This is a genomic window from Streptomyces sp. NPDC026589 (assembly GCF_040638385.1).
In the GTDB taxonomy this organism is placed as follows: Bacteria; Actinomycetota; Actinomycetes; order Streptomycetales; family Streptomycetaceae; genus Streptomyces.
In genome coordinates, this window is sequence record NZ_JBEZYG010000012.1 from 1 (window position 1) to 111865 (window position 111865).

At 72.0% G+C, this 111865-nt stretch carries 110 protein-coding genes and 2 pseudogenes (1 of these 112 cut by a window edge); 64 read left to right on the top strand and 48 right to left on the bottom strand.

Features of this window, described 5'->3' with window-relative positions:
- On the bottom strand, positions 1 to 146 hold a 146-nt coding region (locus tag AB0F29_RS21055; protein ID WP_361874531.1), incomplete at its 3' end, for a biotin carboxylase N-terminal domain-containing protein.
- 354 nt (positions 147 to 500) lie between these two features.
- Here AB0F29_RS21055 and AB0F29_RS21060 point away from each other — a divergent pair.
- Complete coding sequence (locus AB0F29_RS21060; RefSeq protein WP_361874119.1) at positions 501 to 950, top strand: hypothetical protein; 450 nt, start codon at positions 501 to 503, stop codon at positions 948 to 950.
- Positions 951 to 979: 29 nt separating this feature from the next.
- Here AB0F29_RS21060 and AB0F29_RS21065 read toward each other — a convergent pair whose 3' ends face one another.
- The 4 genes from AB0F29_RS21065 to AB0F29_RS21080 all read right to left on the bottom strand — a co-directional run bounded on the left by AB0F29_RS21065 (position 980) and on the right by AB0F29_RS21080 (position 3741).
- A complete protein-coding gene (locus AB0F29_RS21065) occupies positions 980 to 1591 on the bottom strand; it encodes a nucleoside triphosphate pyrophosphatase (RefSeq protein ID WP_361874121.1) in 612 nt (203 codons plus the stop codon).
- Between the two features lie 89 nt (positions 1592 to 1680).
- Complete coding sequence (locus AB0F29_RS21070) at positions 1681 to 1809, bottom strand: hypothetical protein (RefSeq protein ID WP_098018286.1); 129 nt, start codon at positions 1807 to 1809, stop codon at positions 1681 to 1683.
- 88 nt (positions 1810 to 1897) lie between these two features.
- Positions 1898 to 2104, bottom strand: coding sequence for an acyl-CoA carboxylase epsilon subunit (locus AB0F29_RS21075; RefSeq protein WP_361874123.1), 207 nt, complete (start codon positions 2102 to 2104; stop codon positions 1898 to 1900).
- A 56-nt stretch (positions 2105 to 2160) separates the two neighbouring features.
- Positions 2161 to 3741 (bottom strand): acyl-CoA carboxylase subunit beta, encoded by a 1581-nt coding sequence (locus AB0F29_RS21080; RefSeq protein WP_361874125.1) that lies wholly within the window; start codon positions 3739 to 3741, stop codon positions 2161 to 2163.
- Between the two features lie 155 nt (positions 3742 to 3896).
- On the opposite strand from AB0F29_RS21080, the gene AB0F29_RS21085 reads away from it, so the two are divergent.
- The 4 genes from AB0F29_RS21085 to AB0F29_RS21100 all read left to right on the top strand — a co-directional run bounded on the left by AB0F29_RS21085 (position 3897) and on the right by AB0F29_RS21100 (position 8393).
- A complete protein-coding gene (locus AB0F29_RS21085; RefSeq protein ID WP_361874127.1) occupies positions 3897 to 4766 on the top strand; it encodes a biotin--[acetyl-CoA-carboxylase] ligase in 870 nt (289 codons plus the stop codon).
- Positions 4767 to 4946: 180 nt separating this feature from the next.
- Positions 4947 to 6146, top strand: a complete 1200-nt coding sequence (locus AB0F29_RS21090; protein WP_215102396.1) for an adenylate/guanylate cyclase domain-containing protein — start codon at positions 4947 to 4949, stop codon at positions 6144 to 6146.
- 165 nt (positions 6147 to 6311) lie between these two features.
- The gene (locus AB0F29_RS21095) at positions 6312 to 7124 is read left to right on the top strand and encodes an enoyl-CoA hydratase-related protein (protein WP_361874129.1); all 813 of its coding nucleotides are present in this window, start codon (positions 6312 to 6314) and stop codon (positions 7122 to 7124) included.
- Between the two features lie 114 nt (positions 7125 to 7238).
- Entirely contained in the window at positions 7239 to 8393 is a 1155-nt protein-coding gene (locus AB0F29_RS21100) for a diguanylate cyclase (protein ID WP_361874131.1), read from the top strand.
- A gap of 116 nt (positions 8394 to 8509) precedes the next feature.
- On the opposite strand, the gene AB0F29_RS21105 is transcribed toward AB0F29_RS21100, so the two are convergent.
- A complete protein-coding gene (locus AB0F29_RS21105) occupies positions 8510 to 9247 on the bottom strand; it encodes a translation initiation factor IF-2 (RefSeq protein ID WP_361874133.1) in 738 nt (245 codons plus the stop codon).
- 122 nt (positions 9248 to 9369) lie between these two features.
- On the opposite strand from AB0F29_RS21105, the gene hutH reads away from it, so the two are divergent.
- Positions 9370 to 10929, top strand: a complete 1560-nt coding sequence (gene hutH / locus AB0F29_RS21110; RefSeq protein WP_361874135.1) for a histidine ammonia-lyase — start codon at positions 9370 to 9372, stop codon at positions 10927 to 10929.
- Positions 10930 to 11049: 120 nt separating this feature from the next.
- Here the strand turns inward: hutH and AB0F29_RS21115 are convergent, their stop codons facing one another.
- On the bottom strand, positions 11050 to 11364 hold the full coding sequence (locus AB0F29_RS21115; protein ID WP_361874137.1) for a hypothetical protein: 315 nt from the start codon (positions 11362 to 11364) through the stop codon (positions 11050 to 11052).
- Positions 11365 to 11472: 108 nt separating this feature from the next.
- On the opposite strand from AB0F29_RS21115, the gene AB0F29_RS21120 reads away from it, so the two are divergent.
- The 3 genes from AB0F29_RS21120 (at position 11473) to AB0F29_RS21130 (ending at position 15127) form a co-directional block, all read left to right on the top strand.
- Positions 11473 to 11922, top strand: coding sequence for a hypothetical protein (locus AB0F29_RS21120; protein WP_361874139.1), 450 nt, complete (start codon positions 11473 to 11475; stop codon positions 11920 to 11922).
- 236 nt (positions 11923 to 12158) lie between these two features.
- Entirely contained in the window at positions 12159 to 13427 is a 1269-nt protein-coding gene (locus tag AB0F29_RS21125; RefSeq protein WP_361874141.1) for an Ig-like domain-containing protein, read from the top strand.
- 302 nt (positions 13428 to 13729) lie between these two features.
- Entirely contained in the window at positions 13730 to 15127 is a 1398-nt protein-coding gene (locus AB0F29_RS21130) for a hypothetical protein (protein ID WP_361874143.1), read from the top strand.
- Between the two features lie 137 nt (positions 15128 to 15264).
- On the opposite strand, the gene AB0F29_RS21135 is transcribed toward AB0F29_RS21130, so the two are convergent.
- Positions 15265 to 15666 carry a RidA family protein gene (locus tag AB0F29_RS21135; protein ID WP_361874145.1) on the bottom strand — a complete coding sequence of 134 codons (402 nt, stop codon included), beginning with the start codon at positions 15664 to 15666 and terminating at the stop codon, positions 15265 to 15267.
- A gap of 101 nt (positions 15667 to 15767) precedes the next feature.
- Here AB0F29_RS21135 and AB0F29_RS21140 point away from each other — a divergent pair, with 101 nt between their 5' ends.
- The 4 genes from AB0F29_RS21140 (at position 15768) to AB0F29_RS21155 (ending at position 18349) form a co-directional block, all read left to right on the top strand.
- Positions 15768 to 16151 (top strand): helix-turn-helix domain-containing protein, encoded by a 384-nt coding sequence (locus AB0F29_RS21140; RefSeq protein WP_361874147.1) that lies wholly within the window; start codon positions 15768 to 15770, stop codon positions 16149 to 16151.
- A gap of 301 nt (positions 16152 to 16452) precedes the next feature.
- Complete coding sequence (locus tag AB0F29_RS21145; protein WP_361874149.1) at positions 16453 to 17088, top strand: hypothetical protein; 636 nt, start codon at positions 16453 to 16455, stop codon at positions 17086 to 17088.
- Positions 17089 to 17154: 66 nt separating this feature from the next.
- A complete protein-coding gene (locus tag AB0F29_RS21150; RefSeq protein ID WP_361874151.1) occupies positions 17155 to 17964 on the top strand; it encodes an AAC(3) family N-acetyltransferase in 810 nt (269 codons plus the stop codon).
- A gap of 70 nt (positions 17965 to 18034) precedes the next feature.
- On the top strand, positions 18035 to 18349 hold the full coding sequence (locus AB0F29_RS21155) for a hypothetical protein (protein ID WP_361874153.1): 315 nt from the start codon (positions 18035 to 18037) through the stop codon (positions 18347 to 18349).
- 77 nt (positions 18350 to 18426) lie between these two features.
- On the opposite strand, the gene AB0F29_RS21160 is transcribed toward AB0F29_RS21155, so the two are convergent.
- A complete protein-coding gene (locus AB0F29_RS21160) occupies positions 18427 to 18876 on the bottom strand; it encodes an RDD family protein (protein WP_361874155.1) in 450 nt (149 codons plus the stop codon).
- Between the two features lie 526 nt (positions 18877 to 19402).
- Between AB0F29_RS21160 and AB0F29_RS21165 the strand changes: the two genes are divergently transcribed.
- The 4 genes from AB0F29_RS21165 to AB0F29_RS21180 all read left to right on the top strand — a co-directional run bounded on the left by AB0F29_RS21165 (position 19403) and on the right by AB0F29_RS21180 (position 22600).
- The gene (locus tag AB0F29_RS21165) at positions 19403 to 19585 is read left to right on the top strand and encodes a hypothetical protein (RefSeq protein WP_361874157.1); all 183 of its coding nucleotides are present in this window, start codon (positions 19403 to 19405) and stop codon (positions 19583 to 19585) included.
- A gap of 336 nt (positions 19586 to 19921) precedes the next feature.
- Entirely contained in the window at positions 19922 to 21310 is a 1389-nt protein-coding gene (gdhA, locus tag AB0F29_RS21170) for an NADP-specific glutamate dehydrogenase (RefSeq protein WP_018956073.1), read from the top strand.
- Positions 21311 to 21440: 130 nt separating this feature from the next.
- Complete coding sequence (locus AB0F29_RS21175) at positions 21441 to 22004, top strand: hypothetical protein (RefSeq protein WP_361874159.1); 564 nt, start codon at positions 21441 to 21443, stop codon at positions 22002 to 22004.
- 134 nt (positions 22005 to 22138) lie between these two features.
- On the top strand, positions 22139 to 22600 hold the full coding sequence (locus AB0F29_RS21180) for a helix-turn-helix transcriptional regulator (RefSeq protein WP_361874161.1): 462 nt from the start codon (positions 22139 to 22141) through the stop codon (positions 22598 to 22600).
- 251 nt (positions 22601 to 22851) lie between these two features.
- Here AB0F29_RS21180 and AB0F29_RS21185 read toward each other — a convergent pair whose 3' ends face one another.
- Entirely contained in the window at positions 22852 to 23766 is a 915-nt protein-coding gene (locus AB0F29_RS21185) for an alpha/beta hydrolase (protein ID WP_361874163.1), read from the bottom strand.
- 108 nt (positions 23767 to 23874) lie between these two features.
- Between AB0F29_RS21185 and AB0F29_RS21190 the strand changes: the two genes are divergently transcribed.
- Complete coding sequence (locus AB0F29_RS21190) at positions 23875 to 24582, top strand: TetR family transcriptional regulator (protein WP_361874165.1); 708 nt, start codon at positions 23875 to 23877, stop codon at positions 24580 to 24582.
- A 10-nt stretch (positions 24583 to 24592) separates the two neighbouring features.
- Here the strand turns inward: AB0F29_RS21190 and msrA are convergent, their stop codons facing one another.
- On the bottom strand, positions 24593 to 25258 hold the full coding sequence (msrA, locus tag AB0F29_RS21195) for a peptide-methionine (S)-S-oxide reductase MsrA (RefSeq protein WP_361874167.1): 666 nt from the start codon (positions 25256 to 25258) through the stop codon (positions 24593 to 24595).
- 145 nt (positions 25259 to 25403) lie between these two features.
- On the bottom strand, positions 25404 to 26312 hold the full coding sequence (locus AB0F29_RS21200) for a LysR family transcriptional regulator (RefSeq protein ID WP_361874169.1): 909 nt from the start codon (positions 26310 to 26312) through the stop codon (positions 25404 to 25406).
- A 147-nt stretch (positions 26313 to 26459) separates the two neighbouring features.
- On the opposite strand from AB0F29_RS21200, the gene AB0F29_RS21205 reads away from it, so the two are divergent.
- Positions 26460 to 27671 (top strand): MFS transporter, encoded by a 1212-nt coding sequence (locus tag AB0F29_RS21205; protein WP_361874171.1) that lies wholly within the window; start codon positions 26460 to 26462, stop codon positions 27669 to 27671.
- Positions 27672 to 27773: 102 nt separating this feature from the next.
- Here AB0F29_RS21205 and AB0F29_RS21210 read toward each other — a convergent pair whose 3' ends face one another.
- Positions 27774 to 28877, bottom strand: coding sequence for a hypothetical protein (locus AB0F29_RS21210; protein WP_361874173.1), 1104 nt, complete (start codon positions 28875 to 28877; stop codon positions 27774 to 27776).
- A 67-nt stretch (positions 28878 to 28944) separates the two neighbouring features.
- On the opposite strand from AB0F29_RS21210, the gene AB0F29_RS21215 reads away from it, so the two are divergent.
- The gene (locus AB0F29_RS21215) at positions 28945 to 30090 is read left to right on the top strand and encodes a cystathionine gamma-synthase (protein WP_361874175.1); all 1146 of its coding nucleotides are present in this window, start codon (positions 28945 to 28947) and stop codon (positions 30088 to 30090) included.
- Positions 30091 to 30182: 92 nt separating this feature from the next.
- Here the strand turns inward: AB0F29_RS21215 and AB0F29_RS21220 are convergent, their stop codons facing one another.
- From AB0F29_RS21220 to AB0F29_RS21235, 4 genes are all read right to left on the bottom strand, one after another.
- Positions 30183 to 30374 carry a DUF1059 domain-containing protein gene (locus tag AB0F29_RS21220; RefSeq protein ID WP_018956083.1) on the bottom strand — a complete coding sequence of 64 codons (192 nt, stop codon included), beginning with the start codon at positions 30372 to 30374 and terminating at the stop codon, positions 30183 to 30185.
- A 70-nt stretch (positions 30375 to 30444) separates the two neighbouring features.
- Positions 30445 to 30702, bottom strand: coding sequence for a hypothetical protein (locus tag AB0F29_RS21225; RefSeq protein WP_361874178.1), 258 nt, complete (start codon positions 30700 to 30702; stop codon positions 30445 to 30447).
- Positions 30699 to 31223 carry a sigma factor-like helix-turn-helix DNA-binding protein gene (locus AB0F29_RS21230; RefSeq protein WP_361874180.1) on the bottom strand — a complete coding sequence of 175 codons (525 nt, stop codon included), beginning with the start codon at positions 31221 to 31223 and terminating at the stop codon, positions 30699 to 30701. The genes AB0F29_RS21225 and AB0F29_RS21230 overlap by 4 nt, the downstream gene beginning before the upstream one ends.
- A 62-nt stretch (positions 31224 to 31285) precedes the next feature.
- On the bottom strand, positions 31286 to 31816 hold the full coding sequence (locus tag AB0F29_RS21235) for a MarR family transcriptional regulator (RefSeq protein WP_361874182.1): 531 nt from the start codon (positions 31814 to 31816) through the stop codon (positions 31286 to 31288).
- Positions 31817 to 31973: 157 nt separating this feature from the next.
- Between AB0F29_RS21235 and ilvA the strand changes: the two genes are divergently transcribed.
- The 4 genes from ilvA to AB0F29_RS21255 all read left to right on the top strand — a co-directional run bounded on the left by ilvA (position 31974) and on the right by AB0F29_RS21255 (position 36120).
- Positions 31974 to 33203, top strand: a complete 1230-nt coding sequence (gene ilvA, locus AB0F29_RS21240) for a threonine ammonia-lyase (protein WP_361874184.1) — start codon at positions 31974 to 31976, stop codon at positions 33201 to 33203.
- 164 nt (positions 33204 to 33367) lie between these two features.
- The gene (locus tag AB0F29_RS21245) at positions 33368 to 34390 is read left to right on the top strand and encodes an ATP-binding cassette domain-containing protein (protein ID WP_361874186.1); all 1023 of its coding nucleotides are present in this window, start codon (positions 33368 to 33370) and stop codon (positions 34388 to 34390) included.
- A complete protein-coding gene (locus tag AB0F29_RS21250; protein ID WP_361874188.1) occupies positions 34387 to 35250 on the top strand; it encodes an ABC transporter permease in 864 nt (287 codons plus the stop codon). The genes AB0F29_RS21245 and AB0F29_RS21250 overlap by 4 nt, the downstream gene beginning before the upstream one ends.
- 51 nt (positions 35251 to 35301) lie before the next feature.
- On the top strand, positions 35302 to 36120 hold the full coding sequence (locus AB0F29_RS21255) for a DUF899 domain-containing protein (RefSeq protein WP_361874190.1): 819 nt from the start codon (positions 35302 to 35304) through the stop codon (positions 36118 to 36120).
- A gap of 181 nt (positions 36121 to 36301) precedes the next feature.
- Here the strand turns inward: AB0F29_RS21255 and greA are convergent, their stop codons facing one another.
- Both greA and AB0F29_RS21265 read right to left on the bottom strand, forming a co-directional pair.
- Entirely contained in the window at positions 36302 to 36799 is a 498-nt protein-coding gene (gene greA / locus AB0F29_RS21260) for a transcription elongation factor GreA (RefSeq protein WP_361874192.1), read from the bottom strand.
- A 182-nt stretch (positions 36800 to 36981) separates the two neighbouring features.
- Positions 36982 to 37398, bottom strand: a complete 417-nt coding sequence (locus tag AB0F29_RS21265) for a DUF4307 domain-containing protein (protein WP_274032728.1) — start codon at positions 37396 to 37398, stop codon at positions 36982 to 36984.
- Between the two features lie 214 nt (positions 37399 to 37612).
- On the opposite strand from AB0F29_RS21265, the gene mca reads away from it, so the two are divergent.
- On the top strand, positions 37613 to 38494 hold the full coding sequence (mca, locus tag AB0F29_RS21270; protein ID WP_361874195.1) for a mycothiol conjugate amidase Mca: 882 nt from the start codon (positions 37613 to 37615) through the stop codon (positions 38492 to 38494).
- 1 nt (position 38495) lies between these two features.
- On the top strand, positions 38496 to 38735 hold the full coding sequence (locus tag AB0F29_RS21275) for a hypothetical protein (protein WP_361874197.1): 240 nt from the start codon (positions 38496 to 38498) through the stop codon (positions 38733 to 38735).
- Positions 38736 to 38911: 176 nt separating this feature from the next.
- On the opposite strand, the gene AB0F29_RS21280 is transcribed toward AB0F29_RS21275, so the two are convergent.
- Positions 38912 to 42133: a tetratricopeptide repeat protein gene (locus tag AB0F29_RS21280; RefSeq protein WP_361874198.1), complete on the bottom strand. Its 3222-nt coding sequence runs from the start codon at positions 42131 to 42133 to the stop codon at positions 38912 to 38914.
- Between the two features lie 157 nt (positions 42134 to 42290).
- A complete protein-coding gene (locus AB0F29_RS21285; protein ID WP_361874200.1) occupies positions 42291 to 43445 on the bottom strand; it encodes a DUF4190 domain-containing protein in 1155 nt (384 codons plus the stop codon).
- Positions 43446 to 43623: 178 nt separating this feature from the next.
- Between AB0F29_RS21285 and AB0F29_RS21290 the strand changes: the two are divergent.
- Positions 43624 to 43780, top strand: a pseudogene (locus tag AB0F29_RS21290) (DUF255 domain-containing protein); the annotation flags it as partial.
- A gap of 35 nt (positions 43781 to 43815) precedes the next feature.
- On the opposite strand, the gene AB0F29_RS21295 reads toward AB0F29_RS21290, so the two are convergent.
- From AB0F29_RS21295 to AB0F29_RS21310, 4 genes are all read right to left on the bottom strand, one after another.
- On the bottom strand, positions 43816 to 44223 hold the full coding sequence (locus AB0F29_RS21295; protein WP_361874202.1) for a PIN domain-containing protein: 408 nt from the start codon (positions 44221 to 44223) through the stop codon (positions 43816 to 43818).
- Complete coding sequence (locus AB0F29_RS21300; protein WP_361874533.1) at positions 44220 to 44402, bottom strand: hypothetical protein; 183 nt, start codon at positions 44400 to 44402, stop codon at positions 44220 to 44222. The genes AB0F29_RS21295 and AB0F29_RS21300 overlap by 4 nt, the downstream gene beginning before the upstream one ends.
- A complete protein-coding gene (locus AB0F29_RS21305; protein ID WP_361874535.1) occupies positions 44399 to 45850 on the bottom strand; it encodes a CBS domain-containing protein in 1452 nt (483 codons plus the stop codon). The genes AB0F29_RS21300 and AB0F29_RS21305 overlap by 4 nt, the downstream gene beginning before the upstream one ends.
- Positions 45851 to 46295: 445 nt before the next feature.
- Entirely contained in the window at positions 46296 to 46862 is a 567-nt protein-coding gene (locus AB0F29_RS21310; RefSeq protein ID WP_361874204.1) for a Uma2 family endonuclease, read from the bottom strand.
- Between the two features lie 182 nt (positions 46863 to 47044).
- Between AB0F29_RS21310 and AB0F29_RS21315 the strand changes: the two genes are divergently transcribed.
- The gene (locus AB0F29_RS21315) at positions 47045 to 49066 is read left to right on the top strand and encodes a thioredoxin domain-containing protein (protein WP_361874206.1); all 2022 of its coding nucleotides are present in this window, start codon (positions 47045 to 47047) and stop codon (positions 49064 to 49066) included.
- A 145-nt stretch (positions 49067 to 49211) separates the two neighbouring features.
- Positions 49212 to 49598, top strand: coding sequence for a nuclear transport factor 2 family protein (locus AB0F29_RS21320; protein WP_361874208.1), 387 nt, complete (start codon positions 49212 to 49214; stop codon positions 49596 to 49598).
- Between the two features lie 78 nt (positions 49599 to 49676).
- On the opposite strand, the gene AB0F29_RS21325 is transcribed toward AB0F29_RS21320, so the two are convergent.
- On the bottom strand, positions 49677 to 50369 hold the full coding sequence (locus AB0F29_RS21325; RefSeq protein ID WP_361874210.1) for a hemolysin III family protein: 693 nt from the start codon (positions 50367 to 50369) through the stop codon (positions 49677 to 49679).
- Positions 50370 to 50592: 223 nt separating this feature from the next.
- Between AB0F29_RS21325 and AB0F29_RS21330 the strand changes: the two genes are divergently transcribed.
- Complete coding sequence (locus AB0F29_RS21330) at positions 50593 to 52419, top strand: phosphoenolpyruvate carboxykinase (GTP) (protein WP_361874212.1); 1827 nt, start codon at positions 50593 to 50595, stop codon at positions 52417 to 52419.
- Positions 52420 to 52576: 157 nt separating this feature from the next.
- Here AB0F29_RS21330 and AB0F29_RS21335 read toward each other — a convergent pair whose 3' ends face one another.
- From AB0F29_RS21335 to AB0F29_RS21365, 7 genes are all read right to left on the bottom strand, one after another.
- Positions 52577 to 53233, bottom strand: a complete 657-nt coding sequence (locus tag AB0F29_RS21335; protein WP_361874214.1) for a hypothetical protein — start codon at positions 53231 to 53233, stop codon at positions 52577 to 52579.
- Between the two features lie 58 nt (positions 53234 to 53291).
- Entirely contained in the window at positions 53292 to 54911 is a 1620-nt protein-coding gene (locus AB0F29_RS21340; RefSeq protein WP_361874216.1) for a VWA domain-containing protein, read from the bottom strand.
- Positions 54908 to 56164 carry a toxic anion resistance protein gene (locus AB0F29_RS21345; RefSeq protein WP_361874218.1) on the bottom strand — a complete coding sequence of 419 codons (1257 nt, stop codon included), beginning with the start codon at positions 56162 to 56164 and terminating at the stop codon, positions 54908 to 54910. The genes AB0F29_RS21340 and AB0F29_RS21345 overlap by 4 nt, the downstream gene beginning before the upstream one ends.
- A gap of 106 nt (positions 56165 to 56270) precedes the next feature.
- Positions 56271 to 57398, bottom strand: a complete 1128-nt coding sequence (locus AB0F29_RS21350) for a hypothetical protein (RefSeq protein WP_361874220.1) — start codon at positions 57396 to 57398, stop codon at positions 56271 to 56273.
- 119 nt (positions 57399 to 57517) lie between these two features.
- Positions 57518 to 57916: a hypothetical protein gene (locus tag AB0F29_RS21355; protein WP_361874222.1), complete on the bottom strand. Its 399-nt coding sequence runs from the start codon at positions 57914 to 57916 to the stop codon at positions 57518 to 57520.
- A 121-nt stretch (positions 57917 to 58037) separates the two neighbouring features.
- Positions 58038 to 59249, bottom strand: a complete 1212-nt coding sequence (locus tag AB0F29_RS21360) for a pyridoxal phosphate-dependent aminotransferase (protein ID WP_361874224.1) — start codon at positions 59247 to 59249, stop codon at positions 58038 to 58040.
- 341 nt (positions 59250 to 59590) lie between these two features.
- On the bottom strand, positions 59591 to 60403 hold the full coding sequence (locus AB0F29_RS21365) for an arylamine N-acetyltransferase (protein ID WP_361874226.1): 813 nt from the start codon (positions 60401 to 60403) through the stop codon (positions 59591 to 59593).
- Between the two features lie 179 nt (positions 60404 to 60582).
- On the opposite strand from AB0F29_RS21365, the gene AB0F29_RS21370 reads away from it, so the two are divergent.
- From AB0F29_RS21370 to AB0F29_RS21380, 3 genes are all read left to right on the top strand, one after another.
- Positions 60583 to 60927, top strand: coding sequence for a hypothetical protein (locus AB0F29_RS21370; RefSeq protein ID WP_361874228.1), 345 nt, complete (start codon positions 60583 to 60585; stop codon positions 60925 to 60927).
- A 132-nt stretch (positions 60928 to 61059) separates the two neighbouring features.
- Positions 61060 to 61503, top strand: a complete 444-nt coding sequence (locus tag AB0F29_RS21375) for a helix-turn-helix domain-containing protein (RefSeq protein WP_361874230.1) — start codon at positions 61060 to 61062, stop codon at positions 61501 to 61503.
- A 139-nt stretch (positions 61504 to 61642) separates the two neighbouring features.
- Positions 61643 to 62527 (top strand): serine protease, encoded by an 885-nt coding sequence (locus AB0F29_RS21380; protein WP_361874232.1) that lies wholly within the window; start codon positions 61643 to 61645, stop codon positions 62525 to 62527.
- 64 nt (positions 62528 to 62591) lie between these two features.
- Here the strand turns inward: AB0F29_RS21380 and AB0F29_RS21385 are convergent, their stop codons facing one another.
- Positions 62592 to 63407: a TetR/AcrR family transcriptional regulator gene (locus AB0F29_RS21385; protein WP_361874234.1), complete on the bottom strand. Its 816-nt coding sequence runs from the start codon at positions 63405 to 63407 to the stop codon at positions 62592 to 62594.
- 85 nt (positions 63408 to 63492) lie between these two features.
- On the opposite strand from AB0F29_RS21385, the gene AB0F29_RS21390 reads away from it, so the two are divergent.
- Complete coding sequence (locus tag AB0F29_RS21390; protein WP_361874236.1) at positions 63493 to 64341, top strand: siderophore-interacting protein; 849 nt, start codon at positions 63493 to 63495, stop codon at positions 64339 to 64341.
- Between the two features lie 16 nt (positions 64342 to 64357).
- Here the strand turns inward: AB0F29_RS21390 and AB0F29_RS21395 are convergent, their stop codons facing one another.
- On the bottom strand, positions 64358 to 65989 hold the full coding sequence (locus AB0F29_RS21395) for a D-aminoacylase (protein WP_361874238.1): 1632 nt from the start codon (positions 65987 to 65989) through the stop codon (positions 64358 to 64360).
- A 41-nt stretch (positions 65990 to 66030) separates the two neighbouring features.
- On the bottom strand, positions 66031 to 67368 hold the full coding sequence (locus AB0F29_RS21400) for an alanine racemase (RefSeq protein WP_361874240.1): 1338 nt from the start codon (positions 67366 to 67368) through the stop codon (positions 66031 to 66033).
- Positions 67369 to 67502: 134 nt separating this feature from the next.
- Here AB0F29_RS21400 and AB0F29_RS21405 point away from each other — a divergent pair, with 134 nt between their 5' ends.
- The 5 genes from AB0F29_RS21405 (at position 67503) to AB0F29_RS21425 (ending at position 73080) form a co-directional block, all read left to right on the top strand.
- Positions 67503 to 68729 (top strand): sugar kinase, encoded by a 1227-nt coding sequence (locus AB0F29_RS21405; RefSeq protein WP_361874242.1) that lies wholly within the window; start codon positions 67503 to 67505, stop codon positions 68727 to 68729.
- On the top strand, positions 68726 to 69484 hold the full coding sequence (locus tag AB0F29_RS21410; RefSeq protein ID WP_007460289.1) for an IclR family transcriptional regulator C-terminal domain-containing protein: 759 nt from the start codon (positions 68726 to 68728) through the stop codon (positions 69482 to 69484). Before AB0F29_RS21405 ends, AB0F29_RS21410 begins: the two co-directional genes overlap by 4 nt.
- Before the next feature lie 6 nt (positions 69485 to 69490).
- Positions 69491 to 69901, top strand: a complete 411-nt coding sequence (locus AB0F29_RS21415; RefSeq protein ID WP_103509953.1) for a RidA family protein — start codon at positions 69491 to 69493, stop codon at positions 69899 to 69901.
- A 261-nt stretch (positions 69902 to 70162) separates the two neighbouring features.
- On the top strand, positions 70163 to 71638 hold the full coding sequence (locus AB0F29_RS21420; RefSeq protein WP_361874537.1) for a gluconate:H+ symporter: 1476 nt from the start codon (positions 70163 to 70165) through the stop codon (positions 71636 to 71638).
- Between the two features lie 131 nt (positions 71639 to 71769).
- Complete coding sequence (locus AB0F29_RS21425; RefSeq protein ID WP_361874243.1) at positions 71770 to 73080, top strand: Nramp family divalent metal transporter; 1311 nt, start codon at positions 71770 to 71772, stop codon at positions 73078 to 73080.
- A 193-nt stretch (positions 73081 to 73273) separates the two neighbouring features.
- On the opposite strand, the gene AB0F29_RS21430 is transcribed toward AB0F29_RS21425, so the two are convergent.
- Positions 73274 to 75004, bottom strand: coding sequence for a glycoside hydrolase family 18 protein (locus tag AB0F29_RS21430; protein ID WP_361874244.1), 1731 nt, complete (start codon positions 75002 to 75004; stop codon positions 73274 to 73276).
- 731 nt (positions 75005 to 75735) lie between these two features.
- Here AB0F29_RS21430 and AB0F29_RS21435 point away from each other — a divergent pair.
- From AB0F29_RS21435 to AB0F29_RS21505, 15 genes are all read left to right on the top strand, one after another.
- Positions 75736 to 76602 (top strand): hypothetical protein, encoded by an 867-nt coding sequence (locus AB0F29_RS21435; protein ID WP_361874246.1) that lies wholly within the window; start codon positions 75736 to 75738, stop codon positions 76600 to 76602.
- A gap of 303 nt (positions 76603 to 76905) precedes the next feature.
- The gene (gene cpaB, locus AB0F29_RS21440; RefSeq protein WP_361874248.1) at positions 76906 to 77613 is read left to right on the top strand and encodes a Flp pilus assembly protein CpaB; all 708 of its coding nucleotides are present in this window, start codon (positions 76906 to 76908) and stop codon (positions 77611 to 77613) included.
- 7 nt (positions 77614 to 77620) lie between these two features.
- Complete coding sequence (locus AB0F29_RS21445) at positions 77621 to 78934, top strand: AAA family ATPase (RefSeq protein WP_361874250.1); 1314 nt, start codon at positions 77621 to 77623, stop codon at positions 78932 to 78934.
- Positions 78935 to 78937: 3 nt separating this feature from the next.
- The gene (locus AB0F29_RS21450) at positions 78938 to 79477 is read left to right on the top strand and encodes a TadE family protein (protein WP_361874252.1); all 540 of its coding nucleotides are present in this window, start codon (positions 78938 to 78940) and stop codon (positions 79475 to 79477) included.
- Positions 79474 to 79881, top strand: a complete 408-nt coding sequence (locus AB0F29_RS21455) for a TadE/TadG family type IV pilus assembly protein (protein ID WP_361874254.1) — start codon at positions 79474 to 79476, stop codon at positions 79879 to 79881. The genes AB0F29_RS21450 and AB0F29_RS21455 overlap by 4 nt, the downstream gene beginning before the upstream one ends.
- Positions 79882 to 80000: 119 nt before the next feature.
- Positions 80001 to 81338 carry a CpaF family protein gene (locus AB0F29_RS21460; protein ID WP_003966653.1) on the top strand — a complete coding sequence of 446 codons (1338 nt, stop codon included), beginning with the start codon at positions 80001 to 80003 and terminating at the stop codon, positions 81336 to 81338.
- Between the two features lie 10 nt (positions 81339 to 81348).
- The gene (locus AB0F29_RS21465) at positions 81349 to 82293 is read left to right on the top strand and encodes a type II secretion system F family protein (RefSeq protein WP_361874256.1); all 945 of its coding nucleotides are present in this window, start codon (positions 81349 to 81351) and stop codon (positions 82291 to 82293) included.
- A gap of 186 nt (positions 82294 to 82479) precedes the next feature.
- The gene (locus AB0F29_RS21470) at positions 82480 to 83367 is read left to right on the top strand and encodes a type II secretion system F family protein (RefSeq protein ID WP_018956136.1); all 888 of its coding nucleotides are present in this window, start codon (positions 82480 to 82482) and stop codon (positions 83365 to 83367) included.
- Positions 83368 to 83560: 193 nt separating this feature from the next.
- The gene (locus tag AB0F29_RS21475) at positions 83561 to 84967 is read left to right on the top strand and encodes a histidine kinase (RefSeq protein WP_361874258.1); all 1407 of its coding nucleotides are present in this window, start codon (positions 83561 to 83563) and stop codon (positions 84965 to 84967) included.
- Between the two features lie 26 nt (positions 84968 to 84993).
- Positions 84994 to 86028 (top strand): response regulator transcription factor, encoded by a 1035-nt coding sequence (locus AB0F29_RS21480; protein ID WP_361874260.1) that lies wholly within the window; start codon positions 84994 to 84996, stop codon positions 86026 to 86028.
- A 204-nt stretch (positions 86029 to 86232) separates the two neighbouring features.
- Positions 86233 to 86463: a hypothetical protein gene (locus tag AB0F29_RS21485; protein WP_018956139.1), complete on the top strand. Its 231-nt coding sequence runs from the start codon at positions 86233 to 86235 to the stop codon at positions 86461 to 86463.
- Positions 86463 to 87080 carry a pilus assembly protein TadG-related protein gene (locus AB0F29_RS21490; RefSeq protein WP_361874262.1) on the top strand — a complete coding sequence of 206 codons (618 nt, stop codon included), beginning with the start codon at positions 86463 to 86465 and terminating at the stop codon, positions 87078 to 87080. Before AB0F29_RS21485 ends, AB0F29_RS21490 begins: the two co-directional genes overlap by 1 nt.
- Before the next feature lie 34 nt (positions 87081 to 87114).
- The gene (locus AB0F29_RS21495) at positions 87115 to 87732 is read left to right on the top strand and encodes a hypothetical protein (RefSeq protein WP_361874264.1); all 618 of its coding nucleotides are present in this window, start codon (positions 87115 to 87117) and stop codon (positions 87730 to 87732) included.
- An 8-nt stretch (positions 87733 to 87740) separates the two neighbouring features.
- Positions 87741 to 88388: an OmpA family protein gene (locus AB0F29_RS21500; protein ID WP_018956142.1), complete on the top strand. Its 648-nt coding sequence runs from the start codon at positions 87741 to 87743 to the stop codon at positions 88386 to 88388.
- Between the two features lie 359 nt (positions 88389 to 88747).
- The gene (locus AB0F29_RS21505) at positions 88748 to 90373 is read left to right on the top strand and encodes a hypothetical protein (protein WP_361874266.1); all 1626 of its coding nucleotides are present in this window, start codon (positions 88748 to 88750) and stop codon (positions 90371 to 90373) included.
- A 50-nt stretch (positions 90374 to 90423) separates the two neighbouring features.
- Here the strand turns inward: AB0F29_RS21505 and AB0F29_RS21510 are convergent, their stop codons facing one another.
- On the bottom strand, positions 90424 to 91173 hold the full coding sequence (locus tag AB0F29_RS21510) for a haloacid dehalogenase type II (RefSeq protein WP_361874268.1): 750 nt from the start codon (positions 91171 to 91173) through the stop codon (positions 90424 to 90426).
- Between the two features lie 217 nt (positions 91174 to 91390).
- Positions 91391 to 92131, bottom strand: a pseudogene (locus AB0F29_RS21515) (hypothetical protein); the annotation flags it as partial.
- Between the two features lie 269 nt (positions 92132 to 92400).
- On the opposite strand from AB0F29_RS21515, the gene AB0F29_RS21520 reads away from it, so the two are divergent.
- Together AB0F29_RS21520 and AB0F29_RS21525 are read left to right on the top strand one after the other, a co-directional pair.
- Positions 92401 to 92994: a hypothetical protein gene (locus AB0F29_RS21520; RefSeq protein WP_361874270.1), complete on the top strand. Its 594-nt coding sequence runs from the start codon at positions 92401 to 92403 to the stop codon at positions 92992 to 92994.
- An 87-nt stretch (positions 92995 to 93081) separates the two neighbouring features.
- The gene (locus AB0F29_RS21525) at positions 93082 to 94281 is read left to right on the top strand and encodes a hypothetical protein (protein WP_361874272.1); all 1200 of its coding nucleotides are present in this window, start codon (positions 93082 to 93084) and stop codon (positions 94279 to 94281) included.
- Positions 94282 to 94310: 29 nt separating this feature from the next.
- On the opposite strand, the gene AB0F29_RS21530 is transcribed toward AB0F29_RS21525, so the two are convergent.
- Entirely contained in the window at positions 94311 to 94715 is a 405-nt protein-coding gene (locus tag AB0F29_RS21530; RefSeq protein ID WP_361874274.1) for a DUF192 domain-containing protein, read from the bottom strand.
- Positions 94716 to 94819: 104 nt separating this feature from the next.
- On the opposite strand from AB0F29_RS21530, the gene AB0F29_RS21535 reads away from it, so the two are divergent.
- The 3 genes from AB0F29_RS21535 to AB0F29_RS21545 all read left to right on the top strand — a co-directional run bounded on the left by AB0F29_RS21535 (position 94820) and on the right by AB0F29_RS21545 (position 97378).
- The gene (locus AB0F29_RS21535; RefSeq protein ID WP_361874276.1) at positions 94820 to 95863 is read left to right on the top strand and encodes a prepilin peptidase; all 1044 of its coding nucleotides are present in this window, start codon (positions 94820 to 94822) and stop codon (positions 95861 to 95863) included.
- Positions 95864 to 95943: 80 nt separating this feature from the next.
- Positions 95944 to 96783, top strand: a complete 840-nt coding sequence (locus AB0F29_RS21540) for a class I SAM-dependent methyltransferase (protein ID WP_361874278.1) — start codon at positions 95944 to 95946, stop codon at positions 96781 to 96783.
- 148 nt (positions 96784 to 96931) lie between these two features.
- Positions 96932 to 97378 (top strand): hypothetical protein, encoded by a 447-nt coding sequence (locus AB0F29_RS21545; RefSeq protein ID WP_361874280.1) that lies wholly within the window; start codon positions 96932 to 96934, stop codon positions 97376 to 97378.
- Between the two features lie 93 nt (positions 97379 to 97471).
- Here the strand turns inward: AB0F29_RS21545 and AB0F29_RS21550 are convergent, their stop codons facing one another.
- Together AB0F29_RS21550 and mgrA are read right to left on the bottom strand one after the other, a co-directional pair.
- Positions 97472 to 98698 carry a winged helix DNA-binding domain-containing protein gene (locus tag AB0F29_RS21550; RefSeq protein ID WP_361874282.1) on the bottom strand — a complete coding sequence of 409 codons (1227 nt, stop codon included), beginning with the start codon at positions 98696 to 98698 and terminating at the stop codon, positions 97472 to 97474.
- Positions 98699 to 99075: 377 nt separating this feature from the next.
- Complete coding sequence (gene mgrA / locus AB0F29_RS21555) at positions 99076 to 100125, bottom strand: L-glyceraldehyde 3-phosphate reductase (protein ID WP_361874284.1); 1050 nt, start codon at positions 100123 to 100125, stop codon at positions 99076 to 99078.
- A gap of 262 nt (positions 100126 to 100387) precedes the next feature.
- Between mgrA and AB0F29_RS21560 the strand changes: the two genes are divergently transcribed.
- The 4 genes from AB0F29_RS21560 (at position 100388) to AB0F29_RS21575 (ending at position 105555) form a co-directional block, all read left to right on the top strand.
- The gene (locus tag AB0F29_RS21560; protein ID WP_073741104.1) at positions 100388 to 101149 is read left to right on the top strand and encodes an isoprenyl transferase; all 762 of its coding nucleotides are present in this window, start codon (positions 100388 to 100390) and stop codon (positions 101147 to 101149) included.
- 406 nt (positions 101150 to 101555) lie between these two features.
- Positions 101556 to 102878, top strand: coding sequence for a PhoH family protein (locus AB0F29_RS21565; protein ID WP_361874286.1), 1323 nt, complete (start codon positions 101556 to 101558; stop codon positions 102876 to 102878).
- A gap of 389 nt (positions 102879 to 103267) precedes the next feature.
- The gene (locus AB0F29_RS21570; RefSeq protein ID WP_361874288.1) at positions 103268 to 103993 is read left to right on the top strand and encodes a transglycosylase SLT domain-containing protein; all 726 of its coding nucleotides are present in this window, start codon (positions 103268 to 103270) and stop codon (positions 103991 to 103993) included.
- Between the two features lie 167 nt (positions 103994 to 104160).
- Positions 104161 to 105555, top strand: coding sequence for an AI-2E family transporter (locus tag AB0F29_RS21575; RefSeq protein ID WP_361874290.1), 1395 nt, complete (start codon positions 104161 to 104163; stop codon positions 105553 to 105555).
- A 76-nt stretch (positions 105556 to 105631) separates the two neighbouring features.
- Here AB0F29_RS21575 and AB0F29_RS21580 read toward each other — a convergent pair whose 3' ends face one another.
- Complete coding sequence (locus AB0F29_RS21580; RefSeq protein ID WP_030561341.1) at positions 105632 to 106165, bottom strand: alkyl hydroperoxide reductase; 534 nt, start codon at positions 106163 to 106165, stop codon at positions 105632 to 105634.
- A 12-nt stretch (positions 106166 to 106177) separates the two neighbouring features.
- Entirely contained in the window at positions 106178 to 106732 is a 555-nt protein-coding gene (locus AB0F29_RS21585) for a peroxiredoxin (RefSeq protein WP_007452441.1), read from the bottom strand.
- A 133-nt stretch (positions 106733 to 106865) separates the two neighbouring features.
- Between AB0F29_RS21585 and AB0F29_RS21590 the strand changes: the two genes are divergently transcribed.
- Complete coding sequence (locus AB0F29_RS21590) at positions 106866 to 107867, top strand: LysR substrate-binding domain-containing protein (RefSeq protein ID WP_361874292.1); 1002 nt, start codon at positions 106866 to 106868, stop codon at positions 107865 to 107867.
- A gap of 63 nt (positions 107868 to 107930) precedes the next feature.
- Here the strand turns inward: AB0F29_RS21590 and AB0F29_RS21595 are convergent, their stop codons facing one another.
- The 4 genes from AB0F29_RS21595 to AB0F29_RS21610 all read right to left on the bottom strand — a co-directional run.
- Positions 107931 to 110318, bottom strand: a complete 2388-nt coding sequence (locus AB0F29_RS21595) for an FtsX-like permease family protein (RefSeq protein WP_361874294.1) — start codon at positions 110316 to 110318, stop codon at positions 107931 to 107933.
- Complete coding sequence (locus AB0F29_RS21600; RefSeq protein WP_018956159.1) at positions 110315 to 111001, bottom strand: ABC transporter ATP-binding protein; 687 nt, start codon at positions 110999 to 111001, stop codon at positions 110315 to 110317. Before AB0F29_RS21600 ends, AB0F29_RS21595 begins: the two co-directional genes overlap by 4 nt.
- Positions 110998 to 111522, bottom strand: a complete 525-nt coding sequence (locus AB0F29_RS21605; RefSeq protein ID WP_018956160.1) for a PadR family transcriptional regulator — start codon at positions 111520 to 111522, stop codon at positions 110998 to 111000. The genes AB0F29_RS21600 and AB0F29_RS21605 overlap by 4 nt, the downstream gene beginning before the upstream one ends.
- 166 nt (positions 111523 to 111688) lie before the next feature.
- A protein-coding gene (locus AB0F29_RS21610; protein WP_361874297.1) for a hypothetical protein crosses the window boundary here: on the bottom strand, positions 111689 to 111865 show its 3' portion. The gene runs 108 nt beyond the window's last position; only the last 177 of its 285 coding nucleotides appear in the window; its start codon lies beyond the right edge, outside the window; it ends in the stop codon at positions 111689 to 111691.

The following is a 111865-nucleotide window of genomic DNA, read 5'->3' on the forward strand; positions in this document are numbered from 1 at the left end:
GCGAACGCCTCGTCGGCGGCCCGGACATGCAACGCGTCCCGGTCCGGCTCGGCGTAGACCGCGACACTCGCGATCCCCGCGTCCCGGCACGCCCGAGCAACGCGGACAGCGATTTCGCCACGGTTGGCGATGAGCACCTTGCGCACGATGACTCCCTCCTCGAAACAAGCTGAGTTTAGGGACTACCGACACGGCTGTACGACCCGTCCCCATTGGTGAGCTTGCCCACACGGAGTGTGATCCGAGGCTTGCCCCAGTAGTGGAATCCCTTGTGGCACCACGGTACGCCGCGATCCTTAACCGCACAGTAACCAGCTGGTGTGGTGCAGGTCTCTGTCTTTAGGGTCAACGCCTCACAGCATTTCTTTGTGGGGTCCCTACGAACGGTCAGCGGATTCTTTGCCCGGCGCACGGGCCTGTCAGACCCCTTGTCCGAAGGAATACCCATGAGTAGGGTCCGCGCTACGCACGTACCGTAGGTAACAGGGGGTGGATCGGTCATGCGCAGACCGGTGGCGATCGTGACCGCGCTCGTTCTGTTCGGGGAGGCGGTGGGCATCGTGCTCATCAACGCCGTCCTGGCCACGGTCGCCGAGAACCAGAACATGTCGCTCGCCGGCCTGGACCCGGACGCCATGTCCGCCGGCACCTGGGCGATGGGCGGCGTCTCCGGTCTGCTGCTGGTCCTGTGCGGGCTGATCGCCCTGCTGGCCGGGGCCCGCGACCGCGCCCCGGGACGCTTCGGACGCATCACCCTGATCGGCTGCGCGGTCGTGCACGGCGTCCTCGGCGCGGTCACCGTCGGGCTGGTGGGCTGGAGCGCCTTCGCGTTCATGATGCTCGTGCTGGCCCTGCTGGTGCTCACCCTGCTGGCGTACGGGCCCGAGACCCGGGCCGAGGGCGGCGTGAGCGACGGGGCCGCCGCGGGTCTCGGACCTGCGGCTCAGTAACCGGGTCGGACCCGCGGCTCCGTGACGGATCAGGCCCACAGCTCCGTGACGGAGACGTCCAGCTCGCCCAGCAGCCGGCGCAGCAGCGGCAGCGAGAGCCCGATGACATTGCCGTGGTCGCCCTCGATGGAGTCGACGAACGGCGCCGAGCGGCCGTCCAGGGTGAACGCCCCCGCGACATGGAGCGGTTCGCCCGAGGCCACGTAGGCGGCGACCTCGGCGTCGCTCGGCTCGCCGAACCGTACGACCGTGGACCCCGTCGCCGAGGCCGTACGGCCGGAGGCGGTGTCGATCACGCTGTGCCCGGTCCGCAGGACGCCCGACCGGCCGCGCATCGACTTCCAGCGGGCGGTGGCCTCCTCGGCGTCGGCCGGCTTGCCCAGCGCCTCGCCGTCCAGCTCCAGCACCGAGTCGCAGCCGATGACCAGGGCGCCCGCCGCCTCGGCTCGCTCCGCGACGGCCGCCGCCTTGGCCCGGGCCAGGACGAGCGCCAGCTCGGCGGGGGTCGGTGCGCTCAGGGCGTCCTCGTCCACCCCGCTGACGATCACCTCGGGAGCGAATCCGGCCTGCCGCAGCAGACCGAGACGGGCGGGGGAGGCGGAGGCGAGCACGAGACGGCGCTGATCAGTCATGCGGGCCATCGTAGAAGGGCCCGCGCACGGCGTCCGGCCACGGGCCCGCCTCTCGGAGGGCGGCCCCGGGCGGACGCGCCCCGGCCCGCGCCACCCTCTCAGCGGATGCCGAGGACGAACATCGCCACCAGCATCGCCAGCGCCAGCAGGACGCCCGCTCTGCGCATCATGGCCTGGGCGTCGCGCAGTTCCTTCGGCGGCTTGTTCTCGGGGTCGGACCACAGCATGCTCCCGATCCTGCTGCGCCGCCCGCCCCTACGCCTGAGTACGGGTACTCAAAGCCGCCCCCGCGTGGGCGGGGGCGGCTTCGCGCGCTCAGGCCGGCCAGTACGTCCGGGCCCAGGCCCGGGGGCCCGGACGCGGGCTGCCGCCGCGGGCGATGCGCCCCGGGTCGGACCACTGCTCGGGCGGCAGCGGCGCGCCGGACGGGACGGCGGACGCCGCCGCGGCGCGCGCCCGGACCACCGCCAGGGCGGCGGCCAGTTCCTCCGGGGTGGGGTTGCCCCGTACGACCTTGATCATGGGCAGACCTTTCTGCGAACGGGCGAACGGGCTAACGGGCGAACGTACCGCTGCGGCTAGAGCGGGATGTTGCCGTGCTTCTTCGGAGGCAGTGATTCCCGCTTCGTCCGCAGCTGACGCAGCCCCTTGACGATGTGGGCCCGGGTGTCGGACGGCATGATGACCGCGTCGACGTAGCCGCGCTCGGCCGCCACGTACGGGTTGAGCAGCGCGTCCTCGTACGCCGTCATCAGCTCGGCCCGCGTCGCGTCCGGGTCGTCGGCGGCCGCGATGGTGCGGCGGTGCAGGATGTTCACCGCGCCCTGCGCCCCCATGACGGCGATCTGGGCGGTCGGCCAGGCGACGTTCAGGTCGGCGCCCAGGTGCTTGGAGCCCATCACGTCGTACGCGCCGCCGAAGGCCTTGCGGGTGATGACGGTGATCAGCGGGACCGTCGCCTCCGCGTAGGCGTAGATCAGCTTCGCGCCGCGCCGGATGATGCCGCCGTACTCCTGGTCCACGCCCGGCAGGAAGCCCGGCACGTCCACGAAGGTGATGACGGGGACGTTGAACGCGTCGCAGGTGCGGACGAAGCGCGCCGCCTTCTCGCTGGCGTTGATGTCCAGGCAGCCGGCGAACTGCATCGGCTGGTTGGCGACGATGCCGACCGGGCGGCCCTCGACCCGGCCGAAGCCGGTGATGATGTTCGGCGCGAACAGGGCCTGGGTCTCCAGGAACTCGCCGTCGTCCAGCACGTGCTCGATCGCGGTGTGCATGTCGTACGGCTGGTTCGCCGAGTCCGGGATGAGCGTGTCCAGCTCGCGGTCCTCGTCGGTGGTGGCGAGGTCCGCCTCCTCCGGGAAGACCGGGGCCTCGGAGAGGTTGTTCGACGGGAGGTACGACAGCAGCGACTTGACGTACTCGATGGCGTCCTTCTCGTCGCCCGCCATGTGGTGCGCCACCCCGGAGGTGGTGTTGTGCGTACGGGCGCCGCCCAGCTCCTCGAAGCCGACGTCCTCGCCGGTGACCGTCTTGATGACGTCGGGGCCGGTGATGAACATGTGCGAGGTCTGGTCGACCATCACCGTGAAGTCGGTGATCGCGGGGGAGTAGACCGCACCGCCCGCGCACGGGCCGACGATCAGCGAGATCTGCGGGATCACCCCGGAGGCGTGCACGTTGCGGCGGAAGATCTCGGCGAACAGGCCGAGCGCGACGACGCCTTCCTGGATCCGCGCCCCGCCGCCGTCGTTGATGCCGATGACCGGACAGCCGGTCTTCAGCGCGAAGTCCATGACCTTGACGATCTTCTCGCCGTAGACCTCGCCGAGCGATCCGCCGAAGATCGTGAAGTCCTGCGAGTAGACGCAGACCGGGCGGCCGTCGACCGTGCCGTAACCGGTGACGACACCGTCCCCGTACGGGCGGTTCTTCTCGATGCCGAAGTTGGTGGAGCGGTGCCGGGCGAACTCGTCGAGCTCCACGAAGGAGCCCTCGTCCAGCAGCAGACCGACCCGCTCACGGGCCGTCAGCTTGCCCTTGGCGTGCTGCTTCTCGACCGCGCGGGCCGAACCGGCGTGCGTCGCCTCGTCGATGCGGCGCGTCAGGTCCGCGAGCTTGCCCGCGGTGGTGTGGATGTCGCTTAGCGGCTCGGACATCGGGGGGCGGCTCCCTGCCTGGTCACGGGGACGACGTCTGGCACCGGTCACGGGGGGACGGCCAGCCGTCAGTCCGGCTCTGGCTACTGACTCGTAGGGTATCGGCGCGCCTCCGGAAAGGCAGTGCGTCCTTTGCCACACCTAGGCTGGGTTGCATGACACCCCCGGATGCGCCACACAACCGCTGGTCGGACCTCGACCGGCCGCCCCTCAACGTGACCGCGCTGCGGCGCGGACTGCTGCGGCCGGACGCGTTGTGGACGTCGCTGGAGATCGTGGAGTCCACCGGATCCACCAACACCGACCTCGCCGGGCGTGCCCGTGCCGGGGCGGCGGGCGAGGGTGCGGTGCTGGTCGCCGAGGAGCAGACCGCCGGCCGCGGACGGCTGGAGCGGACCTGGACCGCACCGCCCCGCTCCGGGCTGTTCTTCTCGGTCCACCTGGAGCCCGGCGACATCCCCGTGGAGCGGTGGGGTTGGGTGCCGCTGCTGGCCGGGGTCGCCGCCGCGACCGGGCTCGCGAAGTCGGCCGGTGTCGACATGTCGCTGAAGTGGCCCAACGACCTGCTGGTCGCGGTGGAAGGGGAGGAACGCAAGACGGGCGGCATCCTCGGCGAGTTCGCCGGGGACGGCATCGTCGTCGGCCTGGGCATCAACGTCTCGCTCCGCGCCGACGAACTGCCCGCCCCCACCGCCGGGTCGCTGGCGCTCGCGGGAGCGGTCTCCACCGACCGTGAGACCCTGCTGCGCGCCGTCCTGCGCTCGCTGGAGGACTGGTACGGCCGGTGGAAGGCGGCGGACGGCGACGCGGCCGCGAGCGGGCTCCAGGCCGCCTACGCGGCAGGGTGCGCGACGCTGGACCGGACTGTGCGGGCGGAGCTGCCGGGAGGTACGTCCCTGGTCGGCGAGGCGGTCGCGATCGACGGGGACGGGCGTCTCGTCCTCTCCACCGAGGACGGTCTCCAGCGGCCGGTGTCGGCCGGGGACGTCGTCCACCTGCGGGGCGCCGCGGGCGGCCTGACCTGACCGGCCGTACGCCCCCGGGGGGGGCGTACGGGTGGATACCGCGTATGCCTGAGATATCACGCGCGACGCACCGATGACGGACAACCAAGGACGTGAGCTGGGGCACACCTGCCGTATCGTTGAGGCGATCCAGCGACAGATCGGCAGGGCAGTGCGCAGGGAACGGGCAGGAGGCGGCTGGTGACCGTCGGCGACACGACGTCCGGCGCGGGTGAGGAGCCCGGGTCGGACTCCTCGGTCCACGCCACACCCCACCACGAGGTCGACCACACGGTGGAACCGACCGACGACCCCCTCGCCATCCGCCTCGAAGCGCTGATCCTGGGGGCCGACCGGCGCTACACGCCCTTCCAGGCGGCCCGCACCGCCGGGGTCTCCATGGACCTGGCCTCCCGGTTCTGGCGGGCCATGGGCTTCGCCGACATCGGCCAGGCCAAGGCGCTCACCGAGGCCGACGTGCTCGCCCTGCGACGGCTCGCCGGTCTCGTCGAGGCGGGGCTGCTCAGCGAGCCGATGGCGATCCAGGTCGCCCGCTCCACCGGGCAGACCACCGCCCGGCTGGCCGAGTGGCAGATCGACTCGTTCCTGGAGGGTCTTACCGAGCCGCCCGAGCCCGGCATGACCCGCACCGAGGTCACGTATCCGCTGGTCGAGCTGCTGCTGCCGGAGCTCCAGGAGTTCCTCGTCTACGTGTGGCGGCGCCAGCTCGCCGCCGCGACCGGCCGGGTCGTGCAGGCCGCGGACGACGAGGAGATGGTCGACCGTCGGCTCGCCGTCGGCTTCGCCGACCTGGTCGGTTTCACCCGGCTGACCCGACGACTGGAGGAGGAGGAGCTCGGCGAACTGGTCGAGTCCTTCGAGACGACCGCCGCCGACCTGGTCGCCGCGCACGGCGGCCGGCTCATCAAGACCCTCGGCGACGAGGTCCTCTTCGCCGCCGACGACGCGGGCACCGCCGCCGAGATAGCGCTCCGGCTGATCGAGGCCATGTCCCAGGACGAGACGATGCCCGCCCTGCGCGTCGGCATCGCCTTCGGCACGGTCACCACCCGGATGGGCGACGTCTTCGGCACCACGGTGAACCTCGCCAGCCGGCTCACCTCGATAGCGCCGAAGGACGCCGTCCTGGTCGACGGGGCGTTCGCCAAGGAGCTGGTCCGGCACGGCGACGCCCCGGAGTCCGAGGCGCAGGCCGCCGAGGCCGTCGCGGCCGCCGCCGAACGGGCCCGGGTCGCCGAGAAGGAGGGCCGCGAGCCCGACGACGAGCCGCCGCTGCCGACGTACCGCTTCGGGCTCCAGCCGATGTGGCAGCGCCCGGTGCGCGGGCTCGGCGTGGTGGAGCCGTGGCTGCTGGCCCGGCGGGGGAAGACCGGCTCCTGAGCGCGGCCCCCCGTCGCGCCCCCGCCGTCAGGCCTCCGTCGTCACGCCTGCCTGCCGGTCGTGACGTCCCCGTCCCGGTCCCGCCCTGTCGGGGGCGGGCACGTCCTGTCTAGGATCCGTGACGGTAACGCTCGTTAACAGGCCGTCCATGACAGGGGAGCAGCCATGACCGTCACGTCCGAGCAGCGGTACGGGGAGTTCGTCGTCGTACGACGGCACGAGGGGGAGGACCACGTCGCCGAGCTGGTCCTCGACCGGCCCAAGGCCATGAACGCCGTCTCCACCGACATGGCCCGCTCCATCGCCGCCGCCTGCGACGCACTCGCCGCCGACCGGGACGTCCGGGTCACCGTCCTGACCTCCAGCCACGAGAGGGCCTTCTGCGTGGGCGCGGACCTCAAGGAGCGCAACTCCTTCACCGACGCCGACCTCGTACGTCAGCGGCCCACCGCCCGCGCCGCCTACACCGGGGTTCTGGAGCTGCCGATGCCGGTGATCGCCGCCGTGCACGGCTTCGCCCTCGGCGGCGGCTTCGAACTCGCCCTCGCCTGCGATGTGATCGTCGCCGACGCCACCGCCGTGGTCGGGCTGCCCGAGGTCTCCGTGGGCGTCATCCCGGGCGGCGGCGGTACGCAGCTGCTGCCGCGCCGGGTGGGGGCGGCGCGCGCCGCCGAGCTGGTGTTCAGCGCCCGCCGCGTCGAGGCCGCCGAGGCCCGCGAGCTGGGGCTGGTCGACGACCTGGTCGAGGCGGGCCGGGACCGTGAGGAGGCTCTCGCACTGGGGGGCAGGATCGCGGCCAACTCGCCGGTCGGGCTGCGTGCGGCCAAGAAGGCGCTCAGGCTGGGGCAGGGGCTCGACCTGCGGGCGGGCCTGGAGGTGGAGGACGCGGCCTGGCGGTCGGTGGCCTTCTCCGGGGACCGGGCGGAGGGCGTGGCCGCGTTCAACGAGAAGCGGCGCCCCGACTGGCCCGGCGAGTGAACGGAATGTCTGTTACGCAGAGTGAGTGCACGGCCGGAAAATAGTTGAAGGTAGTGAGAAATTAGTTACGCTTCAAACTGATCAAAAAGGAACAAATCTACATAAGATGTAGCAATGGGTGGTGACGATGAGCGGCTGCGGGCCGTGGTTTCGCTTGCGCAGACCATGGCCGCGGCCTACACGCCGCGTGAATCGTGGCGGGCGGCGGCGCTGGGCGCCTGCGAGGCGCTGGGCGGCAGTTTCGCCGCGCTCTCCGTGTGGGAGCGGGGCCGGGGCAGGCTGCGGGTGCTGGTGAACGCGGGCCAACGGGCCGAGGGGGAGGAGGAGTTCCCCGAGGAGGAGGCCTACCCGGTCCATGAGTTCCCGGAGATCACCGAGTTCCTGCACGAGCGCTGGGCGGGCGGCGGTGAGCCCGACGCCTGGGTGGAGACCGCCGACGGGCAGCCCGGTGCGGGCGGTCCGGCGCGCGGCGCCCGCCCGTACTGCCACCAGCGGGTCGCGGCGCTCCGGCGGCGCGGCCGGGGGTGCTGCGTGGTCGCGCCGATCGTGCTGCACGGCCGGGCGTGGGGCGAGTTGTATGTGGCACGGCCGGCCGGGCAGCCCGTCTTCGACCGGGCCGACGCGAACTTCGCGACCGTGCTCGCCGCCGTCGTGGCCTCCGGGATCGCCCAGACCGAGCGCCTGGAGGAGGTCCGCAAGCTGGCCTTCACCGACCCGCTGACCGGTCTGGCGAACCGCCGCGCGGTCGATATCCGGCTCGACGAGGCCGTCGAGCGGCACCGTGTCGACGACACGGTCGTCAGCCTCGTCGTCTGCGATCTGAACGGCCTCAAGGCGGTGAACGACACCCATGGCCACGCGGTCGGCGACCGTCTGCTGGAACGTTTCGGCTCCGTGCTGTCGCTGTGCGGGGCGATGCTGCCGGAGGCGCTGGCGGCCCGGCTGGGCGGCGATGAGTTCTGTCTGCTGGCGGCGGGCCCCCCGGCCGACGCGGTGGTCGGCGTCGCCACCGAGCTGTGCGACCGGGCGGCGGTGATCGAGCTGGGCGACGGGGTCGCCTGCGGGGTCGCCTCCACCGGCGACCCGATCGGCCCGGTGCGTTCGGCCCGCAGGCTCTTCCGGCTCGCGGACGCCGCCCAGTACCGGGCCAAGGCCGCGCGGTCGCTGGGCCCGGTGGTGGCCGGGCGGGACGGCGAGGTCATCCGGCTCGCGGACTCCCCGCCGAAGTCCGCGCACGACCGGCGCAGGCTGCGCGGCAACAGGCCGTGATCTTGGGTGCGCCGCCGCGTTCGGGCTGAGCGCGGGCGTGTGCCCCGGCGCGGTGGCCCGTCGGGCCCAGCGCGCGGTGGCGCATCGAGTCTCGGCGTGTGGTGGTGGGTCGGGCCTCAGTGCGGTGGCGGCATCCGGTCCAGGGCGTTCTCGACGGTGCAGCCGCCCTCTCCGCGCATCCGCTGTATCCGGGACGGCACCCACACCTCGGTTGCGCCCGGGCTGACCCGGCCGAGGAGGCAGTCCTGCGGGTCGTAGCCGTTGCCCTCCACCGACAGGAGGACACCGACCCGGTCGGCGCCCGCCTTCACCTCGGTACGGATCGCCTCGTCCAGGTCCAGCGCGGCGACCGCCCGGCGCACCTCGGCCTCGTCCACCCGGCCGCCATCCGGCACCCGGGGAAGCTTCGCGCGCAGCTCCTCGTGCGGCAGCGCGGGCGGTTCGGGCGGCGGGGCGAAGGTCAGCCCTGCGCCGTCCGGGCAGTCCACGTCCCGCGGGTCCTCGCGCCACTGCGACTTCGGCGACACCCGGACCGCGAAACAGCGCCGCACGGTGACCGGCTCGGGGTCGAACTTCTGGTCGTACGCCGTGCCGGACGTGCGGACGACCAGCTCGATGCCGTCCCCCTCGCGGGTCGAGGCGCCCTTCACCCGCAGTACCTCCACCCCCTCGATGCCGGAGGCGATGTACCCGACCTCCTCCGCCGTGCGCGGACGCTGACCGTAGAGCCGCTCGCCCGCCTTCCTGGCGACGTCCCGCGCGGAGTCCGTGGCCTCGCCCTCGGAGGACTGGAGCATTCCGCAGCCGGCGGCGGAGAACAGCAACAACGGGGCGAGCAGCAGGAGTCGACGCATGCGTGCAGCCTCCCGGCAGCGCGCGCGACGGGCAAGCCGCTCGCGTACGCAGGCTGTCCCGTAAGGGGCCCTGGGCGGCTCCGCTAGTGACATGAAGGCTTTCAATACGTACGCTGCTGAATATGGATATGCACACTGTTGTGGTGGGGACGTCCGGAACCACCGCCGAGGACGTCGTCGCCGTGGCCCGCCACGGCGCCCGGGTCGAGCTCTCCGCCGCCGCCGTGGAGGCCCTGGCCGCCGCCCGTCTCGTCGTGGACGCGCTCGCCGCCAAGCCCGAGCCGGTCTACGGCGTCTCCACCGGCTTCGGCGCCCTCGCCAGCCGCCACATCGGCCCGGAACTGCGGGCGCGGCTCCAGCGCAACATCGTCCGCTCCCACGCGGCCGGCATGGGCCCCCGCGTCGAGCGCGAGGTCGTCCGCGCGCTGATGTTCCTCCGGCTGAAGACGGTCGCCTCCGGCCACACCGGCGTACGCCCCGAGGTCGCGCAGACCATGGCCGACGTGCTGAACGCGGGCATCACGCCCGTCGTCCACGAATACGGCTCGCTCGGCTGCTCCGGCGACCTCGCCCCGCTCTCGCACTGCGCGCTCACCCTGATGGGCGAGGGCGACGCGGAGGGCCCCGACGGCACCGTTCGCCCCGCTGGCGAGCTCCTCGCCGCGCACGGCATCACCCCGGTCGAGCTCCGCGAGAAGGAGGGCCTGGCCCTCCTCAACGGCACCGACGGCATGCTCGGCATGCTGGTCATGGCCCTCGCCGACCTGAAGAACCTCTACACTTCGGCCGACATCACCGCCGCCCTCTCCCTGGAGGCCCTGCTCGGCACGGACAAGGTCCTCGCCCCCGAGCTGCACGCCATCCGCCCGCACCCCGGCCAGGGCGTCAGCGCGGACAACATGCTGCGGGTGCTGGCGGGTTCGGGGCAGACGGGGCGGCACGCCGACATCACAGGTGACGCGCCCCGGGTCCAGGACGCCTACTCGGTGCGCTGCGCGCCCCAGGTCAACGGCGCGGGCCGCGACACCCTCGACCACGCGGCCGTCGTCGCGGGCCGCGAACTGGCTTCTTCCGTCGACAACCCGGTGGTCCTGCCCGACGGGCGGGTCGAGTCCAACGGCAACTTCCACGGGGCGCCCGTCGCGTACGTCCTGGACTTCCTCGCGATCGTCGCCGCCGACCTCGGCTCGATCTGCGAACGCCGCACCGACCGGCTGCTCGACAAGAACCGCTCGCACGGTCTGCCGCCGTTCCTCGCGGACGACGCCGGGGTCGACTCGGGCCTGATGATCGCCCAGTACACCCAGGCCGCCCTGGTCAGCGAGATGAAGCGGCTCGCGGTCCCCGCCTCCGCCGACTCCATCCCGTCCTCCGCGATGCAGGAGGACCACGTCTCCATGGGCTGGTCCGCCGCGCGCAAACTCCGTACGGCCGTGGACAACCTGGCCCGGATCGTCGCCGTCGAGCTGTACGCCGCGACCCGCGCCGTCGAGATCCGCGCCGCCCAGGGCCTGACCCCCGCCCCCGCCTCGCAGGCGGCCGTGGACGCGCTGCGGGCCGCCGGCGCCGAGGGTCCGGGCCCGGACCGCTTCCTCGCGCCGGACCTGGCCGCCGCCGACACGTTCGTACGGGAGGGGCGCCTGGTCGCGGCCGTGGAGCCGGTCACGGGCCCGCTGGCCTGAGCCGGCCCCGTGCGTGCGTACGCACGAAAGAGCCCGTAGACGGAAGAGCCCGTGGTACGTACGGAAGAGAGGGCTCCCGCGCCATCGTCGCGGGAGCCCTCTCGGGTACGTACGGAATGCTCAGAGCGCCGGGCGCGCCCCGGACCCGGCGCGGCGCACCGAGTACGTGACGAAGCCCGCGCCGAGGCCCAACAGGGCTGTGCCGCCGATGAGATACGGCGTGGTGTCCGGGCCCGGCCCGGTGTCGGCGAGGAGCGCGCCGGAGGCGTCGTCGGGGCTCCCGGCGGGCTGTTCGGCGGCCCGGCCGGACGCCGCGGCCGGGGTGCCCTGAACGCCCCTCTCACCGGTCGCGTTGGCCGACGGGACGAACCAGAGAGCGGCCAGCAGCGTGCCTGCGGCGGTGGCGGTCAGCAGTGTGCGACGAGTGACGGACACAGATTCGATCCCCTTGCGACAACCATGAGTTAGCCCCGTGGGCCGATGCTAAGCAAAGCAGCGGGTCGGTGGAAAGTCGCGGCCTCGCCGGGCTTTACGCTCCGGCCTATGAGCACAGAAGAGACATCCAGGTTTGTTCGGCTTCGCGTGGAGATGGTGCTGGAGGTCACCGACCTCGACGCGCTGACCGGTACCGCCCTCGAATCCATCGCCGCCGAGTACGGGGAGCCCGTCGCGGCGGTCGCCGGGAGCGACACCGCCGAGGAGCGGATGCATGCGGAGGCCACGGTCCGGGCAGACGGTGCGGAGGCCCTCGCCTCGCTGGTCGATCCCTTCGACCTGGTCAGCGAGGTGCCCGGGGTCGAGCTGGCCCAGGCCTCCTGGAGCAGCGAAGGCATCGAGTACGACCCCGACGCGGAGGGCTGGGACGGCGCGGACGACGGCGAGGAGGACCTCTTCCTGCCGCCGGACGGGGACGAGGAGGAGGGGTACGGCGACGCGGTCGCGCACAATGGGACGAACGACGGTGAGGACGGTGACCCCGCGCAGCGGGCGTGACCTGTGAGAACACCGGCCCCGGCCCCGCTCCCCGGCGGACCGGGGCCGTGCCGGGCGCCGGCGGAAAGCAGGGACCGGGGCGCGGGAACCACCGCTGCCGGGGCCGCGTCGATGAGTGGTGTTCCCCACATCTGTCATGGATGTGGAACGGAGCACCCTTTCCGGGTGTTCTTGGAACATTGACGGGGAGTAGCGGCCTGGCGGCCCCGTCCGGGGATTTTGGGGGATCGGCGACGATGGAGAAGCGTGTGATGACGGACAGCAAGCGGCGCAGGGGCCTCATGGCCATGTCCGCACTGCTCGGCGGCGTGCTGGTGCTTTCTGCCTGTAGCGACGACGGCGACAAGGGCGGCAAGACGAACTCCGGAAGTTCGGAGTCGTCGCAGCAGGAGGTGGACAAGGCGGCAGCCGCGGACGCCTCCGAGGCGCAGATAGCGATCAAGCCGAAGAACGGCGCGTCCAACGCCAGCATCAACAACGCGGCCCAGGTCACCGTCGCCAAGGGCAAGCTGACCAAGGTCGTCATGACCACGGCGGCCGGCGACCCGGTCGAGGGCACGCTGGCGGCCGACGGGTCCAGCTGGAAGCCCGCGGGCCAGCTGGAGCGCTCCACCACGTACAAGATCGACGCCACGGCGGCCGACTCGAAGGGCCGCGAGGCCCACGAGAACAGCTCCTTCACCACCGTCTCGCCCGACAACAGCTTCATCGGGAACTTCACCCCCGAGGACGGTTCCACGGTCGGCGTCGGGATGCCTGTCTCGATCAACTTCAACAAGGCGATCACGGACAAGAAGGCCGTCCAGGCCGGCATCACCGTGACCTCCAGCAGCGGCCAGGAAGTCGTCGGCCACTGGTTCAACTCCCAGCGCCTGGACCTGCGCCCGGAGGACTACTGGAAGGGCGGCTCCACCGTCACCCTGAAGCTGGCCCTCGACGGCGTCGAGGGTGCGGACGGCGTCTTCGGCGTCCAGCAGAAGACCGTGACCTTCAAGGTCGGCCGTGACCAGGTCTCCACCGTCGACGTGAAGGCCAAGACGATGACGGTCACCCGCGACGGCAAGACGATCAAGACGATCCCGATCTCCGCGGGTTCGCCCGAGAACCCCACGTACAACGGTCAGATGGTGATCTCCGAGAAGCACAAGGAGACCCGGATGAACGGCGCCACCGTCGGCTTCACCGATGACGACGGCAAGGGCGAGTACGACATCAAGGACGTGCCGCACGCCATGCGCCTGTCCACGTCGGGCACCTTCATCCACGGCAACTACTGGGGCAAGGGCATCTTCGGCAACGCCAACACCAGCCACGGCTGTGTGGGCCTCGCCGATGTGAAGGGCGCGAACGACTCCAGCGCCCCCGGCGCCTGGTTCTACGACAACTCCCTCGTCGGCGACGTGGTCATCGTCAAGAACTCCCCGGACAAGACCATCACCCCGGACAACGGCCTCAACGGCTGGAACATGAGCTGGGCCGAGTGGACGGCCGGCTCCCAGGCCTGATCCTTCCCCCGCCGTTCCTTCTCGGCACCCCCGTCCCCGTCCGAAGGCGGCGGCCCCGGAACACTCCGGGACCGCCGCCTTCGGCGTGTCCGGCGCCCCTACGGCGCTGTGTCCAGCCCTGTGAGGACGCGGCGGAGCCAACACGGCATCGGGCGCTGCCACCGCCTGCTGGGCCGACGGTCTGTCAGTGGTACCTCCTAGTTTGATGGTCGCGACGGGTGGTCGGGGAGATCCGACCGCTCCGTCCGTCACGCCCTGCGCGGAAACGGTCCGCGTGGGGCGAAGAGGAGGGGACCACCAAGATGAAGACTCGACGACGAGTGGGCCGGGCCGCGCTCACCGCGGCCCTGGGGCTGTCGCTCCTGGGTGTCGGGGCGCCCGCCGCGAGCGCGGACGCCAACAGCGGCGCACTGCCGATCAGCTCGTACAAGGACATCGTGGTCGACGGCGTCCACCAGCGCGTCTTCCTCAGCGACCCGGTCGGCGGCAGTGTCCTGGTGACCGACTACCAGGGCCAGGTCGTCCGGCGTATCGACGGTGCGGCCGGCGCCTGGGGGCTCGCCCTCTCCGCGGACTCCGGGACGCTCTACGTGGCGTTGCGGGATGCCGGGGCGATCGCTGCCGTGGACACCGCCACCCTGCGGGAGACCGCGCGGTTCGACACCGGCACCGGTGCGGGCGCGTACGCCGGCCCCACCTCGCTGGCGACGGCCGGCGACCGGCTCTGGTTCGGCTATGCCAAGGACACCTGGACGGGTGCGCTCGGCTCCGTGGACCTCTCGGACGCCGAGCCGGCGGTCACCCTGGACCATGTCATGGACGACTTCGGCGGCTTCCCTCACCTGGTCGCCTCCCCGGCGGACCCGGACCTCCTGGTGGCCGCCGAGGCCGACGGCAACTCGGTCGCCGTCGCGCTGTACGACGTGGGCTCCGGGCGGGCCGAGCGGCGTGAACAGAAGGTCGGTCCCGGCCCCGAGGGATGCTCCAGCCTGCAGGACCTCGCGCTGACGCCGGACGCGCGGCAGGTGGTCGTCTCCTGCGCCGAGCCCGACGCGCACCAGGTGTTCAGTACCGCGGACCTGGCCCACCAGGGCCAGTACGCGGTCGACGGCAACCCCCTCGCTGTGGCCATCGCCCCGGACGGCACCACAGCCGCCGGTACCCACGCCGCCGGCGGACGGCCGGACGTCTCGCTCTTCACGCCGGGTGAGGAGGCGGCGTTCGAGAACTGGGACCTCCCGGCGACCTCGGACGAGTTGTACGCGCCCGAGGACCGGATCCGTTCGGCGGGCCTGGCCTGGGGACCCGACGGCGGTCGTCTTTTCGCGGTCACCGAGATCGGCGCGGGCCACCCCACGTCCGTGGGGCTGCGGGTCCTGGACATGCCGCAGGCCGCCACGAGCCTCACTCTCACGGCACCCGCCACCTCACCGCGCAACCAGGACCTGACGCTGACGGGCCGTGTGGTCTCGCCGGTCCCTCTCGCGGCGGACAGCACCGTCGACGTCATACGGCTCGACGACCCCTCCCTCGGCGAGGGCACGCACATCGGCACTGCCCCCGTGGCCGCTGACGGCACCTTCAGCTTCGTCGACCTGCCACGCGCGAAGGGCTCCGTGCAGTACACCGTCCACTATTACGGCGACGCGCGGCACGCCTACTCATACGGATCGGTCACCGTGGACATCCTCTCGGACTGACCGACAGCCGCGGCCCTACCGAAACCACCCGGTGTCAGTGGCGCCGACGGGGGTTGTGGGAGCGTTCGTGGAACGGTCATGGCGACCGTTCCACGAACGGGCTCCCGGAGGACCGCGGGCCCTGCGAGGAGGAGACCTCAGGCGGGCAGTTTCGTGTCGACGACGAAGCTGATTTCGATGACCTGGCGGGGCAGGGTCAGTTCAGTGACGCCCACCACCGTGCTGGCCGGGCGGTGGTCGCCGAAGTACCCCAGGTTGCCCGCCGCCGTCGCCGCGGCATTCAGCCGCAGGTTCACCACGTACAGGGTCTGCGAGACGACCTGGTTCCGGGTGGCGTCGTAGTGGTCCAGGACCTTGTCCATGTTGGCGTAGGTCTGCTTGAGCTGGGCTGCGAAGTCGCCCGCGTGGAGGAACTCGCCTCCCTCATCGAACGAGAGCTGTCCGGAGACGTGGATCAGCTCGCCGGCCCTGATCGCCTGTGCGTAGCCGAAGTCGCTCTCGGCCGGCACGTCGTAGGTGAAGACATCCATGGTGGTCACGGTGCTCGCCCTTCCCTTTTGCTCTCTTGTGGTTACTCGGAAACTGTAGGAGAGTGATGGCTGACCTGGAAGAACGCACTTTTCGGTGACTGAGGAACCTCATGGTGACCAAGCAACTGCTCAAAGGCCTGCCCGAGGACGCCGACCTGCGGCGCGCGGACTCCCTGGCGCGGGAGATCTTCTCGGACGTCGCCAACAAGTGGGCGCTCCTGATCATCGAGGCGCTGGGCGAGCGCACCCTGCGCTTCAGCGAGCTGCGGAACGAGGTCGAGGGCGTCAGCCACAAGATGCTCACCCAGAACCTGCGCATGCTGGAGCGCAACGGTCTGGTCGTCCGGAAGGTGTATCCCACCGTGCCGCCGCGGGTCGAGTACACCCTCACCGAGCCGGGCCGGGCCCTGCGCACCGCGGTCGACGCCCTGTGCGGCTGGACCCACCAGCACCTCGGTCACATCGAGAGTGCACGCGGCCGTTTCGACGCCTGACGGTCACGCGGCCAGACCCTCACGCGGCGCGCGACTTCTTCGACCGGTCTCACGTGATCGGGCTACCGAGCCATCCTGTGCCTGGCAGCGAACCCGGTCGTTTCGGCTTCCGTGCCGGTGACCCCGGTCGCACGGACGAGTCGTCCCGCGATGCCCCGTCATCCCCGGGGCGGAGCGTCCGGGTGCGGGCTCGCCCGCTCGGCGGAGGTTGTTCGGTCTGCGGAGCGATCCTGACCGGCCTCGCCTGCTGCGAGTCTCGAAGCGCACGGGCCGATCCGGCCCGTGGACGTGAGGAGCGCAGATGTTCCAGGCCAGGCCGACCACGACGATGACCACGACCAGCGGCGAAGCAGCAGACACGCCACGCCGCGAGGGCCGCCTGCCCCGGACGTGGCGTGCGGCGCACGAACCCGCCGCGGGGGTGCCGCGCTGGGCCCGCCGAGTCGCCTACGCGGTGCCCCTGGTGGTGCTCCCGTCCGGGATCTGGCGCCTGGGCGTGCTGTTCACCGCGGACAAGCGTGGCGGGTCGATCGCGGACTGGGCGATGAACGGCTACGTCGTCCTCCTCACCCTCGTCTCCGAGATCCTTGCCTTCACGGCCGTCGGGCTGGTCGCCCGCTGGGGCGAGGTGTTTCCGCGCTGGATGCCGGGATGGGGTGGGCGGCGGGTACCGACGGCCACCGTGGTCGTCCCGGCCACGATCGGGGCGACGATCCTGACCCTGGTCTTCACGGTCATCGCGGTCATCACCACGGTCACCCAGTCCAAGACCAACGGCGATCCGCTGCCGGCCGACTTCCCGAGCAAGGCCGGCGGCTGGGAGACCGTCTACTTCTATGCCTCCTATGTCCCTCTGGTCCTGTGGGGCCCCATGCTCGGCATCCTGACGTACGCGTACTGGCGCCGACGCAGGTCGGCGACGACGGGAGTCCGATGACAGGACTCAAGGCCCTGTCATCAATCCTGTGGCGCGGTGGCGGTATGGCCGGGACACTGAGCGACCATGCCTCACAAAGCTTCGGCCGGCCCGCTGTGTACACGTGATTCGCTCGCCTCGGACCTGCGCGCGCTCGGCCTGAAGCCGGGTGAGACGGTCCTGGTGCACTCCTCCCTCAGCTCGCTCGGCTGGGTCTGCGGCGGTCCCGTTGTCGTCGTCATGGCACTGCTCGATGTTCTCGGCGACGAGGGAACCCTGGTCGTTCCGACGTACTCGGGAAGCAACTCCGATCCGGCCCACTGGGGGAACAGGCCCGTGCCCGAGGCGTGGTGGGCGGACATCCGTGCGGCGATGCCGCCCTTCCACGCGCGCACCACACCCACCCTTGGCGTCGGTGTGGTCCCGGAGACCGTCCGGACCTGGCCGGGTGCTCTCCGCAGCCGCCATCCGCAGACGTCCTTCGCCGCCGTGGGTCCGCGCGCCGCCGACATCGTGGACGGCCACGCACTCGACTGCCGGTTCGGCGAACGCAGCCCACTCGCGCGGCTTGAGGAGGGCGGGGCGCGGATCCTCCTGCTGGGCACGGACTTCGCGTCGTGTACGGCGTTTCACCTTGCCGAATACCGCGTTCCGGGGCTCAAGGCCGACAACTCCTTCGCGGTCATGACCGCCCGGGGCCGCCGTTGGAGGACGGTGCGCGACACCGCGATCTCCGACGACCGCTTCGATGAGCTGGGGGCGGCCTTCGAGAGGGACGGGGCGGTGGTCAGCGGAGAAGTCGGCGGTACTGTGGGCCGCTTGTTCGGACTGGCCGAAGCGGTTGCCTACGCCGAGGAGTGGCTCGCCGGGCAGCGGCCGCGAGCCGCCAGGGGCTGACCGTCGCGTTCCTCGGAGCCCGTTCGGGGAACCCGGTTCGTGGGACCCGGTTCGTGGAACACTCCGGCAGGTGTCTCACTGGATATCCTGGATAACTCCGCGCCGCCTGGGCGCCACCGCCGCCCTGTACGCCGTCTTCGTCTGTGGTTGGTACCTCGGCCAGCCTCTCCCTCATGTCGGCTGCCACGATGAACCGCCGGCCGCGTTCGATGAGCCGATGACGATCGGGGAACCCGGGGACGTCAGAAAGGGCTTCACCCGAGCGATCCGTGACGTCGGGCAGGCCGTCACCTACGATTTCGTCTCGACCAGGGTGATCGCCCAGTGCGATCCGTACACGGCCGACCCCCGCCTCGTCGCCTGGATCATCGGCGACTGGCGCTGAAGGGGAACCTTCCCGTTGAAGGGGAACCTTCCCCTTGAAGGGGGGACCTTCCCGTCCGGGGTTTCGACGGAGCGGGCTCAGTCCGTACGCCCCCGCATCGCCGCCCGGTACGACCGCAGATCGCTGCGCCGGACCTGGCGTACCCCCGCGAGGTCCTCGGACGTCTCAGCGCGGCGGCCCGGGGCCCTGTCGGGGGCGTCGGCCGCCGCCGGGCCGCGGAGCAGGTGCCAGGGCCGGCTCGGCAGCCAGAGGAGCCCGTACAGCCAGCGTCGCACCAGCAGGCGGAATCCCGGCCTCCCCGCGTCGGGCAGCCGGATCACCCGCACCCCCATGATCAGCTTGCCGGCGCTCGCCCGGACGGCCATCGTCAGCAGCACCTGGTTGGCGAACGACAGCGTGACCAACTGGACGACCAGCAGGGCGACCGCGTGTCCCGTCCCGCCCGAGTTCAGGCAGGACCGCACCAGGAGTCCGACGGCCAGCAGGCACAGGTAACTGTCGAGGCCGACCGCCAGGTAGCGCCGCATGTCCCCCGTGCCCCTGGGGACGCGCGGCTGCCCCCGGGGCGCGGGGGCGGGGTACGCCGAGCGGGCGTACGCCGGATACGCCGCCCGGGGAAGCGTGCCACCCTGCGGTGACCGGCCCGCTGTCGTGGGCGGGGCCGGCCGGGGCCGAGCGGCGCCGACTCCGGCCCGGCGTACGCCGTACAGCGCCCGTAATGCGTCAGGAGGCTGCCCTCGCCGACGCCCCCGCGGCTTCGTCATGGGGGCATCATGACTGATCGTCAGCCGGGGTGTCCTTGTTCCTGACGGGTAACTCCGCTGCCCCGGCGTTGTTTTCACGGGACCATTACGGTTGCCGCCCGCCGGCCGCACGCGCGCCTTCCCGGCGGCCCGGTCCATGGTCCCGCTCGGTTCCGGCCCGCGCCGCCCGCCCGCCCGCTCGCGGGGCGGGGTTCAGCCTGCTGCACCCCGATACGGGGGCCCGCTCCCTCCTCGCGGCGCGCCCCGGCCGACAGGCTGGACGCATCACCGAACACGGAGGAATCCCGCCATGAAGTCCTTGCTCTGGCTCGTCCTGTCCGCCGCCCTCGCCGCCAATGTCTTCCTCGGCTTCGCGGTCGACAGGAACGGCCTCGAAACAGCCCTGAGCATCGTCTCGGGCGTGGTCGTGCTCGCCTCCGGCGCCGGGCTCTGGGTGCTGCGAGGCCCCCGCGAGAGCCGATCCGAAATGTGACCTTGGCCACTCGGAGGGGGGTCGCGGGGCCGGTGGATCCGAGCCGCGCGGGCCGTCCGGAACGCTGGACCGGGCCTGCTCCGGGTCCTGCGCGGCGGCCCGGGCGCTGATCAAAACGGCTGATCATGGCCAATATATGGATGGTCCTCGAAGATCATCGGGCCGCACGGGACAATCGGATCGTACGACGGTCCCGCGCATCACCCTGCCGGGCGTCGGCCGCGTGGTCCTCCCGGGAGGGAGTCCACGGGGCTCCGGCGGGGGAGGCGGACCGGTGGCGCTCCCCGGGGCGGGGGCGTCGACGCGCACGAGCCGACCACGGAAGGTCCTGATCAGATGCCGGTCATCCCCGACTCGCCCGACTCCACCCGCACGCACGATGCCGCGGCCCGCGTCATCGAGCCGCTCTACGCCGAGATCCTGCGCCGAAACCAGGGTGAGAAGGAGTTCCACCAGGCGGTCCGTGAGGTCCTGGAGACGCTCGGGCCGGTGCTGACCCAGCGCCCCGAGTTCATCGACGCGCGCATCATCGAGCGCGTATGCGAGCCCGAGCGCCAGCTGATCTTCCGCGTGCCGTGGTCGGACGACTCCGGCGACATCCACGTCAACCGCGGCTTCCGGGTGGAGTTCTCCAGCTCGCTCGGCCCCTACAAGGGCGGCCTGCGCTTCCACCCCTCGGTCAACCTCGGCATCGTGAAGTTCCTCGGCTTCGAGCAGATCTTCAAGAACGCCCTCACCGGCATGCCCATCGGCGGCGGCAAGGGCGGCGCGGACTTCGACCCCAAGGGGCGGTCCGACGCCGAGATCATGCGGTTCTGCCAGTCCTTCATGACCGAACTCCACCGTCACCTGGGGGAGTACACCGACGTCCCGGCCGGTGACATCGGCGTGGGCGGCCGCGAGATCGGCTACCTCTTCGGCCAGTACAAGCGGATCACCAACCGTTACGAGTCCGGCGTCCTCACCGGCAAGGGCCTCGGCTGGGGCGGCGCACAGGCCCGTACGGAGGCCACCGGCTACGGCACGGTCCTCTTCACCGCCGAGATGCTGCGCAGCCGTGGCGAGTCGCTGGAGGGCCAGACCGTCGCGGTCTCCGGCTCCGGCAACGTGGCCATCTACGCGGTCGAGAAGGCCCAGCAGCTCGGCGCGACCGTGGTGACCTGCTCGGACTCCAGCGGCTACGTCGTCGACGAGAAGGGCATCGACCTCGCCCTCCTCAAGGAGATCAAGGAGGCCGGCCGGGGCCGGGTCTCGGAGTACGCCGAACGGCGCGGCGCGCACGCCCGGTTCGTCCCCGGCACGGGGGTGTGGTCGGTCCCCGTGGACGTGGCCCTGCCCTGTGCCACGCAGAACGAACTCCACGAGGCCGACGCACTGGACCTCGTGCGCAACGGGGTCAAGGCGGTCGCCGAGGGCGCCAACATGCCCACCACGCCGGAGGCGGTCCGGGTGTTCCAGGAGGCGGGCGTCGCCTTCGCCCCCGGCAAGGCGGCCAACGCGGGCGGGGTCGCGACGAGCGCGCTGGAGATGCAGCAGAACGCGTCCCGGGACTCGTGGACCTTCTCCCACACCGAGGAGCGGCTCGCCGAGATCATGCGGCACATCCACGACTCCTGCTACACGACCGCCGAGCGGTACGGCAGCCCCGGCAACTACGTGGTGGGCGCGAACATCGCGGGCTTCGAACTGGTCGCGGACGCGATGCTGGCGCAGGGTCTGATCTGATCTGATCCGACCGTACGTGGCGAGGCGCCGGCGCCGATGTGGTCGCCGTCGGAACCGCTCCCCCGCGCGGGGGAGCGGGTTGGCTCGCTCGGGGGATTCCGCGTCCTGCCTGCTCCGCGAGGGTGGAGTCATGACGTCGAAGATCCTGCACCGGCCCCCGTCCGTCAGTGACACCGAGCGGCCCGTTCCGCGCTGGGCCATGCGCCTGGCCTACGCGTTACCGCTGCTTCTGCTGCCTGCGTGCCTGTGGCGGCTGCCCTTCGCTGTGCACTTCACGATGGGGCAGGAGGCTCAGGAGGGCAGCCTGCCTGCCTACTGGCTGAGCATCCCGTACGTTCTCGGGCTCAGTGTGCTGACGGAAGTGGTCGCGATCCTGACCATCGGGCTGGTCCGGGGCTGGGGAGAGACGGCGCCCGCCTGGATACCGTTCATCGGCGGCAGACGCGTCCGGCCGATGGCGGCCGTCGTCCCCGCCGTCCTCGGCGGCCTGATCCTCACTTTCCTGTTCACGGCCGTCCCGCTGGGCGGCGGTCGCGACCTCACCCTGTACGGCGCCGTCGACTCCATCGGGTACTCCAACGGAGCCTGGGAGGCTCTGGCGACGGTGTGCGTCACTCCCATTGCCGCTTGGGGGCCCATCACCATCGCCCTCGCGATCGCCTACTACCGACGCCGAACCGCCGTCGCCGGGTGAGCGCGCATCGTCTCCTCGAACCCTCCGTCCCCCGGTGCCGGTGGTCTGTCACGCGACTTCGCCACCAGCAGATCCGCCCGGAGCGCAACGCCCGACCCGTGCCGGGGCGGCGTCGCGCTCCTAGGCTGGGGACGGTGAGCATCCGAGTGACGAACCAGGCCGACGTGATCCCTCTGCGCCCGCTCCCGGCGGCGGCCTCCCCGGCGGTCCCGGCTCTCCCCAGGGAGCCGCTCTGGCGTGACCTCGTCGGGGAGGTGCTGCGCCGCGAACGCCAGGCTCAGGGGCGGACGTTGAAGGACGTCGCCGAGGCGGCCCGAATCTCCATGCCGTATCTCTCCGAGGTGGAGCGGGGGCTCAAGGAGGCCTCCTCGGAGGTGCTGGCCGCCGCGGCCCAGGCGCTCGGCCTGCGCCTTGCCGACGTCCTGGCGCTGGCAGGGGAGCGGCTGGTCAGCATCACGGCCGCGCGGTTCCGGTCGCGTTCGCTCGGGTCGAGTGCGGCCGATGACCGGCGGTCCGTGCGGTCGACCGGTCCGGCGGGTCCGGTCGGTGCGATGCGCCCGTCGGGCCCCATGGGCGGCGTGCTGCTGGCCGCCTGACCCGAAGGGACGTTGCGCGGTCGCCTGCCCCGAGAGGAGGCTACGCGGCCGTCTGCCCCGAAGGGACGTTGCGCGGTCGTCTGCCCCAAGAGGGCGATACGCGGTGGCCCGCCCCCCGGGGGTGTTGCTGCGTGCCGTCGCCTGACCCGGGAGGGCCGGTACGCGGGGCCATGGGACCCGGGGGAGGGCCGGTACGCGGAGCCGTCGGGCCCGGGGGCCGTACGCGGAGCCGTCGGGCCCGGGGAGGCCCGTTACGGTCGGTCGTCGGCCCTCGCGGCCCGGTCCGCGAGGGCCCGTACCTCGGCGGCGACGGCGGTGTGCCGCTCGCGCGGGATGTCGTGGCCGACCCCGGGCTGGACGACGAGCCGGGCGTCGCGGATCGCCGCGGCGGTGGCCCGGCCCGCGGAGGGCTTGAGCAGCGGGTCGTCCGTGCCGTGCAGTACCAGTGCGGGGACCCGCAGTTCGGCCAGGGACGGGCCGTGCCAGGGCGCCCCGATCTGGCGGGACTGGGCGTCCGGGTCGGCGATGCTGGTGTCCACGTCGGCGGTGATCCGCTCCAGGGCCTCGGCCTCGTCGAAGGGGTAGCCGGGCGAGGCGACGAGCCGGGCCACCGCGAGCCCGACCGCGATCCGCTCCTCCCGGTCCCGGGCGGGCTTGATGCGGGCGAACTTCGCGAGCGTGCCGAGCCGCAGGTGGCGGAAGGCTCCCAGCCCGCCCACATCGCTGGGGAGCGCGGCGGACGAGGTGAGCGTGCGCACCCGGCCCGGGTGGCGCAGGGCGACGCGCTGGGCGACGACACCGCCCAGCGACTGCCCGAAGACGTGGGCCGACTCCCAGCCGAGCGCGTCCATGACCGCGACGGCGTCGTCGGCCATGTCCTCGGCGGTGTAGGCCGCGCCGCGGCCGGCGGCCAGGGCGGCGAAGGGGTTGCCCCGGGCGGTGCGCTTCGGTACCCGGGTGGACTCGCCCGCGTCCCGCTGGTCGTAGCGGGCGACGGCGAATCCGGCGTCGGCGAAGGCCGCGCACAGCTCCCCGGGCCACCAGTGCCGGGAGACCGCGAGACCCATCACCAGGAGCAGCGGTTCACCGTCCGCGCCCTCCTGGAGACGGTCGTAGGCGAGCTCGACCGCACCGTTGCGGGCGAAGCGGCGTTCGGTCCAGGTCATGGCGGGCTCCTCCGGTGGACGACAATACTGCGAACGACGTTCGCGGTATTAGACTACAGCCAGTTTCCGGAGCCCGGACGAGGGCGCCCTGAGGGAAGGTGGCGGACCGTGGCCGATCGCGAGACCCGGCCGACGACCGTCTGGTCACGCCCCGAGCGGGGTGCGCGGGGCCCCGCACCCGAACGGAGCCGCCCCCAGATCACGGCGGCGGCCCTCGCCCTCGCCGACGCGGAGGGCCTGGCGGCCGTGTCGATGCGCGCGCTCGCGCAGCGGCTCGGTACGGGGCCCGCCTCGCTCTACCGCTACGTGGGGAGCCGGGACGAGCTGCTGGACCTCATGGCGGACGCGGTCGCGGGCGAACTGGACCTCTCCGGCGCCCCGCGCGGTGACTGGCTGAACGAGCTCGTCGGCCTGGCCCTCCAGTCCAGGGACGCGCACATCCGGCACCCGTGGCTGGCCGATCTGAACGACCGGCGCGGCGAGGTGCTGGGCCCGCACGCGATCGACTACCTCGACCACGCGCTCGGGATCCTGGCCCCCGCGCCGGGCACCGCCGGACAGAAGCTGGAGGCCATCGGCCTCCTCGGCGCCCTGGCCGTTCTCTTCGCCCGCCGCGCGACCGGCGCGACGGGCGGCGGCGACCGGTCCGCCCAGGCGGCCCACCTGGCCGCCGTCGCCGCCGAGGGCCGCCACCCGCACCTGCTCGCCGCCCTCACCTCGGCCGGCGCACCGCCGGCCGACCGGGACGCCCTGTTCGTCACGCTGCTGCGGCGGCTGCTTCCCGCGATGCTCGGCCAGGGGGCGGCGGAGGAGTAGGCCCCCGGGATCAGCCCTCGACCGGGGCCACGCCGATCGGGCAGGAGACGCCCGTGCCGCCGATACCGCAGTAGCCGCCCGGGTTCTTGTCCAGGTACTGCTGGTGGTGCGCCTCCGCCGGCCAGAACGGGCGGCCATCGGCCGGGAGGATCTCCGTGGTGATCTCCTTGTGGCCCGACGCCGTCAGGACCTTCTGGTACGCCTCGCGGGAGGCGTCGGCGGCGGCGGCCTGGACCGGGGAGTGGGTGTAGATCGCGGAGCGGTACTGGGTGCCCACGTCGTTGCCCTGGCGGAAGCCCTGGGTCGGGTTGTGAGACTCCCAGAAGAGCTTCAGCAGCTCCGTGTACGGGACGACGGCCGGGTCGAAGACCACGCGCACCGCCTCCGTGTGCCCGGTCAGGCCCGAACAGGCCTCCTCGTACGAGGGGTTCTCCGTGTAGCCGCCCTGGTAGCCGACGAGCGTCGTCCAGACGCCTTCGGTCTGCCAGAACTTCCGCTCAGCACCCCAGAAACAGCCCAGCGCGAAGTCCGCCACCTCCAGGCCTTCCGGGTACGGGCCCACCAGCGGGTTGCCGAGGACCGTGTGGCGGGAGGGGACGGTGAATTCGGGAACGGGGCGGCCGCGCAGGGCCTGCTCCGGGGTGGGGAGCTCGGGGGTGCGGTGGTTCAGGAACATGCGGGGCTCCTCCGGGGGTCGGTGTTCGGTACGTACAACACGGGAGCGGTCGCCGGGATTCCGGGGCGGGGCAGGGGACCGGAGCACCGGGGCCGGGGCTCGGGGGCCGGGGCACCAGGGCGGCGCCGGGTTCCCGCCCGGCCGTTCATCCGGCCGCTGCGGCATCCTCGGCGACGTCCGCCAGCGCCCGTGCGAAACCCCGTGTCCGGGCCGTCTCGTGGTTCCGGTGCCACACCAGCGCGAGCGAGGAGTCCGGGAGACCGGTCACCGGGACGAAGGCCACCGCGTGGCTGCCGTAGTAGTCCGCCGTCGGGTCGCACAGCAGCATCGCGCCCCGGTCCGCCCGCACCAGGGCCAACCCCTCCTGCAGACTGCTCACCGCCGGCCCGGCCGGAATCGCGCGGCCGCCGGGTGTGACGGCCGGGGCCTGGGCCAGCCGCCAGTATTCCGGGGCCGCCCCGGCGACGCCGATGAGCGGGCAGCCCGCCAGGTCCTCGGCGTCGATGCCGGGGCGGCGCGCGTACGGGTGCCGGTCGGAGACGGCGAGGGTCAGCGGACGGGTGGAGAAGACCGGGCCGAGCGCCAACGCGTCGTCCAGGACCGGCGTCAGCACCACCGCCGCGTCCACCTCGCCCCGGTGCACCGCGCCGAACGGGTCGGAGAGCGGGATCTCCACGATCTCGGCGGCGCAGTCGGGGTGCCCGTCCCGGAAGGCCGTGACCGCCCGCAGGAACGGGTCGTTCGCCGTGCCCTGGAAGCCGACCCGGAACACGCCCCCCAGACCCCGCGCCACGTCCCGCACCTCGTCGATCGTCGTGACGATCGCGTCGAAGGCGGGACGCAGACCCGTGTGCAGCTGTTCGCCGAGCGGGGTGAGCCGGACCCGGCGGCTCGTCCGGTCGACCAGTCGGCCGCCGACCCGGCTCTCCAGGGCCCGCAACAGCTGGCTGATCCGGCTCTGCGAGAGGTGGAGGCGCTCTCCGGCCCGTCCGAAGTGCAGCTCCTCGGCCAGCGCGAGGAACGCCTCCAGCTCCCGGATCTCCGGGTTGCTCATGTGTCCCCCGCCTCCCTGGTCCGGATCTGGTCCGGGTCGATGAGTCCGGTCCCTGGTCCGGATCTGGTCCGGGTCGATGAGTCCAGCTCATAGAAGGATGAGAGTTCGGCCGTTGTTCCCGGCCTCGGCCCCCGATTGGCTGGGGGCATGACACAGGTTCAGGAATCCCCAGGGGCCCCGGCCTCCCGCCCGGCGCCCTCCCGGCACGGCTGGCCGGGTGTGGTGGCCCTCGCGCTCGGCACGTTCACGGTGGTCACCTCCGAGATGCTGCCCGTCGGGCTGCTCACGCCGATGGGCCGCTCGCTCGGCGTCCCGGAGGGCGTGGCCGGTCTGACGCTCACCATCACCGGCCTCGTCGCGGCGCTCTCGGCCCCCGCCCTCGTCCCGCTGCTCGGCCGCGCCGACCGGCGTACGGCCCTGTGCGTGCTGGTCGCGGTGCTGGTCGTCGGCAACCTCGGTGCGGCCTGGGCGCCGGACTTCGGGACCATGGTCGTCGCCCGCGTGCTGGTCGGCATCGGCATGGGCGGTGTCTGGGCCGTCGCGGCGGGGCTCGCGGTGCGCCTGGTCCCGGCGGAGTCCGCCGGCGCCGCCACCTCCCTGGTCTTCAGCGGCATCGCCGTGGCGTCCGTCCTGGGCGTCCCGGCCGGCACGTACCTCGGCGCCCTCGCGGGCTGGCGCGCCGCGTTCCTTGCGGCCGCCGCGCTCGGGGCCGTCGTGCTGGTCGCCGCGGCGCTGCTGCTGCCCCGGCTGCCCGCCGAGCGCACCGTTCCGCTCGGCGGGGTGCTGCGGCTGACCCGCGACCCCCGGCTGCGGACCGGCCTCCTCGTTGTCGGCTTCCTGGTCACCGGGCACTTCGCCGCGTACACCTACGTCAGGCCGGTTCTGGAGGACGTCACCGGCATCGGCGCGGGCACGGTCGGCGCCCTGCTCCTGGTGTACGGGATCGCCGGCGTGGCCGGGAACTTCCTCGGCGGGGCCGGAGCCGCCCGCACACCGCGCACGACGCTGCTGGTGATCGGCACGGTCCTGGCGCTCACCCTGGCCGCTCTGCCGTGGCTGGGCGGTTCCCCGGCCCTCGCGGCCGTACTGATGGCGGTCTGGGGCCTCGGCTACGGCGGTGTCTCGGTGGCCACGCAGACCTGGGTGCTGCTCGCCGCCCCCGACGCCCGCGAGGCCGCCTCCTCGCTCTTCGTCGCGGTGTTCAACGGCGCCATCGCGCTCGGGGCGCTGGCCGGCGGGCTGGTAGCGGACCGTATCGGCGTCACGGGGGTCATGGCGACGGGCGCGGCGCTCGTCGCCGGTGCGCTGGTGACCACGGCGGTCGGCCGGGCCCCCGCAGCCGCGCCCACCGGGCCGTGATCCCGTACGGATGCGCGTAACGGGACCACCGCCCGGAGATCAGGAGATGAGGAGAGCAGCCGCCCGGGGATCAGGAGAGCAGTCACCCAGGGATCAGGAGAATCAGTGCGGCAGTGTCGCCGGGCTGCCGCCGTTCGCCTCGTAGCCGGCGACCGCCAGCGCCCGGTAGACCGTGTACTGCGCGGCCGGGTCCGGGTCCGCCGTCCACGGCAGCGCGCCCACGTGGCCGTCGATCCGGATCAGCTGGTGCATCGCCTCCGACCAGCGCTCCATGTGGACCAGGAACAGCACCAGGAGGTGGCGCACATGGGCCAGCATCGGATCGTCCGGCCGCGCCGCGTGCACCGCGAACATCGCACCCTCGACCGCCTTGGTGACCACCTGACTTCGGTAGAAGCCCTGCACGAGGTTGACCTCCGGCAGGTGCTCGTACACCGCGAACAGCGGCAGCGCGGCGAGCAGCGAACCCCGCGGGGCGCGGGCGGCCGCGGCCGTGGCGAAGGCCTCGGCGTCCTTGCGGGAGCCGTGCCACCTCTCGGAGTGGAAGTGCAGTGCCGCGATGTGCGCGCCCATGTGCGCCGGAGCCCGGTCGATGATCTTCACCCAGAGCTGGTCGAACTGCTCGGGGGTGTAGCCGAGCCCCCGGGCCACCGCCAGCTCCACGATGTACGGGACGGGGTCGCCCGGCGCGAGGAGGGCTGCCTCGCCGCAGACCGTACGGGCCTCCTCCAGGATGATCCGGAAGTCGTCGCTCCCCGCCGCCGAGGACCGCCACGCCTGCTGCACCAGGAACTCCGCGTGCACCGCCGCACCACCCGCGTCCTTGGGGGACTCCGCGCGCCAGTTCCGCAGCCACGCGCCGCCCTCCCCGGGCCGCCGCGCCAGCTCCAGCGAGGCCGCGCCCGCGAAGGCCTGGATCCGCTGCCAGCGCACCTCGCCCTCCTTCGGCGTCCCGGCGAGCAGCTGGGCGGCCGCCCGCCAGTCCTGGGTGCCCTGGACGACGTCGAGCACGTCCAGGAGGTCCTGGTCGGGGCCGGGCATCCGGACGTCCAGCTCCTCCTGGCGGGCGAAGCCGTACGTGTCCGGGTCGGCGGCGTCCGGCGAACCGGGGGCGACCTGGCGGATACCGCCCCGGCGGCGCATGACCCAGGGGCCGATAACCGCCGCGAACAGGCACATCGCGAGCAGGAACAACAGAATCTCCATGACCCCATTGTCCCCGGAGCGGCGAGTGGCCGGTAAGGGCCCTGTCCACGAACTACGCTCGGGCCTCATGAGCGACCAGCACAGCTTCGAAACCCTCGCCATCCACGCGGGGAACACCGCCGACCCCCTCACCGGCGCGGTGGTTCCGCCGATCTACCAGGTCTCCACGTACAAGCAGGACGGCGTGGGCGGACTGCGCGGCGGCTACGAGTACAGCCGCAGCGCCAACCCGACCCGCACCGCCCTGGAGGAGAATCTCGCGGCCCTCGAAGGCGGCCGCCGCGGCCTCGCCTTCGCCTCCGGCCTCGCCGCCGAGGACTGCCTCCTGCGTACGCTGCTGACCCCCGGCGACCACGTGGTCATCCCGAACGACGCCTACGGCGGCACGTTCCGGCTGTTCGCGAAGGTCGCCTCGCGGTGGGGCGTGGAGTTCTCGGTGGCCGACACCTCGGACGTGGCCGCCGTACGGGACGCGCTCACCCCGCTCACCAAGGCGATCTGGGTGGAGACCCCGTCCAACCCGCTGCTCGGCATCACCGACATCGCCGCCGTGGCGCAGGTCGCCCGGCAGGCCGGGGCACGCCTCGTCGTCGACAACACCTTCGCCTCGCCCTACCTCCAGCAGCCCCTCGCGCTCGGCGCCGACGTCGTCGTGCACTCCACGACCAAGTACATGGGCGGCCACTCCGACGTCGTCGGCGGCGCGCTCGTCGTCAGCGACCCGGAACTAGCCGAGGAACTGGCGTACCACCAGAACGCCATGGGCGCGGTCGCCGGACCCTTCGACGCCTGGCTCGTACTGCGCGGCATCAAGACCCTCGCCGTCCGCATGGACCGGCACACCGAGAACGCCACCAAGGTCGCCGACCTGCTGACCCGGCACCCCAAGGTCTCCCAGGTCCTCTACCCGGGCCTGCCCGAGCACCCCGGCCACGAGGTCGCCGCCAAGCAGATGAAGGCCTTCGGCGGCATGGTGTCCTTCCGCGTCGCGGGCGGCGAGGAGGCGGCGGTCGAGGTCTGCAACCGGGCGAAGCTCTTCACGCTCGGCGAGTCCCTCGGCGGGGTGGAGTCCCTCCTGGAGCACCCGGGCCGGATGACGCACGCCTCCGCCGCCGGCTCCCCGCTGGAGGTCCCGGCCGACCTGGTGCGGCTCTCCGTCGGCATCGAGAACGGCGAGGACCTGATCGCCGACCTCACCCAGGCGCTGGGCTGACCCGGCAGAAGTGAAGCCGACCCGGCAGAAGTGAAAGGGGCGCCCACCGGAACCGGCGGGCGCCCCTTCACGCGTCAGACGCCCCCTTTGCGTCAGACGCCCACCTTCTCGTCCTTCAGCATGGCCCTGACCTGCTCACGCAGTTCGGGGCCGTCCTCATGCCCGTGGACCGACGCGGCGTGCTCGCTCGCGGCCCGGACGACCTCGTCCTCCTCACCGGAGAGGGTGAGGGTGCAGTTCATCTCGCTCGGATACTCGCGGCAGTCCGCGGTCTTCCTCGTCATCACGGCCTCCTCGGCTCGTTCGACGGCCGACCCCTCCAGCGTAGGCCCGTCGCCCCCGGACCCCAACGGCTCACCAGCCCTCCAACGGGGGAGTGACCTGCGCGGGCTCGGTCTCCCACGGCTGCTCGACCCCGGCCCAGACGAGGAACGCCACGAACGCCACGGCCAGCAGCCAGAGAGCCGTCCGCCGCGCCGCCCGCCGCAGCCGCAGCCGGCGCCCGCCCCGCAGCACCGCCCGCGCGGCCAGACCGGGCGGCAGGGCCGGGTGCGGGCCGTCCAGCATCCGGCGGACCTGCTCCTCCCGGGGGTCCCGGCGGTCGGCGCTCACGGCGCCGCCCGGGAGCCCGGAGCCGGCCGCGGCCCGGCCGTACCGTGCGAGAGCGCCCACCCAGGACCGGCGGCACGCCGCGGCGCGCGCAACGCCGCCACCGCCCGGGCGCACACGGCGCGGACCCGGTCGCCCGGCAGCCCGAGCAGCGCCGCCGTCTGCTCCTCGCCGACCTCCTCGTACACCCGCAGGACGAGAACGAGCCGTTCGACGGGGGTCAGCCGGTCCAGCGGACCGCCGCGCGGACGCTGGTGGCGCCGGGCCTCCCGGGCGAACCGGAACGCCAGCTCCCGGCGGGCCAGGTCGTAGGGGTCACCGCCGTGCGGCCCGTCCCAGTCGGCGTACGTACGGGCGAGCGCCGCGTGGAGCAGCCGCTCGGCCCGTGCGTACGCGCCCGGCGGGTGCGACGGCTCGCCGGTGAGCAGCGTCGCCGTGTGCAGCAGACGACCGCCCGCGCCCGCCACGAAGGCCTCGAACTCCAGGGCGCGTAGCCGGTCCCGGTGGGTCGCCCGCTCTGCCATGGACCACATACGAGCCCCGGCGTACCGTCCCGGTCAAGAGCCCGGACGCGGTGTTCTTCCCGTCAGTCGGGCTGCGGCGGCTGGTACGCGGCCTGCCGGGCGGCCAACGACCCGTTGAAACGGGTGAGCAGGACGCAGAACGTGTCCCGCTCCTCCTGCGACCAGCCGTCCGTCACCTGCGACATCAGCTCGCGCCGCGAGGCCCGGACCTCTTCCAGCCGGGCCTGACCGCGCGGCGAGAGCTGGAGCACCACGGCCCGGCCGTCCTCCGGATGCGACGTGCGCTTCACCAGACCGGTGTCGACGAGCGGGGCGACCTGCCGCGTCACCGTCGAGGAGTCGATGCCCATCCCGGCCGCCAGCGCCTTCACGCCCATCGGGCCTTCCCGGTCCAGCCGGTTCAGCAGCAGGTACGCCGCCCGGTCCATCGAGTTGCGGACCTGGCCGACACCGCCGAGGCGGGTCTGCTCGGCACGGCGGGCGAAGACCGCCACCTGGTGCTGGAGCGAGTCCAGCAGGCGGTCGGGGCCCGGGTGTTCGGGGACGGCGCCCCCGGAAGGAGACGCAGCAGTCGTCATGTCCTGAGGGGGCATGGCCGGGGGCTCTCTTCGTGCGGTGTCGGATGGGTGGGGGACAGAGTACGCGGCTCCGGGGCAACGAGTACCAGTGCCGCACAAACTCGCGGACACCACCGCGGGCCGCCATGAGACAAGTCTGCCGCGCCCGGCCGGAGCTGCAAGACTTGTGGACATGAGCTTCCGCGCGACCGCCCGCCACCCGGCCCTGATCCTCGACGATGTCCGGGGCGCGCAGAAGATGCTGTCCGGGGTGGCACGGGTGACCGCCCTGGAGGGCAGCCGCCATCTGACCGAGCTGGTCGGCGCCCCGGTGCACCTCAAGTGCGAGAACCTCCAGCGCACCGGCTCCTTCAAACTGCGCGGCGCCTACGTCCGGATCTCCGGCCTCACCCCGGTGGAACGGGCGGCCGGGGTGGTCGCCGCGAGCGCCGGGAACCACGCCCAGGGCGTCGCCCTGGCCTCGTCGCTCCTCGGCGTACGCTCCACGGTCTTCATGCCCGTCGGGGCGCCCCTGCCCAAGGTTGCCGCGACCCGGGAGTACGGGGCCGAGGTGCGGCTGCACGGCCAGGTCGTCGACGAGACCCTCGCCGCCGCCCAGCGGTACGCGGAGGAGACCGGCGCGGTCTTCATCCACCCCTTCGACCACCCCGACATCATCGCGGGCCAGGGCACCGTCGGGCTGGAGATCCTGGAACAGTGCCCCGAGGTCCGCACGATCGTCCTCGGCATCGGCGGCGGCGGGTTCGCCGCGGGCGTCGCCGTCGCGGTGAAGGCCCTGCGCCCCGATGTCCGGATCATCGGCGTCCAGGCCGAGGGCGCCGCCTGCTACCCGCCGTCCCTGGCCGCCGGGCACCCCGTCTCGCTCGACTCCCCGGCCACGATGGCCGACGGCATCAAGGTGGGCCGGCCCGGCGACGTACCGTACCGGCTGATCGAGGAGCTGGTCGACGAGGTCCGCACGGTGACCGAGGACGAGCTGTCCAGTGCGCTGCTGCTCTGCCTGGAGCGGGCCAAGCTGGTCGTCGAACCCGCCGGGGCCAGCCCGGTGGCGGCGCTGCTCAGCGACCCGAAGTCCTTCCGGGGGCCGGTGGTGGCCGTGCTGTCCGGCGGCAACGTCGACCCGCTGCTGATGCAGCGCATCCTGCGGCACGGGATGTCCGCCGCGGGCCGCTACCTGAGCCTGCGGCTGCGCCTCACCGACCGCCCGGGGGCGCTGGCCGCCCTGCTGGCCGCGCTGACCGTGGCCGACGCCAACGTCCTCGACATCAGCCACGTGCGCACCGACCCGCGCCTCGGCCTGACCGAGGCGGAGGTCGACCTGCATCTGGAGACCAAGGGGCCGCAGCACTGCGCGGAGGTCGAGGCGGCGCTGCGGGCGGCGGGCTTCCGGGTGATGGGCTGACCAGGCCGCAGGGGCGGACCCATCGCGCACGGGCAGGCCCATCGCGCCGGGAACCCGGGATACGCCCGTTCGCCGGGCGGTGGCTGCCCACCGATCCTAGGATCGGACCGGAAGGCCGCCACCGGCGACACCATCACCATCCACGAGTGACGGGGAGCCCCTCCATGCCAGGTGCGATTCACGCCGAAGGTCTGGTGAAGACCTTCGGCGACGTACGAGCCCTCGACGGCGTCGACCTCGACGTCCCCGAGGGCACGGTCCTCGGACTGCTCGGGCCCAACGGCGCGGGCAAGACCACCGCCGTACGCGTGCTGACCACACTGTTGCGGCCGGACAGCGGCACGGCGTTCGTGGCCGGGATCGACGTACTGAAGAAGCCCAACGAGGTACGCCGTTCGATCGGGCTCTCCGGGCAGTTCGCCGCGGTCGACGAGTATCTGACCGGCCGGGAGAACCTCCAGATGGTCGGGCAGCTCTACCACCTGAGCGCCCGGGACGCGAAGGCCCGGGCGGGCGTCCTGCTGGACCGCTTCAACCTCGGCGACGCCGCCGACCGCACCGCCAAGACGTACTCCGGCGGTATGCGCCGACGCCTCGACCTCGCGGCGGCGCTCGTCGTGTCGCCGGCCGTGATGTTCATGGACGAGCCGACGACCGGCCTCGACCCGCGCAACCGGCAGCAGCTCTGGGACGTGATCGAGGACCTGGTGGCGGGCGGCACGACGCTGCTGCTGACCACGCAGTATCTGGAGGAGGCCGACCGCCTCGCCCACGACATCTGCGTCATCGACCACGGCAAGGTCATCGCCCGCGGCACCTCCGACCAGCTCAAGGCCCGCACCGGCGGCGAGCGCGTCGAGGTCGTCGTGCACCGCCCGGACGAGATCGAGCGCGCCCGGTCCGTGCTGACCGCCCTCGGCAAGGGCGAGGTCACCGTCGTCCAGCTCTCCCGCAAGCTGACCGCCCCGGTCAGCGGCGGGGCCAAACTGCTGGCCGAGATCATCCGCGACCTGGACGCCCAGGGCGTGGAGATCGACGACATCGCCCTGCGCAGGCCCACCCTGGACGACGTCTTCCTCTCCCTCACCGGTCACGCGGCCGAGGTGCACGAGAGCGGGGACGAGGAGCCCGACGGAGCCGTGGCGGAACGCTCCCGCGACTCCCGGAGCAAGGAGGACACCCGGTGAGCGCGATCGCCAAGGACGCACCCTCGTTGGTCCCCCGCCCCGCCGGTGGCGTCACGCAGTCCGTGAAGGACTCCCTCGTCGTCGCCAAGCGGAATCTGATCCGGATGACCCGGATCCCCGAGATGGTGATCTTCGGGCTGATCCAGCCGATCATGTTCGTGGTGCTCTTCACCTACGTCTTCGGCGGCTCCATCAGCATCGGCGGCTCGACCGACCCGCAGCTGTACAAGGAGTTCCTGATGGCGGGCATCTTCGCCCAGACCGTCACCTTCGCCACCGCGGGCGCCGGCGCAGGCATCGCCGACGACATGCACAAGGGGCTCATCGACCGCTTCCGGTCGCTGCCCATGGCCCGGGGCGCGGTCCTCACCGGACGGACGCTCGCCGACCTCGTACAGACCACACTCACCCTCGTCGTGCTCGCCGGAGTCGCCCTGATCGTCGGCTGGCGCACCCACGAGAACCTCGGCAAGGTGATCTGCGGCTTTCTGCTGCTGCTCCTGCTCGGCTACGCGTTCTCCTGGATCGGAGCGCTGATCGGCCTGTCCGTGCGCACCCCGGAGGCGGCGACCTCCGGCGGTCTGATCTGGCTGTTCCCGCTGACGTTCATCTCGAACGCCTTCGTGCCGGTCACCGGCATGCCGACGTTCCTCCAGCACGTCGCCGAATGGAACCCCTTCAGCGCCACGGTGGCCGGGGCCCGCGAGCTCTTCGGGAACACGATGCCGGGCGTGCCGAAGTCCGTCACCGGGGCCTGGCCGATGGAGCACCCGATCCTCGCCTCGGTCATCTGGTCCGTGCTGATCATCGTGGTCTTCCGCACCCTGGCGGTCCGCAAGTACCGCTCGGCCGCCGTCTGACGCCCGCCGCGCGACACCACGCCGCCACGCGACACCACGGAGGAGGCAACCATGACCACCAGCACACCGGACGACCCGGCCACCGGCCTGCCCGGCGCCCCGCCCGTCGTCGACCAGGCCACCTGGCAGGCCGCCCGGGACGAGCTCCTGGTCCGGGAGAAGGCCCACACCCGCCAGGGCGACGCGCTCGCCGCGGCCCGCCGCCGGCTGCCGATGGTGGAGGTCGACGGGACGGCCGAGGTGGTCGGGCCCGAGGGCCCGGTCCCGTTCCTGGACCTGTTCGAGGGCCGCCGGGAGCTCGTCGTCTACCAGCACATGTGGTACGACGGCGCACCGCACCAGGGCCAGTGCGAGGGCTGCACCGACGCGGTCTGGCACATGAAGGACGCCGTCTACCTCAACGCCCGGGGCGTCTCGTTCGCCGTCCTGACCACGGGCTCCTGGGAAGAGGTGGCCGCCTTCACCGCGTTCATGGGCTACACCCAGCCCTGGTACTCGGTGCGGGGCCTGGACGCGCCGATCGGCGGCGAGATGGGACACCTCGCCTGCTTCCTGCGCGACGGCGGGCGCGTGTTCCTCACCTACTCCACGACGAGCCGCGGAATCGAGGTGGCCAACGGCTCCTTCGGCCTGCTCGACCTGACGCCCTACGGCCGCGGCGAGGCGTGGGAGGACCGGCCCGAGGGCCGGCCGGTGATCGGCAGCGTCCGCGAGGGATATCCGGGCGAGGGCGGCCAGGCCTGCTGGTACTGGCGCACCGACGCGGACGGCACCGCGAGCTGGGGCCCGGCCAGCCGCCCCACACCGCAGTGGACCCGCCCCGGCGTGACGCCCGAGAAGACCCTGGGCCGCACCGGCGACTGCTCCTGACCCGGCCCGCGGGAACGGCCCGGGAACGGTCGGCCCGGGTGCGGACGGTGACGCACGGGAGCCCCGCCCGTACGACGTACAGGACGCACGGGAGCCCCGCCCGTACGACGCACACGACGCACGGGAGCCCCGGCCGTCCGTGGCCGGGGCTCCCGTGTCGTTCCGTCGTGATGCGGCCGGATCAGCCGCTGTAGGGCTTCGCCGCCAGGATCTTCACCGAGGCCGTCCTGCCGTTCGGCAGCTCGTAGTCCGCGTCGTCGCCCGTCCGCTTGCCGTTCACGCCGAGGCCGAGCGGAGACTGCGGGGAGTACGTCTCGATCTCCGTGCTGGCGTACTCACGGGAGGCGAGCAGGAAGGTCAGCGTGTCGTTCTCATCGCCGTCGAAGGCGATCGTGACGACCATGCCGGGCTCGACCACGCCGTCGTCGGCCGGCGCCTCGCCGACCTTCGCGTGTTCCAGGAGCTGGGTCAGCTGGCGCACCCGCAGCTCCATCTTGCCCTGCTCCTCCTTGGCCGCGTGGTACCCGCCGTTCTCCCGGAGGTCACCCTCCTCACGGGCCGCCGCGATCTTGACGGCGATCTCCGTGCGCGCGGGACCAGACAGGTACTCCAGCTCGGCCTTGAGCTGGTTGTACGCCTCCTGCGTGAGCCAGGTGACGTTTTCGCTGGTCTGGGTCACAGGTGCTCCTCGTCGGTGCTGGGAATACAAAGCATCGCCCTACCCAGAAGCATGTGCTTCTCCGGGTGGGCGAAACCACGAGCCTAACAATTCCGCAGGAAAAGGGGGAGAAGGTAAACCGTCACACCCCCGGCCGACCGATGTGAACCGTATCGTCGCAGGTCACAGGGGCGGGACAGAGGTCAGCCGGTCGGGCCGTCGTCGGCGGTGCAGCCCATCGGCTCGACCGCGGTCGCCCTGGACCGGGTCACCACGGTCACGACCTCGTCGATCCGGTCCTCGGCCCGGTCGAAGCGGACCTCCTTGCGGCCCACCTCGGAGCCGTCCTCGCTGAGCGCCCGCACCAGGCAGTAGCCGTGGCCCTCGCGGTCCTTGCGGACCTCCAGGTGGACATCGGCCCGGGCGTCGGAGACGACCTTGAACTTGATCATCTCGGCGCTGATGCCCTGGCCGCCGACGTAGTCGAAGCCGATCCACCCGATCACGCCGAGCAGGGCGACGCCCAGGACCGATCCGACGATCTTCAGCTTGCGGTCCGCACGCTGATCCTCGGTCCGGCCGTACCGCCCCTCGGGCAGGGCCTCACGAACCGTCGTCATGATCGTTCCCTCCGGACCGGGCATCGAGGAATTTTCCGGCCCCTCGTTCAGTCACTATAGAAGCCGCCCGCCCGTCACCCGACCGCGCCCCACACCGATGCCGCGCGGGCGCGGCGCCTCTTGAGACAGAGACCCGGACCGGCTTCGACAGCGACCCGGATCGACCCGACCGACCCATGATCGACCAGAGCGACCAATGACTGAGGATCGAGCTTTGACTGAGCAGCTGCGACTGATGGCCGTTCACGCCCACCCCGACGACGAGTCGAGCAAGGGCGCGGCCACCATGGCCAAGTACGTGTCCGAGGGGGTGGACGTGCTGGTCGTGACCTGCACGGGGGGCGAGCGCGGCTCCATTCTCAACCCGAAGCTCCAGGGCGACGCGTACATCGAGAAGAACATCCACGAGGTGCGCAAGAAGGAGATGGACGAGGCCCGGGAGATCCTGGGCGTCCAGCAGGAGTGGCTCGGTTTCGTCGACTCGGGGCTGCCCGAGGGCGACCCGCTGCCGCCGCTGCCCGAGGGCTGCTTCGCCCTGGAGGACCCCGAGGCCGCCGCGGGGCGCCTGGTGGCGAAGATCCGCGCGTTCCGGCCGCAGGTCATCACCACGTACGACGAGAACGGCGGCTACCCGCACCCCGACCACATCATGACGCACACGATCTCGATGATCGCGTTCGACGGTGCGGCCGACGCGGAGCGGTTCCCGGAGGACGAGTTCGGCCCCGTCTGGGAGCCGAAGAAGCTCTACTACAACCAGGGCTTCAACCGGCCGCGCACCGTCGCCCTGCACGAGGCACTCCTCGCCCGGGGCCTGGAGTCCCCGTACGGCGAGTGGCTGGAGCGCTGGGCGGAGTTCGAGCGCGTGGAACGCACGCTGACCACGCACGTTCCCTGCGACGAGTTCTACGAGATCCGCGACAAGGCGCTCATCGCGCACGCCACGCAGATCGACCCCGAGGGCGGTTGGTTCCGGGTCCCGATGGACATCCAGCGCGAGGTGTGGCCCACCGAGGAGTACGAGCTGGCGAAGTCCCGGGTCGATACCTCCCTCCCCGAGAGCGACCTCTTCGCGGGCATCCGCGACAATGCCTGATATGTACGCGACCCAGGCACTGACGCACCTCGTCCCGCTCGCCGCCGAAGAGCTCGACAAGAACAAGGTCACCCCCGGCGTCCTCGGCTTCCTCGTCTTCGCGGCGCTGGCCGTCGGCGTGTGGGCCCTGATGAAGTCGATGAACCGCCACATGGGCAAGGTCGACTTCGAGGAGGCCCCCGACCCGGACGCGGTGGCGGCCGAGCCCAACGCCGACAGGGCGGCCGCGACCCGGAAGTAACCCGCGCCGGAGCCGCGCGTACGGGAAGGGCGTCCGGCCCCGGTGCCGGACGCCCGTCGGCCCGTGACCGAGCGGGCGCCGGTTTCCGACGCCTGGCCTGCCGCAGGTCCGTCCGGGCCACGCCCGCCCTGGAGCCACGGCCGTGCCATGACGGCCGTGTTGACACGGGCGTGTCGTCACGGCCGGGCCGGCTCCAACGTGACGCCCATGATCTGGCCGGCGGCGCGGGTCGGGGTCAGCCCGAGCCGCCACGCCTGCCAGCCGTCCTCCAGGTCCACGCCCCGCTCCAGCGCCACCGCGAACGCCGCCGCGGACTGCTCCAGCTTGCCGTCCCGCGCCGGATGGCGGCCCTCGATCAGCTCGGCCAGCTCCTGCTGCGCCACCACCGTGCCCACCTCGATGCCCCCGGGCGAGGCGTACGGCAGCAATGTGCAGCGCAGGAACCGGGCCCAGTCGCCGCCCCGCGCGTCCCCGTACGAGACGAACAGCTCCGCGGCCTCACCGCACAGCTCCAGCGCCTGCGGCGCACGCCCGTTGCCCGCGTCGATCAACGCCAGCTCCACGCACGCCCACGCCTCCCCGTACGGCACCTTGATCCGCCGGAAGTCGGCCCGCGCGTCCATCAGCAACTGCCGGGCGAACCCCGAGTTGCGCAGGTTGCCCGTCTGCGCGGCCCGCTGGTCCCGGGTCACCCGGCCCGCATGGTGACGGGCGCACGCCAGCCCGTACACGTCCCGCATCCGCGAGAACATCGTGCGGGACCGCTCCAGCTCCCGCACCGCCTGATCGGTGTCCCCCTCCTCCTCCAGCGCCTGCCCCAGGTAGTACAGGGTCCAGGCCTCGCCCCGTGCGTCCTCGTTGTCCCGGTGCCGGTCCAGCGCCTCGCGCAACTGCTCCAGGGCGGCCCCCGGATCGCCGTCCAGCAGCCGGGCCCGGGCCAGCTGGGTGAGCGCCCACGCCTCGCCGCGTCCGTCGCGGGTGCGCCCGTACAGCCCCAGGGCGGTGTTCAGCGCCTCCTCGGCCGGGGCGACCTCGCCGGTCCGCAGCCGCACCTGCCCCAGCTGGAACTGCGTCCAGGCCTCACCGTGCAGCGACTCGCCCTCCCGGTGCAGCCGCAGCGCGTCCGCCAGCAGCGTCAGCGCCCGCGCCAGATCACCCCGGTCGCGCTCCACCGCCGCGAGGGCGTGCAGGGTCCAGGCGCGGTCCTCGGCCTGCGCGCCGGACGACTGGAGCGCCAGCGCCTCGCCGAGCCGGGCCGCCGCCTCCGTCAGATTGCCCTGGTGGTGCAGGGTGATGCCCAGCGAGCACAGCGCCAGCGCCTCGCCCGCGTCGTTCTGCGCCTCGTGGTACAGCCCGACGACCGAGGACAGCGTGGTGCGGGCCTTGTCCAGCTCGCCGAGCTGCCGGGCCGCGATACCCGTACGCCACTGCACCGACCGCTCCAGCAGCCCCTGGTCCACGGCCTGCGTCAGCTCGCTGATCTCACCCAGGCGGTACAGGTCGCCGCGGAGCAGGCAGTAGTCGCAGAGGGCGCCCAGCAGATGCAGCACCGTCGCCTGGTCGACGCCCTCCGCGTGCCGCAGCGCCGCCGTGATGAAGCTCGACTCGTCGTCCAGCCAGCGCAGCGCCGAGTCCAGCGAACCGAAACCGTGCGAGCCGAACTGTCCGGCGCGGGTCGACATCTTCCCGTCGACCATCCGGATCACCGCGTCGGCCAGCTCCGCGTAGTTCGTCAGCAGCCGCTCCTGCGCCGCCGCCCGCTCGGCCGGCTCCTCCTCGTCCAGCAGACGGGCCAGCGCGAACGCCCGCACCAGATCGTGCAGCCGGTAGCGCGACCCCCGTACGCGGGTGAGCAGCCCCGCCCGGGTCAGCACGGTGAGCAGCCGCTCCGCCTCCTGCTCGTCCGCCGCGAGCAGCGCCGCCGCCGCTGCCCCACCCAGGCTCGCCCGGCCCGCCAGCGCGAGCCGCCGCAACAGCCGCCGGGCCTGCTCGCCCTGGTCCGTGTAGCGCAGCCACAGGGCCCGCTCCACCGGGTCGACCGGACCGTAAGCGGCGAGATCCTCCGCCAGCGTGTGGCGGCTACGGGCCCCGAGCGCGGAACCGGCCACCCGCAGCGCCAGGGGCAGCCCGCCGCACAGCTCCACGACGGCGTCCGTGGACGGGTAGTCGTACGGCCCGGTCTCCTCCTCCTCGGCGACCTCGCGCAGCAGCTCCTCCGCACCCGCCCCGTCCAGCGGGCCGACCGGCAGGTGGTGCACCCAGGCCGGCAGGTCCTCGGGCAGCTCCAGCGGCTCCCGGGCGGTGACGATCACCAGACTGTCCGACCGCTCCGGCACCAGGGTGCGGACCTGCCCGGCGTCCGTGGCGTCGTCGAGCACGATCGTGACCGGCGTCCCCGTGAGGTGCTGGTGGTACAGCTCGGAGAGCCGCCGCACCTGCTGCTCGGCCGAAGCGCCTTCCCTGAACAGCAGCTGCTCGCGCGGCGCGCCCAGCCGGTTCAGCAGGTGCAGCAGGGCGTCCCGGGTCGGCAGCGGGCTCTCCCCGGCGACCTGGCCGCGCAGATCGACCACGCACGCACCCCGGAACTGGTCCTTGAGCGCATGGGCGGCCCGCACCGCGAGCGCCGTACGCCCCGCCCCCGGCGCACCGTGCAGCACGACGACCGTCGGCCGGGTCCGCGCCGAGGCGCGGGCCGCGTGCACCCACTGGGCGATCTGCGCCAGCTCGGCCCGCCGCCCGGTGAACGACCCCTCCGCCTTGGGGAGATGCCCGAAGGACTGCTCCAGCACCACCCGGGTGCGGGCGGCCGCGCTACGGTCCCCGCCGCGCAACTGACGCCCCAACGGGGCGGTCTGCTTCTTCGGGGCGCGCGCGGCCGGAGTCAGCATGCGCTGCTGGTCCAGGTAAGGGCGGATGCCCCGTACCTCCAGGGCGGTCAGCCACTGGAGCCGCAACTGCTCCGCCCCGCCCGGCTGTCCGGCCGCTCCGGCGCGGCGGTGGGCGGCCGGCCAGTGCGAGGCGGTCGCCTTCGCCACGGTCGTCGCCGTACCGGCCACCGCGACGGCCGCGCCCGCGCCGAGCGCCAGGCCGGTGTTCGCGCCGAGCGCCAGATCCGCGCCGAACGCGGCAGCGGCGGCAACGCCCGTCACCAGCAAGGGTGTTCCGAGCGTCGCTCTGCTGAAGCGCTCCGCGAGGGGGCGCTCTCCCGCAGCCACCGAGTCCAGCGCCCGCGTGTACGCGGCGTACTCCTCGCCCGCGCTGGCGGCCATGGTGTCGAGCGCGGCCCGCGCCCGCGACATCAGCGCCCCGGCGTCGGTCCGGCCGCCGGTGCGCCGCGTCTCCTCCTCCACGGCGCGCACCAACAGCCTCTCGGCTTCCGCCCGATGGCTGTCCCGCATATGTGTCCCCCTCTGAGTGCCGCGCCCCGGACCTCGGGTTCCGGAGCGTCGGATACCAAGCGTCAGATACCAAGCGTCGGGGTCAAGTGTCCTGCGTAGCGCGCCCCGGCGCGAGGGGGTGCCGGGCAAGGGGCGGGTCAAGGCGTGGGCGGGCGGCTCATCCCCGCCGCTCCCCGCCGTCCCCCTCCTCGTCCTCCACCGGCAGTCCCAGAGCGAGTCGGGCCTCCCACTCCTCCCCGGAGGCGTCCTCGTCACCGTTGATGTCCCAGCGCTTGTCGAACTCCGCCCGGGTGGGGGCCCTCGACGCGGACCGGTGGATGCCGGACAGGGCGTCGAGCCGGTTCGCGAGCGCGGTGACGGGGCGGCGTGCCCGCGCCGGGAGGCCGTCGACGGCGCGCAGCAGCTTCGCCGACTCGGCCCCGCCCTCCGCCATCCGCCCGGCCCAGGCGGTGGCCGCGGCCAGATCGGTGTCCACCTGCTCGGGGACGCTGAACCAGGCCTCGGCCGAGGGCTGTATCGCCTTCAGGTAGGCCAGTTGACCGGGCTCCCAGGTGCCGGGGTCCTGCCGCAGCGAAGCCTCCGGCAGACCGGCCTCCGACCCCAGCCAGCACCGCACGGCCCGGTCCCCGCCGGTCGCGCTGACCGACTCCGGGTAGTAGAAGGAGAATTCGACGGCCGGCAGGGCCCAGGTGTCCGGTGCGAAGTCGTGGAGCAGGGGCGCACAGCCCTCGTAGGCCTGAGCGACGATGGCCGCGGGGTCGGAGATGGCGTGGTCGCCCCTCAGCCGGAACGTTCCGTACACCTCGGCCGGATGAGGCCCGTCGCACGGCACGATCTCGACGGACGGGTCCGTCATCCGCAGGTCCTCGCCCTTCTGGGTGGAGAACAGCCCTCCCGCCGGAGCGAAGCAGTCCCCGGCCTTCAGGTCGAACAGGGTTCCCGTCTTCGGGGCCCGGGGGCCGAAGAGGCTCCCGCCCTCCTCCGTCCAGGCGGTGAACCGCACCCCACCGATCACCAGGAGCAGGGCGGTCAGCGCGACCACCGCCCCGCCGACGGCCGTTCCCGCAACGGCCCGCCCCTTGCCGCGCTTGCCGTTGCCGGGGATCCGCACGAGCGCGACGATCCCGAGGACCAGCCCCAGCGGCGCGAGACAGACGAGCAACGACAGCACGAGCGAGGCGACGGCGAGGCCGCTGAGCGGGGGCTGCGGGGCCCCGACGCCCAGGGGGCCGTACGGGCCCACCGCAGGGGCAAGGTCGGGCGCCGGAGGTCCGGAGGCAGTGGAGGACGACGGAGGCGGCGGCACGGTCATGACCCTGTGCCCTTTCGTCAGGGTGAGCAGCGCAGGAGTCCGTGTGGGGCCGGGATGCCGGAACGGTAGCACCGCGTACCTCCGCGTCCGTGTCCACCCACCCCTCCCACCTGCCCGTTCGCGCCCCGCCCCGTGGCGCGCGGGTGTCGCGGAGGAGGGGGGAGCGAGCATTGGGCCCATGGCCAACCGACTTGCGCAGACCACCTCCCTGCCTCCGCCAGCACGCCGACAATCCCGTCGACTGGTGGCCCTGGTCGCCCGAGGCGTTCGAGGAGGCGAGGAAGGGGGATGCGCTGGTGCTGCTCAGCGTCGGGTACGCCAACTGCCACGGGTGTCAGTGAACTCGCGAACCCAGTAGCTGGGGCCGTGCTCACACTTCTTTGATGATTACGTGCTTCCCGCAGAGCTTCGACCAGTCGTCACGGTCGGAAGCCAGAACGATCACGGGGGCCGGGACACGGAGCGCGAGCGCGGCGACCAGCGCGTCGATTGCGTACTTGTGTCCATGTAGCCCGCCCGCGTCCCGGAGCAGCGCCACCGCTGTGAGGGAATCCTCCTGACTGACCGGTTCCACCCGCAGTCGGGAAAGCAGCCACTTCAACCGTGCAAGGTCGGTCTTCCCTTGTACGGCTTCAGCAATGGTCAGCGCGGACACGAGGACGGGAACTCCAGCCTGCCGGGATGCCTCGATGCGCGCCGCCATGCCGCGGTCGTTGCGCAGGAGCAGAGAGAGCGCCTCGGAGTCGAGCACCGGTGAGCGGGCTGGCTGCTCCTTCACGCGGCGCCCCGCTCGACATCCTCGGCGTTCACGTCTCCGAACAGCTCACGACGTGCGGCTTCGATCTCCTGCTCCGTGAGCGCGCCGTGCTCTTCCTCGTGGGACGCCACGATCTCGGCGAGTCCGTCCATGGCGAGCTGGTGCCTGACGGCTTCGGCTGGGCGGCCGCCTTGCCTCAGCCGCCGTGCTCGCGCAGAAGTTCGATCATGTTGCGGAGCATCGGTATCGCCGAGTCTCCGGCCTTGTCCTTGTCGTTGAAATGCATCAGCTCGTTGCGGATCTCACGCAGTTCATCGAGGCGTGCGATAAAGGACTTGCGGTCCAGCGACCAGCCCAGTTTTTCCCACTGCTCCTGATTGCCCAAGATCTGCTGGTAGTCGCCGTAGGACAGCTGATCGAAGGCAGAGAGCTTCCGGCGCCCGTCCGGATCGCAGAGGTTGATCACCTCCGTCAGGTCCAGACCCTCCGAGATGACCCGGCGCAGTTGTCGGTCGAGGTCGCCGATGAGCAGGAAGGGCCGGGCCGTGGCGCCGTATTCCGCGGCCACGTCGGCCACGGTGATGATGCCGGCGATCTGATTCGTCTGGTCCTTGACCAGGAGGAAGCCGAATCGTTCCAGGTCGGGCAGGACGTCGATCAGATGCTCGGCATAACTGACCGCGTGGGCGGCGGCGATGGCCTCGGAGAAGGGGGCCTCGGGGTCCGTGTAGTGCGCTCGCGCGATAGATTCCCATGTGACGGCACCCCGCAGATTGCGAGGTCCGCTCAGCACCGGCAGTTGCGAGTACCCGTTGAGGCGCATCTTGGTGAATACTTCCTCGAAGCTCGCCGAGGAGGACACCGACACCACTCCCTTGAGCGCGGAGGGCAGGTTGCCGACCGTCTGTCCTTGGACCTGTTCCCCCTTGTCCTCCTCGTCGCTGGTGTTGGTAGAAGGCTCCGGCGAGTCGGCCTCCCTGCGCTCTTCCTGCCCCGCCGTCGGACCCTGCTCGGCCGCCTCCTCCTCCTCGTCCTCGGTATCCCCGGACGGGCCGGTCAAGGTGACTCGGTCGTCGATCCCTACGGCTGCGAAGTCCGGCACAGTGGACAGGCCGTGGTTGGCGAGTTCGGCGGATACCTGCTCGGTGACCAGGTATCCGCGGCGGGATGCCCCCCACCAGCCCAGCAGATCCCTGACGGTGACGGTGACTGGTGCATCGGCGTCCGCCTGCCTCCGGGCGTCTTTCAACCGCGCGTGCCGGGCGGCGGAACCGTCCTTGGAGACATCACCGGAAGGCGGCAGCTCCGCCGCCGTGTCCAGGAGCTTCTGCCTCACAGCGTCCAGCAGCGTGCCGTCGTCGAGTGCCCAGGATGTCCACCCGTCGTAGGGGCCGCGGCCTGTGGCGGCTGCTGCTGCTGCCGAAGGAGATTTGAACCGCTGCCCGTCACTCAACTCGATCCTGCCGTCCGAGGTCACCTGAGCAAGGTGCTCCTGCCCGGACCGCCGCTGCCGGAAGGTGAGGCGTGTCCCCGTGCTCAGAAGGCCGGCGCGGACGAGATCGGAAACCAGTACCCGCCGCCCTTCGAACAGATAGGAGGCTCGGCCCAGAGGCTCGTCCGTGATGCCATCTACTGTGCACTCAGCCATTGGTTTCCCCCGGTTGGCCTGCCTCGGAACGCCCTGATCATCGCAGAGCCGCGCCGGCACCGGTGCGGATTTTCGGGGATCGTCTTGTCAGGGGTGGTCAGGGACGGTTGAACCGGGTCTCGTTCTGTAGTCGGGCCGGTGGGGGCATGTCCCGCCTACTCGCGCATGCCAGGTCCCCGTACCCTTTCCAGGCTGTGGACAATTTCGTCGACCGGCAGCAGCGGGAGCCTCCGGCCTTTCGGCCGCCTGCGCGGGTCGGCTGAGTCAAGTGACGGTTGCCCGCCTGAATGCGTCAAGGCATGTGTGACGATCGCGTACCTGACGAGTTGGCGTGGTGGGAGGTTCGCCAGGTCCGGAGATGGAAGACGCCTCGATCGGACTGCGAAGAAGCGCGATGCGTGTGCTGGCGGTCAAGCATTGATGGTGAACGATCTCTCGGTGCCCCCTACATGATCCCAAGATCGACCGTGACGGAGAAGGGTGCGGTGGCTTTCACCGAGCCGGTGAACATCTCGCCGTCCCTGTAAGCCTTGGTGGCGGGGTCGAGGATGTAGGTGTAGACGATCGGGACCCCGGTGGCGGCCTGCTCGATCCGCCAGTAGAAGGGGATGCCGGCCTTGGCGTACTGGTCCACCTTCACGATCCGGTCGGTGGTCTCCGAACCGGGCGACACGACTTCGACGACCAGGAGTACGTGCTCGGGTCGGGTAGGCGTGAGATCGATGGTCTCCGCCCGGTAGACGATGACGTCCGGCCGGCGGTTGGTCAGGGGAACGTCCTGCAGGCGGACGTCGAAGTCCGTGTCAGCGTTCCAGTCGGGGCCTGCGGCGGCGTCCAGGGCGTTGGCCAGGATCCGGGCCAACCGGGTGTGCCGCTTGGAGGCGCTCGGGCTCACGACGACCATCCCGTCAACGATCTCGATGCCGGCGCACTGCTCCTCGGACCAGGAGTCGTACTGCTCCGCGCTGATCTGGGTGTGCATCCACGCGGGCGCCACCATCTCGGCGGTCATGGTGTGCCTCCTTCGAGGTGCTTCCACAGTTCCGGAGCTGCTGAGCTCAGCCTACTGTTCTGTGAGGCGGGGGCGCCCGACTTCGAAAAGGGCGCGGGGTTGCCGCTTCCGTCATCTGCCCGTTCGTGCCCCGCCCCGTGGCGCGCGGGTGTCGCGGAGGAGGGTGCGCGAGGATTGGGCCCATGGCCAACCGACTTGCGCAGACCACCTCCCCGTACCTCCTCCAGCACGCCGACAATCCCGTCGACTGGTGGCCCTGGTCGCCCGAGGCGTTCGAGGCGGCCAGAGAACGGGATGTGCCCGTGCTGCTCAGCGTCGGGTACGCCAGCTGCCACTGGTGCCACGTGATGGCCCACGAGTCGTTCGAGGACGAGGCCGTCGCCGCCTACCTCAACGCGCACTTCGTGCCCGTGAAGGTCGACCGGGAGGAACGGCCCGACGTCGACGCCGTCTACATGGAGGCCGTCCAGGCCGCGACCGGGCACGGTGGGTGGCCGATGACCGTCTTTCTCACGGCGGACGCCGAACCCTTCTACTTCGGTACCTACTTCCCGCCCGAGGCCCGGCACGGCTCGCCCTCCTTCCAGCAGGTCCTGGAAGGCGTGGTGGCCGCCTGGACCGACCGGCGCGAGGAGGTCGCCGAGGTCGCCGGGCGGATCGTCGCGGATCTGGCGGGGCGTTCGCTGGTGCACGGTGGTGACGGGGTGCCGGGGGAGCAGGAGACCGCGCAGGCGCTGCTCGGGCTGACCCGGGAGTACGACGAGCAGCACGGCGGGTTCGGGGGCGCGCCCAAGTTCCCGCCGTCCATGGCGGTGGAGTTCCTGCTGCGGCACTACGCCCGTACCGGGTCGGAGGGGGCGCTCCAGATGGCCGCCGACACCTGTTCGGCGATGGCCCGGGGCGGGATCTACGACCAGCTCGGCGGGGGCTTCGCGCGCTACTCCGTGGACCGGGAGTGGGTGGTGCCGCACTTCGAGAAGATGCTGTACGACAACGCGCTGCTCTGCCGCGTGTACGCCCATCTGTGGCGTACCACCGGGTCGGACGAGGCCCGGCGGATCGCCCTGGAGACCGCCGACTTCATGGTGCGGGAGCTACGGACCGCCGAGGGCGGCTTCGCCTCCGCGCTGGACGCGGACAGCGAGGACGCCGACGGCAAGCACGTCGAGGGCGCCTTCTACGTGTGGACGCCCGCCCAGCTCCGTGAGGTGCTGGGCGAGGACGACGCCGCCTTCGCCGCCACGTACTTCGGGGTGACGGAGGAGGGGACGTTCGAGGAGGGGTCCTCCGTGCTCCGGCTGCCGGGGGACACGGGGCCCGTGGACGCCGCCCGGGTCGCGGACGTACGGGCCCGGCTGCTGGCGGCCCGCGCGGAGCGGCCGCGTCCGGGGCGGGACGACAAGGTGGTCGCCGCCTGGAACGGGCTCGCCATCGCCGCGCTCGCCGAGACCGGCGCCTACTTCGACCGGCCCGACCTGGTGGAGCGGGCCACCGAGGCCGCCGATCTGCTGGTACGGGTGCACCTGGGCGAGGTGGCGCGGCTGACCCGCACGTCCAAGGACGGGCGTGCCGGCGACAACGCCGGGGTGCTGGAGGACTACGGCGATGTCGCCGAGGGCTTCCTCGCGCTGGCGGCGGTGACCGGGGAGGGCGCCTGGCTGGAGTTCGCCGGGTTCCTGCTGGACATCGTGCTGGAGCAGTTCACCGGCGAGGGCGGGCAGCTCTACGACACCGCGCACGACGCCGAGCGGCTCATCCGCCGGCCCCAGGACCCCACCGACAGCGCCACCCCGTCCGGGTGGACCGCGGCGGCGGGGGCGCTGCTCTCGTACGCCGCGTACACCGGGTCCGAGGCCCACCGGACGGCTGCCGAGGGTGCGCTCGGTGTGGTGAAGGCGCTGGGGCCGCGCGTGCCCCGGTTCGTCGGCTGGGGCCTCGCGGTGGCCGAGGCGCTGCTGGACGGGCCCCGTGAGGTCGCCGTCGCCGGGCCGGTCGGCGGGGAGCTGCACCGTACGGCACTGCTGGGGCGGGCCCCGGGAGCGGTGGTCGCCGTGGGGGAGGGGCCGGGGGCGGGGGCCGAGTTCCCGCTGCTGATGGACCGGCCGCCGGTGGGCGGGGAGCCGACCGCGTACGTCTGCCGGCACTTCGTGTGCGACGCGCCGACGACCGATGCCGGTGAGCTGGCCGCGAAGCTGGGCGGCTGAGGGCTGTCGTCGAACTTCCGCCGACGCCCGCAGGGCAGGCGGGAGTTCGACGACAGGGCGTACGGCGTTCCGGGACGGTTCACCGTGGCCGGGAGGCGGCTCAGAGGACGAGCGCGGTCCGCGACGCGACTGGTATTACTGGTGCATGCAGGAACAGCAGGAAGAGACCGCGCGGTCCGCGATCGACACGTTCATCTCCGCGTTCAACGCCTCGGACGACAGCTATGTGACTGCGCTGCTCTCCCAGGCCCTCACCTCGGACGTGGTCTTCTGGGGGCCGTTGGGGCGCAGTGAGGGGATCGAGGCCGTCGAGCGGTTCGTGCTGGACATCCGGCGCCACCCCGCGGGGACCGGCACGATGGTGCGCTGCTCGGCGGTGGACATGCCGGACGAGTGGGCTCGGTACCAGTGGGTCTTCACGACGCCGGACGGAGGCCCCCGCCTGGCGGGGACGGACGTCGTCCATCTGCGGCGGAGCCTCATCGACCAGGTCATCGTCTTCGCGGGGGAGATCGAGCCCTCCGACTCCTGAGCCGTTCTCCTCCGGCGCCGTCCTTCTCCTGAACCGGCCCCGTTCGGGGTTCCGGGCCCGCCCGTAACCCCTCGGCGCTCATCCGTGCTGGTACGCCACCATCGAGATGCCCACGTAGTGCGCGATGAACGCCGCCAGCGTCAGCGAGTGGAAGACCTCGTGGAAACCGAACCAGCGCGGCGACGGGTTCGGCTTCTTGATTCCGTAGATCACGCCGCCCGCGCTGTACAGCAGCCCGCCGACCACGACGAGGACCAGGACCGCGATGCCGCCGGTCCGCAGGAAGTCGGGCAGGAAGAAGACCGCCGCCCAGCCCATCGCGATGTAGCACGGGGTGTAGAGCCAGCGCGGCGCGCCGACCCAGAACACCCGGAACGCGATGCCCGCCGCCGCTGCCGCCCAGACAGCCCACAGCAGGGGCCGGGCGGTGGACTCGGGGAGCAGGAGCAGCGTCAGCGGGGTGTAGGTGCCCGCGATGATCAGGAAGATGTTCGCGTGGTCCAGGCGGCGGAGCACCGCCTCGCCCCGCGGCCCCCAGGTGCCGCGGTGGTAGACCGCGCTGACACCGAACAGCAGACAGGCGCTGAGGATGTAGACGCCGCAGGCGATCCGGGCCACCGTGCTGTCGGTCAGGGCGATGAGGGTGATCCCGGCGACCAGCACCGCAGGGAACATTCCGGCGTGCAGCCAGCCGCGCATGCGCGGTTTGACGGGGACGGGGTCGAGTACGACGGGGCCCGGGGTCTGCGCGCTAGCGGCGGCGTCAGTCATATCCGCATGCTACCTACGCCGCCGTAAGTAGTGGATTTGGGGCGCAAATGAGTGGCGATGCTCACGTGTGAGCCCCCCTGGACATATGGGCGGAACGGTCGGATGATCAAATGAGTGCAGTCGGCACCGGATGAGCGCCAGGGGAATTCGAAGGGTACGAAGCATCCGGGTCGCAGCCCCCACGGGGCCCCTCGACAACTGACACCCTCAACTAGGAGCGATCGTGGCGCGCGACATCGCGGCTCCCCTCACTGTCCCCACCCACCACCAGGAGCTGGTCTCCTGGGTCGATGAGATCGCAGCGATCACCCAGCCGGACCGGGTGGTCTGGTGCGACGGCTCCGAGGCCGAGTACGAGCGCCTGTGCGGGGAGCTCGTGGCCAAGGGCACGTTCACCAAGCTGGACGAGATCAAGCGGCCGAACTCGTACTACGCCGCGTCCGACCCGAGCGATGTCGCCCGAGTCGAGGACCGTACGTTCATCTGCTCCAAGGAGGAGAAGGACGCGGGTCCGACCAATCACTGGAAGGACCCCGCCGAGATGCGGGAGGTCTTCACCGGTGCCGACGGTGTCTTCCGCGGGTCGATGCGCGGTCGCACCATGTACGTCGTGCCCTTCTGCATGGGGCCCGTCGGCTCGCCGCTCTCCGCGATCGGCGTCGAGATCACCGACTCAGCGTACGTCGCCGTCTCCATGCGCACCATGACCCGCATGGGCCGGGCCGTCCTGGACGAACTGGGCACGGACGGCTTCTTCGTGAAGGCCGTCCACACCCTCGGCGCACCCCTGGCCGAGGGCCAGGAGGACGTCCCGTGGCCCTGCAACACCACCAAGTACATCTCGCACTTCCCCGAGGACCGCGAGATCTGGTCGTACGGCTCCGGCTACGGCGGCAACGCCCTGCTCGGCAAGAAGTGCTACGCCCTGCGCATCGCCTCCGTCATGGCCCGCGACGAGGGCTGGCTCGCCGAGCACATGCTCATCCTGAAGCTCACGCCGCCGCGCGGTGAGTCGAAGTATGTCGCCGCCGCGTTCCCCTCGGCCTGCGGCAAGACCAACCTCGCCATGCTGGAGCCGACCATCCCCGGCTGGACCGTGGAGACCATCGGCGACGACATCGCCTGGATGCGGTTCGGCGAGGACGGCCGCCTCTACGCGATCAACCCCGAGGCCGGCTTCTTCGGCGTCGCGCCCGGCACCGGCGAGCACACCAACGCCAACGCCATGAAGACCATGTGGGGCAACTCCGTCTTCACCAACGTGGCGCTCACCGACGACGGCGACGTCTGGTGGGAGGGCATGACCGAGGAGGCGCCCGCGCACCTCACGGACTGGAAGGGCAACGACTGGACCCCCGAGTCCGGCACGCCCGCCGCCCACCCCAACGCCCGCTTCACCGTCCCCGCCGGACAGTGCCCGATCATCGCGCCCGAGTGGGAGGACCCCAAGGGCGTGCCGATCTCGGCGATCCTCTTCGGCGGTCGCCGCGCCTCCGCCGTCCCGCTGGTCACCGAGTCCTTCGACTGGCAGCACGGCGTCTTCCTCGGGGCCAACGTCGCCTCCGAGAAGACCGCCGCCGCCGAGGGCAAGGTCGGCGAGCTGCGCCGCGACCCGTTCGCCATGCTGCCGTTCTGCGGCTACAACATGGGCGACTACATGAACCACTGGGTCAAGGTGGGCGCCGACAAGGCCGACCAGTCGAAGCTCCCGAAGATCTACTACGTCAACTGGTTCCGCAAGAACGACGCGGGCAAGTTCGTCTGGCCCGGCTTCGGTGAGAACAGCCGCGTCCTGAAGTGGATCGTGGAGCGCCTGGAGGGCAAGGGCGAGGGCGTCGAGTCCCCGATCGGCATCCTGCCGGCCAAGGGCGCGCTCGACACCGAAGGCCTGGACCTCTCCGAGGCCGACCTCGACTTCCTCCTCACGGTCGACAAGGAGGTCTGGCGCGAGGAGGCCGCCCTGGTCCTCGAGCACCTCAACACCTTCGGTGACCACACGCCCAAGGAGCTGTGGGACGAATACCACGCCCTGGTGAAGCGCCTGGGCTGAGCCCCGCGCTCCCGCCGAACCCCGCGGCCGGGTCCTTCGGACGTCCGCCCTGACCTGTGGGGCCGAACGACCCGCCGCGGTACGGGGCCTGTCCTCGCCGACAGCCCCGGAGGGCCTGTCCCCGACCAAGGACACCCTCCCGGCCCCCGGAACCCCCTCACGGTTCCGGGGGCCGCTCCTTCTCCGCGGGGGGCGTGCGCCGCAGGCCGCCCCCGCCCCCGCCCCGGTCCTCCAGGTACTTCGTGTGGGACCGCTGGCGCAGCTCCTCCGCCTCCCGCAACCCGTCCACCAGCTCCTGCGCCTCCCCGTGCAGCAGCGCCACCTGCCGCTCCAGCTCCTCCTCCGGAGCCCGCGCGCCCGGTGCGAGCCGCGTCCACCACCGGGTTCGCAGATACGCGTCGACGGACTCCGGAACGTCCCGGCGCACCGCCCGCGCCACCACGTGCACGCCCTCCGGATCCTCCGCCAGCGCCTCCGAGGCCCAGCCGGGGGCCAGCAGCCCGTCCAGCAGGCCGGTCAGCGCGGTGAGCCGTTCCGCCGCGGCGGCCGGCAGGTCCACCCGGTCCAGATACGCCCGCAGCGTCACCAGGTCGGCCCGCAGCTCGTCCAGCCGGGACGAGGGATCCTCGAACGCGGGGGCGGGCGGCCGGGGCGGCGGGGCGAGCAGCGCGCCCGCCCCGTACAGCCCGCCGACCACCACCGGCCAGTACGCCCCCGCGAACCCGGCGAAGGTGAGGGCGAGACCGACGAGGGCCGCGGCGCCGCCGGCCAGATTCCGGGCCGACTCCAGATAGCCGACGACCCGGGCCGCCACGGGTCTCCCGCCGCCCCGACTCCTGCCGGCGGCCACGGATCGGCCTCCGCCCCGGCCCCTACTGGTAGCCACGGATCTCCTCGAACGCCCCGTCCAGCGAACCGGGACCCTCCTCCTTCGTCCCGTCGAAGAGCCGGCCGCCGGTCAGCGCCGCGATCGATTCCAGCTCCGAGCGGTCGGAGTCGCCGAACACGACCGGGAACACCGGGGTGACCTGGCGGGCGGCGGGCAGCGCCCGGTAGAACGCCGCGAACTCCGCCGCCGACCGGCCCGCCGTGTTCTCGCCGTCCGTCATCAGCACGATGGAGGTGAACGCGGACTCGGTGTCCGGGCCCAGGTGGTCGTAGGCGGCGGCGAGCGACGAGTAGATCGCGGTGTCCCCCTCGGCGGTCAGCGCCGCGGAGTCCGCCCGGATCGCCGCCGGGCCCGCCTTCGGGTCCGCCGGGTCGACGGTGTGCGTGCGGACCTGTTTGACGGTGGACCCGAACGGCAGCAGCGTGACCTGTTCGCGCTCACGGAAGCCGGCGGTCAGCCCGTTGAGCGCGGACTTCAGGCGGGCCAGCCGCTCGCCCTCCATCGACCCGGAGGTGTCCAGGACGTACACGGTCCGCGACGGCCGCCGCAGCCGGTGCTCGTACGAGGACAGCAGCCCGTCCGCGACCGACCGCGTACCGGGGAAGGGAAGTTCGCGGCGCTGCTCGGGGGAGAGCGGATCGGCGGGGCGCGCGCCGGCGACGACCGGCCGGCGCAGCGTCAGCGCGGTGATCTCCTGCTGCACGGCGGTGGACCGGAAGTGCTCGGTCAGGGTCCGCACGGCGTCCCGGGCGTCGGGCGCGGCCCCGGTGAGGGCGCTCAGCGGGTAGTCGGCGGTCACCACCCCGTCGCGGGGGCGGATCACCGTCAGCCCGGCATCGGTGTCCCGGTTCAGGGACAGCAGCACCGACTCGTAGTTGATCAGCGCGTCCACCGTGGAGCGCCGGGCGTACGCGGAGGCCAGCCACCCCGAGGAGCCGGAGGTCAGCCGCTGCCCGGCGAAGAACTCCTTCAGCTTCGGCCCGGCCTCGCGGACGTCGGCGTCGGTGAGCGCCGCCTGCGCGCCGGAGAGCCCGGAGGCCACCGAGATCAGCGCGGCGAAACCGGAGTTGGAGCGGCTCGGGTCGGTCATCCCGTACGTGAGGTTCCCCGCCGCGACCGCCCGGTGGACCTGCGCCCAGCTGACCGCCCCGGCATCCCAGCCGAGCCGCCGTACCGTCTCGGGCCGCACCCCGAGCGCGACCGGGGAGGCCATCAGCGGGGTCTCGGAGGAGATCCGGCGGGCGGCCTCCGGATCGAGCCGCAGATAGTCGTTGGACGACAGCCACACCGCGTCGAACGCCCCGTCCGCCTTTCCGGACGCCAGGCGCTCCACGGCGTCCAGTGTGCCCGCCCAGGTGGGCCGCACGGTGATCCCGGTAGCCTCGCGCGCCTCCTCCAACAGGGGGCCCATGTCCCTGAGTTCGCTGGAGGCCAGCACCCGGACGGTTCCCGTGCGAGGCCGTCCGTCGTCGTCGCCCCGGCCGGTGCCCCGCCCGTCGTCCCGGTCCGTCGTGCAGGCGGCGAGCGGGGCGATCAGGGCCGCGGCCAGCAGGGGGAGGAGCACGCGCCGGGCCGGGGAGCCCTTCCTCGGGCCGCTGTTCATGAGCGGCCCCCTTCCAGCGTGGGGTCGGCGGCCCGGCTGCGTTCCAACCGTGCCCCGGCCTCCTGGAGTTCGGAGGTCAGCGACTCCACGGTGGCGGCCATGGTCTCGGTCGCCCGCGCCTTGTACGTGTCGATGGCGTCGAGCGTCGCGTAGATCTGCCCGAACGCGGTGCGCAGGGTCGCGACGCCGACCGCGGGGTCGGCCGCGATGCGCTGGATCTCCCCGCTCTGCGTGGCGAGCATCTCCGCGTTGCCCCGGATCAGGTCCTCGGTGGTCGAGCGCAGCACCTGCACCTGCTCGGTGACCCGGCGCTGGTTCTCCAGCGCCGAGGACAGCATCACCGCGATCCGCAGCGCCGACACGGTGGTGGTGGCCGCCCGGTCGACGCCCTTGATCAGCTCGTCGTTGTTGCGCCGCACGACGTCCATCGCCAGGTATCCCTGGGCGCAGACCGCGATCTGGGTCAGCAGGTCCTGGTGCTTCTGCCGCACGGGAAAGAGGACGTCGGCCCGGAGCGCGTCCGCCCGCACCGGATCGCCCGCCGCCTCGGCCTCCGCGACGCGCAGCTCCACGACGCCGTCGAGGGCCTCGGTGAGCACCGCGTACTCCTGGAGCTTGCCCATGGAGTCCCACAGGCGGGTGCGCTCGGTGTGCAACGCGGCGTTGTCGCGCCGCAGTTCGTCCTGGCCGCCGCGGAGCGAGCCGACGATCCGGTCGAGAGTTCCCTTGGCGGAGGCGTACTTCGCGACGTGGTCGCGCAGCCGGCGCCCGCCCGGCAGCCGGGACAGCAGCCTGCGGGCCCCGCGCCCCGGGGTGTCGCGCGGATCGAGGTCCTCCACCGTGCGGCGCAGTTCGACGAGCGAGGACCCCACCCGGGCCGGGGCGTCGCCCTCGCCGGAGGCGAGTGCGCGGACGGTGCGGTCCAGCATCCGGTTGGACTGCTGGGCGGCGCCGCGGATGTCGCCCTGCCCGAGCGCGGCGATCTCGCCGACCCGGGCGCCGAATTCGGGGGAGCGGGCGTCGAGCCCGGCGAGGCCCTCGACGTACTCCTCGGCGCGCCGGAACAGGTCGGCGCGCACGGCCTCCCCGACCGGGACGAGCCCGGCGGCCTGCTCGGCGCGGACGGGGGCGACGGGTGCGGGCGGGGTGAGCACGAGCGGGGTGGGCGGGGCGAGCGGCGTGGTCGGTGGGTCGTACGGCCGGCGAGGGTCCTGGGGCGCGGCGCTTCGGGGTGGTCCGGCGTCCTGGGGCATGGTGGCGGTCTCCTGTGCTGCGAGTGCGGGTCCGGAGCCGGGAGCAGACCGACTGCCGGGGACCGCGGGAACAGGTGGCTGGGTGCGGGCGCGGGCGGGGGCGTCGTCAGCCGCGAGCCCGCCGTGCCATCGAGCGCAGCACCTCCGCGGTGGGCACGGGCGCCTGGCGCACACCGGTCAGCCGCTGGTCGATGTAGGCGGTGTGGTCCGCGGTCGCGGTGATGAACTCGGCCGCCGCGCCCTGGGGCCGGAAGCCGTGCCGTACCGCCAGCTTCCGCAGCCCGGGGTCGGTGGCCAGCAGCTCGCCGAGCTCGCGGCCGTGGTCCGTCAGCGGTACGAGGGTGTGGTCGCTGGACACCGTGGTGTCCGGGTAGAGGACGACCAGGTCGCCGACCTCCTGCCGCTGACTGCTCATCAGGAGGGAGGCCACCTGCGACTCGTAGACCAGTACGAGGGGGTTGCCCACTCCGCTGATGAAGTCGCGGAACGGTGCGTCGCTGCTCGTCTGCTGCGCGCCCTGTACCTGGACGAGCTTGCGCATGAGGGGCGCGGTGCGCTCCACGGCCTTCGCGTCCGCGGCGACCCGGCCGCCGTCGGCGACGTACGAGGCGGCTGCGAGGTAGAGCGCGCCGGAGTTGGAGGTGACGGGGTCGGTGCTCGTGATGAACACGGTGCCGCTCAACTCGGCATGCCCGGAAGCTCCCTTGAGCTGCTGCCAGGTCCGGTCGTCCTCGGCCGCCGCGAGGTAGGGGGCCATGAGCAGGGTCCCCTGCGTGGTGAACTTCGATCCGTCGGCGGCCCGCAGCCGGGCCAGCCCGTTGTCCGCGAGGACCTCGGCCGCGTTGCGATGGGCCACCACGACGAGCGGCGAGTAGAACGGCCGCAGCGGGCCGCCCTGGGCGTCGGCTCCCCGGCGCAGCTCATCGGCCGGGGCCTTGGAGCCGGGGAAGGCGAAGTCGTGGCCCTTCAGGGGCAGTCGGTCCATCGCCCAGGACCCGGAGGTCTCCGTCCGAACGGTGAACCCCTTGGCCGCGAGGGCCTTCACGGTGTCGGGGTCGGCGAAGAACTCGGCCTTCTCCGACCCGATCACTCCGCGCACGGTCTTCGCGGCGGTGCCGCTGTCCCCGCTGTCGCGGCCCAGGGCGACGGCCGCCGCCACGCCGGCGATCAGCACGACCGCCAGGACGATTCCCACGATGCGTCTCACCCGCGCAGCGTGCTCGCGGAAACCCACATTCCGGGCCGAGTTGGGTGGACGGAAGATGAAGGGGTCATCCCAGAACGCAACGGCCCCGGCGGAGAAGGGTCATGGCACCCGGTCCGCGCGCCTCGACGGCACGCGGACCGGGGCCGTCAGTGGGCGCCGACCAGCTGCCCGGAGAGGGCGGGGTCGGCGAGGGCCGCCGTATGGGCGTCCATCCGTGTCGCGGAGAGGATGGCGGCGGTCGTGTCGGCGCGGGACGCCGCCACCAGCAGGGCGCGGCCCGCGAGGGCGTGGGCGCGGCGGTGGAGGACCCCGGGGGCGGCGTCGGTCAGGCCGGCGTGCCGGGCGGGCGGGGCGCCGCGCAGCCGGGCCACCTGCTCGGCGATCCGGTCGCCCGGCCCGGTGAGGCCCAGCTCGTCGGTGACCGCGAGGAGGGCGGCCAGGTGCCCGGCGAGCTGGATGTCCAGCTCCTCCTCGCGGCTGCGGTGCGGAAAGTCCGCTCCGTCGGCCGGGGTAGGGGCCGAGGGGCTGCGGATCGGCTCGTACATGGATGGCCTCCCGATGGTGCGTGGAACCACCCTACATTGGAATGAGTCTAAAGTTATGCCTGATCCGGAAAAGTGATGCCTCCAGGGCTGTCCGTAACCGACTACGGCAGTCCGTAACCGGTTACGGCTGTCCGTAACCGTCCAGGAAGGTGCCGATGCGGGTCACCGCGTCGGTCAGGTCCTCGACCGTCGGCAGCGTGACGATCCGGAAGTGATCGGGCTCGGGCCAGTTGAAGCCGGTGCCCTGCACGACCATGATCCTCTCGGCTCGCAGCAGGTCCAGCACCATCTGCCGGTCGTCCTTGATCTTGTAGACCTTGGGGTCGAGCCGGGGGAAGAGATACAGCGCCCCCTTCGGCTTCACACAGGTCACCCCGGGGATCGAGGTCAGCAGGTCGTACGCCACATCCCGCTGCTCCAGGATCCGGCCGCCCGGCAGCACCAGGTCCTGGATCGACTGCCGCCCGCCGAGCGCCGTGGCCACCGCGTGCTGCGAGGGCATGTTGGCGCAGAGCCGCATGTTGGCGAGGATCGTCAGCCCCTCGATGTACGAGGTGGCGTGCGCCTTCGGTCCGCAGACGGCCATCCAGCCGGAGCGGTAGCCGGCCACCCGGTAGTTCTTGGAGAGCCCGTTGAAGGTCAGCACCATGAGGTCCGGGGCCAGCGCCGCCGTCGGGGTGTGGGTCGCGCCGTCGTAGAGAATCCGGTCGTAGATCTCGTCGGAGCAGACGATCAGGTTGTGCCGCCGGGCGATCTCGGTGAGACCGCGCAGCATCTCGTCGTCGTACACGGCGCCGGTCGGGTTGTTCGGGTTGATGATCACCAGGGCCTTGGTGCGGTCGGTGATCTTCCGCTCGACATCCGCGAGGTCCGGCATCCAGTCGGCCTGCTCGTCGCACCGGTAGTGCACGGCCGTCCCGCCCGCCAGCGAGACCGACGCGGTCCACAGCGGATAGTCGGGGGCCGGTACGAGCACCTCGTCGCCGTCGTCCAGCAGCGCCTGCATCGACATCTGGATCAGCTCGGAGACGCCGTTGCCCAGGTAGATGTCCTCGACGTCGAGGTCGATCCCCTTGGTCTGGTAGTGCTGCATCACCGCGCGGCGCGCGGACAGCAGGCCCTTCGCGTCGCCGTAACCGTGCGCGCCCGCGACGTTGCGCAGGATGTCCTCGAGGATCTCCGGCGGGCACTCGAACCCGAACGCGGCGGGGTTGCCCGTGTTCAGCTTGAGGATGCGCTGACCGGCCGCTTCCAGCCGCATCGCCTCCTCCAGCACGGGACCCCGGATCTCGTAACAGACGTTGGAGAGCTTCGTGGACTGGATGACCTGCATGTCCGCGAGCTTACGGCGGCGTTTCGCGCGGTGCGCGGGGATTGCTCCCGGCGTACTCCCTCCGGGGCGCCTCCCCGCCCCGCCCCGTCTTCCATCGCCATGCCCGCCGCCGCCCCGGACCGTGGGATCGCCCGGTCGGGGCGGCGTCGCGGCTTGGAAACGGGGCGTGGGGGGCCGGCACGGGTGAGATGCGCCACGCGGGTGCCCGTACACGGGTCCCGGTGCCGGGCACGGCCGGGCCGGCGCGCCTGTTCCGGGACATCCCGGCCGTCCCGGCCGTCACCACGCCCGACGCGTACCGGCGGCCCGTACCGGCGCGCCCGTTCCGGCCGCCGGGGGCGTCATTCCGGCAGCCGGACGCCCTCCGGGAGACGGATGCCGAAGTCGTCCGCCAGGACACGCAGCGCCTCGTCTCCGTCCTCCAGCCGCCGCTCCTGGATCGTGCCGTCGTCGGCCGTCTCCACCAGGTCGAGCCCCGACAGCGCGAGGTGGGAGCCGATCCGGGTGCGCTGCGCGTACACCGCCTGCCGGAACGGTGAGCGAGGGTGCGTCGCGATGAACCAGTTGATCACCTCGAAGTCCGGCTTCTCGTACGGGTCCAGGGTGAAGTCGTACTGCGGCTCCCACGACCCGCCCTGGTCGGCCTGGAGCTCCCACAGCGGCAGCGGACCGTGGTGGGGTGCGTGGACCAGTCGGTGGCGGCGCGGCACGTCGGACAGCTCGGCGCCCTCCACCAGCTCGATCGGCTCCAGCAGGGCTCCGACCGTCCCGAATCCGACGTCCGCCAGATACGGGTGCGGCTCGCCCGCCACGTCCACCCGCATCAGCATGTGCGTACGGGGCCGGATGTCGCCCGACGCGGCGCCCAGCACCACTCGGGCCGTCAGCGGCGTCACGGAGAAGCCGATCTGCCTCAGCGCGGCGGAGAAGAGGGTGTTGTGCTCGTAGCAGTACCCGCCGCGCCCGCCGTGCACGAGCTTCGCCTCCAGGTCGTTGAGTGCCAGCGACGGGGCGGAGCCGAGGACGGCCTCCAGGTTTTCGAACGGGATGCCGGTCAGATGGGCGCGGTGCAGGGACCGCAGAACCTCCAGCGTGGGGCGGGGCTTTCCGGTCCAGCCGATGCGGGCGACGTACGCGTCGAGGTCGAGAGTCATACGCCGACCGTACGCAGCCGGGGTGCGGGCGCGCCTCCGGCCGCGGACCGAAGTGCGCGACCGCACGGCCTCGGTCCCGGGACCGAGACCCGGGTCCGCGCAGGTGGCGGGAGGTGCGGCTTGCTCAGATCCTGCTCAACTCGGGTGAGAGCCGGGCCGGGCCGGGTAGCGGTGATCACATGAGCATGTTCCGGAAGCCCCAGCCCCTCGCCGCACTCGTCCTCCGGGACGCCCCCGATGTCGTCGCCGGGCTCCGGCGTGCGCTGGAGACCGCCACGGACGCCGAGCGCCCCGGACTGGAGCGCGCCCTCGTCGTGGCCGAGGACGCCGCCGCACGCCCGGACGAGGAGCTGCGGGGCCGGTGGGTGCGACAGCGGCTCACCGCCGCCGGACACGAGGGGCCGGCGGGCTCCGTGGAGGCCATCAAGATCCTGCGCCGGGCCGAACCCGGACTGACGCTGCTCCAAGCGGTGACGTACGCCAAGGAGGCGGAGGCGGCGGAGGCGGCGGAGGTGCAAGCCTGAGGCGGGCCGGGCGGAAGCGGCATGGTTGTCGGACGTGCCGCTTAGGGTGTCGAAGGTGCCGGGGGGCGGCAAGTGCCCATGTGGAGCGGGTGGTCACCGCTCGGCCGGCGACCGGACAGGGGAGGGTGGACGATGCGGATCGTACGGAGGCCGGGGGCTTTCGTCTGCGGGATCGACGCGGCGATGGACGTGATCGGCGGCAAGTGGAAGGTGCTCATCCTGTGGGCGTTGAACGAGCGGACCTGCCGCTTCGGTGAGCTGCGCAGGGCCGTGACCGGGGTGACCGAGAAGGTGCTCAGCTCCCATCTCAAGGAGCTGGAGGACGACGGCATCGTGCACCGCCAGGTGTACGCCGAAGTGCCGCCGCGCGTGGAGTATTCGCTCACCCCCCTGGGCCTCTCGCTGAACGCCGCGCTGGAACCGCTGGGGCAGTGGGGGCGCGACCACGTCTGTCGCGGCGCGGAGGAGGCCGGAGCCGACGGCTGTCGCGGCGCGGAGGAGGCCGGTGCGGGAGTCGGTGCCGGAGTCGGCGCCGGGGCCTGTTGCGGGGCCCCCGCCGAGGCCGCGGTGGGCTGAGACGGCGACAGCCGCGGTCGCGGCCGGAACCGGCCCCTGGTGAGGGGACCCCTTGTGATGGCCTGACATCTGCGCCAACATGCGCATGTCAAAGCCGGAAGATCTCCGGCCCTTGGCATCACTGGAGGGGACCCCCCACATGAACAAGCCTCTCGTCGGTGCGTTTCTCGCTGCCCTGCTCCTGGGAGCGGGTGCCGCGCCCGTCGCCGCAGCCGCACCCGCGCCGCAGACACAGGAAGCCGCACCGAAGGCCGCCCCCGCCGCGAAGGCCGTGACCTTCGCCGGGACCGTCGCCCTCAGCAACTGCTCGGGCTCCGTCGTCCGCACCCCCGACGCCGCCCCCACCGACCCCGCCCTCGTGCTCTCCAACGGGCACTGCATGGAGTCCGGCTTCCCGGGCCCCGGCGAGGTCGTGGTCGACCAGCCGTCCTCCCGGACGTTCACCCTGCTCAACGCCTCGGGCAGCGGTGTCGGCACCCTGAAGGCGAGCAAGATCGCGTACGGCACCATGACCGACACCGATCTCTCGCTCTACGAACTCACCAGCACCTACCAGCAGATCGAGGACCGCCACGGCATCCGGGCGCTGGAGCTGGAGACCGCCCACCCCACGGCGGGCACCGCCATCACGGTCGCCTCCGGCTACTGGAAGCGCACCTACAGCTGCGACATCGACGGCTTCGTCCACCGGCTCAAGGAGGGCCGGTGGACCTGGAAGGACTCGGTCCGCTACACCCCGGAGTGCCGGACCATCGGCGGTACGTCCGGCTCGCCGGTGATCGACGACGCCACCGGCAAGGTGGTCGCCGTCAACAACACCGGTAACGAGAGCGGCCAGGAGTGCACGGACAACAACCCGTGCGAGGTCGACGAGAACGGCGAGGTGACCGTCCGCGAGGGCATCAACTACGCCCAGCAAACGTACAACATGGTCCCGTGCATCGGGGCCGGCAGCACGATCGACCTCACCCGTGAGGGCTGTGCGCTGCCCAAGCCGCAGCCGCAGCCGCAGCCGCAGCAGTAGCCGCAGCCGCAGCCGTAGCAGTACCCAGCGGTGAATTCCGGCGCGCGCCGGGCGGACCCACCCCCTATCGGGGCCGCCGGGCGCGCGCCGCCTCGATGCCGTCCAGCAGTACCCCGAGCCCCACCCGGAACGCCTCCCGGGCCTCCCGCTCCGGGTACGGCATGGCCTCCGCACCCTCTTCCGCGACCGGGTACGGCTCCACCGGCCCGTCCGCCTCCAGCCGGCTCACCGCGGGGAAGCGCTCAGCGAAGTCGGGGACCAGCTCCATCAGGGCCGCCGAGCGCGCCGCCCACCACTCCTCGTCGGAACTCCCGGTCGCCGCCGCGGCCAGCCGTGCGTCGGCCACCACCTGCGCCGACCCCCGTAGATACGGGTACAGGGTCCCCACCAGCCGCCGCAGCGCCCCGGCGTCGAGGCCGGTCGCCCGCAACAGGACGACCAGCCTGTCCAGGCCCGCGTACTCGTGCGGCCCCAGCACCGGACGCGCCTGCGAGACCTGGAGCACCCAGGGGTGCCGGACGTAGAACTCCAGGATCTCCCCGGCCCAGGCGGTGAGCGCCGCCCGCCAGTGGGCCGGCTCCGGCCGGGCGGCGGGGAGTTCGGCGTGGACGGCGTCGTACATGAGGTCCAGCAGCTCGCTCTTGCCGGGGACGTAGGTGTAGAGCGCCATCGCCGTGCGCCCGAGCCGGTCGCCGACCGCGCGCATCGACAGGGCCCCCATCCCCTCCTCGTCCGCGAGCGCCACGGCGGCCGTCACGATCGCGTCGACGCTCAACCGGGGCTTGGGGCCCGGGCCGCCGCGCGTGGGGGGCGGGGTGTCCGCGCGCCACAGGAGGGAGAGGGAACGGCGCGGGTCGCCCTGCCCGGCGAAGACCACCACTTGCAACTCCTTACGACGTAAAGTAACGTCCGGCCGGTAATTCATTACGCCGTAAGCTATCAGTGTGGGAGAGAGGTCGGGCACGATGAGCCAGGCACTGCCGGTCACCTGGGTGCGGGTCACGGACGTCGAGCGGATCACCCCCGCCACGGCCAGGATCGGCTTCACCGCCGACGAACTTCCCAACCTGCTGGAGGACCGCCCCGACCAGCAGCTGAAGCTCTGCCTGCCGCGCGCCGGGCAGACCGTGCCCAAGCTGCCGGAGCCGGACGCGGACGACCCGTACGGCATGCGCTGGTACGAGGCGTTCCTCGCGATTCCGGAGGCGGAGCGGCCCTGGATGCGCAGCTTCACCGTTCGCGCGTACGACCGGAGACGCAACGTGATGACCGTGGACTTCGTGCTCCACGGCGACGGCGGCCCCGCCTCCCGATGGGGTGCGGCGGCCCGGGCCGGCGACGTCCTCGGCATGGTCGGCCCGTCCTCCCTCTACGCCCGCCCGCTGCCCGCCGCCCGGCGGATGCTCCTCGCCGGGGACGAGACGGCGCTCCCGGCGATCGCCACGGTGCTGGAGGCGCTGCCCGCCGGGACCGGGGCCGTGGTCTTCGCCGAGGTGGCGGACGCGGCGGAGGAGCGGGAGCTGCCGTCCGCCGCCGGTGGGTCCGAGGTCCGGTGGGTGCACCGGGACCGGGGCGGCTCGCTGCCGGCGGCGGTGCGGGAGGCGGGGCCGGGGCTCGACGGGGTGGACGCGGCCTGGGTGGCGGGCGAGTCCTCCGCCGTCCGGGCGCTCCGCCGCCATCTGGTGGAGGAGCGCCGACTGCCCAAGGCGGCCGTCGAGTTCAGCGGCTACTGGCGGCGCGCGCTCACCCAGGACGACGCCCCCACCGAGGAGGACCTCGCCTGGGCGGCGGAACGCGCGGCGGAGGCTTCGTAGGCCTCGCGAAGAGCCTTCAGACGGCCCCCGCCCCGGCACCCGCTCCCCGGACCGCCCGGCCCGCCAGCACCGAGGTCCGCCTGCCGTCCTCGATGACGAACCGGCCGTCGACCAGCACATGCGGGATGCCGACCGGGAGTACGCGCGGCTCCTCGAACGTGGAGCCCGCCGCCACCGTCTCCGGGTCGAACAGCACCAGGTCCGCGCGGTAGCCCTCGCGCACCAGGCCCCGGTCCGCGAGCCGCAGCCGGGCGGCCGGTCGCGAGGTCAGATGGGCGACGCACTCCTCCAGCGAGAGGATGCCCAACTCCCGGACGTACCGGCCGAGATACTGCGGGAACGTGCCGTACGCCCGGGGGTGCGGCTTGTCGCCCTGGAGGATGCCGTCGCTGCCCCCGGTGTGCTCCGGGTGCCGCATGATCTGCTGGACGTTCTCCTCGTGACCCACGTGCTGGAGGATCGTCGTCCCGAGCCGGTCCTCGGTGAGCAGCCGCCGGGCGGTCACCCAGGGCTCCTCGTCCCGCAGCGCCGCCGACTCCGCCACCGTGCGCCCCACGTACCCGGCCAGGTGCGGTGCGCCGACGCCGGAGATCTCGATGGTGTCCCACTCGATCGGCACGCCATGGCAGCCGTCCGAGCCCAGCACCTCCAGGTGGTGCCGGATCCGCTCCGCGCTCTCCGCGTCCGCGAGCCGCGTGAGGATCGCGTCCGGCCCGCCCTCGCTCACCCAGCTCGGCAGCATGGCCACCAGCGTGGTGCAGCCCGGGGTGTACGGGTAGGTGTCGAGCGAGATGTCGGCCCCGGCGGCGAGCGCCCCGTCGAGCAGGGCGAGGAGATCCGGCGCCCTGCCCTTGTTCACACCGAAGTTCATGGTGGCGTGGGCGAGATGGAGGGCGCAGCCGGCGCTGCGGGTGAGCCGCACCATCTCCTCGTACGCTTCGAGCGCTCCGGCCCCGTAGCTGCGGTGGTGCGGGCAGTAGTAGCCGCCGTGGCGGGCCACCACCCGGCACAGATCGGTGAGTTCGGCGTCGTCCGCGTACATTCCGGGCGTGTAGGTGAGGCCCGAGGACATGCCGACCGCGCCCTCCCGCATGCCCTGGTCCACCAGCTCCTTCATCCGGGCCAGTTCGGCGTCGGTGGCGGGCCGGTCGTCCCAGCCCACCGCGTACATCCGGACCGTGCCCTGCGGGATGAGGTAGGCGGCGTTGACCGCGATGCCCTGGCCGCCGAAGTTCCGGTCGAGGCGGTCCAGATAGCCGCCGACGGTGCGCCAGTCGAAGTCGATGTCGCTCCCGTCCCCGTTCCAGCCGGTGATGGAGCGCCGGACCTCGGCGAGGGTGCGGTCGTCGGCCGGGGCGTACGACAGCCCGTCCTGGCCCAGCACCTCCAGGGTGACGCCCTGCGCGGCCTTCGCACTGTGGTCGGGGTCGCGCAGCAGCGCCAGGTCGCTGTGGGCGTGCATGTCGATGAAGCCGGGGGCGAGCGCGAGGCCGCCCGCGTCCACGGCCCGGGTGGCGGTGGGGCGGGGGCCGGGGGAGCCCTCGGGATGGATCGCGGCTATGCGGCCGTCGTCGAGGGCCACATCGGCGCGGTAGGAGGGCGCGCCGGTGCCGTCGACGACGAGCGCGTCACGCAGGACCAGGTCCATGGGTCGCCTTTCCGATCGGGTGGTGGTGGGGGCCTGCGGCTCTAGAAGAACGTGCGGATGTAGTCGGTGACCGTGCCGTCCGCCGTGACCAGCGGGATCAGCTGCCACTTGTCGAAACTGGTGCAGGGGTGCGAGAGGCCCATGCCGACCCAGTCGCCCACCTCCAGCTCCGTGCCCGCCTCCGTGCGCACCCAGGTGTGCTGGTCGGAGAGGCCCGTGACCGTGACCCCGGTTGCGGGCCTGACCGAGCCGTCCCGGCCGGAGCGGACCACCTGCGCCTCGGGCAGATCGAGGTCGTACGCCGCGTCGCGCTTGCCCGCGTTCAGGAACGCCTGCTCACCGGAGGGGCGCGAGACGACCTGCGCCCAGAGGCGGAAGGCGGGCTCCAGCGCACCTTCCTCGGGGACGCGGTTGAACGGGGTGAGGTGCCTGTAGTGCCCGTCGTCGTGCGAGACGTACGCACCGGATCGGAGCAACTTCAGCACCGGGGCGCTCAGTTCGGGGATCTCCGTGAAGACGTCCGCGACCGCGTCGAACCAGGCGCTGCCGCCCGCGCTGACGACGATCTCCTCGGCGCCTGAGAACCGGCCGGCCGCGTCGAAGTCGGCCGCGAGCCCGACGAGCCGCCGCAGCCACTCCCGTACCCGCTCCGGGTCGGCGTCCGGCACCTCGCCCTCGTACCCGGCGACGCCCGCCAGCCGCAGCGAACCGGCCGACGCCACCGCGTCGGCCACCGCCGCGCAGTCGGCCTCCGTGCGGGCCCCGGTGCGCGCGCCCTCGCCCGCGCCCAGCTCCACGACCACGTCGACCGGGCGGGTGGCGCCCGCCGCGCCGAGGGCCCTCTCCATCAGCTCGACGCCGCGCACGGAGTCGACGTAACAGACGAAGCGGAACTCCGGGTCGGCGGTCATCTCGCCGGCCAGCCAGCGCAGGGCGACGGCGTCGACCAGCTCGTTGGCGAGGAAGATCCGCCCGATGCCGTACGCCCGGTAGACCCGGGCCTGGTGCGGCACGGCCGCCGTGATGCCCCACGCGCCGCGCTTCAGCTGGTCCACGAAGAGCTGCGGGGACATGGACGTCTTGCCGTGCGGGGCGAACGCGAGGCCGTGACGCTCGGCGTACGTCTCCAGGAGGTCGAGGTTGTGGGCCAGCGACTCGGCGGAGAGGGCGAGGACGGGGGTGGTGAACCCGCCGGTGAAGAGGTTGCGGCGTTCGGCGGCCAGCGCCCCGACCGTCAGGCCCTCCGCGTCCGGCGGCAGCGCCTTGAAGCGGTGGTCGACGCGTTCGTCGGCGAGGCCGGACGCCAGGGACGCGGGGGAGACGCCGGGGGCGGAGGGCGCGGGAACGGCGGTGTGGCCGGTGGGGCGTTCGGCTGCCAAGGGGGACTCCTCGAAGTTCGTTGCAACATATGCAACACCCATTGCGTATATCGCTCAACGCTGTCTAACATCCGAGCCGATGCCCGGTCAATGGTGACCACCGGCCCGCACGCCGATCAGCGAGGAGCCCTCCAGTGTCCGGACCCGCAGCAGGGACGGCCGACGCCGCCGCGAGCACCGATGTCGTCTGTCTCGGTGAGTCCATGGTGACGTTCCTGCCCTCGCAGCCCGGCCGCCTCGCCGACGTGCCCTCCTTCGGGCGCGGGATCGGCGGCGCCGAGTCCAACGTGGCCTGCGCGCTCGCCGCCGCCGGGCACCGGGCGGCCTGGGTCGGCCGGGTCGGCGCGGACGGCTTCGGCGACCACCTGGTCGAGACGATCGCGTCGTACGGGGTCGACACCTCGGCCGTCCGCCGGGATCCGGTGCGCCCGACCGGCATCTACTTCCGCACGGCCACGGATCGCGGGGCCGACACCCACGAGGTCGCCTACTACCGGGCCGGGTCGGCGGCGTCCGCGATGTCGCCGGAGAACGTGCCGTACGAGGACCTCCTCGCGGGCCGCGTCCTGCATCTGTCCGGGATCACGGCCGCGCTGTCCGCCGACTGCCTGGCGCTGCTGCGGGAGTTGACGGCCCACCGGCCGGGCCGCCCGCTCATCTCCTTCGACGTGAACCACCGGCCGCATCTGTGGCGCGGGTCCGAGGCGGACGCGTCGGTGCTCCTGGAGCTGGCCCGCCGCTCGGACCTGGTCTTCGTGGGCGAGGACGAGGCGGAGGAGGCGTGGGGGATCGTCGGCGCGGAGGCGATCCGGGCGGCGCTGCCGGAGCCGGCCGTGGTCGTCGTGAAGCGGGGGAGCGCGGGCGCGACGGTGTTCGCCTCGGGGCTCCGCCCCGGACCCCGCTCCTCAAACGCCGGAGGGGCTGGAATTGCGGCCGGAGCCCGGTCGTCGGGTGCCGGGAGGGCTGAAGATGCGGCCGGACCCCGCTCCTCAAACGCCGGAGGGGCTGAAAATGCCCCGGCCTCGCGCTCCACGGAGGGCGGGGCCGAGTTCGCCGCCGACACCGTCACTCTCGTCCCCGCCCTCCGCGTCGACGTCGTGGCCGCCGTCGGGGCCGGAGACGCGTTCGCCGCCGGGTTCCTCTCCGCCACCCTGCGCGGGCTGCCCGTGCGGGACCGGGTCCGGCACGGGCACCTCATGGCCGCCGCCGTCCTCACCGTCCCCGGCGACCTCACCGACCCGCCCGCCCGCGACCACGCCGACCGACTCGCGGCCCTCGACGACGACGCCTGGGGGAGACTTCGTCTCGGCCCCGGCTGGACCGCAGCCGACCGGGCCGCCGAGGAGGTACGCACACCATGAGCCAGACCGTCGACCGGGCACTCAGCATCCTGCCGCTGCTCGCCCAGGGACCCGCCGACCTCGGCCAGGTCGCCGAGCGGCTCGGCGTCCACAAGTCCACGGCGCTGCGTCTGCTGCGTACGCTCCACGAGCACGGCCTCGTCTACCGCCAGGAGGACCAGCGCTACCGCCTCGGCGCCCGGCTCTTCGCGCTCGCCCAGGAGGCCGTCGAGAACCTCGACGTACGCGAGATCGCCCACTCCCACCTGGTCGCGCTGAACGACCGGTGCGGGCATACCGTCCACCTCGCCGTGTACGAGGAGCAGGAAGTCCTCTACATCGACAAGGTCGAGAGCCGCTACCCGGTCCGGATGTACTCACGGATCGGCAAGCCCGTCGCGATCACCGTCGCGGCCGTGGCCAAGCTGCTGCTGGCCGACCTCACCGAGCCCGAGCGGCGCGTCATCGCCGAGAAGCTCGACTACCCCATGTACACGTCCCGTTCGACGCCCAACGCCGCCGCGTTCCTCAAGGAGCTCGCCGTCGTCCGCGAACAGGGATGGGCCACCGACCTCGGTGGCCACGAGGAGTCCATCAACTGCATCGGCGCCCCCATTCGCGGCGCGGACGGGCGGGTCGTCGCGGCCATGTCGGTGTCCGCACCCAATGTGGTCGTCACGGCCGAGGAACTCCTCACCCTGCTCCCGCTGGTCCGGCGCACCGCCGAGACCATCAGCCGGGAGTACTCCGGCACCACCCGACCCAAGAAAGCCTGATCAGCCATGACCGAGAAGACCGCCCTCACCCCCTCCACCCACACCACGCCGCCCGCGAAGTTCTCGCACGGCGTGAAGAAGGGGAACATCCTCCAGGTCGCCGGCCAGGTCGGCTTCCTCCCCGCCGTGGAGGGCCAGGCCCCGACGCCCGCCGGTCCCACGCTCCGTGAGCAGACCCTCCAGACCTTCGCCAACGTCAAGGCGATCCTGGAGGAGGGTGGCGCGAGCTGGGACGACGTCATGATGATGCGCGTCTACCTCACGGACGTGGACCACTTCGCGGAGATGAACGAGATCTACAACACGTACTTCGCCGAGCAGAACCTCAAGGAGGCCCCCTCGGCCCGCACGACGGTCTACGTCGGCCTGCCCAAGGGGCTGCTCATCGAGATCGACGCCCTCGCGGTGCTCAGCTGACCACGTCGGTCGATTGACCACCCCGGCCACGTTGCCCCCTCGGTCGGCCGACCCCCTCGGTCGGCCGACCACCCGGCCCGCCGACCCCCTCGGTCGGCCGACCACCCGGCCCGCCGACCCCCGTCCCCCTGATCGCAGGCCCCCGCTGATCGCTTCACCCCACCCGCAGGACCGCTCCAGCACGCCGTACGGCACGGCGCCCCGCTCCCCGGGGGCGCCGTGCCGCGCTCCCCCCTGCCCTCCAGCACCACCGGAGTCCCCATGCTGCTCGCCGCCACCTCACCGCCGGTCGAGGCACCACCGCACACCGGTGGCCTGCTCCTCCTGATCGACGGCACCGCCGGTCTGCTGACCGTCGCCGCCCTCGGCATCGCCCTCCTGCTCTTCCTGATCATCAAGGTCAGGCTCCAGCCGTTCGTCGCCCTGCTCGCGGTCTCCATAGCCGTCGGCCTCGGTGCCGGGCTCTCGGTCACCGAACTCTTCGGTACCGTGCAGAAATCCGCCGCCGTCTCGGTCATCGAGTCCGGCATGGGCGGCATCCTCGGACATGTCGCGATCATCATCGGGCTCGGCACCATGCTCGGCGCGATCCTCGAAGTGTCCGGTGGAGCGGAGGTGCTGAGCGCGCGCCTGCTGAACGCCTTCGGCGAGAAGCGCGCCCCGCTCGCCATGGGCATGACGGGTCTCGTCTTCGGTATCCCGGTCTTCTTCGACGTCGGCATCTTCGTCCTCGCACCGATCGTGTACGCCGCCGCCAAGCGCTCCGGAAAATCGATCCTGCTCTACGCGATGCCGCTGCTGGCGGGCCTGTCGATGACCCACGCGTTCCTGCCGCCGCACCCGGGGCCGGTGGCCGCCGCCGGACTCTTCAACGTCTCGCTCGGCTGGGTCATCCTGATGGGCGTCGTCGTCGGCATCCCGTCGGTCATCGCCGCCTGGGCGTACGCCGCCTGGATCGGCAAGCGCATCTTCGTCGACGTCCCGCAGGACATGGTGGAGGCCGCAGAGGAGGCCAAGGCCGCCGTCGCCGCCGAACAGCGCGCCGCCGGGGTCACCCCGCACGAGAAGCCGGTCCCGCTCGGCACGGTCCTCGCGATCATCGGCACCCCGCTGATCCTGATCCTCGCCGCGACGTTCTCCTCCATCGCCCTGGACCCCTCCACGCTCCGCTCGGTCGTCGAGTTCTTCGGCAACCCGTTCGTCGCCCTGACGATCGCGCTGTTCCTCGCGTACTACCTGCTGGGCATCCGGCGCGGCTGGTCCCGCAAGTCCCTGGAATCCGTCTCCACGTCCTCGCTCAAGCCCGTCGGCAACATCCTGTTGGTGGTCGGCGCGGGCGGCATCTTCGGCGCGGTCCTCAAGGGCAGCGGCATCGCGGACGCGCTGGCCGACACCTTCAACGACGTCGGCCTGCCGATCATCCTGCTCGCCTGGCTGATCTCGGTCGTCCTGCGCGTCGCCCAGGGATCGGCCACCGTCGCGATCGTCACGACGGCCGGCATCGTGGTCCCGCTGGTCGAGGGCCAGGACCTGTCCCAGGCCCACCTCGCGCTGATCATCATGGCGATCTCGGCGGGCTCGATCTTCGCCTCGCACGTGAACGACGGCGGCTTCTGGATGGTGTCGAAGTACTTCGGCATCAGCGAGCGCGACACCCTGAAGTCGTGGACCGTCCTGGAGACGGTGCTCTCGGTCGCGGGCTTCGTCGTCGCGGCGCTGCTCAGCCTGGTGATCTAGCGAAGTCGCCGCGCTGCCCAGCCTGGTGATCCAGCGAACCGGCACACACCGGGACGTCCCGCGCCCGCGGGTCCGGCGAATCCCCGCCCACCCCCTTGTGCTGCCCCGCGGATTGCGCTTCCTTGATCGGCATGGCGGAGACAAGCGCAATCACAGGGACAGGGGAGCCGGCCTCCCGACCACGTAAGTCCAGCTGGAAGTACATCGGCCCCGGCATCGTCGTCGCGGCGACCGGAGTCGGGGCCGGTGACCTGGTCGCGACGCTCATCGCGGGCAGCAAGTTCGGATACACCCTGATGTGGGCGGCGGTGATCGGCTGCGTCGTCAAGATCTCGCTCGCCGAGGCGGCCGGCCGCTGGCATCTGGCGACCGGCCGGACGCTCTTCGACGGCTGGCGCAGCCTGGGCCCCTGGACCACGGTGTACTTCGCGGTCTACGTCGTGCTCTGGGGCTTCCTCTACGGGGCGACGGCCATGTCCTCCAGCGCCCTGCCCATCGTGGCGCTGTTCCCCGACGGCCCCGGGCTGAAGTTCTGGGCGATCGTCACCGGGCTGATCGGGCTGGCCTTCGTCTGGTTCAACCGGTACGCCGTCTTCGAGAAGGTCATGACGGTCCTGGTCGGCATCATGTTCGTGGTGGTCGTGTACGTGGCCGCCCGCGTCGTGCCGGACGTCGGGGCGTCCTTCGCTGGGCTGCTGCCCGTGCTCCCGGACGGCTCGCTCCTCTACACCCTCGGGCTGATCGGCGGCGTCGGCGGCACGATCACCATGGCCGCGTACGGGTACTGGGTCAACGCCAAGGGCTGGAGCAACTCCTCCTGGATGAAGGTGATGCGGCTCGACAACCGGGTCGCCTACATCACCACCGGGGTCTTCGTCGTGGCGATGCTCATCGTCGGCGCCGAGCTGCTGCACGCCTCCCAGACCGCCCTCACCTCCGGCGACCGGGGCCTGATCGATCTGGGCAAGGTGCTGGAGGACCGCTTCGGCGCCGGCACCGCCAAGCTCTTTCTGGTGGGCTTCTTCGCCACGTCGTTCTCGTCGCTGATCGGCGTCTGGCACGGGGTCAGCCTGATGTTCGCCGACTTCGTGGAGCGGTTCCGGGCTCCGGCGGCCGGTGCGGCGAAGACCGAGGGGCACGAGGGGCCGGATGTCGCCGAGCGCCGGCAGCGGTCGCTGCCGTTCCGCGCGTACCTCCTGTGGCTGACCTTCCCGCCGATGACCCTGCTCTGGCTGGACGAGCCCTTCGGCCTGGTCATCGCCTACGGGGTGCTCGGCGCGTTCTTCATGCCGTTCCTCGCCCTGACCCTGCTCTGGCTGCTCAACTCCTCCCGTACGCCCGGGGAGTGGCGCAATGGATGGCTCAGCAACGGGATGCTCGCCCTGTCCGGGCTGCTGTTCGTCGTGCTGTGCGTCCAGCAGGTGCGCGAACTGCCCTGGTGACCCGGTGCGCCGGTGCGCGGGTGCTGCGGCGTTGCGCCGGAGCGGCTGTGCGCGGGGTGCTGCGGCGGTGCGGTGCTGCGGTGACCAAGCGCCCCGGTGGCCCGGCGCCCCGGTGACCGGATGGTCGCCGACGCAACGCCGCAGCGCCGCCGGGGGAGCGGCGGCGCTGCGGGATCCGGGTGGTGCGGTGTCGCTACGGCAGGCTGCGGACGTGCGGCCCGACCGCCTTCGACCAGGCGAACCCGGCCGTCGCGTCCCAGTTCGTCGACCAGGTCATCACGCCGCGCAGCGACGGGTAGGTCTTGGACGGCTTGAACGAGCCGCAGTTGGTGCCCTTGGCGAGGCAGTCCAGCGCCGCGTTCACGATCGACGGGGAGACGTAGCCGCTGCCCGCGGCGCGGGAGGAGGAGGGGACGCCGATGCCGACCTGGGACGGGTCGAGACCGCCTTCCAGCTGGATGCAGGCGAGCGCGGTGAGGAAGTCCACCGAGCCCTGCGAGTAGACCTTGCCGTCGCAGCCGAGCATCGAACCGCTGTTGTAGTACTGCATGTTTACGACGGTCAGGATGTCCTTGACGTTGAGCGCCGTCTTGAAGTACTCGCCCGAGGTGGACTGCATGTCGATGGTCTGCGGGGCCATCGTGAGGACCAGCCCGGGGCCCGCCTTCGCCGACAGCTGGCGCAGCGCCTTCGTCATGTAGGTGGCGTTGAGGCCGTTCTCCAGGTCGATGTCGACCCCGTTGAAGCCGTAGTCCTGCATCAGCGCGTACACCGAGTTGGCGAACGCGGCGGCGGAGGCGTCACTGTCGACGCGGACCGTGCCCAGCTCGCCGCCGATCGAGATGATGACGTTCTTGCCGGCCGCCTGCTTGGCCTTGATGTCCGAACGGAACTGGGCATCGGTGTAGCCGTTCAGCCCGGCGGTGTCCAGGTTGAAGGTGACCGCGCCCTGGGTCGCCGTGGCGTCCGCGAAGGAGACCGCGATGATGTCGTAGTCGGCCGGGAGGTCGCTGAGCTTCTGGACGGCCGCGCCGTTGTTGAAGTTCTGCCAGTAGCCGGTCACCGCGTGCTTGGGCACGGAGGGTCCGGGGCCGGGGCCCGTGCCCTCCTTCGCCGTACGGGCGCTGACGGCGGCGGACTTGACCGACTCGCCGGCCGCGTTGGTGGCGCTCACCGAGAACTGGTAGGCGGTGTCCGCGGTGAGGCCCGTGACGGTCGCCGAGGTTCCGGTGGAGGTGGTGGCCTGCACACCGTCCCGGTACACCTTGTAGCCCGTCGCGCCGGAGACCGCGTTCCAGGACAGGGCGACGGAGGACGTGGTCGTGGCGCCCGCCGCGAGGCCCGCGGGAGTCGCCGGGATGACCGGGCCGGGCTCCTCGCCGCCTCCGCCGTCGGGGCCGGTCACCTCGAAGTCGTCGGCGAGGTAGGCGGCCTGCCCGTACCAGCCGTGGGTGTAGACGGTCACCGAGGTGGTGTTCGCGCCCGTCTTGAAGCTGGTGGACAGCTTGGTCCAGGAGGCGGAGCCCGGCGTCCAGGTGGAGACGTCGGTGGTTCCGGTCCCGCTCACGCCGAGGTAGGCGTAGCCGCCCTGCACCCAGGAGCTGAGCGCGTAGGTCGAGTTGGGCTTCACCTTGACGGCCTGCGAACACTTGGCATTGTCCTGGCCGGCCGGGGTGGCCTTCAGCGCCGACGTACCGCCGTGCACGGGGGAGGAGACGACGGTCCCGCTGTTCCCGGCGCAGGTCCAGTTGGCGAGGCCCGACTCGAAGCCCGCGTTCCTGGCGTTGTTGACGTCGGCGGCCTGGGCGGTGCTGACGAGTCCGGTGACGGTCAGGGCCGCGGCCGCGATGACGGCCATGGTGCCGCCGAGGACGGGACGGGAGCGACGACGCCTTCTGCGACTGCTGCCTGCGGAGCGTTCCACTGGTTCCTCCGTGGGGAGTTGGTGGCCTGGCGGGGGTCGTGCGGGAGTGCCGGACGGACGAGGGGCGGCCGGGGCTGCACGGGGTGGGCCGGGCGGAGCGGGGATGTCGTACGGCGGTGGTGCAGGAGGTGCTGAACCGGGGACGTTGAACACGGGGTGTCCGACCGGGGGCGGTGGCCACCGCTTGGCGCATAAAACTGGTCCAGACCAATCAAGTTGTCAAGACCTCTGGCGGTAAAACGCCTTCAGCGAACGGGAGTGCGAGGTCGTGCCACCGGGTCGGCGACGGGGCGCCCGAGGCCCCGCGGAGGGTGCGAGGCCGAGGTTTCTCCGCCGGGAACCGCCCCGCGCCCGCACATCGCCCCCCGCACGGGTGATCTCGTGGGCGATCTTCCGACGGTCACGGAAACGCCCTTACGAAAAGGAGGCCGACCACGCGGAATCCAGTCTGACGTGCGTGAACGGATGCCTGATGGAAAGCCGGACGAAGGCTTCGGTAACGCTACGCGATGACAGTCGAGTTGGGCGGAATCGATTTCGTCCCGTTTAGCACCCGGGCCCCGTAGGAACGGTGTTCGCATGACGTCGTACTGGTCTCCGATAACTGTTCTCTGCCTGGTGAGACGTGGCTAAAGTGCTGGGTCAGGAGCACGGAGTCAGGAGCGATTGCGGCCGACGTCCCCACGTCGACCGGAGCCGGAACGGGGAAGAGCGTGCCGACCGCAATAGCAGTGACGAGCGCAGACCTGGTGCTGCCGCCCACGGACCAGCAGACGCCGACCGCCGCTCTGCTCCAGGCCCCCGAGGCCCAGACGCTGGAGCTGGCGATCGGCGACATGCACCTGCTGCTGGAACAGCACGGGTATGTGATCGCCCTCTATCCCTCGGGCATCCGGCCCGAGCACGAGCGTCGCCTCCACTCCATCCGCTCGGTGCTGGAGAGCGACCGGATCGCCCTGGTCAAGGTGGACCTCCCGCCCCTCGGCCTCGCCGTACTGGTGCGCCAGCTCCGCCAGTTGTCCATCTGCGACTTCAGCCCCGGGGTGGTCGCCTCCGCCGCCCGGCTGCTCTCGCACTACATCTACGCGGGTGCACTCCTCAACTCCGTCGCCCGGCTCGACCGGGTCCCGGTCAGCCTCAAGAGCCACGCCACGTCCTGGGTCCCCGGATCCCAGTTCGCCGTGCTCGCCGGGCCCGAGTCACAGTTGGTGAAGGTGGGCCCGACCGTCGAACCGCCCGCGGGACCGGATTTTGGTACGCATCTTCTGGTCGCCAAAGGGAATCTGCAGTCGGACTGGGTACAGGAGACCCTCGCGCCCGCCTGGAAGGTCCAGGCCATTCACGAGGCCACGGTCCCGTCCGACTCACCGCGCTGGTGGGGCACGGGAAAGCTGGTGGAGTTCGCCGCCCATCTCCCGGACCTCTCCGTGCTCTACCAGTTGGTCTCCTCCGTACGCCGGGAGAAGTGCCACTGGTGCGCCATGGAACTCATCGGCGACCGCTGCGCATTCTGTTCCGCCCCTCTCGCGGCTTCGGAGAACCGCGCGCTCCTCACCGGTGTCCTCCACCACGGGGCCGGCGAGTCACCGGGCCCCTAACGAGACCGCTCCTCCCCGCAGGACCCGCTCCTCCCGGCCCCTGCCCGCACTCCCCGCACTCCCCGCACTCCCCGCACTCCCCGTACTCGCACTCCCCGTACTTCCCGCACGCGACCGTCCCCGCTCCGGTCGGCCCGCAGCAGCGCGCCACCGCAGATGTAAGCGCGTAACCGCTCCACTTCCACCGCCCCACTTCCACTGCTCCACCGCTCCACCAGATGTATGCGCGTAACCGCAGCACCGCACCGCCCCTCTGTCCGCAGTCCGTCCCACGTATCCGATTCGAACGAGGTTGTCCGGACCATGAACTCCCGCCAGCGCCGCGGCGTGATACTCCTGCTCCTGTCGGTCCTGTGTGCCTTCGCGGCCTTCGCCGGCGTGCTCTCGGTGATCAGCGACGTCAACTCGAAGGTCGGCCCCGAGGTGACGGCGTACCAGTTGAAGACCAACGTGGCTCCGTACACGGCTCTGAACAGCGGCCAGTTCGAGAAGATCAAGATGCCCAAACGCTGGCTGTCGGAGAACGCGGTGACCGACCTGCGGGAAGTCGAGTCGAAGATCGCGGTCACCGAGCTCCGCGAAGGCTCGCTGCTCCAGTCGGACATGATGGTCCGCAAGCCCGAACTCCGCGCCGGTGAGCAGGAGATCGCTATCATGATCGACGCCTCCACCGGTGTCGCGGGCAAGATCACACCGGGCGCGACGGTCAACATCTACGCCACGTTCGCCGGTGAGGAGCAGGGCGACGCGTCCCAGTCCAAGGTCATCGTCTCCAACGCCAAGGTGCTGGACGTCGGCGAGCTGACCCCCCTGGACCCGAGCGCGGACGACCGGGGGACGCGGGCGACCGAGGCCGTGCCGATCACCTTCGCCCTGAACACGCTGGACACCCAGCGCGTCGCCTACGCCGAGTCCTTCGCGGAGCACGTGCGTCTCGCGCTCGTCGCCCCGGGCAGCGACGGCACCATCCGTCCGGGGGACCGCACCTACACGCTCGACAAGGACAAGTGAGGATGGGATGACCACCAGAATCCTCCCCGCCGTCGGTGACCTCGACGCGGCCCGCTCCGTCACCACCCTGCTCAGCCAGCTGCCCGACGCCGAACCCGCGACCCCGGTCGGCGACTCCACCCAGCTCATCGACACCCTGGCCCGCCTCGCGGGCGAGGCGATCGACGAGCTGCCCGAGGTGGTGCTGGTCCACGAGCGGATCGGCCCGGTGCCGGCCCTGGAGCTGATCCGGGAGGTGTCGATGAGGTTCCCGTCCGTCGGCGTCGTCCTGATCACCGCGGACGCCAGCCCGAGCCTCTTCGCCGACGCGATGGACTCCGGGGCGCGCGGCCTGGTCACCCTGCCGCTGAGCTACGAGGAACTGGCCAACCGCGTCCAGGCGGCCGCCCAGTGGTCCTCCGGCGTACGCCGCCACCTCACCTCCGCGAACGACGTCTTCACCGGCCCCGGCGGCACGGTGGTCACGGTCACCGGCGCGAAGGGCGGTGTCGGCGCGACCGTCACCGCCATCCAGCTCGCCCTGGCCGCTCAGGCGTCCGGCAACACGGTGGCGCTGGTGGACATGGATCTCCAGACCGGGGACATCGCCTCGTTCCTCGACGTCCAGTTCCGCCGTTCCCTGGTCGACCTCGCCCTGATCACCGACATCTCCCCCCGGGTGCTGTCCGACGCGGTCTTCTCCCACTCCACGGGCCTCGCCCTGCTCCTCGCCCCCGGCGAGGGCGAACGCGGCGAGGAGGTCAGCGACCGTTCGGCCCGCCAGATCGTCAGCGCGCTCCGTACCCGCTACGAGATCGTCGTCATCGACTGCGGCGGCCAGATGAACGGGGCCAACGCCGCGGCCATCGAGATGGCGGACGTGGCCCTGCTGGTCACGACCCCGGACGTGATCGCGGTGCGCGGCGCGAAACGCATCGTACGGATGTGGGAACGGCTCCAGATCCGCAAGGCCGAGGAGACGATCACCCTCGTCAACCGCTTCACCCGCAACACCGAGATCCAGCCGCAGCTGATCCAGAAGATCACCGGCACCCGGGTCGCCTCGGCGGCGATCCCCGCGAACTTCAAGGAACTCCAGGCGTCCATCGACTCCGGACGCCTGCACGAGCTGGACGCCAAGAGCACGGTCAAGCAGGCGCTCTGGGGCCTGGCCGGAGAGCTGGGCATCGTCAAGGAGAGCGCGACGGCGAAGAAGAGCGGCAGCGCCCTGGTCAAGCGGAGCAGCGGCGCTCTGAAGAACGACCGGGGCTCGATCGGACGCCCGCGCCGCCGGCGCGACGGCTCCGGCCGCGGACTCGGAGACTCCGAGGGGACACGTTGAGCGATGACCACCACAAGGACGGCACGGAGCGGCATACGGGGGCGGATCACGGCCCTGCGTGACCGCCGGTACGGGAACGGGAACGGGGCTGGGGACCGCTGGTCGGGGACCGGGATCCGCTGGTTCGGGACCGGGACCGGGACCGGGACCGGGACCGAGGGCCGGAAGCGGGGCCGGGACCGGGACCGCGGACAGACCGCGATCGAGTTCCTGGGCATGACCCCCTTCATCATCCTGATCATGCTCGTGCTCTGGGAGTGCGCCCTGATCGGCTACACCTTCAGCCTCGCGGGCAACGCGGCCGACGTGGGCGCGCGCAAGGGCAGCGGGGCGGAGTACGGGGCGAGGGCGGCGTGTCAGCAGGGGGCGAAGAAGGACCTCCCCGACGCCTGGGCGGAGAACGTCGTCGTCACCTGCCGGGGCGGCGGCAGCCTGTACCGGGCCACGGTGAAGCTGAAGGTCCCGGTGCTGGTGCCGGGCCTGTTCGACCTCGACACCGAGATCACCGGCAAGGCCGGATCCCCGAGGGAGGATCAGCGATGACGACGCATCCGTACAGGGGGCGCGCCCGTTTCGCACGCGCGAGGGGCGACCGGGGCCAGGTCGCCATGGAGTACCTCGGCTTCCTCCCTCTGCTGCTCCTCGTCGCGATGGCGGCCATCCAGCTGGGCCTGGCCGCGTACGCCGCCAACCAGGCGGGCACGGCCGCGCGCGCCGGAGCCCGTACGGAAGCCAGCGTGGACGCCCGGGGGAGCGGCCGGTCCAACGCCCGTGACGCCGTGAGCGACTGGGTGGAGGAGGGCGGATTCCGCTACCGCAGGAGCGGCGGCCAGGACATCACGGTCACGGTCCGGGTCAAGGTGCCCTCCGTGGTGCCGGGACTGGACGACTGGTGGGCCGAGCGGAGCACGACCATGCCCAACGAGAAGTCCCGGATCCGTTTCTGACCCCCCGCACCCGCCTGTACCTCCACCCCCACCTCCACCCCCGCCCCCGGCCCTGACCCGGGTCGGAACGGATCCTGCCGGACCAGCACCGTCCGCGAACACCGAGGAGAGCTACGCCGATGAGCCTGCGGGCACGTATGACCGCTCCTGAGGAACAGGGCGGGGCACGGGAGGACGGCCACATGGTGGCCACCTACCGGGCCAAGCTGCTGGAGGAGATCGACCTCGCGGAGATGTCCTCGCTGGCCGCCGCCGACCGGCGGGCCCGGCTGGAGCGCGTCCTCGGCCACATCATCAGCCGCGAGGGCCCGGTCCTCTCCACCGTCGAGCGCTCGCAGCTGATCCGCCGAGTCGTCGACGAGGCGCTCGGACTGGGCATCCTGGAACCGCTCCTGGAGGACGCGTCCATCACCGAGATCATGGTCAACGGCCCCGACCAGATCTTCGTCGAGCGCAACGGCAGGGTCGAACAGCTCCCGATGCGCTTCGGCTCCCACGAACAGCTGATGCAGACCATCGAGCGGATCGTGTCGACCGTCAACCGCCGCGTCGACGAGTCCAACCCGATGGTCGACGCCCGCCTGCCCAGCGGTGAACGTGTCAACGTGATCATCCCGCCGCTCTCCCTGACCGGCGCGACGCTCACCATCCGACGGTTCCCCCGCTCCTTCACGCTCCAGGAGATGATCGGCTTCGGCTCGCTGGACGAACAGATGCTCGTCCTGCTCGCCGGACTGGTGCAGGCCAAACTCAACATCATCGTCTCCGGGGCCACCGGCACCGGCAAGACGACCCTCCTCAACGCGCTGTCCGGACTGATCCCGAACATCGAGCGCATCGTCACCATCGAGGACTCCGCCGAACTCCAGCTCCAGCAGAGCCACGTGATCCGGCTGGAGACCCGCCCGGCGAACGTCGAGGGAAAGGGCCAGATCACCATCCGCGACCTGGTCCGCAACTCGCTGCGTATGCGCCCCGACCGCATCGTCGTCGGTGAGGTCCGAGGCGGCGAGTCCCTCGACATGCTCCAGGCGATGTCCACCGGTCACGACGGTTCGCTGGCCACCGTCCACGCCAACAGCGCCGAGGACGCGCTGATGCGTCTCCAGACCCTCGCCTCGATGTCGGAGGTCGAGATCCCCTTCGAGGCGCTGCACGATCAGATCAACAGCGCCGTCGACGTGATCGTCCAGCTCACCCGGCACGCCGACGGCACCAGGAAGATCACCGAGATCGCCGTCCTCGACTCGCACGGCCGCGACCCGTACCGCATCGTCACGGTCGCACGGTTCAACGCACAGCCGATGGCCCCCGACGGCCGCATCTACGGCGACTTCCAGTACCTCCCGCTGCCCCGGAAGCTCGCCGAGCGCCTCTACCTGGCCAGTCAGCCCATTCCGCAGGCGTTCGGCGTCGCCCAGTCCGCCGAACAACTCGCCACCCGAGAGGCCAACTAGGTACCGAGCCATGGACAACGTCAACCTCCCCCTGGTCACCGTCGGCGTCACGTTGCTGGCCTGCGTGCTCGGCGTGATCGGCCTGCACTCCTACTCCGGCGGCAAGGCCGACCGCGACGCCCTCGTCGACCGGCTCTCCCACGTCGGGCAGATCCGGGAGACGGGACGTCCCCGCCGCTTCAAGGGTTTCGACCGAAGACTGCGCGCCACCGCGCTCGGCCGGAGACTGGAGCTGAAGCTCGCGGCGACCGGCATGGACATCACGCCCGGCGAGTTCTTCGTCTACGCGCTCGTCGCGATGGCGGGGCTCTGGATGATCGCCTCCTCCATGCTCGCCGCGTTCTTCGGCCCGGTCGCCGCCCTGATCGGCCTCTGGGGCACCAACGCGTTCCTCAACTGGCAGCGGGTCAAGCGCACCGAGCGCTTCATCAACCAGCTCCCCGAGCTCTCCCGGATCCTCGCCAACGCCACCCAGGCGGGCCTGGCCCTGCGTACCTCGCTGTCGATGGCGGCCGAGGAACTGGAGGACCCGGCCGGCGAGGAGCTGGCCCGGGTCGCCAGGCGGCTGGCCGTCGGCGAGCCCCTGGAGGACGCGCTCAGCGAGCTGACCGACCGCCTGCCGTCCCGCGAACTCGTGGTCCTCGTCACCACGCTGGTCCTCTCCAACCGGGCCGGCGGTACGGTCGTCAGCTCGCTGCGCAACCTCACCGAGACCCTGGAGGAGCGCAAGGAGACCCGCCGCGAGGTCAAGACCCAGCTCTCCCAGGTCACCGTGACCGCCTACGCGGTACCCCTCTTCGGAATCGGCGCGATGCTGCTGATGAACGCGGTCATGCCCGGCGCGCTGGACCGGATGACGGGGGCGCTCTTCGGCCAGGTGGCGGTGGTCGTGTCCATCGTCCTCTACGCCATCGGGTTCGTCGTCATCCGCCGCTTCTCCCGTATCGATGTCTGAACCCATGCCCGAGCCGATGCCCGAGCCCATGCCCGAGCCCATGCCCGAACCGATGCCCGAGCCCATGCCCGAGCCCATGCCCGAACCGATGCCCGAACCGATGTCTGAGCCCTTGCCCGAACCGATGCCCGAACCGATGCCCGAACCGATGTCTGAGACCAGGAACCAGGAAGAAAGGGGACGGACATGGACCTGCTGCTAGCCCTGGTCGTCGGCCTCGCCGTCTACGGGGCCATCCACGGCATCCGGATGTACCGGGCCGACGCCAAACTCCCCGGCGACCTGGCCGTGGCCCTGGAGTCCGGGGCCTCCCGCACCAGCGCGGTCGGCTCCGGCATCGACCGCCTCGGCATCCGCTGGGCCCCCATGGTGCTGCGGATGATGGGCCCCAAGGCCGTCAACAAGAAGCGCCGCCAGATCGACCTGGCGGGTAACCCCGGCGGCCTCACCCTCGACCGTTACGCGGCACGCCGCGCCGTCTACGGCGCGCTGGGCGTCCTCGGCGCGTTCTCGATGCTCCTCCGCGGCCAGCTGTTCCTCGCCCTCCTGATGGTCGCCTTCGGCCTGTTCTGGGTGGAGGCCGGGATCTGGTCGGCGATCCGGGTGCGCCGTGAGCACATCGAGCGGACGCTGCCGGACTTCCTCGACGTCCTGGCCGTCGTCGTCTCGGCCGGGCTCGGCTTCCGGCAGGCGCTGGACCGGGTCGCGGAGAAGTACGAGGGCCCCTGGTCGGACGAGCTGCGCATCACGCTCCGGCAGATGGACATGGGCGTCAGCCGCCGCCAGGCCTTCGAGGAACTCCGCAGACGCAACGACTCCGAACAGGTCGCCATGTTCGTCACAACGCTCCAGCAGGGCGAGGAGCTGGGCGCGCCGATCGTCGAGACGCTCATCCAGATCGCCAACGACATGCGCCGCACCGACGCCCAGAACGCCCGCCGCAAGGCGGCCAGGGCGGTCCCGAAGGCCACGTTCGCGGTGACCACGTTCCTCCTCCCGGGCACGCTGCTCCTCCTCACCGTCGGATTCGTGTACGGAGCCGACGTCGACCTCACGTCCCTCACGGGCGGATGACATGAACGACGGCGGGATGACATGAATGACGGGCCGGATGGGGACGGAGCTTCTACGTTCCGGTACGTCTGCTGAACCGGTTGGCCGAAGGAGCGGGCGGTACGGGATACGAGCGGGACCGAGCACGAGCGCCGACCGGATACGAGCGTGAACAGCACGAGCCTTACGGGGATGAGACGGAGGTGACAGGCGCATGACATTCCAGCTCAGCGGAGCCCAGCCCGGACTGACTGCGGAACTGACCCGCGCCCATACCGGCGCCCCGGCCCGCCCGGCCTTCGCCATCCAGGTCAACGCTCTCCAGGCGATGTGCCGCCAAGTCTTCGGCTTCCGCCTGGCGATGATCGCGATAGCGACTCCGTACGCGATCGACCGTACCGCTCCCGGCCTGCCCACCTGGTTCATCGGCTCGGCGATCCTGGTCACTTTCATGGGCTCGTACCTGCTGTTCCGGGACTGGGAGCGGTTCGGCCCGGTGCTCCTGCGGCACCCCTGGCTCCTGGCCGTCGACGTGTTCTTCGGCGCGCTGCTGCTGATCACGGCGACCCCCGAGTCGACCCTCGCGTACGTCACTGTCTGCACCCCGCTACTGGCCGGGCTGGTCCAGGGCTGGCGCGGTGCGGCGGTCTTCGCGGCGCTCCAGGTGGTCATCGTCTTCGGCGTGTACGCGAGCGTTCCGAAACTGGAGCCGGGCGGGGCGCCGGCCCTGCTCCTGCCCGGCTTCTGCGTGATCGCCGGGGCGGTCGGGGTCACCCTGCGCAACCTCCTCCTGCGCTTCGGGACGGCCACTCAGGCGCTCACCGAGACCCGGGCGCGGCTGGCGGTGAACGAGGCGGTGGAGGGCGAGCGCACCCGACTGGCCCGGGAGATGCACGACTCGGTCGCCAAGACCCTGCACGGTCTGGCGCTGGCCGCCGACGGACTGGCGGGCTCGGCCGGGCGCATGGACCCGCCCACCGTGAAACTCCAGGCGGAACTGGTCGCCCGCGCCGCCCGCCGGGCCGCCGCCGAATCCCGGGAACTGCTCACCGACCTGCGCCGTGAGCAGGGACTGGAGGGCGGCGTCGACCTGGTCGCGGAACTGGCCGCCCACGCCCAGCACTTCACCGACCGCCACTCGGTCACGGCCACCTTCCGTCGGCTTGCCGAGGAGACCCCGGTCCCGCCCGTACCGCAGGCGGTCGCCCGGCAGCTCCTCACCGTCGCCTCCGAGGCCCTGGAGAACGCCCACCGCCACGCGGGCCCTTCCTACCTGATCGTCCTCGCGGGCGTGCAGAGCGACATGCTCCGTATCAGCGTGTACGACGACGGGCGCGGACTCCCCGCCGGAACGACGCTCGACACCCTCCGCAGGGCCGGCCACTTCGGCCTCGTCGGCATGGTGGAGCGGGCCGCCTCCATCGGGGCCCGCATCCGGATCGGCCGCGGGAGCGCGGAGAAGGGCACGGAGGTGCGGGTGGAACTCCCCCTGGCGGCGCTGACGGGCCCGGCCGCCGGGGAGAGCGCCCCGTCGCCCTCCCCGCCCGCCCCCGCGCCGCAGACCTCACCACCGCTCCCGCCGTCGCTCGCGCCCGAGAACGTCACGACCCCCCACCCATGACCCCGACCCTGAGAGGAGGTCGCAGCATGCCGGATGATGTCTCCCCCCTGCCGAACCGCGACGGGGCGTCGGCTCACCACCACGCCCCCCAGCACACGTCGTCGCACATCCCGCTCGCCCAGGCCCCCGGTCCCGCCGGACAGCCCAGGCACCAGCACACTGCGATCCAGCACCCGGCCCTGCCGACGCCGCCCCCCGCGTTCGGAGGGCCCACCGCGTCCCCCTTCCCACCGGTCCCCGCGGCTCCCGAACCGGCCCGGCTCCGGGTGGTGGTCGCGGACGACAACCCGGTGGTCCGGGCGGGGCTGGGCGTCCTGCTCTCGGGCCGGGCCGACATCCAGGTCGTGGCAGAGGCGGCGGACGGCCGCGAGGCCTACGAGAGGACGCTCCAGCACCGCCCCGACGTGGTCCTGCTCGACGTACGGATGCCCGGCGTGGACGGGATCTCGGCCCTGCCGCACCTCGTCGGCCTCGCGCCCGTGCTGATGCTGACGTACAGCCGCGAGAGCGAGATCGTCCACGAGGCGCTGTGCCTGGGCGCGGGCGGCTACCTGGTGCACGGCGAGTTCACGGCGGACCAACTGGTCCGGGCGGTGCGCGACACGAAGGACGGCCGCGCGAACTTCACCGCCACAGCCGCCGACGCTCTGCTGGCCCACATGCGGCTGGGATCGGCTCCGCCCCGGAGCCCCCTACCGGAGGGGCTCGGATCGGCCCTGACGGCGGCACCCCTCCCCGCGCACCCGGCGCCACGCCCCCTCGAAACTTCGGAAAGTCTTTCGCAACTGCAACCTTCTGTGGGACAGTCTTCTCTGTCCGGGGGGTCGGCGCCCGCCCCCAACAGGCAGCAGTACAAGCTTAGTTCGCGGGAGGTGGAGGTCATGGACCTGATTGCGTCCGGAATGAGTAATCAGCAGATCGCCGCCACCTGCTTCATCAGTGAGAAGACGGTCAAGAACCACATCAACCGCATCTTCACGAAGCTCCACAGCACCAGCCGCAGCGAGGCGATCGCCCACTGGCTCGGCACCGCGCCCCGCACCACCGGGCGGCGGCCATGACCGAGCGATGGCACAACGAGGCAGACCGGGAAGCCTTTTGGGCCCGGGAATGGGCCCACGGGCCCTCTGGGGCAGCGGCGGTTCTCCCTTATGTTTCTCACGTCGCCAACGGCACCGGCCGGGAGGAAGCCGGTACCGAGGACGGCGCAACAGGAACGTGCGAGTCGGCCGGCAACCGGTCGGCCGAACCCGGAGGGGAACACCATGTCGAACATCACCCTGAAGACCGCCGTCCGCGTCAACGGCTGGGCCAGCACCGCCGTCAGCAGCATCCAGAAGCGCTACGCGGCGAAGGACCGGGGGCAGACGGCGTTCGAGTACCTGGGCATCATTCTGGTGGTCGTGGCGATCATCGGTGCGGTCGCCGCTTCGGACATCGGAGACAACATCTCGCAGCGTATCGACGGACTGGTGACCGCCATCGTCTCTGGCTGATGCGTACACGTCCACGCGGCGACGCAGGGCAGGCCTTCCCCATCTACATCATGATGGTGGCGGGCCTGCTCTTCCTTGCGTTGGCCTTCTTCGCTGTCGGCAAGGCCTCGGCCTTGCGCAATGATTCTCAGGGCGCGGCGGACGCCGCCGCGCTGGCCGCCGCTCAGAAGGCACGCGCCAACTTCGGGCCCGGATTCCTCGACTCGCTGCCCGGCAACGTGCTGGATGCCTTCCTCATCGCGCCTTTCGCCCCGCCCTGCGCCGAGGCGCAACGGCTGGCCAACGCCAACGAAGCCGACACGACCTCCTGCACGCGTTCCCCCGGCTATCTGCGGGACCTGATCACGGTCGAGGTCGAGGGTCGTGATCCGGTGGACTCGCCGGTGCTCCCCGGCTCGGAGGACAAGGTCGCCAAGGCCAAGGCCACCGCGCTCATCGAATTCCGCTGCCCCAACCCGAAGGTCATCGACGTCGACAACAACGGTTCTCCGGAGGCCTTCATCTTCACGTGCCTGAGTGGCGATGTCGTCACGATCGCGACGGCCGATATCAAGCGGCCCGGCCTGTGGGAGAGCGTGAGCAGAACTCTCTTTGACGTGCGGTTGGTCGACCAGTGACAGCGAAGCGAACGACGAGTAGAGGAATCGGACCATGAGTATGCGGCGGACCACGACGACCAGAAGGGCGATGACAGCTGTCTCGGTGACGGCTGCTCTTGTCCTAGCGCTCGCCGGCTGTGGCGACGACGGAGGCGAGGAGCCCGGCAACGAGGGTTCCGGCGCGCCGTCCGCCCCGGCCAGCCCCTCTGCGGAGGACAAGGGCGAGCCGCAGCAGGAGGACACTGCGGCTGGTGAGGCTGTCGACCCGAATGTGAAGCTCGCGGAGGCGCGTGGGCAGGGCGGGCTTGTCCTGGTCTTCAATGAGGTCAAGCGGGACTCCGGGGGATTCCTCACCGTCCAGGGTGAGATCACCAACGAGGGAGACAAAGTACGGACCGCATCGGCCTGGGCCGGTTCCGAGACCAGCATCGTTCAGAAGAACCCCAACTCCGTCGCCGGTGCGACGCTCGTGGACAAGGTGGGGAAGAAGCGCTACTACGTGCTCCGGGACACGGACTCTCGCTGCCTCTGCACCACGGCGATCTCATCCCTCACCCCGGGCAAGTCCGCGCCCATCTTCATGCAGTTCCCCGCCCCGCCGCAGGGCACGACCGAGGTCGACTTCACTCTCCCGACCTTCGCCACCACCTCGCTGAAGATTTCTGGGTGAGTGCGGCCATGAAGACCACCAAGCGCCCCCGGGCACCCCGCCACCTGGGCCAAGCCGTCGCGGTCGCCGTGCTGATCGCCGGCACCACGCTGCTCGGAGCCTCGCCCTCGTACGCCGACGACGGGCCGAGCGTCCCGCCCGGGACGGAGGCCACGTCGGAGCCGCCCGTTCCCGTCGACCCGAACGACCCGGACCTGAAGATGCCGGAGGGCGGCACCCTCGCCCCCGGCCGGGTTCTGGACATCGTCCAGGTCGTGGAGGACCTCGGCGGCGAGGAACGCCGCGAGGACAGCAACGCCGACATCAAGTTCGCGCTCCAGGCCGAAGTCCTCTTCGGCAAGGACAGCGCGAAGCTCGGTTCGGCTGCCAACGCCCGTATCGCCGCGATCGCCGCCGAGATCAAGAAGCAGAACGCGACCAAGGTCCGCGTCTTCGGCTTCACCGACAACCTCGGCTCCTCGGCCCACGGCGACGTCCTGTCCAAGCAGCGTGCCGACGCCGTGCACGGGGTTCTGTCGAAGGAGCTCGGCGCCACGATCACGTACGAGATCCGGGGCTATGGCGAGCAGTACCCGATCGCCAGCAACAGCAACGAAGAGGGCCGCAAGAAGAACCGCCGCGTGGAGGTCTCCTTCCCGCGCGGCGCGGGGTCCTGACCTCCTCCGCACCCCACGGGAGACGGCCCGGTCCGGCGCGCGACGACCATCGCGTGCCGGGCCGTTCGTCGCTACGGCGGACGGCTCGCCCGCAGGGTCCGTCAGGGCCGTAATCCGGCCACATTCTCTCCGAGCCCGTCACCCGAACGGCGGACCGTCGTTTGCGTTGTGGATCAAACACATCCCCTACGGACAAGAACACGGTGGGCCACGGTGGGCCCCTCGTGCGGCCGGGCCGGAATCAGGACCGGCGGCAGGTACGGCGGGATGCGACACGCCGTGCGCCACGGAGACGTGGGTCGGCGGGGGGTGCCGGGGTTGCCGGGGTGCACGGACGAACAGGCGTCGAGGAGGGTGTGATGGGTGTGGAGGCCCACGCGACGAACGAGCGGGTGACGGGACGCACATGGACGGTGCGGCTGGACCCTGTCGGCCGCGGCCGGGCGGACGTACGCGTCTCGTGCAGCCGCCCGGCCTGCGCCGCGCAGGTGCTGCCCTCCGCGGCCGTCGGCCGTACGGCGGCGGTCGAGCACCTCAAGGCCCACCTGCGCGCGGGCCCGGCCCCCAGCCCGTCGGCGTACTGCGCCTGCCGGGCCGCGGAATGCCACACCCACATCCGCCCCGCCGGACCGCGTGAGCGCCCGGCGCCCTGGAGATGCGGCGGCGCGGTCGTCCTGGCCGTCGTCACGGACCGGGAAGGTCGCTGGTGGCAGGTGATGGAGTGCTGCTCGCGCTGTGCTGCCGCGCATCCCACCGCGAAGATCGCCGCGACCGCCCCGGCTCCCGACCGGACGGCTCCTGTCGGCGCCTCCCGGCCCTCGACGGCCCCCGCGCCGACGGTGTCGGCCGTCGGGCCCCACTTCTCGCACCTTGCTTCCGGGGCTTCCGGGGCCGCCGCCCCGCACGAGGTGCCGGCTCCCCGGTCCGAGAGGCCGCCTCGGCCCCCGAGGCCGGCGCGGCAGCGCGCCCGGCGAGGGAGGATCGCGCAGCGGTTCGTCCCGCACGACCTGCGGCCCGTCGCGCTGCGGGACGAACTCACCGAACTCGGCGAGCTCTTCCGCGCCTACCAGCAGCGTGCCGAACCCGACCTCGCGATGCTCGCCGACCTCCACGCCCGCAAGGCGAAGGCCTTCAGCGCCTGGGCCGAAGTCACCGCCGACACCGGACTCCGCCTCGACGCCCAGCGAGCCGAACAGGCCGCCGCCACCGCCCGTCTCCAGCATCTGCACCGCATCGGTGAAGCCCCGGAAGGCGAAGGCCCCGCTGTGGCCCGGCTGCTGACCGCGTCCGCCCAGTGGGATCACGCACGGGCCGTCCTCGCCCACGTGGCCGACCACGCGCCCCTGCCGGGGCCGGAGGCCCGTCTGCTGGTGGTGATGCTGACGCTGCGCACCGCGCAGTCCGGTACCGGCAACCTCGTCGGGCAGGACCTCAAGGGGCTGCCCCTGGCGGAACCCGCACACCTGGTGGAGCAACTGCTGGAGTGCGGCTGGCTGAAAATCGCCGGTACGGTCGAGGAACTGATCGCCTCCCGCCCGGAGAACCCCACCCGCATCGACGTGCCGTCCCTGACGCCCGACGAGAACGACCCGGGCCCGTTCACCTTCGGCAGGAAGATGCGCCCCAAGCTCAGCGGCTGGGCCCAGCGCGTCGTCGGCGAGAAGAAGCTCCGCAAGGCCAAGACCACGGCCGACGCCCGCCTGCTCGCCCTGGCCCTGGCCACCGGTGTCACCCCCGATGGACGACTGGGGCCCGAGGGCGAGGGCCTCGGCGTGGAAGCCCTCTCGTCCTGGTGCGCCATCGCCCCCGGCGACCTCCGGGAGGTCGTGGGCCGGCTGACCGCGGCGGACTGGCTGACGGCGGCGGTCGACACCGACTCCGAGACCGACACCGACACCGACACCGAAACTGTTCTCACCGACACGGTCCTCACCGGTCGGCTGACCGAACGCGTCCTCCCCCTCACCTGCCCGCTGCTGCCCTGAGAAGCAGAAGCAGAAGCGGGAGCGGGAGCGGCCTGGTCTTCGGCCACCCCCTAGGACACCCCGAGCTGCTCCGCCAGCTCCGTCAGACCCTCCGCGTACAGGTCGAACCGGTCCGAGGAGGAGGGCGGGTCGCCGACCGGCCGGGCCACATAGGCCGTGCGCAGGCCCAGCGCCTGCGCGCCGCGCAGGTCCCAGGCGTGGGCGGCGACCATCAGCAGGCGCTCCGGCGGCGCCCCGGAGCCGGTGACGGCCAGCCGGTAGACCGCCGGGTCCGGCTTGTAGGCGCGGGCGTCCTCGGCGGACAGCGCCTGGTGCCAGCGCAGTCCCGCGTGGGCGTTCAGCTCCAGCAGCGCCGTCCGGCTCGCGTTGGAGAGGGCGATCAGCGGGAAGATCCCGCCGATCCGAGCGAGCCCCGCCACGGTGTCGGACCACGGCGGGAGGCGGCGGGCCGCCCGGGCGAGCGCCTCCACCGCTGCCGGATCCTCGACCCCGGCGGCCTCCGCGACGAGCCCGGCGGCCTCCCGGTCGAGGAGATCGCTGGGCAGGTAGGGCCGGTCGCCGTCGAGGACGCGGCGCTGCTCGCGCTCGATGTGCCGCTGCCACAGCAGCAGGAGCCGCTCGGTCCCGGCGGCGTCCGGGGTGTTCGGGGTTCCGGGGGACGGGTCGAGCGCGCGGACGTCGGTGCGCAGTCCGGCGGATTCATCGACGAGCGCGCGGATGCCGGCGCGTAGTCCGGCAGGTTCGTCGACGAGTGTGCCGAGTACGTCGAACACGACGGCGTCGAACTTCAGCTCTGCCATGGTGAGGGTCTCCTCCGAGGTGGGCGGTGGTCCGAACAACACCACAAGCCCCGCATCACATCCCCTACTTGATCGTGATCGACCCGACGGGCGCGTCCAGGTCCTCCGCGTCGACCGCGTCCTTCACCGCGTTCAGGCGCACTGCGAACGGAACGCCCTTCGCGCCCACCTCCGCGACCAGGACCCCGGTCATCGGCGTTCCCACGTTCGGGGTGTCGTCCTGGCCACCGGTCAAGCACGAGCCGCCGCCACCGGCCGGTGAGCTGATCGCGCACCGCAGGCGCTCCCCGATCTTTCCGCCGACCGCGACCGCGACCGCGACCCCGACCCCGGGCAGCGCCATCGCGCCGATGAGCAGGGTAACGAGGGCGACGAGGGCGACGAGGCCCAGGTACTCCACCGCGGTCGCACCGCCGTCCCGCCAGTCGTACGTGTACCGGGGCGGCTCCGGGGTCCGGGTGGCGCGCTCCTCCAGGAGCCGGTCGACGGCCACCCCCGACGCCGCACCGGCCGCCAGCGAGACGCCGGGCATGAGGACGCCCTCGATGCCGACGACGTCCCCGGCGACGGCGAAGCCGTACAGCAGCCCGGCCAGCGGTACGGCGAGGGCGGCGAGCAGGTACAGGACGCGGGAGGACTCGCGGTACTCCTCGGGGAGAATCCGGGCCGAGGCCAGGACCGTCAGGAGCGTCACGACGAGGACGGGCAGATGGAGCAGGGCCAGCCGCCAGCCGAAGGACTCCAGACGCTCCTCGGTGGCCAGCAGATCGACCAGGACCCGGCTCATGACGAACCCGAGGGCGAGATGGACGAGGCCGCCGGTCACCCAGCTCCGGGTCAACGCGATGAAGCGGCTGCCCCGGTGGACGTGGCGCGGGGCCCCGTACCCCGCGAGGTCCTGGTGCCCGGACGGTATGCGGCCCGCGCTCCGGTCGCCCCAGCCCCCGTCACCGCTCACGGTTCACCTCTCCTCGGCCCCGCGCGTGTTGCCCGACGGCTGGGAGCGTACGGCGGAGAAGCGGCCCGGGCTCGGGCCTCCGGCCCCAAACTCGGGCCCAAGTGCGCGGTGCGGGAGCTGTGTTGCCCCGTGGCGCGCCTGCCGTTCCGCTTGGGGCCGCCCGTGGGCCCGTGGGCCCACGCCGCCCGGGCCGCGGCTCAGTAACCTCGGATGTGCCGGCGGTCGCCGACCACGACGCCGCGAAGAACCGCGATGGGGGTGGGGCGTCGATGGATGCCGGATTCTTCTACTCGTACCACCTGGGCTGGACCCGGCTGGACGCCCGGACCCTGCTGGGCGACCTGGAGGCCGAAGGGCTCCGCCCGACGCACCCGGTGTCCGGCCGCACCGTGCTCGTCAGTCTCGACTCCGCGTCCCTGGGCGCCCGTTCGCCCGTCACCCGCGAGCAGTTGCTGTCCATCGCCGGACTTCAGCGGCTCCGCGAGGTCGGATTCCGGTTGTGGACCGACGGGGGCCTCGACCTTCTGGTGCGCATCCGGCAGGCCCGGGCCGGCGTCGTCGCCGTGGAGTTCTCCGTGGGGGAGCTGCCCGAGCCGGAGCGGGAACACGCGGTGAGCGCCATCCGGCGGACCGTCGGACGGGCCTCCGTGCTCTGCATCGGATTCGTCGTCGACCGGAGCGGGGCGACGGTCGCCACCGACTGGGACGGCGTCGTCATCGAGGGCGACGCGCACCTCCACTCCTGGCCGGACGCCGTCGCCGTACGGGACGAGACGGCCGCCCGCCACCCGCAGCTGGCCGTCATGGACGGGGTGGAGATGTCGCCGTGGAAGGTGTACGGGAACGAGGTGCTCGGCGTCTGAGCCGGGCCGCCGCGCACCCCCGGACACTCCCCGGGCCCGGGCCCCCGGTGCGGAGGGATGCCCGCCGCCGACGTCATAATCGGCCGTATGTCCGATCACCAGCTCCGCGCCCGGCCGCCCGCCGGTCCGGCCCCGGGCCCCCGCACCCCCGGGTCCCGGGCCGCCGCCGCGCTCCGGGCCGCCGCGCCCGCGCTCGCGGTCTACGCCGCCGCCCGGGCCCTGGGGCTCCTGACCTTCTGGGCAGCCGCGTCCGCCGCCGGGAAGGACCCCCTGGGGCCGCTCAGCGGACGCTGGGACTCCGTCTGGTACCAGCGCATCGCCGAGAACGGCTACCGCTACACCGTCACGCTCCCGGACGGCTCCGTCCACTCCGACCTGGCCTTCTTCCCTCTGCTCCCGGCCCTGGAGCGGTCCATCTCCGAGGTGACCCCACTCGCCCTCGGCGGCGCCGGACTCCTGGTCGCCTGGACGGCCGGGCTGCTGGCCGCCTGGGGCATCTACGCCGTCGGCGCCCAGCTGCGAGGACGGCGTACGGGCGTGGTGCTGGCCGCCCTGTGGGGGGTGTACCCGACGGCGTTCGTCCAGTCGATGGCGTACACCGAGACCCTGTTCACCGCGCTCGCCGCCTGGGCGCTGTACGCCGTCCTCCGGGGCCGCTGGATCGTGGCGGGCGCGCTCTGTGTCCTGGCGGGGCTCACCCGGCCCACGGCGGCGGCGCTCATCGCGGCCCTGGCGATCACCGGGGCCGTCACCCTCGTACGGGAGTACCGCGACGAGCGCCGCGCCGGCCCGGTGCTGCGCCGCAACGCCCGGATGATCGCGGGCGTGGCGCTCGCACCGCTCGGCTGGCTGGCGTACGTGGTGTTCGTGGCCGTCCGCGAGGGCAGCCCGTTCGCCTACTTCGACGTCCAGGCGCAGTGGGGCAACAACATCGACGGCGGCCGCGCGCTCGCCGCGTTCATCGCCGGCCTCCCGTGGCCCGCCGCCCTCGGCCTCTGCGCGGCGCTCGGGCTGCTGGGGTGGCTGGTGGTGCTGTGCGTACGGCAGCGGCAGCCGCTCCCGGTGCTCGTCTACGCCCTCACGATCGTCGTCATCTCGCTGATCGGCGCCGGGTACTTCGGCTCCCGGCCGCGCCTGATGATGCCCGCGTTCCCCTTGCTGCTGCCGCCCGCCGTCGCCCTGCTGCGGCTGCGCACGACCGGGCGTACGGCCGCCGTCCTCGCCGTACTGGCCTGCGCGTCCGCCGCCTACGGGGCCTGGACCCTGCTGGGCGCGGGCCCGCCGTAGCCCACTCCGCGCGGCCTCGCGCCGCTTTCTCAGGCTCCGGAACCCGACGCCCCGGGAGCCCCGGAGGCGTGGGCCGTCGCCCTCGGCTCCACCCGTACGCCCGGCCGCACCCCCCACCGCTCCATCGCCCCGGCCTCCGCCTCCACCACGTGCCGGGCCCGGAGCCGGGGCAGCCCGAGGCGGCCGGGCCTCATCGTGCGGACGGCCAGGACCGTGAACTTCCGGTCCAGGTACGCCACATCGATGGGGAACCGCATCCGGAAGGTGTGCACACTCCCACACGGGGTGAGCATCATCGCCCCCGCGATCCCGTCCCGCCCGAGCAGCCCCTTGGAACGGGCCCGGTACGAGGCCGCTATCCGCAGCGGCACCTCCCGGGCCCCGGAGTCCGTGCCGACCGTGAGCGTCCCGTCGCCATCGCGCCATGTCCTCATGGGCACCGACCGTAGCCCCCGGCGGACCCGCCCGGGCCCGATACGGCCGCGCTTGGGCCCCCGGACCCAAGACCCCTCTTCCCACGGCCCATTAGGGTCGTTCCGTGGACGCCGTGCTGCTCGCCCTCGCCGCGGTCTGGGGTGCCTTCACCGGACTGCTGATCCCGCGTGCCGCGTACCGGTTCGCCGTCGAGCCGGAGGAGCCCTGGCGTACGGCGTGCCCCGCGGGGCATCCGCTCACCGGCCCGGCCCGCGGCTGGCTGGGACCGGCCCGGTGCGCGCCCTGCGCCGCCGCCCCGGGAACTCCGGCCGCGCCCGGGTCCCATACCGGCGCGGGCGCCGAGACCGGCCTGTCCGCCATCGGCCGACCGGGCGCCGACCCCGGCGCGGCCCCCGCCGAGGCGGGGCGCGACACCGGATCCCCTGATGCGGCGGAGGCGAGCCGCGACGCCGGGCCTCCCGCCTCCGCCGAGGCGAGCCGCCGCACTGGGCCTCCTGCCTCTGCCGAGGCGAGCCGTGACACCGGGCCCCCCGCCTCCGCCGAAGCGAGCAACGACGCAGGAGCCCCCACTCCCGCCCCGTCCCCCACTCCCGCCCCGTCCGCCGCGTACGCCCCCGGTGTCCTCACCCCCCTGGTCACCGTGGCCGCCTGTGTCGCGCTCGCCGCCGCCACCGGGGCCAGGCCCGAGCTCGTCGGATGGCTGGCACTGACCCCCGTCGCCGTGCTCCTCGCCGTCGTCGACCGGCGGGTCCACCGGCTGCCCGACCCGCTCACCCTGCCCCTGGCCGCCGCGGCCGTCCTGCTGCTCGGCGGCGCCGCGCTGCTTCCCGGGCACGCGGGGTCCTGGACCTCCGGCCTGCTGGGCGGCCTGGCGCTCGGCGGCTTCTACTTCCTGCTCTTCCTGATCAACCCGAACGGCATGGGCTTCGGCGATGTGAAGCTCGCCCTCGCCCTGGGCGTGGCCCTCGGCTGGTACGGCTGGACCGTGCTGTTCGTGGGCGGGTTCGCCGGGTTCCTGTTCGGGGCGGCGTACGGACTCGCCCTGGTGCTTCTGCGCCGCGCGGGGCGCCGGACCGGCATCCCGTTCGGCCCGTTCATGATCGGCGGGGCGCTGACCGGCCTGCTGCTGGGGGCCCTGGCCGGGTGAGAACGGGGCCCCTCGCGCGGGCGCCCGCACGGGCGCGGAATCCGTTCGCGTGCTCCGGGTCCGCCTGACACGATTCCCGTATGTCCGAACCATCCGAAGCCGTCCCCGGCCCTGCCCCCGTTCCCGTCCCGGCTTCCCTCCCCTTCGACTCAGCGGCCTCCCGCGACCGGTTCGAGGCCCTCGTCGCCGAGGCCGACGCCGTGTCCGTGGAGGGCTGGGACTTCTCCTGGCTGAAGGGCCGGGCCACCGAGGAGCGCCCCTCCTGGGGGTACGCCCGCGCGATGGCCGACCGCCTCGGCCGGGCCCACGCCGCGCTCGACCTCCAGACCGGGGGCGGCGAGGTCCTGGCCGCCGCGCCGAAGCTCCCTCCGGTCACCGTGGCCACGGAGGCCTGGCCGCCCAACATCGCCCGCGCCACCGCCCTCCTGCACCCGCTCGGGGCGGTCGTCGTCGCCGACGCGGACGAGCCGCCGCTGCCCTTCGGGGACGCCGCCTTCGATCTCGTGGTCAGCCGCCACCCGGTCACCACGTGGTGGGAGGAGATCGCGCGGGTCCTCGCACCCGGCGGCACGTACTTCTCGCAGCAGGTCGGCCCGGCCAGCGTCTTCGAACTCGTCGAGTACTTCCTCGGCCCCCAGTCGCCCGAGGTCCGCCGCGGCCGGCACCCGGAGGACGCGCGGGCCGCCGCCACGGCGGCCGGACTCGACGTGGTCGACCTGCGTTCCGAGACCCTGCGCACCGAGTTCCACGACATCGGCGCGGTGGTCTACTTCCTGCGCAAGGTGATCTGGATGGTCCCCGGGTTCACCGTCGAGCGGTACCGGCCCCAACTGGCCGCGCTGCACCGGCAGATCGAGGCGGAAGGACCGTTCCGCGCCCGCACCGCCCGCTTCCTGATCGAGGCCCGCAAGCCCCGGTGACGGCGGCAGGGGCCCGTCCACCGGTCAACCCGCCTACCCCGTACGCCAGTTCAGCCTTGCCTCGGAGGCAACGGGATCGTGCGGGCGGCCGTCCTACTCGACGGGACGCAAGCCCAGCGAAGGGCACAGCGAAGGAGGGGGAGCGGTCATGACCCTGGAGAGGGAAGACTGCGCGCCGCCTGCCGGGCGCGCGCGGCACGGCAACGCCGACTGGCTCACGGGGGCAAGGATCACCGCGGTCCTCGGGGTCTACTACCGGCCCGAGGGCCGGGCGGGTGAGCCGGAGGCCGTCGAGTTCGTCCTCTCGGACGACCAGTCCGTCCTGCTGACCTGCGCCTCCGACCGGACGCTGCACGTCACCCCGGGCGCCTGGCCGAGGCTGCCCGACTGGTGCGTACCGGCGAGCCGGTGGCAGCACACCCCGCCCGCCCTCCTCCCACCGGTGCCGCCCGGGGGAGCGTGGACGGTCGTGGGCACCCAGGAGCTGAGGGACGCCGGCGGGGAGGTGCTCCAGGCCGTCATCCGGTGCGAGGAAGGGGACTTCGTGGTGGTCGCCGGGGACACGATGGCCATCCGCTTCGAGCCCCACCCCTGATCCGCGGGCCGTGCTCCTGACCCGTGAGCCGCGCCCTTGGCCCGCACGCGCCACGCACCCCCGTACACCCCGAGTGGACCCCGCCCCCGGCGCCTACGCGTGCGGCCCCACCGTCACCGGGCCGACCGTCAGTTCCGCCGTCCCCTCCATGATCGTGGCGACCCGCTCCACCTGCTCCTCCAGCGCGCGCAGCCCGGCCGGCGGCAGGGGCTCCAGCGGCTCGACCGTCACCGCGATCCGGCGGCCCGAGCGGCGCAGGTGCCAGACGCCGGCCACCGTGCCGTCCACCAGCAGCACCGGGAAGTTCCCCGCCTGCCCGCCCGCGAGAGCCCGCTCGTACGCCGCCCCCGGGAACAGCCGCTCACGGGGCTGGGAGGCGATGGTGAACGCGTCGAAGTACGGCAGCAGGCGCACGCCGCGCACCGGTGACGTCGGGAAGTCCGTGTCGCCCGCGACCACCCACGCCGGGCCCGCGTCCGCGAACGTCACCTCCTCGATCGCCCCCGCCGCCGCCAGCGCGGCGAACTGGTCGGCCGCCCAGGGCTTCGGCGCGGCGAGCCAGCGGGCGAAGTGGGCGGAGGTGGCCGGCCCGTACGCGCGCAGATACCGTTCGATCAGGGCGGCCGGCGCCCCGGGGCCGGGAAGCGGGGTGCACCCGGGGTTGGTGTACGTCGCCTTCCGCCCCCGGTTCGGGGCGTAGACGAGGGCGCCGCGGTGGCCGGCCAGGTGCAGGACCTGTCGCCAGCGCGGCCACATCGTCTGGAATCCGGGCATCACCAGGTCCCCGGCCCACGGCCCGGTCCGCGCGACGACCTCCTCGGAGAGCTCGTCGATCGTGAGCTCCGCCCCGGTCAGCGCCTCCGCGACGGCCGCGACGACCGCCTCCACCTGGTCCGGGGTCATCCGGGCGTCCTTGGCGAAGGGGTTCTTGCCCGCCGGCACGGCGGACAGGGCCCCGGTCCACAGCGGCAGGTCCGCCGCGGGTAGCAGGTGGACCGTGCCGCGCGGTCCGAACGTCTTGACCAGGGTCCGGTCGGTCCACAGGGCCGTACGGACGTCCGTGCGGGTCAGCCCGTCCCCGCGCAGCCCCACGGACAGCTCGGCCGCGGACAGCACCTGGGCGTGCGCGCCGAGCATCGAGGCCACCGCCGCGCCGGGGGTGCCGGCGCCGGGCGACGCGGTGGCGGCGGCATCCGGGTTGAGGTGCTGGCGGGCCAGCCTCCGGGCGTTCGCCCCGGTCCAGCTCACGGTCGCTGTCGCTGTCGCCGTCGATGCCGATGCCGATGCCGATGTCGAGGTCGCGCGGGATCGTGTCGTCATGCCGTCGAACCTAGAGCCCTCAAAGGTCAGGTTCCGTCCTCTACGGCCCCGGCGGCGTCAAGCCGGCGCCGCACCACGCCCCCTCGACACCGGGGGCCGAGACCGAAGCCGATATCGGGGCCATACGGGACTGCGCTCCGGGGCCCGACAGGCGTCCGCCGCCCTGCCCGGAGCGCAGTCCGGTGAATTCGGAGAGTAATGGTGGAGTGGCGCGGCACGCGACAGTACTTACGAAGGGTTATGGTGGAAACCCCCCCTCGGGCCGGTCCGTATCCCCCCCACGGACCGGCCCGTTTTTTACGGGCCGACGGCGGCGCCGCCGCGAGGCCCCGGGCCGCTCCCGTTCTTCCCGGCGCGCAGGCCCCGTTGAGCCGACGTCAGCTGCGACCGGCCCAGATGTTCGTGCCCGCCGTGTCCACGGCGAAGGCGTCGATCTCCTTCAGCTCGTCGGCGGTCAGCGCCGGGCCCGCGAGGGCCGCCACGTTCTCCTCCAGCTGCTTCACGCTCGACGCGCCGATCAGCGCCGAGGTCATCCGGCTGTCGCGCAGCACCCACGCGATGGCGAGCTGGGCGAGCGACTGGCCGCGGCCGCGCGCGATGTCGTTGAGCCCGTTGAGCCGGCGGATCACCTCGTCGGAGAGCAGGCCCGGGTCGAGGGACTTGCCCTGGGTGGCGCGCGAGCCCTCCGGAATGCCCTTCAGGTACTTGTTCGTGAGCAGGCCCTGGGCGAGCGGCACGAAGGAGATGCAGCCCATCCCGGCCGCCTCCAGGGTGTCGAGCAGCCCGTCGTCCTCGATCCAGCGGTTGATCATGGAGTAGGAGGGCTGGTGGATCAGCGCCGGCACGCCCATCTCCCTGAGCAGCCCGGCCGCCTCGGCGGTCTGCTCCGCGTTGTACGAGGAGACGCCCACGTACAGCGCCTTGCCCTGCCGCACGGCGGACGCCAGGGCGCCCATCGTCTCCTCCAGCGGGGTGTGCGGGTCGAAGCGGTGCGAGTAGAAGACGTCGACGTAATCGAGGCCCATCCGCTTCAGGGAGGCGTCGAGCGAGGACAGCAGATACTTCCGGGAGCCCCACTCGCCGTACGGGCCGGGGTGCATCAGGTAACCGGCCTTGGTGGAAATGACCAGTTCGTCGCGGTACGGGGCGAAATCCTGGGCAAAGAGCTTGCCGAAGTTCAGCTCGGCCGAGCCGGGCGGCGGGCCGTAGTTGTTGGCCAGGTCGAAATGGGTGACCCCGAGATCGAAGGCGCGGCGCAGGATCGCCCGCTGGGAGTCCAGGGCCCGGTCGTCGCCGAAGTTGTGCCACAGGCCGAGCGAGAGGGCGGGCAGCTTGAGACCACTGCGCCCGGTCCGGCGGTACTCCATGGAGTCGTAGCGCGAACCGGCGGCGCGGTAATACAGGTCGGGGGAGAGGTAATCAGTCACGTTTCATTCCTTATCACGGAGTTGTGACAGACCGGGTTGGGCCCCCGTGACCCGATCGCAGTAATGTGGCGGCTTCGGGGAATGCCGATGTGCGGCGCGGCGAAGGCCCGCGCGGCCGTGCCAGTGGTAGGGGCGCGGACCGCCGAGGGATCGTGCGGGCGGCGCAGACCGCGCGGCGAACCCCTGCGGGGGACGGCCCCCGGACCCCCGGCGACGGGGAGGGCGGGCCCCGGGCCCGTACGGAACCGAGAGGGTGAACGCAGTGAACTTCCGCGACCTGGTGTACAGGCTCTACGCGCGCCGGGTGGGAGGCCGCCTGGACCACGACCAGGTGCCGAAGCACATCGGGGTCATCCTCGACGGCAACCGGCGCTGGGCCAAGGCGTCCGGTGGATCGGCCGTGCAGGGCCACCAGGCCGGTGCGGACAAGATCTCCGAGCTGCTCGGCTGGTGCAGCGAGACCGATGTCGAGGTCGTCACCCTCTGGATGCTGTCCACGGACAACTTCGACCGCCCCGAGCACGAGCTGAAGCCGCTGCTCGGCATCATCGAGAACACCGTGCGCAACCTCGCCGCGGACGGGCGCTGGCGCGTCCACCATGTCGGCACCCTCGACCTGCTCCCGCCGGAGACGCAGTCGGTACTCAAGGAAGCGCAGGAGGCGACGTCCGACATCGACGGAATAATCGTCAATGTCGCGGTCGGCTACGGCGGCCGCCAGGAGATCGCGGACGCCGTGCGCTCCCTGCTCCTGGAGCACTCGGAGAAGGGCACGACCTTCGAGGAGCTGGCCGAGGTCGTCTCCACCGACCTGATCTCCGAGCACCTCTACACCCGGGGCCAGCCCGACCCCGACCTGGTGATCCGGACGAGCGGCGAGCAGCGCCTCTCGGGCTTCATGCTGTGGCAGAGCGCCCACTCGGAGTACTACTTCTGCGAGGTGTTCTGGCCGGCCTTCCGCAAGGTCGACTTCCTCCGGGCGCTGCGCGACTACGCCGCCCGCCACCGCCGCTACGGGGCCTGAGGTGTCCTGAAACACCCCTCGCGCCCGCGCCTCCGTCGATGGCTCCCCTGTATAGGCCCTATATAGGGGAGCCATCGCGTATGTACGGGGGTCACCGCGCGTCCACCGGGACTTCTCCACACCGTGTCATATGCGGCGGCATGGCTTCGCCGCGAAGAGGGAATACCCCTGTCAGGTCGACGTCCGGTCATCAACCAGGCGGATGTCGCATCCAAGTGAGCGGTGCCAAGGCCGCTCGCCCGGGAGGCCCTTTGCACACGAAGGACCGTAGACAGTCTGCGGCCGACGCGGTGGCCGTGGTCCGGCCCGCGCACAGGGGCCCGATCCCGGTCCGTCCTCTCCCTTCGGGAAGCTCCGCGACCGTCCGTCGCACTCCCCGACCTCGTCCGAGGGGGTACGTCCTTCCGTGGTGACCAGCAGCAAGCGCCGCATGCCCGACCGGCGCACATACGTTCTCGACACCAGCGTCCTGCTGGCCGATCCCGGTGCCATGGCCCGCTTCGACGAGCACGAAGTCGTGCTCCCGATCGTGGTGGTCACGGAACTGGAGGCCAAACGGCATCACCCCGAACTCGGATACTTCGCCCGGCAGGCCCTGCGCCTGCTGGACGACTTCCGGGTCCGGTACGGCCGGCTGGACGCCCCGATCCCGCTCGGGGATCTGGGCGGGACGCTCCGCGTCGAGCTCAACCACTCCGATCCCGGCGTCCTGCCCGCCGGCTACCGGTTGGGGGACAACGACTCACGGATCCTCGCGGTCGCACGCAACCTCCAGGCCGAGGGGTACGACGTCACGGTCGTCTCCAAGGACCTGCCGCTCCGTATCAAGGCCTCCTCCGTGGGCCTCCTCGCCGAGGAGTACCGCGCGGAGCTCGCCATCACGGACTCCGGCTGGACCGGCATGAGCGAACTGTCCCTCGCCGGGGAACAGATCGACCTGCTGTTCAGCGAGGAGACGCTGTACGTCCCCGAGGCCGCCGAACTGCCCGTGCACACCGGTCTGGTCCTCCAGTCCGAGCGCGGCAAGGCGCTCGGCCGGGTGACGGCCGAGGGCAACGTACGGCTCGTGCGGGGCGACCGGGAGGCCTTCGGCATCCACGGGCGCAGCGCCGAGCAGCGGATCGCCCTCGACCTCCTCCTCGACGCCGACGTCGGCATCGTGTCGCTGGGCGGCCGGGCCGGCACGGGCAAGTCGGCGCTGGCCCTCTGCGCGGGCCTGGAGGCGGTGCTGGAGCGCCAACAGCACAAGAAGGTGATGGTCTTCCGCCCGCTGTACGCGGTGGGCGGGCAGGAGCTCGGCTATCTCCCCGGCAGCGAGGCCGAGAAGATGAGCCCCTGGGCGCAGGCGGTCTTCGACACGCTCTCGGCGGTCGCCGGGCGCGAGGTCATCGAGGAGGTGCTCGGGCGCGGGATGCTGGAGGTCCTGCCGCTCACTCACATCCGCGGCCGCTCCCTGCACGACGCGTTCGTGATCGTCGACGAGGCGCAGTCGCTCGAACGGAACGTCCTGCTGACCGTGTTGTCCCGCATCGGGGCGAATTCGCGTGTCGTGCTCACCCACGACGTGGCCCAGCGGGACAACCTCCGGGTCGGCCGGTACGACGGAGTCGTCGCCGTCGTCGAGAAGCTGAAGGGCCATCCGCTGTTCGCCCACGTCACGCTCACGCGGTCGGAGCGTTCACAGATCGCCGCGCTGGTGACCGAAATGCTGGAGGAAGGCCACATCTGATACGCATGTCCCTTTGATGCCGCCCGGCGAGCCAAGGAGCTTAGCCGGGCGGCATTGTGCTGCGCCGTCATTTCCGAGAAACCGAAGGGCCAAACGGGGTGTGACCTTTCCCACGCGAGACAGAATTGCCTCCCGGCGCTCCCGTCCGGCAGAGTCTTGCTTCCGTCAGGCCCCGCATACGGCACTTGGGCACCTCCAGAGGCGCCACGCACCACACAACTCAACACGAGACGTCCGTATGCCGCCCGCGAGCACCACGCGGCAGCCCCCTCACCGGGGTTGCCCATCGGGCCCGTGCCTCCCGTGACCCACGCAGTAGGGAGGCCAGTGTCAGGGGCACGAACGCGCCCGCGAGGTCACCTAAGCGGGCGATGCTGGAAGGACACCATGTGAGCCGGATCTCGGTCCGGGGGTTCGCCGTGGCATCCGCCACCGCGGTCACCACCGTTGGCGCCGTCGTAGGCGTTGCTGCGGGCGGCACACCTGCCGCCGACGACAACAACAACTTCGAGGCGGCCGCAGCCGACACCACGCTGCTCGCAGACATCCCCGCGGGCCAGCAGGCCCAGGTCCAGACCGCTTCGCTGACGCAGCAGGCCGATGCCCAGGCCTCCGCCGCGGACGCCGCCGCGAAGAAGTCGGCCGAGGAATCGGCTCGCATCCAGGCCGCCAAGGACGCCAAGTCCAAGAAGCAGGCGGCCGAGGACCGGGTCGAGGCCGAGCGTGAGGCGGCGAAGAAGGAGAAGGAAAAGAAGGAAGAGGCCGAGCGCGCCAGCCGTTCTTCCGTCCGCGACGCCGCCTCGTTCTCCTCGCAGGGCTCCTACAGCGTGGCCGACGTCAAGGCGATGGCCCGTCAGATGGTTCCCGCGGACCAGTTCCAGTGCTTCAGCAACATCGTGGACCACGAGTCGACCTGGAACTACCGTGCGAGCAACCCGTCCTCCGGGGCGTACGGTCTGATGCAGGCGCTCCCGGGTCACAAGATGTCGTCCGCCGGCGCCGACTGGCAGACCAACCCGGCCACCCAGATCAAGTGGGGCCTCAGCTACATGGACGGCCGTTACGGCAGCCCGTGCGGCGCCTGGTCCTTCTGGCAGGCCAACAACTGGTATTAGAGGGGAGCGGGCGAAGTCCACGGACCCGCCCTCTCAACCTCGCGAGGCCCCCCACCGTCCGGACGGTGGGGGGCCTCGCGCGTGTACGGTCGCATTCTGGCGGGCCGGTGGGCGTGGGGGCACGCTGCGGAGCGCTGGGTGGCGAAGATGGGGGAAGGAAAGCAGGCATGTCGAAACTACCGGGCTGGCTGGGCCGCTTCGGGTCCGAACTGACGGAGCTGGGCGCGCGACTGGACGAGCGGCGGGCGCGCGCCGCCGCCGAGGACGACGACCCCCTCACGGTGCGAGCCTCCGCCGTCCTGGAGGACGACGACGCCGGGCAGGTGCCCGCGCCGCCCTCGTACGCCCCCTCGGTCGCCGCCAAGCCGGATCCGGTGGCGGCGATCCCGTGGGGGATGCGGGTCGCCGCCGAGGCCGGCTGGCGCCTCCTCGTCCTCGCGGGGACCCTCTGGGTGCTGATGCAGGTGATCAGCGCGGTCCAGCTCGTGGTGCTGGCCTTCGCCGCCGCGCTGCTCGTCACCGCGATGCTCCAGCCGACCGTGGTCCGCCTCAAGCGGTTCGGGCTGCCCCACGGGTTCGCCACCGCCGTGACCGCCGTGCTCGGGTTCGTCGTCATCGGGCTGGTCGGCTGGTTCGTGGTGTGGCAGGTGATGGAGAACCTCGACACGCTCTCCGACCGGGTCCGCGACGGCATCGACGAGTTGAAGCGCTGGGCGCTCGACAGCCCCTTCCACGTCACCGAGTCGCAGATCAACGACCTCGCCAAGAACCTCAACGACACCATCGGCACCAACACCGAGGAGATCACCTCCGCCGGGCTCCAGGGCGTCACCGTGATGGTGGAGTTCCTCACCGGGCTGCTGCTGGCGATGTTCTCCACGCTGTTCCTGCTCTACGACGGCCGGCGCATCTGGGAGTGGTCGCTCAGGCTGGTGCCCGCCGCGGCCCGCCCCGGGGTCGCCGGCGCAGGGCCGCGCGCCTGGCGCACCCTGACCGCGTATGTGCGCGGCACGGTGCTGGTCGCCCTGATCGACGCCACCTTCATCGGGTTCGGCCTCTACGTCCTCAACGTGCCGCTCGCCGTGCCCCTGGCCGTCTTCATCTTCCTGTTCGCCTTCATCCCGCTCGTCGGCGCCGTGGTCTCCGGGGCGCTCGCGGTGGTCGTCGCCCTGGTGACCGAGGGGGTGTGGACCGCGCTGTGGGCGCTGGTGGTGGTCCTGGCGGTGCAGCAGATCGAGGGCCACATCCTGCAGCCGTTCATCCTCGGCCGCGCCGTCCGGGTGCATCCGCTCGCGGTGGTCCTCGCGGTGGCGACCGGGGGGCTGGTCGCGGGCATCGGCGGTGCGGTGGTCGCCGTACCGCTGGTCGCCGTGGTCAACACGGTGGTCGGCTATCTGCGTTCGTACGGGGAACCGGGCGAGCGGGGCGGCCACCACGGGGCCACCGCCCTGTCGATGAGCCCGGCGCACGCCGCGCCCGCGTCCCCGGGGCCGCAGGAAGCGCCGGACGGACCCGCTCGGGAGAACAAGCCTCCGCAGGAGAACAAGCCTCCGCAGGAGTAGGGAGACGCAAAGAAGAGCCCCGGGGACGGTCGGTCGTCCTCGGGGCTCTTCTCGTATCAGGGGTGGTGCGGTGTCACTACTCGGCGAGTACGGCCTCGGCGTCGAGGGTCACACCGACCGCCTGGATCACCGAAGCGACCTTGACGGCTTCCTGAATGGTCTCACGGTCCACGCCGGCCTTGCGCAGCACCTGCTCGTGGGAGTCCAGGCACTGGCCGCAGCCGTTGATCGCGGAGACGGCGAGCGACCACAGCTCGAAGTCGACCTTCTCCACGCCCGGGTTGCCGATGACGTTCATCCGCAGGCCCGCGCGGAGCGTGCCGTACTCCGGGTCCGACAGCAGGTGCCGGGTCCGGTAGAAGACGTTGTTCATCGCCATGATCGCGGCCGCCGACTTCGCCGCCGTGTACGCCTCGGCGGAGAGGTTGGCCTTCGCCTCGGGCTCCAGCTCGCGCAGCACCTTCGGCGAACGCGAGGCGATCGCGCAGGCCAGCACGGTGCCCCACAGCTGCTGCTTCGGGAGGTCGCTGTTGCCGATGACCGAGCCGAGGTTCAGCTTCAGGTCCTTGGCGAAGTCCGGTATGGCGGACTTCAGTTCGTCGAGAGCCATGTCGGTATCAGCTCACTCGCCCGAGAGGAGCGCGACCGGGTCGAGGGTGTTCTCGCCCTTGGTCCAGTTGCACGGGCACAGCTCGTCGGTCTGCAGGGCGTCGAGGACCCGCAGGACCTCCTTGGGGTTACGGCCCACGGAACCGGCGGTCACCATCGTGAACTGGATCTCGTTGTTCTGGTCGACGATGAAGACGGCGCGCTGCGCGAAGCCGTCCTCGCCCTCGATGCCGAGGTCACGCATGAGCTCGTGCTTCGAGTCGGCCAGCATCGGGAAGGGCAGGTCGGTCAGGTCCGGGTGGTCCTTGCGCCAGGCGTGGTGCACGAACTCGGAGTCACCGGAGAAGCCGAGGACCTGGGCGTCGCGGTCGGCGAACTCCTCGTTCAGCTTGCCGAAGGCGGCGATCTCGGTGGGGCACACGAAGGTGAAGTCCTTCGGCCACGCGAAGACGATCTTCCACTTGCCCTCGTAGGTCTTGTGGTTGATCTGCTCGAACTCCTTGCCGCTCTCCAGCGAAACACAAGCAGTCAGGTCGAACTCGGGGAACTTGTCACCGACAGTGAGCACGCGCTCTCCTTGCAACGTCTGGAATTCCCCTTTTGGGGGCGTTCCTGAGGGTTGGACGAACTCCACCTTGACACAGAGTGCATTGATCGCGGAAATAGCTACACTCGGTCGAGATGATCGGAGGTGCCTATCAGTGGGTCAGGGTAATCAGGGCATACGCCCCAAGCAGTCCGGTAAGTCGGCCGCCAAGCAGCCCAGCCTGTCGCAGCTGCGTGCCTTCACGGCGGTGGCGGAGCATCTGCACTTCCGGGACGCGGCGGCAGCAATCGGGATGAGTCAGCCCGCACTCTCCGGAGCGGTGTCCACCCTGGAGGAGGCACTGGGTGTCCAGCTCATCGAGCGTACGACGCGCAAGGTGCTGCTCTCGCCCGCGGGAGAGCGGCTCGCGGTGCGGGCCGGAGCGGTGCTGGAGGCCGTCGCCGCGCTGATGGAGGAGGCGGAGGCGGTCCGGGCCCCGTTCACCGGAGTGCTCCGGCTCGGCGTGATCCCGACCGTCGCCCCGTATCTGCTGCCCACCGTGCTCCGCCTCGTCCACGAGCGTTACGTGGACCTCGACCTCCAGGTCCACGAGGAACAGACCTCCTCACTGCTGGAGGGTCTCGCCGCCGGGCGGCTGGACCTGCTGCTGCTCGCCGTGCCGCTCGGGGTGCCGGGAGTCACCGAGATCCCGCTGTTCGACGAGGACTTCGTGCTGGTCATGGAGCAGGACCACTGGCTCGGCGGCCGGGCGGACATCCCGCGCGACGCGCTGCGCGAACTGCCGCTGCTGCTCCTGGACGAGGGGCACTGCCTGCGCGACCAGGCCCTGGACATCTGCCGTGAGGCGGGCCGCACCCAGGGCGCACCGGTGACCACGACCGCCGCCGGGCTCTCCACCCTGGTCCAGCTGGTGGCCGGCGGGCTCGGGGTGACGCTGCTGCCGCGGACCGCGGTGACGGTGGAGACCGGCCGCAACGAGGCCCTGGCCACCGGGTACTTCGCGGACCCGGCACCCACCCGGCGGGTGGCGCTGGCGATGCGGACCGGGTCGGCTCGGGGCGGCGAGTTCGAGGAGTTCGCCGCCGCCCTGCGCGAGGCGATGGAGCCCCTGCCGGTGCGGCTGGTGGCGGAAGACACGGGAGAGCGCACGTCTTGAGAGCGCACGGACGGCCGGGGCCCTGTCTCCAGGAACCCCGGCCGTACGCGGATCAGACGGGTGTCACTCGGTGCGCAGTCCGTCCGGGCGCATCATGCGCCACAGCGGCGGCAGCGACAACAGGGTGACCAGCAGGATCAGCGCGCCCCCGACCCCCGCCATCGGCAGGAACAGCCACCAGTCGGAGACCTCCTTCTCGATCAGGTGCACGAGCATCGCCCCGAGGCCCAGGCCGCCCGCGACCGCGACCGCCAGACCGAGCACCACCGGCACGGCGGTCTGCCACAGCACCGACCAGCCGAGCGTGGAGCGCCGGGTGCCGAAGGCCACCAGCACCGACAGCAGCCGCCTGCGCTCACGCAACTGCTCCAGCTGGGAGACCAGCATGGACAGGGCGATCAGCAGCAGCACCGCGCTCGCGCCCACCTGGAGCCCGGTCTGGATGCTGGCGTACTGGCGGTCGCGTTCCACCGACTGGATCGTGACGAAGCGCATTCCGGGATCGATCCTGGCCGCCGTGTTGCGTACGTGCTCGGCGACGTCCGGCACGCTCCGGTCGACCCGGATCTGGGTGGTGATCGTCGCGTCGGGCAGCTTGCCCGCGTCGACCGCGCCGATGGTGGCCATGATTCCCCAGTGGGGGTCGCCCATCGGGTCGGTGCGGCCCGTCACGGTCCGGGAGTCGGCGGGCAGCGTCCACCGCATCGGCTTCTTCCCGGAGCCGATCTCGACCACCTCGCCCTTGCGTGCGGTCTCGTCGACCCACGCGGTCATGTCCTTGTCGCCCTTCGGGTGGACGACGAAGGTGTCGCCGTCCTCGCAGGCGCCGATCCGGGCCAGCTCGCGCAGGGTCTCGCAGGTGCCGACGGTCAGCGAGGTGGTGGGCTGGACGTCGTCCTCCGCGTAGTCGCCGGGCTTGGACGCGTACGCCTCCACCGAGCCGATGACCACCTCCACGCCCTTGGTCGCGCGGAACTGCTCGATGGCCGAGGTGGCCCCCTCGCCGGTGACGTCCTCGGAGTACCCCGCGAACTGGGCCCGCGTCGGGTCCTGGCCCGTCATCCGGTTGAAGTCGGCGTTCATCGAGGCGAACAGCATCTGCAGGGCGATCGCTCCCGCCACCGCGACGGTGACCCCGCTGACCGCGCGGGACGCGGCCCCGCTGCTCAACTGGAGCCTGCGGGTGGCGAGCTGCCAGGGCACCGGGCCGCCGCGCAGCCGGTTCACACAGGCCTCGACCAGCCAGGGCAGCAGCAGGGCCAGCCCGAACAGCACCAGCACGGCGCCCGCGGTGATCGGGAACGGGTTCACCGGGGCGTACTCCTCGACCCGGCCCCAGAGCGCGAGCACCACGAGACCCGCCAGCGGCACCGGCAGCCGCCACCACAGACGGCGTCCCCGGTCGCGACCCCGGCGCACGACGCCGAGCGGCTCGATCACCACGGACCGCATCGCCACCAGGGTGACGAGGACGGCCGTCAGCGGCACGGCCACCGAGATCAGCGACGCCAGCCGGAGGTCCGGCGCCAGGTCGGCCGGGAACGCGCTGACGTCCCAGATCTCCACCGCGCCGACGAACTGCCGGCCCACCAGGAAGAACGCCAGGCCGAACAGCAGCCCGAGCAGCGCGCCGAACAGCGCCTCCCCGGCGGCGATCCGCCGGGTCGTCCGGATGTCCGCGCCGACCAGGCGCAGGGCGGCCAGCCGCCGGTCGCGCCGGTCGCCGCCGAAGCGCACGGCGGTGGCGATGAAGATCGCGACCGGGGCCAGCAGCACGACGCAGACCATGATGACGAGCACGATCAGCAGGGGCGGGAGGGGGTCGCCCTGGCGGTCGTCGCCGTACGCGGCGATCCGGTGGCCGCCGTTGGCCGGCGTCAGGGTGTCGCTGCCCGCGTAGTAGAGGAGTTCACCGGGGGAGCGCAGCCCGGCATCGCCGATCGTGCCGGTGATCTCGTACGGGAGCCGCTCCCGCAGCAGCTCGTTGCCGGGATCGTCGAGCAGCTCCCGCAGGGCGGGGGAGACGACCATCGTGTCCGGCGCGGGGAAGCGGTCGATGCCCGGCGGCAGGACGGGCTTCGAGCCGTCGGGGCGCATCAGATAGCCCTCGACGGTCCGGTCGTGGTACTCGGTGGTCGTGTTGACCCGCAGCACCGAGCTGTCCGACTTCTTGGCGTTCGCGTCGGGCGAGTCGGAGATCCGGGCCTCGCTGCGGGCCTGCTCGCGCGCGTTCCGCTCGTCGAGCAGATGCGGTACGGAGGAGGCGAGCAGCAGGAGGGCGACGCCGAGGCCGACGCCGACGGCGGTCAGCAGCGTACGGATCCAGCCCTCGCGGCCCCCGGCGGCGGCGAACCGGATGCCGAGGCCGAGGTCGCGGAGGGTCACCGCACCCCGCGAGGGCGCTGCCGGACGCGGTGGCGCCACGGGCCGCCTTTCTTCGAGCAGGGTCATACGGCGTGCTCCATGTCGCGGGCCCGGCCGTCGCGCACGGTGATGTCACGGTCCGAGTAGGCGGCGACGCGGGCCTCGTGGGTCACCAGGACCACGGCGACGTTGGCGGAGCGGGCGGCCTCCGTGAGCAGCTCCATCACCCGCTCGCCGTTGAGGGAGTCCAGCGCACCGGTCGGCTCGTCGGCGAAGATCACCTTCGGTGACGCGGCCAGCGCACGGGCCACGGCGACCCGCTGGCCCTGTCCGCCGGAGACCTCGCCGGGACGCTTGGCACCGAGGTCGTCGACCTCCAGGCGCTCCATCCACTCCAGGGCGGTGCGCTCGGCGGCCTTGCGCCTGACGCCGTTCAGCCGCAGCGGCAGGGCGACGTTCTCCACACACGTCAGCTCCGGGACGAGCTGGCCGAACTGGAAGACGAAGCCGAAGTCGCTGCGCCGCAGGGCGCTGCGCTCGGCGTCCGACATCGCGGACAGCTCGCGGCCCGCGTAGGTGATGGTGCCGGAGTCGGGCGTGATGATCCCGGCCAGGCAGTGCAGCAGGGTCGACTTGCCGGAGCCGGAGGGGCCCATCACGGCGACGACCTCGCCGGGATGCACGGAGAACGACGCCCCGTCCAGGGCGGGCGTCGAACCGTAGGTCTTGCGCAGATCGTGCGCGGCGAGCAGGGAGCCTTCGGGAATCACGGAGCCACCACCTTGGCGAGCTGGTCGAGACGGGCAGAGGTCAGTTCCAGCCAGCGCAGATCGGCTTCCAGGTGGAACAGGGCGTGGTCGCAGATCAACTGGTCGGCGAGGTCGCCCTTGCGTTTGCGGTCGGTGAGGACGCGCATCATCCGCAGGTGCGCCGAGCGCTGGGTGTCCAGCAGATCGGCCGCGCTGCGGCCGGTCAGGAGCGCCAGGACGACCTTGGTGTAGAGCGTCGACTGGAGGTAGGGCTCCGGCTTCTCCGGCTGGGCCAGCCAGTGCGAGACATCGGTGATCCCGGCGTCGGTGATGGCGTACCGCTTGCGCTCGGGGCCTCCTTCGCTCTCGACGCCGTCGACCTCGACGAGTCCGTTCTTCAGGAGCCGGGACATCGTCGAATAGACCTGGCCGTAGTGGAGCGGGCGGTCCTGGCCGAACTTCTCGTCGAAGGTCCGCTTCAGGTCGTAGCCGTGTCGGGGGCCGGACTCCAGGAGCCCGAGGAGGGTGTGACCGATAGACATGAGCGGAACTGTACACGGTGTGTATACCTACGGTGTATACGCGTCCGGAAAGCGACCCCGGCCCTTGGGGTGGGCCGGGGTCGCGGTGTTACGGGGTGCCCTGGGCGGTCGCTCCGGGCGGGGCTGCGGCGTGCTCGCCCCCGACTGCGGCGTGCTCGTCCCGGGGCTACGGTGTGCTCACCCCGGGCTCCGGCGGGGTCTCCGGTCCCTCCGGCGGCTGTTTGGGCGGCCGCCCCCGGCGGGCGATCGGCCGCGCCGCCCCCGGCAGCCGGCCCGCCTCCGCGAGCGCCCGCCGCAGCAGGAACTCGATCTGCGCGTTGGCGCTGCGCAGTTCGTCGGAGGC

Coding starts and splice junctions, on each gene's coding strand:
- AB0F29_RS21510 (WP_361874268.1), bottom strand. CDS start 91,173: ATGGCAGAGCTGAAGTTCGACGCCGTCGTGTTCGACGTACTCGGCACA.
- AB0F29_RS21275 (WP_361874197.1), top strand. CDS start 38,496: ATGTACGCGACCCAGGCACTGACGCACCTCGTCCCGCTCGCCGCCGAA.
- AB0F29_RS21480 (WP_361874260.1), top strand. CDS start 84,994: ATGCCGGATGATGTCTCCCCCCTGCCGAACCGCGACGGGGCGTCGGCT.
- AB0F29_RS21175 (WP_361874159.1), top strand. CDS start 21,441: ATGACGTCGAAGATCCTGCACCGGCCCCCGTCCGTCAGTGACACCGAG.
- AB0F29_RS21485 (WP_018956139.1), top strand. CDS start 86,233: ATGTCGAACATCACCCTGAAGACCGCCGTCCGCGTCAACGGCTGGGCC.
- AB0F29_RS21370 (WP_361874228.1), top strand. CDS start 60,583: ATGAGCATGTTCCGGAAGCCCCAGCCCCTCGCCGCACTCGTCCTCCGG.
- AB0F29_RS21390 (WP_361874236.1), top strand. CDS start 63,493: ATGAGCCAGGCACTGCCGGTCACCTGGGTGCGGGTCACGGACGTCGAG.
- AB0F29_RS21360 (WP_361874224.1), bottom strand. CDS start 59,249: ATGCAGGTCATCCAGTCCACGAAGCTCTCCAACGTCTGTTACGAGATC.
- AB0F29_RS21450 (WP_361874252.1), top strand. CDS start 78,938: ATGACCACCACAAGGACGGCACGGAGCGGCATACGGGGGCGGATCACG.
- AB0F29_RS21410 (WP_007460289.1), top strand. CDS start 68,726: ATGAGCCAGACCGTCGACCGGGCACTCAGCATCCTGCCGCTGCTCGCC.
- AB0F29_RS21325 (WP_361874210.1), bottom strand. CDS start 50,369: ATGACTGACGCCGCCGCTAGCGCGCAGACCCCGGGCCCCGTCGTACTC.
- AB0F29_RS21060 (WP_361874119.1), top strand. CDS start 501: ATGCGCAGACCGGTGGCGATCGTGACCGCGCTCGTTCTGTTCGGGGAG.
- AB0F29_RS21525 (WP_361874272.1), top strand. CDS start 93,082: ATGTCCGATCACCAGCTCCGCGCCCGGCCGCCCGCCGGTCCGGCCCCG.
- ilvA (WP_361874184.1), top strand. CDS start 31,974: ATGAGCTTCCGCGCGACCGCCCGCCACCCGGCCCTGATCCTCGACGAT.
- AB0F29_RS21445 (WP_361874250.1), top strand. CDS start 77,621: ATGACCACCAGAATCCTCCCCGCCGTCGGTGACCTCGACGCGGCCCGC.
- AB0F29_RS21540 (WP_361874278.1), top strand. CDS start 95,944: ATGTCCGAACCATCCGAAGCCGTCCCCGGCCCTGCCCCCGTTCCCGTC.
- AB0F29_RS21075 (WP_361874123.1), bottom strand. CDS start 2,104: ATGATCAAGGTCGTACGGGGCAACCCCACCCCGGAGGAACTGGCCGCC.
- hutH (WP_361874135.1), top strand. CDS start 9,370: ATGGATATGCACACTGTTGTGGTGGGGACGTCCGGAACCACCGCCGAG.
- AB0F29_RS21140 (WP_361874147.1), top strand. CDS start 15,768: ATGGTGACCAAGCAACTGCTCAAAGGCCTGCCCGAGGACGCCGACCTG.
- AB0F29_RS21150 (WP_361874151.1), top strand. CDS start 17,155: ATGCCTCACAAAGCTTCGGCCGGCCCGCTGTGTACACGTGATTCGCTC.
- AB0F29_RS21500 (WP_018956142.1), top strand. CDS start 87,741: ATGAAGACCACCAAGCGCCCCCGGGCACCCCGCCACCTGGGCCAAGCC.
- AB0F29_RS21460 (WP_003966653.1), top strand. CDS start 80,001: ATGAGCCTGCGGGCACGTATGACCGCTCCTGAGGAACAGGGCGGGGCA.
- AB0F29_RS21520 (WP_361874270.1), top strand. CDS start 92,401: ATGGATGCCGGATTCTTCTACTCGTACCACCTGGGCTGGACCCGGCTG.
- AB0F29_RS21095 (WP_361874129.1), top strand. CDS start 6,312: ATGACCGTCACGTCCGAGCAGCGGTACGGGGAGTTCGTCGTCGTACGA.
- AB0F29_RS21200 (WP_361874169.1), bottom strand. CDS start 26,312: ATGAGCAACCCGGAGATCCGGGAGCTGGAGGCGTTCCTCGCGCTGGCC.
- AB0F29_RS21425 (WP_361874243.1), top strand. CDS start 71,770: ATGGCGGAGACAAGCGCAATCACAGGGACAGGGGAGCCGGCCTCCCGA.
- AB0F29_RS21455 (WP_361874254.1), top strand. CDS start 79,474: ATGACGACGCATCCGTACAGGGGGCGCGCCCGTTTCGCACGCGCGAGG.
- AB0F29_RS21465 (WP_361874256.1), top strand. CDS start 81,349: ATGGACAACGTCAACCTCCCCCTGGTCACCGTCGGCGTCACGTTGCTG.
- AB0F29_RS21305 (WP_361874535.1), bottom strand. CDS start 45,850: ATGGCTGAGTGCACAGTAGATGGCATCACGGACGAGCCTCTGGGCCGA.
- AB0F29_RS21185 (WP_361874163.1), bottom strand. CDS start 23,766: ATGACCTGGACCGAACGCCGCTTCGCCCGCAACGGTGCGGTCGAGCTC.
- AB0F29_RS21105 (WP_361874133.1), bottom strand. CDS start 9,247: ATGCGTCGACTCCTGCTGCTCGCCCCGTTGTTGCTGTTCTCCGCCGCC.
- AB0F29_RS21215 (WP_361874175.1), top strand. CDS start 28,945: ATGAGCGACCAGCACAGCTTCGAAACCCTCGCCATCCACGCGGGGAAC.
- AB0F29_RS21495 (WP_361874264.1), top strand. CDS start 87,115: ATGAGTATGCGGCGGACCACGACGACCAGAAGGGCGATGACAGCTGTC.
- AB0F29_RS21550 (WP_361874282.1), bottom strand. CDS start 98,698: ATGACGACACGATCCCGCGCGACCTCGACATCGGCATCGGCATCGGCA.
- AB0F29_RS21255 (WP_361874190.1), top strand. CDS start 35,302: ATGACCACCAGCACACCGGACGACCCGGCCACCGGCCTGCCCGGCGCC.
- AB0F29_RS21365 (WP_361874226.1), bottom strand. CDS start 60,403: ATGACTCTCGACCTCGACGCGTACGTCGCCCGCATCGGCTGGACCGGA.
- AB0F29_RS21205 (WP_361874171.1), top strand. CDS start 26,460: ATGACACAGGTTCAGGAATCCCCAGGGGCCCCGGCCTCCCGCCCGGCG.
- AB0F29_RS21375 (WP_361874230.1), top strand. CDS start 61,060: ATGCGGATCGTACGGAGGCCGGGGGCTTTCGTCTGCGGGATCGACGCG.
- AB0F29_RS21605 (WP_018956160.1), bottom strand. CDS start 111,522: ATGTCTATCGGTCACACCCTCCTCGGGCTCCTGGAGTCCGGCCCCCGA.
- msrA (WP_361874167.1), bottom strand. CDS start 25,258: ATGTTCCTGAACCACCGCACCCCCGAGCTCCCCACCCCGGAGCAGGCC.
- AB0F29_RS21530 (WP_361874274.1), bottom strand. CDS start 94,715: ATGAGGACATGGCGCGATGGCGACGGGACGCTCACGGTCGGCACGGAC.
- AB0F29_RS21380 (WP_361874232.1), top strand. CDS start 61,643: ATGAACAAGCCTCTCGTCGGTGCGTTTCTCGCTGCCCTGCTCCTGGGA.
- AB0F29_RS21475 (WP_361874258.1), top strand. CDS start 83,561: ATGACATTCCAGCTCAGCGGAGCCCAGCCCGGACTGACTGCGGAACTG.
- AB0F29_RS21120 (WP_361874139.1), top strand. CDS start 11,473: ATGAGCACAGAAGAGACATCCAGGTTTGTTCGGCTTCGCGTGGAGATG.
- AB0F29_RS21085 (WP_361874127.1), top strand. CDS start 3,897: ATGACACCCCCGGATGCGCCACACAACCGCTGGTCGGACCTCGACCGG.
- AB0F29_RS21230 (WP_361874180.1), bottom strand. CDS start 31,223: ATGGCAGAGCGGGCGACCCACCGGGACCGGCTACGCGCCCTGGAGTTC.
- AB0F29_RS21235 (WP_361874182.1), bottom strand. CDS start 31,816: ATGCCCCCTCAGGACATGACGACTGCTGCGTCTCCTTCCGGGGGCGCC.
- AB0F29_RS21080 (WP_361874125.1), bottom strand. CDS start 3,741: ATGTCCGAGCCGCTAAGCGACATCCACACCACCGCGGGCAAGCTCGCG.
- AB0F29_RS21420 (WP_361874537.1), top strand. CDS start 70,163: ATGCTGCTCGCCGCCACCTCACCGCCGGTCGAGGCACCACCGCACACC.
- AB0F29_RS21100 (WP_361874131.1), top strand. CDS start 7,239: ATGGGTGGTGACGATGAGCGGCTGCGGGCCGTGGTTTCGCTTGCGCAG.
- AB0F29_RS21355 (WP_361874222.1), bottom strand. CDS start 57,916: ATGTACGAGCCGATCCGCAGCCCCTCGGCCCCTACCCCGGCCGACGGA.
- AB0F29_RS21310 (WP_361874204.1), bottom strand. CDS start 46,862: ATGACCGCCGAGATGGTGGCGCCCGCGTGGATGCACACCCAGATCAGC.
- AB0F29_RS21125 (WP_361874141.1), top strand. CDS start 12,159: ATGGAGAAGCGTGTGATGACGGACAGCAAGCGGCGCAGGGGCCTCATG.
- AB0F29_RS21340 (WP_361874216.1), bottom strand. CDS start 54,911: ATGAACAGCGGCCCGAGGAAGGGCTCCCCGGCCCGGCGCGTGCTCCTC.
- AB0F29_RS21245 (WP_361874186.1), top strand. CDS start 33,368: ATGCCAGGTGCGATTCACGCCGAAGGTCTGGTGAAGACCTTCGGCGAC.
- gdhA (WP_018956073.1), top strand. CDS start 19,922: ATGCCGGTCATCCCCGACTCGCCCGACTCCACCCGCACGCACGATGCC.
- AB0F29_RS21220 (WP_018956083.1), bottom strand. CDS start 30,374: ATGACGAGGAAGACCGCGGACTGCCGCGAGTATCCGAGCGAGATGAAC.
- AB0F29_RS21265 (WP_274032728.1), bottom strand. CDS start 37,398: ATGACGACGGTTCGTGAGGCCCTGCCCGAGGGGCGGTACGGCCGGACC.
- AB0F29_RS21285 (WP_361874200.1), bottom strand. CDS start 43,445: ATGACCGTGCCGCCGCCTCCGTCGTCCTCCACTGCCTCCGGACCTCCG.
- AB0F29_RS21145 (WP_361874149.1), top strand. CDS start 16,453: ATGTTCCAGGCCAGGCCGACCACGACGATGACCACGACCAGCGGCGAA.
- AB0F29_RS21165 (WP_361874157.1), top strand. CDS start 19,403: ATGAAGTCCTTGCTCTGGCTCGTCCTGTCCGCCGCCCTCGCCGCCAAT.
- AB0F29_RS21505 (WP_361874266.1), top strand. CDS start 88,748: ATGGGTGTGGAGGCCCACGCGACGAACGAGCGGGTGACGGGACGCACA.
- AB0F29_RS21345 (WP_361874218.1), bottom strand. CDS start 56,164: ATGCCCCAGGACGCCGGACCACCCCGAAGCGCCGCGCCCCAGGACCCT.
- AB0F29_RS21070 (WP_098018286.1), bottom strand. CDS start 1,809: ATGCTGTGGTCCGACCCCGAGAACAAGCCGCCGAAGGAACTGCGCGAC.
- AB0F29_RS21580 (WP_030561341.1), bottom strand. CDS start 106,165: ATGGCTCTCGACGAACTGAAGTCCGCCATACCGGACTTCGCCAAGGAC.
- AB0F29_RS21395 (WP_361874238.1), bottom strand. CDS start 65,989: ATGGACCTGGTCCTGCGTGACGCGCTCGTCGTCGACGGCACCGGCGCG.
- AB0F29_RS21065 (WP_361874121.1), bottom strand. CDS start 1,591: ATGGCCCGCATGACTGATCAGCGCCGTCTCGTGCTCGCCTCCGCCTCC.
- AB0F29_RS21545 (WP_361874280.1), top strand. CDS start 96,932: ATGACCCTGGAGAGGGAAGACTGCGCGCCGCCTGCCGGGCGCGCGCGG.
- AB0F29_RS21490 (WP_361874262.1), top strand. CDS start 86,463: ATGCGTACACGTCCACGCGGCGACGCAGGGCAGGCCTTCCCCATCTAC.
- AB0F29_RS21320 (WP_361874208.1), top strand. CDS start 49,212: ATGCAGGAACAGCAGGAAGAGACCGCGCGGTCCGCGATCGACACGTTC.
- AB0F29_RS21130 (WP_361874143.1), top strand. CDS start 13,730: ATGAAGACTCGACGACGAGTGGGCCGGGCCGCGCTCACCGCGGCCCTG.
- AB0F29_RS21415 (WP_103509953.1), top strand. CDS start 69,491: ATGACCGAGAAGACCGCCCTCACCCCCTCCACCCACACCACGCCGCCC.
- cpaB (WP_361874248.1), top strand. CDS start 76,906: ATGAACTCCCGCCAGCGCCGCGGCGTGATACTCCTGCTCCTGTCGGTC.
- AB0F29_RS21575 (WP_361874290.1), top strand. CDS start 104,161: ATGTCGAAACTACCGGGCTGGCTGGGCCGCTTCGGGTCCGAACTGACG.
- AB0F29_RS21595 (WP_361874294.1), bottom strand. CDS start 110,318: ATGACCCTGCTCGAAGAAAGGCGGCCCGTGGCGCCACCGCGTCCGGCA.
- AB0F29_RS21315 (WP_361874206.1), top strand. CDS start 47,045: ATGGCCAACCGACTTGCGCAGACCACCTCCCCGTACCTCCTCCAGCAC.
- AB0F29_RS21280 (WP_361874198.1), bottom strand. CDS start 42,133: ATGCGGGACAGCCATCGGGCGGAAGCCGAGAGGCTGTTGGTGCGCGCC.
- AB0F29_RS21160 (WP_361874155.1), bottom strand. CDS start 18,876: ATGCGGCGCTACCTGGCGGTCGGCCTCGACAGTTACCTGTGCCTGCTG.
- AB0F29_RS21470 (WP_018956136.1), top strand. CDS start 82,480: ATGGACCTGCTGCTAGCCCTGGTCGTCGGCCTCGCCGTCTACGGGGCC.
- AB0F29_RS21210 (WP_361874173.1), bottom strand. CDS start 28,877: ATGGAGATTCTGTTGTTCCTGCTCGCGATGTGCCTGTTCGCGGCGGTT.